Annotated in this window: 98 protein-coding genes, 1 tRNA gene and 4 pseudogenes (1 of these 103 running past the window's edge); 46 read left to right on the top strand and 57 right to left on the bottom strand. The window is 71.2% G+C overall.

What is annotated here, in order from left to right; genetic code table 11:
- Positions 1-175: 175 nt before the first annotated feature.
- Positions 176-580: a hypothetical protein gene (locus MDN94_RS02820; protein ID WP_482724402.1), complete on the bottom strand. Its 405-nt coding sequence runs from the start codon at positions 578-580 to the stop codon at positions 176-178.
- Between the two features lie 301 nt (positions 581-881).
- Here MDN94_RS02820 and MDN94_RS02815 point away from each other — a divergent pair, with 301 nt between their 5' ends.
- Positions 882-1,403: a universal stress protein gene (locus MDN94_RS02815; RefSeq protein WP_005317245.1), complete on the top strand. Its 522-nt coding sequence runs from the start codon at positions 882-884 to the stop codon at positions 1,401-1,403.
- A 318-nt stretch (positions 1,404-1,721) separates the two neighbouring features.
- Positions 1,722-2,291 carry an acetate uptake transporter gene (locus MDN94_RS02810; RefSeq protein WP_482724401.1) on the top strand — a complete coding sequence of 190 codons (570 nt, stop codon included), beginning with the start codon at positions 1,722-1,724 and terminating at the stop codon, positions 2,289-2,291.
- Between the two features lie 132 nt (positions 2,292-2,423).
- Here MDN94_RS02810 and glmS read toward each other — a convergent pair whose 3' ends face one another.
- Entirely contained in the window at positions 2,424-4,241 is a 1,818-nt protein-coding gene (gene glmS / locus MDN94_RS02805; RefSeq protein WP_441263143.1) for a glutamine--fructose-6-phosphate transaminase (isomerizing), read from the bottom strand.
- 52 nt (positions 4,242-4,293) lie between these two features.
- The gene (locus tag MDN94_RS02800) at positions 4,294-4,560 is read right to left on the bottom strand and encodes a hypothetical protein (protein WP_005317253.1); all 267 of its coding nucleotides are present in this window, start codon (positions 4,558-4,560) and stop codon (positions 4,294-4,296) included.
- 345 nt (positions 4,561-4,905) lie between these two features.
- Between MDN94_RS02800 and MDN94_RS02795 the strand changes: the two genes are divergently transcribed.
- Positions 4,906-6,522, top strand: coding sequence for a beta-N-acetylhexosaminidase (locus MDN94_RS02795; RefSeq protein WP_482724400.1), 1,617 nt, complete (start codon positions 4,906-4,908; stop codon positions 6,520-6,522).
- Positions 6,523-6,607: 85 nt separating this feature from the next.
- On the opposite strand, the gene MDN94_RS02790 is transcribed toward MDN94_RS02795, so the two are convergent.
- The 10 genes from MDN94_RS02790 to MDN94_RS02745 all read right to left on the bottom strand — a co-directional run bounded on the left by MDN94_RS02790 (position 6,608) and on the right by MDN94_RS02745 (position 19,589).
- Complete coding sequence (locus tag MDN94_RS02790; RefSeq protein WP_482724399.1) at positions 6,608-8,380, bottom strand: IucA/IucC family protein; 1,773 nt, start codon at positions 8,378-8,380, stop codon at positions 6,608-6,610.
- Positions 8,377-8,928, bottom strand: a complete 552-nt coding sequence (locus MDN94_RS02785) for a GNAT family N-acetyltransferase (RefSeq protein ID WP_482724398.1) — start codon at positions 8,926-8,928, stop codon at positions 8,377-8,379. The genes MDN94_RS02790 and MDN94_RS02785 overlap by 4 nt, the downstream gene beginning before the upstream one ends.
- A complete protein-coding gene (locus MDN94_RS02780; protein ID WP_482724397.1) occupies positions 8,925-10,184 on the bottom strand; it encodes a lysine N(6)-hydroxylase/L-ornithine N(5)-oxygenase family protein in 1,260 nt (419 codons plus the stop codon). Before MDN94_RS02780 ends, MDN94_RS02785 begins: the two co-directional genes overlap by 4 nt.
- Positions 10,168-11,610: a pyridoxal phosphate-dependent decarboxylase family protein gene (locus MDN94_RS02775; RefSeq protein ID WP_482724396.1), complete on the bottom strand. Its 1,443-nt coding sequence runs from the start codon at positions 11,608-11,610 to the stop codon at positions 10,168-10,170. Before MDN94_RS02775 ends, MDN94_RS02780 begins: the two co-directional genes overlap by 17 nt.
- Positions 11,611-11,803: 193 nt before the next feature.
- Positions 11,804-12,655: a siderophore-interacting protein gene (locus MDN94_RS02770; RefSeq protein WP_482724395.1), complete on the bottom strand. Its 852-nt coding sequence runs from the start codon at positions 12,653-12,655 to the stop codon at positions 11,804-11,806.
- A 2-nt stretch (positions 12,656-12,657) separates the two neighbouring features.
- Positions 12,658-13,689, bottom strand: a complete 1,032-nt coding sequence (locus MDN94_RS02765; RefSeq protein WP_482724394.1) for an ABC transporter substrate-binding protein — start codon at positions 13,687-13,689, stop codon at positions 12,658-12,660.
- 179 nt (positions 13,690-13,868) lie between these two features.
- Positions 13,869-15,029, bottom strand: coding sequence for an acyl-CoA dehydrogenase family protein (locus tag MDN94_RS02760; protein WP_482724393.1), 1,161 nt, complete (start codon positions 15,027-15,029; stop codon positions 13,869-13,871).
- A gap of 6 nt (positions 15,030-15,035) precedes the next feature.
- Positions 15,036-15,980, bottom strand: a complete 945-nt coding sequence (locus MDN94_RS02755) for a hydroxymethylglutaryl-CoA lyase (protein ID WP_482724392.1) — start codon at positions 15,978-15,980, stop codon at positions 15,036-15,038.
- Positions 15,977-17,953 carry an acetyl/propionyl/methylcrotonyl-CoA carboxylase subunit alpha gene (locus MDN94_RS02750; RefSeq protein WP_482726983.1) on the bottom strand — a complete coding sequence of 659 codons (1,977 nt, stop codon included), beginning with the start codon at positions 17,951-17,953 and terminating at the stop codon, positions 15,977-15,979. The genes MDN94_RS02755 and MDN94_RS02750 overlap by 4 nt, the downstream gene beginning before the upstream one ends.
- Before the next feature lie 19 nt (positions 17,954-17,972).
- Entirely contained in the window at positions 17,973-19,589 is a 1,617-nt protein-coding gene (locus MDN94_RS02745; protein ID WP_482724391.1) for a carboxyl transferase domain-containing protein, read from the bottom strand.
- A gap of 88 nt (positions 19,590-19,677) precedes the next feature.
- On the opposite strand from MDN94_RS02745, the gene MDN94_RS02740 reads away from it, so the two are divergent.
- Complete coding sequence (locus MDN94_RS02740; RefSeq protein WP_441263133.1) at positions 19,678-20,271, top strand: SACE_7040 family transcriptional regulator; 594 nt, start codon at positions 19,678-19,680, stop codon at positions 20,269-20,271.
- Between the two features lie 200 nt (positions 20,272-20,471).
- The gene (locus MDN94_RS02735; protein ID WP_441263132.1) at positions 20,472-21,260 is read left to right on the top strand and encodes a phosphatase; all 789 of its coding nucleotides are present in this window, start codon (positions 20,472-20,474) and stop codon (positions 21,258-21,260) included.
- 82 nt (positions 21,261-21,342) lie between these two features.
- Here MDN94_RS02735 and MDN94_RS02730 read toward each other — a convergent pair whose 3' ends face one another.
- Positions 21,343-21,636, bottom strand: a complete 294-nt coding sequence (locus MDN94_RS02730; protein ID WP_482724390.1) for a hypothetical protein — start codon at positions 21,634-21,636, stop codon at positions 21,343-21,345.
- Between the two features lie 154 nt (positions 21,637-21,790).
- Between MDN94_RS02730 and MDN94_RS02725 the strand changes: the two genes are divergently transcribed.
- Both MDN94_RS02725 and MDN94_RS02720 read left to right on the top strand, forming a co-directional pair.
- On the top strand, positions 21,791-22,468 hold the full coding sequence (locus tag MDN94_RS02725) for a response regulator (RefSeq protein ID WP_482724389.1): 678 nt from the start codon (positions 21,791-21,793) through the stop codon (positions 22,466-22,468).
- Entirely contained in the window at positions 22,465-23,532 is a 1,068-nt protein-coding gene (locus MDN94_RS02720; protein WP_482724388.1) for a sensor histidine kinase, read from the top strand. The genes MDN94_RS02725 and MDN94_RS02720 overlap by 4 nt, the downstream gene beginning before the upstream one ends.
- Positions 23,533-23,744: 212 nt before the next feature.
- Here the strand turns inward: MDN94_RS02720 and tesB are convergent, their stop codons facing one another.
- The 5 genes from tesB to MDN94_RS02695 form a co-directional block, all read right to left on the bottom strand.
- The gene (gene tesB / locus MDN94_RS02715) at positions 23,745-24,617 is read right to left on the bottom strand and encodes an acyl-CoA thioesterase II (protein WP_482724387.1); all 873 of its coding nucleotides are present in this window, start codon (positions 24,615-24,617) and stop codon (positions 23,745-23,747) included.
- Between the two features lie 10 nt (positions 24,618-24,627).
- Positions 24,628-25,785: an acyl-CoA dehydrogenase family protein gene (locus MDN94_RS02710; RefSeq protein WP_482724386.1), complete on the bottom strand. Its 1,158-nt coding sequence runs from the start codon at positions 25,783-25,785 to the stop codon at positions 24,628-24,630.
- Between the two features lie 178 nt (positions 25,786-25,963).
- Positions 25,964-26,398 carry a hypothetical protein gene (locus tag MDN94_RS02705; RefSeq protein ID WP_482724385.1) on the bottom strand — a complete coding sequence of 145 codons (435 nt, stop codon included), beginning with the start codon at positions 26,396-26,398 and terminating at the stop codon, positions 25,964-25,966.
- A 283-nt stretch (positions 26,399-26,681) separates the two neighbouring features.
- Positions 26,682-27,164 (bottom strand): hypothetical protein, encoded by a 483-nt coding sequence (locus MDN94_RS02700; RefSeq protein WP_482724384.1) that lies wholly within the window; start codon positions 27,162-27,164, stop codon positions 26,682-26,684.
- A gap of 104 nt (positions 27,165-27,268) precedes the next feature.
- Positions 27,269-28,684, bottom strand: a complete 1,416-nt coding sequence (locus tag MDN94_RS02695) for a PucR family transcriptional regulator ligand-binding domain-containing protein (protein WP_482724383.1) — start codon at positions 28,682-28,684, stop codon at positions 27,269-27,271.
- A gap of 190 nt (positions 28,685-28,874) precedes the next feature.
- Between MDN94_RS02695 and MDN94_RS02690 the strand changes: the two are divergent.
- The 3 genes and pseudogenes from MDN94_RS02690 to MDN94_RS02680 all read left to right on the top strand — a co-directional run.
- A pseudogene (locus tag MDN94_RS02690) lies at positions 28,875-29,063 on the top strand (sodium:solute symporter); the annotation flags it as partial.
- Between the two features lie 63 nt (positions 29,064-29,126).
- Positions 29,127-30,098, top strand: a complete 972-nt coding sequence (gene speB, locus MDN94_RS02685) for an agmatinase (protein ID WP_482724382.1) — start codon at positions 29,127-29,129, stop codon at positions 30,096-30,098.
- Entirely contained in the window at positions 30,095-31,777 is a 1,683-nt protein-coding gene (locus MDN94_RS02680; protein WP_482724381.1) for a thiamine pyrophosphate-binding protein, read from the top strand. The genes speB and MDN94_RS02680 overlap by 4 nt, the downstream gene beginning before the upstream one ends.
- A gap of 150 nt (positions 31,778-31,927) precedes the next feature.
- Here MDN94_RS02680 and MDN94_RS02675 read toward each other — a convergent pair whose 3' ends face one another.
- Together MDN94_RS02675 and MDN94_RS02670 are read right to left on the bottom strand one after the other, a co-directional pair.
- A complete protein-coding gene (locus MDN94_RS02675) occupies positions 31,928-32,578 on the bottom strand; it encodes a response regulator (protein WP_482724380.1) in 651 nt (216 codons plus the stop codon).
- 4 nt (positions 32,579-32,582) lie between these two features.
- Positions 32,583-33,770 (bottom strand): sensor histidine kinase, encoded by a 1,188-nt coding sequence (locus MDN94_RS02670; protein WP_482724379.1) that lies wholly within the window; start codon positions 33,768-33,770, stop codon positions 32,583-32,585.
- A gap of 108 nt (positions 33,771-33,878) precedes the next feature.
- Between MDN94_RS02670 and MDN94_RS02665 the strand changes: the two genes are divergently transcribed.
- Both MDN94_RS02665 and MDN94_RS02660 read left to right on the top strand, forming a co-directional pair.
- Complete coding sequence (locus MDN94_RS02665; protein ID WP_482724378.1) at positions 33,879-34,814, top strand: ATP-binding cassette domain-containing protein; 936 nt, start codon at positions 33,879-33,881, stop codon at positions 34,812-34,814.
- Between the two features lie 2 nt (positions 34,815-34,816).
- Positions 34,817-35,563, top strand: coding sequence for an ABC transporter permease (locus MDN94_RS02660; RefSeq protein WP_482724377.1), 747 nt, complete (start codon positions 34,817-34,819; stop codon positions 35,561-35,563).
- A gap of 210 nt (positions 35,564-35,773) precedes the next feature.
- On the opposite strand, the gene MDN94_RS02655 is transcribed toward MDN94_RS02660, so the two are convergent.
- The 3 genes from MDN94_RS02655 to MDN94_RS02645 all read right to left on the bottom strand — a co-directional run bounded on the left by MDN94_RS02655 (position 35,774) and on the right by MDN94_RS02645 (position 37,335).
- Complete coding sequence (locus MDN94_RS02655) at positions 35,774-36,187, bottom strand: YybH family protein (RefSeq protein WP_482724376.1); 414 nt, start codon at positions 36,185-36,187, stop codon at positions 35,774-35,776.
- Positions 36,188-36,320: 133 nt separating this feature from the next.
- The gene (locus MDN94_RS02650) at positions 36,321-36,734 is read right to left on the bottom strand and encodes a DUF4259 domain-containing protein (protein ID WP_482724375.1); all 414 of its coding nucleotides are present in this window, start codon (positions 36,732-36,734) and stop codon (positions 36,321-36,323) included.
- A gap of 241 nt (positions 36,735-36,975) precedes the next feature.
- Entirely contained in the window at positions 36,976-37,335 is a 360-nt protein-coding gene (locus tag MDN94_RS02645; protein WP_482724374.1) for a hypothetical protein, read from the bottom strand.
- Positions 37,336-37,590: 255 nt separating this feature from the next.
- Between MDN94_RS02645 and MDN94_RS02640 the strand changes: the two genes are divergently transcribed.
- The 3 genes from MDN94_RS02640 to MDN94_RS02630 all read left to right on the top strand — a co-directional run bounded on the left by MDN94_RS02640 (position 37,591) and on the right by MDN94_RS02630 (position 43,561).
- Positions 37,591-41,400 carry an ABC transporter ATP-binding protein gene (locus MDN94_RS02640; RefSeq protein ID WP_482724373.1) on the top strand — a complete coding sequence of 1,270 codons (3,810 nt, stop codon included), beginning with the start codon at positions 37,591-37,593 and terminating at the stop codon, positions 41,398-41,400.
- 269 nt (positions 41,401-41,669) lie between these two features.
- Positions 41,670-42,026 carry a hypothetical protein gene (locus MDN94_RS02635; protein WP_482724372.1) on the top strand — a complete coding sequence of 119 codons (357 nt, stop codon included), beginning with the start codon at positions 41,670-41,672 and terminating at the stop codon, positions 42,024-42,026.
- Between the two features lie 101 nt (positions 42,027-42,127).
- Positions 42,128-43,561, top strand: a complete 1,434-nt coding sequence (locus MDN94_RS02630) for a S28 family serine protease (RefSeq protein WP_482724371.1) — start codon at positions 42,128-42,130, stop codon at positions 43,559-43,561.
- A 76-nt stretch (positions 43,562-43,637) separates the two neighbouring features.
- Here the strand turns inward: MDN94_RS02630 and MDN94_RS02625 are convergent, their stop codons facing one another.
- On the bottom strand, positions 43,638-45,464 hold the full coding sequence (locus tag MDN94_RS02625; protein WP_482724370.1) for a glycoside hydrolase family 3 protein: 1,827 nt from the start codon (positions 45,462-45,464) through the stop codon (positions 43,638-43,640).
- 174 nt (positions 45,465-45,638) lie between these two features.
- Positions 45,639-46,547: a LysR family transcriptional regulator gene (locus MDN94_RS02620; RefSeq protein ID WP_482724369.1), complete on the bottom strand. Its 909-nt coding sequence runs from the start codon at positions 46,545-46,547 to the stop codon at positions 45,639-45,641.
- A gap of 110 nt (positions 46,548-46,657) precedes the next feature.
- On the opposite strand from MDN94_RS02620, the gene MDN94_RS02615 reads away from it, so the two are divergent.
- The 3 genes from MDN94_RS02615 to MDN94_RS02605 are packed head-to-tail and all read left to right on the top strand — an operon-like array spanning position 46,658 to position 49,485.
- Positions 46,658-47,566 carry an EamA family transporter gene (locus MDN94_RS02615; protein WP_482724368.1) on the top strand — a complete coding sequence of 303 codons (909 nt, stop codon included), beginning with the start codon at positions 46,658-46,660 and terminating at the stop codon, positions 47,564-47,566.
- A 43-nt stretch (positions 47,567-47,609) separates the two neighbouring features.
- On the top strand, positions 47,610-48,311 hold the full coding sequence (locus MDN94_RS02610) for an LppU/SCO3897 family protein (RefSeq protein WP_482724367.1): 702 nt from the start codon (positions 47,610-47,612) through the stop codon (positions 48,309-48,311).
- A 4-nt stretch (positions 48,312-48,315) separates the two neighbouring features.
- Positions 48,316-49,485, top strand: a complete 1,170-nt coding sequence (locus MDN94_RS02605; RefSeq protein WP_482724366.1) for a DUF1266 domain-containing protein — start codon at positions 48,316-48,318, stop codon at positions 49,483-49,485.
- Here the strand turns inward: MDN94_RS02605 and MDN94_RS02600 are convergent.
- The 6 genes from MDN94_RS02600 to MDN94_RS02575 all read right to left on the bottom strand — a co-directional run bounded on the left by MDN94_RS02600 (position 49,466) and on the right by MDN94_RS02575 (position 55,143).
- On the bottom strand, positions 49,466-50,074 hold the full coding sequence (locus tag MDN94_RS02600) for a DUF6058 family natural product biosynthesis protein (RefSeq protein WP_482724365.1): 609 nt from the start codon (positions 50,072-50,074) through the stop codon (positions 49,466-49,468). The genes MDN94_RS02605 and MDN94_RS02600 overlap by 20 nt on opposite strands.
- Before the next feature lie 134 nt (positions 50,075-50,208).
- Positions 50,209-50,985: a sugar phosphate isomerase/epimerase family protein gene (locus tag MDN94_RS02595; protein WP_482724364.1), complete on the bottom strand. Its 777-nt coding sequence runs from the start codon at positions 50,983-50,985 to the stop codon at positions 50,209-50,211.
- A complete protein-coding gene (locus MDN94_RS02590) occupies positions 50,982-51,917 on the bottom strand; it encodes a bifunctional helix-turn-helix transcriptional regulator/GNAT family N-acetyltransferase (RefSeq protein WP_482724363.1) in 936 nt (311 codons plus the stop codon). Before MDN94_RS02590 ends, MDN94_RS02595 begins: the two co-directional genes overlap by 4 nt.
- A gap of 35 nt (positions 51,918-51,952) precedes the next feature.
- Positions 51,953-53,281 carry an ion channel protein gene (locus MDN94_RS02585; RefSeq protein WP_482724362.1) on the bottom strand — a complete coding sequence of 443 codons (1,329 nt, stop codon included), beginning with the start codon at positions 53,279-53,281 and terminating at the stop codon, positions 51,953-51,955.
- An 87-nt stretch (positions 53,282-53,368) separates the two neighbouring features.
- Complete coding sequence (locus tag MDN94_RS02580; protein ID WP_482724361.1) at positions 53,369-53,821, bottom strand: DUF7144 family membrane protein; 453 nt, start codon at positions 53,819-53,821, stop codon at positions 53,369-53,371.
- A gap of 251 nt (positions 53,822-54,072) precedes the next feature.
- Positions 54,073-55,143: a LacI family DNA-binding transcriptional regulator gene (locus MDN94_RS02575; protein WP_482724360.1), complete on the bottom strand. Its 1,071-nt coding sequence runs from the start codon at positions 55,141-55,143 to the stop codon at positions 54,073-54,075.
- A 138-nt stretch (positions 55,144-55,281) separates the two neighbouring features.
- Between MDN94_RS02575 and MDN94_RS02570 the strand changes: the two genes are divergently transcribed.
- From MDN94_RS02570 to MDN94_RS02560, 3 genes are read left to right on the top strand one after another with little or no spacing between them, the layout of a single operon-like run.
- Complete coding sequence (locus tag MDN94_RS02570; protein ID WP_482724359.1) at positions 55,282-56,433, top strand: Gfo/Idh/MocA family protein; 1,152 nt, start codon at positions 55,282-55,284, stop codon at positions 56,431-56,433.
- Entirely contained in the window at positions 56,430-57,596 is a 1,167-nt protein-coding gene (locus tag MDN94_RS02565; protein WP_482724358.1) for a dihydrodipicolinate synthase family protein, read from the top strand. The genes MDN94_RS02570 and MDN94_RS02565 overlap by 4 nt, the downstream gene beginning before the upstream one ends.
- Complete coding sequence (locus MDN94_RS02560; protein WP_482724357.1) at positions 57,593-58,423, top strand: sugar phosphate isomerase/epimerase family protein; 831 nt, start codon at positions 57,593-57,595, stop codon at positions 58,421-58,423. The genes MDN94_RS02565 and MDN94_RS02560 overlap by 4 nt, the downstream gene beginning before the upstream one ends.
- Before the next feature lie 56 nt (positions 58,424-58,479).
- Here MDN94_RS02560 and MDN94_RS02555 read toward each other — a convergent pair whose 3' ends face one another.
- The 8 genes and pseudogenes from MDN94_RS02555 to MDN94_RS02520 form a co-directional block, all read right to left on the bottom strand.
- A complete protein-coding gene (locus tag MDN94_RS02555) occupies positions 58,480-59,007 on the bottom strand; it encodes a hypothetical protein (RefSeq protein ID WP_482724356.1) in 528 nt (175 codons plus the stop codon).
- A gap of 33 nt (positions 59,008-59,040) precedes the next feature.
- Positions 59,041-59,193: a hypothetical protein gene (locus MDN94_RS02550; protein ID WP_482724355.1), complete on the bottom strand. Its 153-nt coding sequence runs from the start codon at positions 59,191-59,193 to the stop codon at positions 59,041-59,043.
- A gap of 443 nt (positions 59,194-59,636) precedes the next feature.
- The gene (locus MDN94_RS02545) at positions 59,637-60,272 is read right to left on the bottom strand and encodes a hypothetical protein (RefSeq protein WP_482724354.1); all 636 of its coding nucleotides are present in this window, start codon (positions 60,270-60,272) and stop codon (positions 59,637-59,639) included.
- A 358-nt stretch (positions 60,273-60,630) separates the two neighbouring features.
- Positions 60,631-61,170: pseudogene (locus tag MDN94_RS02540) on the bottom strand (RHS repeat-associated core domain-containing protein); the annotation flags it as partial.
- Positions 61,157-62,020, bottom strand: a complete 864-nt coding sequence (locus MDN94_RS02535; protein ID WP_482726982.1) for a DUF6531 domain-containing protein — start codon at positions 62,018-62,020, stop codon at positions 61,157-61,159. The pseudogene MDN94_RS02540 and the gene MDN94_RS02535, both read right to left, overlap by 14 nt.
- A 537-nt stretch (positions 62,021-62,557) precedes the next feature.
- Positions 62,558-63,279 (bottom strand): annotated as a pseudogene (locus tag MDN94_RS02530) (putative T7SS-secreted protein); the annotation flags it as partial.
- A complete protein-coding gene (locus tag MDN94_RS02525; RefSeq protein ID WP_482724353.1) occupies positions 63,279-63,926 on the bottom strand; it encodes a hypothetical protein in 648 nt (215 codons plus the stop codon). The gene MDN94_RS02525 and the pseudogene MDN94_RS02530, both read right to left, overlap by 1 nt.
- Positions 63,923-64,456, bottom strand: coding sequence for an SseB family protein (locus MDN94_RS02520; RefSeq protein WP_482724352.1), 534 nt, complete (start codon positions 64,454-64,456; stop codon positions 63,923-63,925). Before MDN94_RS02520 ends, MDN94_RS02525 begins: the two co-directional genes overlap by 4 nt.
- Before the next feature lie 463 nt (positions 64,457-64,919).
- On the opposite strand from MDN94_RS02520, the gene MDN94_RS02515 reads away from it, so the two are divergent.
- The 5 genes from MDN94_RS02515 (at position 64,920) to MDN94_RS02495 (ending at position 70,940) form a co-directional block, all read left to right on the top strand.
- A complete protein-coding gene (locus MDN94_RS02515) occupies positions 64,920-65,549 on the top strand; it encodes a hypothetical protein (protein ID WP_482724351.1) in 630 nt (209 codons plus the stop codon).
- A gap of 108 nt (positions 65,550-65,657) precedes the next feature.
- Positions 65,658-66,176 carry a SigE family RNA polymerase sigma factor gene (locus MDN94_RS02510; protein ID WP_482724350.1) on the top strand — a complete coding sequence of 173 codons (519 nt, stop codon included), beginning with the start codon at positions 65,658-65,660 and terminating at the stop codon, positions 66,174-66,176.
- Complete coding sequence (locus MDN94_RS02505) at positions 66,173-66,853, top strand: hypothetical protein (protein WP_482724349.1); 681 nt, start codon at positions 66,173-66,175, stop codon at positions 66,851-66,853. The genes MDN94_RS02510 and MDN94_RS02505 overlap by 4 nt, the downstream gene beginning before the upstream one ends.
- A gap of 333 nt (positions 66,854-67,186) precedes the next feature.
- Complete coding sequence (gene recD2, locus MDN94_RS02500; protein WP_482724348.1) at positions 67,187-69,403, top strand: SF1B family DNA helicase RecD2; 2,217 nt, start codon at positions 67,187-67,189, stop codon at positions 69,401-69,403.
- Positions 69,404-69,650: 247 nt separating this feature from the next.
- A complete protein-coding gene (locus MDN94_RS02495; RefSeq protein ID WP_453460233.1) occupies positions 69,651-70,940 on the top strand; it encodes a citrate synthase in 1,290 nt (429 codons plus the stop codon).
- Between the two features lie 386 nt (positions 70,941-71,326).
- Here the strand turns inward: MDN94_RS02495 and MDN94_RS02490 are convergent, their stop codons facing one another.
- The 4 genes from MDN94_RS02490 to MDN94_RS02475 form a co-directional block, all read right to left on the bottom strand.
- On the bottom strand, positions 71,327-73,531 hold the full coding sequence (locus tag MDN94_RS02490) for a heavy metal translocating P-type ATPase (RefSeq protein WP_482726981.1): 2,205 nt from the start codon (positions 73,529-73,531) through the stop codon (positions 71,327-71,329).
- Positions 73,532-73,676: 145 nt separating this feature from the next.
- Positions 73,677-74,000 (bottom strand): heavy-metal-associated domain-containing protein, encoded by a 324-nt coding sequence (locus MDN94_RS02485; protein WP_482724347.1) that lies wholly within the window; start codon positions 73,998-74,000, stop codon positions 73,677-73,679.
- A gap of 243 nt (positions 74,001-74,243) precedes the next feature.
- Positions 74,244-74,441: a helix-turn-helix transcriptional regulator gene (locus MDN94_RS02480; protein ID WP_482724346.1), complete on the bottom strand. Its 198-nt coding sequence runs from the start codon at positions 74,439-74,441 to the stop codon at positions 74,244-74,246.
- A 211-nt stretch (positions 74,442-74,652) separates the two neighbouring features.
- Positions 74,653-75,564, bottom strand: a complete 912-nt coding sequence (locus MDN94_RS02475) for a sugar phosphate isomerase/epimerase family protein (RefSeq protein WP_482724345.1) — start codon at positions 75,562-75,564, stop codon at positions 74,653-74,655.
- Positions 75,565-75,695: 131 nt separating this feature from the next.
- On the opposite strand from MDN94_RS02475, the gene iolC reads away from it, so the two are divergent.
- Genes iolC through mmsA form a run of 5 tightly spaced genes read left to right on the top strand, consistent with a single transcriptional unit; the run spans position 75,696 to position 81,864 of the window.
- Complete coding sequence (gene iolC, locus MDN94_RS02470) at positions 75,696-76,754, top strand: 5-dehydro-2-deoxygluconokinase (RefSeq protein WP_482724344.1); 1,059 nt, start codon at positions 75,696-75,698, stop codon at positions 76,752-76,754.
- The gene (locus tag MDN94_RS02465) at positions 76,751-77,635 is read left to right on the top strand and encodes a Cgl0159 family (beta/alpha)8-fold protein (RefSeq protein WP_482724343.1); all 885 of its coding nucleotides are present in this window, start codon (positions 76,751-76,753) and stop codon (positions 77,633-77,635) included. The genes iolC and MDN94_RS02465 overlap by 4 nt, the downstream gene beginning before the upstream one ends.
- A gap of 16 nt (positions 77,636-77,651) precedes the next feature.
- A complete protein-coding gene (gene iolB / locus MDN94_RS02460) occupies positions 77,652-78,476 on the top strand; it encodes a 5-deoxy-glucuronate isomerase (RefSeq protein ID WP_482724342.1) in 825 nt (274 codons plus the stop codon).
- Positions 78,473-80,347, top strand: a complete 1,875-nt coding sequence (gene iolD / locus MDN94_RS02455) for a 3D-(3,5/4)-trihydroxycyclohexane-1,2-dione acylhydrolase (decyclizing) (RefSeq protein ID WP_482724341.1) — start codon at positions 78,473-78,475, stop codon at positions 80,345-80,347. Before iolB ends, iolD begins: the two co-directional genes overlap by 4 nt.
- 14 nt (positions 80,348-80,361) lie before the next feature.
- Complete coding sequence (gene mmsA, locus MDN94_RS02450; RefSeq protein ID WP_482724340.1) at positions 80,362-81,864, top strand: CoA-acylating methylmalonate-semialdehyde dehydrogenase; 1,503 nt, start codon at positions 80,362-80,364, stop codon at positions 81,862-81,864.
- 44 nt (positions 81,865-81,908) lie between these two features.
- On the opposite strand, the gene MDN94_RS02445 is transcribed toward mmsA, so the two are convergent.
- Positions 81,909-82,205, bottom strand: coding sequence for a hypothetical protein (locus tag MDN94_RS02445; protein ID WP_482724339.1), 297 nt, complete (start codon positions 82,203-82,205; stop codon positions 81,909-81,911).
- Between the two features lie 151 nt (positions 82,206-82,356).
- Here MDN94_RS02445 and MDN94_RS02440 point away from each other — a divergent pair, with 151 nt between their 5' ends.
- Positions 82,357-82,962, top strand: coding sequence for a DUF4291 domain-containing protein (locus MDN94_RS02440; protein WP_482724338.1), 606 nt, complete (start codon positions 82,357-82,359; stop codon positions 82,960-82,962).
- Here MDN94_RS02440 and MDN94_RS02435 read toward each other — a convergent pair.
- Positions 82,959-84,149 carry a S8 family peptidase gene (locus MDN94_RS02435; RefSeq protein ID WP_482724337.1) on the bottom strand — a complete coding sequence of 397 codons (1,191 nt, stop codon included), beginning with the start codon at positions 84,147-84,149 and terminating at the stop codon, positions 82,959-82,961. The genes MDN94_RS02440 and MDN94_RS02435 overlap by 4 nt on opposite strands.
- Before the next feature lie 354 nt (positions 84,150-84,503).
- Here MDN94_RS02435 and MDN94_RS02430 point away from each other — a divergent pair, with 354 nt between their 5' ends.
- The 4 genes from MDN94_RS02430 to MDN94_RS02415 all read left to right on the top strand — a co-directional run bounded on the left by MDN94_RS02430 (position 84,504) and on the right by MDN94_RS02415 (position 90,520).
- A complete protein-coding gene (locus MDN94_RS02430; protein WP_482724336.1) occupies positions 84,504-87,272 on the top strand; it encodes an alpha/beta fold hydrolase in 2,769 nt (922 codons plus the stop codon).
- Entirely contained in the window at positions 87,269-88,156 is an 888-nt protein-coding gene (locus tag MDN94_RS02425) for an ABC transporter permease (RefSeq protein WP_482724335.1), read from the top strand. Before MDN94_RS02430 ends, MDN94_RS02425 begins: the two co-directional genes overlap by 4 nt.
- A gap of 136 nt (positions 88,157-88,292) precedes the next feature.
- Positions 88,293-89,903, top strand: a complete 1,611-nt coding sequence (locus MDN94_RS02420; protein WP_482724334.1) for a vWA domain-containing protein — start codon at positions 88,293-88,295, stop codon at positions 89,901-89,903.
- A gap of 149 nt (positions 89,904-90,052) precedes the next feature.
- The gene (locus MDN94_RS02415) at positions 90,053-90,520 is read left to right on the top strand and encodes an anthrone oxygenase family protein (protein WP_482724333.1); all 468 of its coding nucleotides are present in this window, start codon (positions 90,053-90,055) and stop codon (positions 90,518-90,520) included.
- A 63-nt stretch (positions 90,521-90,583) separates the two neighbouring features.
- Here MDN94_RS02415 and MDN94_RS02410 read toward each other — a convergent pair.
- Positions 90,584-91,023: pseudogene (locus tag MDN94_RS02410) on the bottom strand (nitroreductase family deazaflavin-dependent oxidoreductase).
- Here MDN94_RS02410 and MDN94_RS02405 point away from each other — a divergent pair.
- Positions 91,022-91,417, top strand: a complete 396-nt coding sequence (locus MDN94_RS02405) for a PP2C family protein-serine/threonine phosphatase (protein WP_482724332.1) — start codon at positions 91,022-91,024, stop codon at positions 91,415-91,417. The pseudogene MDN94_RS02410 and the gene MDN94_RS02405 sit on opposite strands and share 2 nt — an antisense overlap.
- A gap of 179 nt (positions 91,418-91,596) precedes the next feature.
- Positions 91,597-92,097, top strand: a complete 501-nt coding sequence (locus tag MDN94_RS02400; RefSeq protein WP_482726980.1) for a MarR family winged helix-turn-helix transcriptional regulator — start codon at positions 91,597-91,599, stop codon at positions 92,095-92,097.
- Positions 92,098-92,318: 221 nt separating this feature from the next.
- On the opposite strand, the gene MDN94_RS02395 is transcribed toward MDN94_RS02400, so the two are convergent.
- The 3 genes from MDN94_RS02395 to MDN94_RS02385 all read right to left on the bottom strand — a co-directional run bounded on the left by MDN94_RS02395 (position 92,319) and on the right by MDN94_RS02385 (position 94,068).
- Positions 92,319-93,020 carry a DUF4142 domain-containing protein gene (locus MDN94_RS02395; protein ID WP_482724331.1) on the bottom strand — a complete coding sequence of 234 codons (702 nt, stop codon included), beginning with the start codon at positions 93,018-93,020 and terminating at the stop codon, positions 92,319-92,321.
- Between the two features lie 107 nt (positions 93,021-93,127).
- Positions 93,128-93,430 (bottom strand): hypothetical protein, encoded by a 303-nt coding sequence (locus MDN94_RS02390; protein WP_482724330.1) that lies wholly within the window; start codon positions 93,428-93,430, stop codon positions 93,128-93,130.
- A gap of 565 nt (positions 93,431-93,995) precedes the next feature.
- Positions 93,996-94,068, bottom strand: a tRNA-Arg gene (locus tag MDN94_RS02385).
- A 315-nt stretch (positions 94,069-94,383) separates the two neighbouring features.
- Between MDN94_RS02385 and MDN94_RS02380 the strand changes: the two genes are divergently transcribed.
- From MDN94_RS02380 to MDN94_RS02350, 7 genes are all read left to right on the top strand, one after another.
- On the top strand, positions 94,384-96,042 hold the full coding sequence (locus tag MDN94_RS02380) for a dynamin family protein (protein WP_482726979.1): 1,659 nt from the start codon (positions 94,384-94,386) through the stop codon (positions 96,040-96,042).
- Between the two features lie 6 nt (positions 96,043-96,048).
- Positions 96,049-97,881: a YfjP family GTPase gene (locus tag MDN94_RS02375; RefSeq protein WP_482724329.1), complete on the top strand. Its 1,833-nt coding sequence runs from the start codon at positions 96,049-96,051 to the stop codon at positions 97,879-97,881.
- Between the two features lie 120 nt (positions 97,882-98,001).
- On the top strand, positions 98,002-98,502 hold the full coding sequence (locus MDN94_RS02370) for a single-stranded DNA-binding protein (RefSeq protein WP_482724328.1): 501 nt from the start codon (positions 98,002-98,004) through the stop codon (positions 98,500-98,502).
- A 276-nt stretch (positions 98,503-98,778) separates the two neighbouring features.
- Positions 98,779-100,191, top strand: a complete 1,413-nt coding sequence (locus MDN94_RS02365) for a Cys-Gln thioester bond-forming surface protein (protein ID WP_482724327.1) — start codon at positions 98,779-98,781, stop codon at positions 100,189-100,191.
- Between the two features lie 280 nt (positions 100,192-100,471).
- Positions 100,472-102,136: an energy-dependent translational throttle protein EttA gene (gene ettA, locus MDN94_RS02360; RefSeq protein ID WP_482724326.1), complete on the top strand. Its 1,665-nt coding sequence runs from the start codon at positions 100,472-100,474 to the stop codon at positions 102,134-102,136.
- Positions 102,137-102,144: 8 nt separating this feature from the next.
- Positions 102,145-102,576, top strand: coding sequence for an acyl-CoA thioesterase (locus MDN94_RS02355; RefSeq protein WP_053557288.1), 432 nt, complete (start codon positions 102,145-102,147; stop codon positions 102,574-102,576).
- Between the two features lie 8 nt (positions 102,577-102,584).
- Positions 102,585-103,241 carry a DUF8010 domain-containing protein gene (locus MDN94_RS02350; RefSeq protein ID WP_482726978.1) on the top strand — a complete coding sequence of 219 codons (657 nt, stop codon included), beginning with the start codon at positions 102,585-102,587 and terminating at the stop codon, positions 103,239-103,241.
- Between the two features lie 52 nt (positions 103,242-103,293).
- On the opposite strand, the gene MDN94_RS02345 is transcribed toward MDN94_RS02350, so the two are convergent.
- The 4 genes from MDN94_RS02345 to MDN94_RS02330 all read right to left on the bottom strand — a co-directional run bounded on the left by MDN94_RS02345 (position 103,294) and on the right by MDN94_RS02330 (position 111,048).
- A complete protein-coding gene (locus tag MDN94_RS02345; protein WP_482724325.1) occupies positions 103,294-104,241 on the bottom strand; it encodes an ATP-binding cassette domain-containing protein in 948 nt (315 codons plus the stop codon).
- Positions 104,238-107,042: an FtsX-like permease family protein gene (locus MDN94_RS02340; protein ID WP_482724324.1), complete on the bottom strand. Its 2,805-nt coding sequence runs from the start codon at positions 107,040-107,042 to the stop codon at positions 104,238-104,240. The genes MDN94_RS02345 and MDN94_RS02340 overlap by 4 nt, the downstream gene beginning before the upstream one ends.
- A gap of 1 nt (position 107,043) precedes the next feature.
- A complete protein-coding gene (locus MDN94_RS02335) occupies positions 107,044-110,418 on the bottom strand; it encodes an ABC transporter permease (RefSeq protein ID WP_482724323.1) in 3,375 nt (1,124 codons plus the stop codon).
- Between the two features lie 225 nt (positions 110,419-110,643).
- Positions 110,644-111,048 (bottom strand): globin, encoded by a 405-nt coding sequence (locus tag MDN94_RS02330; RefSeq protein ID WP_482724322.1) that lies wholly within the window; start codon positions 111,046-111,048, stop codon positions 110,644-110,646.
- A 117-nt stretch (positions 111,049-111,165) separates the two neighbouring features.
- Here MDN94_RS02330 and MDN94_RS02325 point away from each other — a divergent pair, with 117 nt between their 5' ends.
- Complete coding sequence (locus MDN94_RS02325; RefSeq protein ID WP_482724321.1) at positions 111,166-112,152, top strand: methyltransferase domain-containing protein; 987 nt, start codon at positions 111,166-111,168, stop codon at positions 112,150-112,152.
- Positions 112,153-112,278: 126 nt separating this feature from the next.
- On the opposite strand, the gene MDN94_RS02320 is transcribed toward MDN94_RS02325, so the two are convergent.
- From MDN94_RS02320 to MDN94_RS02310, 3 genes are all read right to left on the bottom strand, one after another.
- Positions 112,279-113,622, bottom strand: a complete 1,344-nt coding sequence (locus MDN94_RS02320; RefSeq protein ID WP_482724320.1) for an FHA domain-containing protein — start codon at positions 113,620-113,622, stop codon at positions 112,279-112,281.
- Between the two features lie 60 nt (positions 113,623-113,682).
- Positions 113,683-115,041, bottom strand: a complete 1,359-nt coding sequence (locus MDN94_RS02315) for a vWA domain-containing protein (RefSeq protein ID WP_482724319.1) — start codon at positions 115,039-115,041, stop codon at positions 113,683-113,685.
- 176 nt (positions 115,042-115,217) lie between these two features.
- On the bottom strand, positions 115,218-115,343 hold the final stretch of the coding sequence (locus MDN94_RS02310) for a PP2C family protein-serine/threonine phosphatase (RefSeq protein WP_482724318.1). It continues 1,449 nt past the right edge of the window; the window shows 126 of its 1,575 coding nt (coding positions 1,450-1,575); its start codon lies off the right edge, out of view; it ends in the stop codon at positions 115,218-115,220.

Raw genomic sequence — 115,343 nt, 5'->3', positions numbered from 1 at the left:
TCGGGGGGCCCACAGGGAAGTGCGCATCGCAGGCATGGCCCGTCCCCGTAGGGTGCCAGAGGGGCCTTCAGCCCTTTCTTCCCTGGTGACAAGGGGGTTGGCAGGCCATTTCGACAAGGATCGGCCTGCGTAGTGAAGTTGGCTGAAAACATACGGGTGCGGGCGTGTAAAACCGTCAGCCGCCCGGCGCGCCTCTTGCGCCGCGCCGCGCACCGCGCCGCGCCCCGGGGACGGTACCGGAGTGCCGGCCTCCGGCCGACCGCGCGTCCCCGGCGGCGCGACCCCGTGCGGCCGTCCGTTCCGAGTGGCGCAACAGCACCCGGCACGCCGCCGTCACCGCGGCGAGCCCGAGGGCCGCGGTGGCCGCGCCACCGACGGAGGTGCCGTACACGACGAGCACTACGGGGACCAGTAGGCAGCTGAAGGCACCCCAGCGGACGACATCACCGGCGGGGCTCGCGGAGCTCGCCGGGTCCTCCGCCCGGGAGGGGGCGGTCGGGGCCGGTACGGAGGGGGCGGTGGCGGGGCGGCGGGACGGGGGGCCGGGGGAGCGGTGGGGGCCGGGCGGGGGTGCTGGCACAGAGGCTCCTGGGGGCGGCGGGGTGACCCACTGGCCAACGAGGACCGTGGTGGTCCGGTCACCCGGTGGCGCGCAGACGGCTGTAGTGGCCAAGCGGCATTGCGATCCTGGGCGCGCTCGGGCATGCTCCCTGGAACGTCGCGCATGGGGACAGCGGGCCCTGGGCAGGAGAGGAGTGTCGCCGTACCCTTGGGGGTACGGGCGGGGAAGACGATTCCCGGACACAGCTCCACCGCCCCTCCAGCCGACGCGCTTTCCTCAATCGATCACTCCGAAGAGGACCTCCTTCGCCGAGACACCGATGGCCGGTCACGAAATCCCCGAACCCGCGGACCGCAAGCAGGTAGCCGATCCCTTGTCGGACCTGCGGGCGGCTGAAGAAGCACGCCATTCATGCGATCCCGCCTTCCGGCACGGAGTCGTCGTCGGTTTCGACGGATCGACGTCCAGTGAGCGAGCGCTCGCCTATGCCATCGGCATGGCAAGGCGGACCGGATCCGGTCTGATCATCGTCCATGTCGCCAACCGGCTGCCGACGACCGTCTGGGCCGGCTGTGAGCCGCCCGTCTTCGTCGACGTGCCCGATCACCGCACCGAGGTCCTGGGCCTCGAGCTGGCGTGCGCGGACTACCTCGCCGAGGTCCCGTGGATCCTGGTCGAGCGCGGCGGCGACATCTGTCATGAGCTGGAAGAGGTCGGCCGCGAGTATTCGGCCGACGCGATCGTGGTCGGCTCCACGCACGGCATCGTCGGCCGGCTCTTCGGATCGGTCGCGGGGCGGCTCGCCAAGCGCGCGCAGCGCCCGGTCGTTGTGATCCCCTGACGCGGACGTCCCTGCGGGCCCGGACTCGACCCTCCGAACCGGATCCACCGAGCTGGATCGCCTGCACCGGATCTTCGGTGCGCCTTCTCGTACGACCGGCTCCAGCACCCGCCTTCCCTGCCGCCCCCGTGGTCCCTTTCCCCCCTTCTTGTCCCGCCTGTCGGGTGAGACCCCGTCAACTGCCCTACGTGCCAGGCATGTACGGAAATCCACCCATGCGTAAAGGTGGATTGTGCGCTTGTGAAGGGTAGATATCCGGTCGCTGGGATTGCAGCACATGGCGCAGCACAACTGCACAGGACAGGAAGGGAGCCCGCCGTGGACAACGGAGTCTCTGCGGGAACTGGTTCTACTTCGACTCTCGGCAACCTCGCCCTCGGGCTGACGCTGCTGGCCTTCGGTGTGGGCAACACCGGAGTGATCGACAACGTCTCCGCCGCCGATGCCGCCGCCCTCGCGACATGGGTCGGCGGAGTGGCGCTCTTCGTCGTCGGCCTGCTCGAGTTCCGCGCGGGCAACGGCGGTTCGGGAACCGCCTTCGCCGGTCTCGGCGCCTTCTGGTTCACCTGGGGGACCGCCGTGGGAGGCGAGACCTCGGCCGAGGCGGCGGGCCTGTTCATGCTGCTGTGGGCGCTGCTCGCCCTGACGCTGACCGCCGCCGCCTCCGGCAGCGGCGTGCTCGGCCAAGGGGTGTACGGGCTGCTGACGCTCGCACTGCTGCTGGGTGCGATAGCCGCCTTCGCGGGCAACGAGGGCCTGGCCAAGGCCGGCGGCTGGGTCGGCGCGGTCGCGGGCCTGGTGGCCTGGTACGGCGCGACGGCGGCGCTCGCCAAGTGGCCGACGTTCACGGGGCGCGCTGCCGGCCGGCGGGTGACGGCCACCGGCTGAGGCCCGCGGGCCTCACGGCAGCTCGACGGGCGGCGCCCCGGGTGGCGCCCGCCCTGTGAAAAGGGAACGCCCCCTGTGTGCACGGTGGCACACACAGGGGGCGTTCCTCATGAACCGTCCCGCGGCCGTCGGCTACTCGACGGTGACGGACTTGGCGAGGTTGCGCGGCTTGTCGATGTCCCGGCCCAGCGCCAGTGCCGTGTGGTAGGCGAGGAGCTGGAGCGGGATGCCCATCAGGATCGGGTCCAGCTCGTCCTCGTTCTTCGGCACCACGATGGTGTGGTCGGCCTTCTCCTGCTCGCGGTGGGCGACGGCGAGGATGCGGCCGCTGCGCGCCTTGATCTCCTCGAGCGCGGCCCGGTTCTTCTCCAGCAGCTCGTCGTCCGGCACGATCGCCACGGTGGGCAGCGCGGGCTCGATGAGCGCGAGGGGGCCGTGCTTGAGCTCGGAGGCCGGGTAGGCCTCGGCGTGGATGTAGGAGATCTCCTTGAGCTTCAGGGAGGCCTCGAGCGCCACCGGGTAGCCGCGCACCCGGCCGATGAACATCATCGACTTGGCGTCCGCGTACTCCGCGGCCAGCTTCTTGATCTCGTCCTCGGACTCGAGGATCTCGCTGATCTGCGCGGGCAGCTTGCGCAGGCCCTCGATGATCCGCTTGCCCTCGGCGACGGACAGGTCGCGGATGCGGCCCAGGTGCAGGGCGAGCAGGGCGAAGGCGACGACCGTGTTGGTGAAGCACTTCGTGGAGACGACGCACACCTCGGGGCCGGCGTGGACGTAGGTGCCGCCGTCGGCCTCGCGGGCGATGGCGGAACCGACGACGTTGACCACGCCGAGGACGCGGGCGCCCTTGCGCTTGAGCTCCTGGACGGCCGCGAGGACGTCGTAGGTCTCGCCGGACTGGGAGACGGCGATGTACAGGGTGTCAGGGTCCACGACCGGGTTGCGGTAGCGGAATTCGGAAGCCGGCTCGGCGTCGGCGGGGATACGGGCGAGGGACTCGATGAGTCCGGCGCCGATGAGTCCCGCGTGGTAGGAGGTGCCGCAGCCGAGGATCTTCACGCGGCGGATACCGCGGGCCTCGCGGGCGTCCAGGTTCAGGCCGCCCAGGTGCACGGTGTTGAACCGGTCGTCGATCCGGCCGCGCAGCACACGGTCGACCGCGTCGGGCTGCTCGGAGATCTCCTTGTGCATGTACGTGTCGTGGCCGCCCATGTCGTAGGAGGCGGCCTCCCACTCGACGGTCTCCGGGGTGGCGGTGGTGGACGCCCCCGTGGTCGTGTAGGTCCGGAAGTCGTCGGCCTTCAGGGTGGCCATCTCGCCGTCGTCGAGGGTGACGATCTGGCGGGTGTGGGCGACCAGGGCGGCGACGTCGGAGGCGACGAACATCTCCTTCTCGCCGATGCCGAGGACGACGGGGGAGCCGTTGCGGGCCACCACGATGCGGTCGGCGAAGTCGGCGTGCATCACGGCGATGCCGTACGTGCCCTCGATCACCTTGAGGGCCTCGCGGACCTTCTCCTCCAGGGTGGTGGCCTGGGAGCGGGCGATCAGGTGGGTGATGACCTCGGTGTCGGTCTCGGAGGCGAAGACCACACCGTCCGCCTCGAGCTTGACGCGCAGCTCGGCGGCGTTGTCCACGATGCCGTTGTGGACGACGGCGACCTTGTTCTCCGGGTCCAGGTGGGGGTGCGAGTTGATGTCGCTGGGGGCGCCGTGGGTGGCCCACCGGGTGTGGGCGATGCCGGTGGTGCCGGCGAAGCGCTTGGGGACGCGGGCCTCGAGGTCACGGACCCGGCCCTTGGCCTTGACCATCTTCAGCCCGGGGGACTTGGGGCTGCTGATGACCACGCCCGCGGAGTCGTAGCCGCGGTACTCCAGCCGCTGCAGACCCTCCAGCAGCAGCGGAGCAACGTCACGCTTGCCGATGTATCCGACAATTCCACACATATATTTTCTGCCCCTCCATAGATCAGAAGTGTGCCCGGCCCCGGTGGGCTGCTCAGCCGTAGACCATGCGGCGCAGCTGGCGGAGCGAGAGCTCCGGCGGCGCCACGGCGCGGTGCGGCAGTTCGGCCGCGATCCGCTCGAAGATCTCGGTGTTCACCGCGCCGCCGGACTTGAGTTCGCGATGGCGGCGGCGGACGAACTCCTCGGTCGTCTCGTCGAAGTACGCCAGTACATCGAGCACCACCCGGGCGGCTTCACCGCGCTGGAGCGCGGTGCTGCGCACCAGGTGGTCGATGAGATCGTCGTGCGACAGGCGCACAGACGGGCGAGGTTCGAGCACCCGTAGATATTGGAGGGCGGGTGCTGCTCTTCGCAAGAATCCTGCCCGAATCCGGGCAGGAGATAGCTCACACCCGCCCCGGAGGGGTCCGCTCCGCCGTGCCGCATCCGTCCTCGCCCGGTGAATCGGCGTCCGGCGCCGACGCTACCGGCGCGATCGGGGCGGGCGGTCCGTCCGTATGATCTCCGGCGACGGGGGATTTCTTCGCCGGTGGAACGAGTAAGTGGTCTACACCTTGACCGCCGTTGAGGTGCACGGTACGCATGGGTGATCGAGTGGTTGCTCTGCGCACAGACGAGAACCCCGTCGAAGGGACCCCAGCCTGTGAGTCAGCCCAGACCGATTCCCCGCCTCCTCGGTTCGCTGTTGCTTGTGACAGCGGCCGCCCTCTCCGGAAGCGTCGCCTCGGGCCCGGCCGCGGCCTCCGGCGGCGAAAGCGCCGCCACCGTCCGGCCGCTCGGCCAGATCGTCCCCGCACCCGCCTCCGCCGAGCCGGGCGGCGCCCCCTACACCCTTACCGCCCGCACCAGGATCCGCACCGACGCCTCACCCGAGGCGCGCGCCGTCGCGGAGCGCCTCGCCGAGGTGCTGCGCCCCTCGACCGGATACGCCCTGCCGATCACCACCCGGCCCGCGGTCAGGTCGATCAACCTGCGGCTCAGCGCCGGGGCGAGCACCCTGGGCGACGAGGGCTACCGCCTGAAGTCCTCCCCCGGCGGGGTCACCATCACCGCGCACCGGCCCGCCGGCCTCTTCCACGGTGTGCAGACGCTGCGACAGCTGCTGCCCGCCGCGATCGAGGCGGATTCTCCCCGCGGTGGCCCGTGGCAGGTCGCCGGCGGCACGATCACCGACGTCCCGCGCTATGCGCACCGGGGTGCGATGCTCGACGTCTCGCGGCACTTCCTCACCGTCGAGCAGGTCAAGCGCTACATCGACCACCTCGCCCTCTACAAGATCAACACGCTGCATCTCCACCTCTCCGACGACCAGGGCTGGCGCATCGCCATCGACTCGTGGCCGCGGCTGGCCACGTACGGCGGCTCCACCCAGGTCGGCGGCGGCCCCGGAGGTCACTACACCAAGGCCCAGTACAAGGAGATCCTCCGGTACGCCTCCTCCCGCTATCTGGAGGTCGTGCCGGAGATCGACATGCCGGGGCACACCAACGCCGCCCTGGCCTCGTACGCCGAGCTCAACTGCAACGGCGTGGCCCCGCCGCTCTACACGGGGACGGCCGTCGGCTTCAGTTCGCTGTGTGTGCGCAAGGAGCTGACGTACGACTTCGTCGACGATGTGATCCGGGAGGTGGCCGCGCTCACGCCGGGCAGGTACATCCACATCGGCGGTGACGAGGCGCACCGCACCAGCCACGACGACTATGTGGCGTTCATGAACAGGGTGCAGCCGATCGTCGCCAAGTACGGCAAGACCGTCATCGGCTGGCACCAGTTGACCGGCGCTACCCCGCAGAAGGGCGCGCTGGCCCAGTACTGGGGCCTCGACGGCACCAGCCAGGCGGAGAAGGCACAGGTCGCGGAGGCCGCGAAGAACGGCACCGGGCTGATCCTCTCGCCGGCCGACCGGGTCTACCTCGACATGAAGTACAACAAGGAGACCAAGCTGGGCCTCGCCTGGGCCGGGTATGTCGAAGTGCAACGGTCCTACGACTGGGATCCGGCGAACTACCTGCCGGGCGCACCCGCGAGTGCCGTCAAGGGGGTGGAGGCGCCGCTGTGGACGGAGACCATCTCCACCGACGCGCACATCGACCAGATGGCGTTCCCGCGTCTGCCGGGTGTCGCGGAGCTGGGCTGGTCACCGGCGTCCACGCACGACTGGGACACCTACAAGGTGCGGCTCGCGGCGCAGGGGCCGCGGCTGTCGGCGCTCGGCATCGACTTCTACCGCTCGCCGCAGGTGCCCTGGCCCGCGCAGTGAGCGTCGGGTGAGGAGCCGGCGCCCGGCGGGAGGGACCGTATCCCGCCGGGCGCCGGCCGTTCTCGGGCGCCGTCTCTGGGCATTTTTAGGAGGCGAAGCGTGCGATCGGGTTCGTGAGTGTGCCGACGAACTGGAGCGCGGCCGACGGGTCGGCCAGGTCCACCATCTGCCGGTTGTTGCGCAGCTGGAGCCGGTTCAGGCAGGACAGCGCGAACTCGTCCGCGAACATGTCGTACTGCGCGAACTTGTCCGCCAGCTCCGGCACCGACCGCTGGTACGCGCGGACGCACTCGGCGACCGTGCGCCAGAAGTCGTCCTCTGGGAGCACCTCCTCCTCGGCGAGCGTCGCGCCGAGGAAGCGGAAGAAGCAGTCGAAGACGTCGGTGAAGATCGAGAGGATCCTCGTCTCCTCCGGCACCTCCACCCGGATCCGGTCGACGGACGGGGGCAGCACCGCGTCCGGGTCCATCACCGCGATCTCCTCCGCGATGTCCTTGAAGATGGCCCGCCGGACGGTGCCGTTCTCGCCGAGCACCAGGATGACGTTCTCGCCGTGCGGCATGAAGACCAGGTCGTACGCGTAGAAACTGTGCAGCACCGGCAGGAGATAGGCGTCCAGATAGTCGCGCAGCCACTCGGTGGGGGCAAGGCCCGACTCGGCGATCAGGGCGCCCGCGAACGACGCGCCCTCATGGTCGATGTGCAGCAGGGACGCCATGGTCGCGAGCCGCTCGCCGTTCTCCAAGGACGACACCGGGCTCTCGCGCCAGAGGGCGGCGAGCATCTTGCGGTACGGGGAGTACCGGTCCGTCGCGGCCTCGTACTCGCGGTGGCGGTAGCCCACGGCCGCACGCTCGCGGATGATCGAGAAGCGGGCGGCCTGCAGCACGTCGTCGCCGTCGATCAGCCCGGCCAGCCAGTCGTTGATGGCCGGCGTCGCCTCCATGTACGCGGCGGAAAGACCGCGCATGAAGCCCATGTTGAGGACGGACAGGGCTGTCTTCACATAGTGCTTGGCCGGGGCGTCGGTGTTGAAGAACGTCCGGATGGACTGCTGCGCCAGATAGCGGTCGTCGCCCTCGCCCAGGTACACCAGCCGCTGCTGGGCGATCTCGGCGGCGAAGGTCACGGACAGTTTGTTCCACCACTGCCAGGGGTGGGCCGGGATCAGCAGGTGGTCGGCGAGATCGAGGCCCTGGTCCGCGAGGGTCTTGGCGAAGCGGTCCACGGCGTCGTCGCCGAGCTCGGCCCGGATGAAGGTCTCGTAGTCGATGCCGGCGCCGGCGGTGAACGCGGCGCGGTCGCGGCGGGCCGCCAGCCACACCAGCCGGAGGGGGTTCGCGGCCTCCGGGGCGTAGGCGTGGTACTCGTCGATGCCGAAGCCGAGCCGGCCGTTGTTGGCCACGAAGCAGGGGTGCCCCTCCGTCATGCCGGTCTCGACAGCCTGGAAGTCCGCCTTGGCCAGCTCGGCGGACGCGACCCGCGGCTTCGCCGACTTGTACGCCGTGCCGGAGAGGGTGGAGGAGATCTCCTCCAGATACACGGGAAGGATCTCGTCGCTCAGGCCGAGGGAGCCCCGCATCTCGATGACGAACTCCAGCGCGTCCAGCGGCAGCCGCGCACCGTCGCGGTGACGGCTGATGGAGTCGGCGGCCACCTGCAAGTGGTCGAGGGCGAACCGGCGGGCGGTGAAGCGGTACTCGGTCGCACCGTCGTCCGCGACAAGGCGGTAGGCGCCGTCGCCGAGGTGCTCGGGCGTGAGCAGTCGCTCGTGGGTGAACTCGGCGAGGGCCTTGCGGACGAGGAGCCGGTTGGCGTGCGCCCAGCGGTCGGGCGTGAGGTGGGACACGGGGTTCATCGGGTCACCGCCGTGGCCGCCTCGAACTGCTCGCGGGTGCAGAAGCTCAGCAGAGCCTCTTTCTCGGGCTTCACTATCTTCTCGGCGGCGACAAAGCCGACGGCCTCGTTGAGCCGGTGCACGGCCGAGTTGCCGACGTCCGGCTCGACCACGACCCGCTTCGTCGCCGGATCGCCGAACAGCTCCCGCATCACGGCGGTGATCACGGCGAGGGTGAAGCCGTGCACGGGCCGGTCGGTCGGCGCGACGAGGAAGTGCATGCCGACGTCGCCGGGCTCCGGATCGTACAGCCCGACGAGCTCCACGTACCGCGGGTCGTAGCTCTCCATCAGGAATGCGGGCTCGCCGTCGTTGAGGCCCATGAACGCGTGGTGGTGCTCGTGCGCCGCTATGCGCATGTACTCGCGCTCGACGTCCTGGAGTTTCGCGTCCTGCATCATCCAGAACGCGGCCTTCGGATGGGTGACCCAGCTGTGCAGCAGCTCGGCGTCCGCCAAGGGGTCGAGGGGCCGGAAGGTGAGGGGACCGACGGCGGTGGTGGTGCTCATACAGCGAACTCCTGGAACGCGATGGACTTCTCTACGGCGTAGTACTCGCTGCCCAGCAGCTCGCCGATGATGTAGGCGTTTCGGTAGGGGCCCATGCCCAGGTCGGGCGAGGTGATCGAGTGGGTGTGCACGCCCGCGTTCTGCAGGAAGATCTCCCGGCCGGCCGTGTCGATGGAGTAGTTGCGGGCGACGTCGAAGCGGCCGTGACCGTCGAGCCGGATCCGGTCGGCGACGGGCTCCAGGAAGGCGGGGGTGATGTACCGGTAGCCGGTGGCCAGGATCAGGCCCTCGGTCTGCAGCTCGTAGTCCTTGCCCTGCTCCTCCTGGCGCAGCCCCAGGGTGTAGGTCCCGTCCTCGTACGAGGCGGTCCGCAGCGCCGAGTTGGTCAGCAGCCGGGTGGGGACCGGGCCCTTCAGGTTCTTCTGGTAGAGCAGGTCGAAGATCGCGTCGATCAGTTCCGAGTCGATGCCCTTGAACAGGCTCTTCTGCTGGGACTCGAGTCTGTAGCGGGTCTCCTCCGGCAGCGCGTGGAAGTAGTCGATGTACTCCGGGGAGGTCATTTCCAGCGTCAGCTTGGTGTACTCCAGCGGGAAGAAGCGCGGGGAGCGCGTCACCCAGTTGAGCCGGTAGCCGTGCGCGTCGATCTCGGACAGCAGGTCGTAGTAGATCTCCGCCGCGCTCTGACCGCTGCCGACGAGGGTGATCGACTCCTTCTTCCGCAGCGCCTCCTTGTGGTCCAGGTAGCGCGAGTTGTGCAGCAGGTCCCCGCCGAGTCCCTGGCAGGCCTCGGGGATGTACGGCGGGGTGCCCGTGCCCAGGACGAGACGGCGGGCCGTGAAAGCGTCGTCGGCGGTGCGCACCACGTACACCTCGCCCTCTTCGTCGTACGACACAGAGGTGACGGTCGTGTTGAAGCGGATGCTGCTCAGCCGGGAGGCGGCCCACCGGCAGTAGTCGTTGTACTCGGTCCGCAGCGGGTAGAAGTTCTCCCGGATGTAGAAGGAGTACAGCCTGCCCTGGTCCTTGAGGTAGTTCAGGAAGGAGTAGGGCGAGGTCGGGTCGGCGAGGGTGACCAGGTCCGACATGAACGGCGTCTGGAGATGGGCGCCTTCCAGGAACATCCCGGAGTGCCATTCGAAGTCGGGCTTGGACTCCAGGAACAGGCCGTTCAGCTCGTCGATCGGCTCGGTCAGGCAGGCGAGACCGAGGTTGAACGGACCCAGTCCGATACCGATGAAATCAAGAGGCGTGGACAAGGTTCTCTCCAAGGAACTGCTCGGCGTGGCCGGCGATCAGGTCGAGGACGGCGGCGATGTCTTCGGTCGTCGTCTCGGGATTGAGCAGGGTGAACTTCAGGTACTGGCGCCCGTCGACCTTGGTTCCGGCGACCACGGCCTCGCCCGACGCGAACAGCGCCTTGCGGGCGTGGAGGTTGGCCCGGTCGATCAGGACAGGGTCGGTGACGGACCGTGGGATGTAGCGGTAGACCAGGGTGGACAGCTGCGGCTGCACGACCACGTCGTAGCGCGGGTCGGCGGCGAGCAGCTCCCAGCCGGCGGCGGCGAGGTCGCACACCTCGTCGAAGAGCTGCCCCACACCGTCGGCGCCCATCACCCGCAGTGTCATCCACAGCTTGAGTGCGTCGAAGCGGCGGGTGGTCTGCAGGGACTTGTCGACCTGGTTCGGTATCCGCTCTTCCACGGTGCGCCGCGGGTTGAGGTAGTCGGCGTGGTACGTGGCGTGGCGCAGTGTGGCCGCGTCCCGCACCAGCACCGCCGACGAACTCACCGGCTGGAAGAAGGACTTGTGGTAGTCGACGGTGACTGAGTCGGCGCGCTCGATGCCCTCGAGCAGGTGGCGGCGGGCGGGCGAGACCAGCAGTCCGCAGCCGTACGCGGCGTCGACGTGCATCCAGGTCTCGTACAGCCCCGCGAGCTCGGCGATCTCCGGCAGCGGGTCGATGGAACCGAAGTCCGTGGTGCCCGCTGTCGCGACGACGGCCATCGGGACCAGGCCCTCGGCGCGGCAGAGCTCGAGCTCAGCGGCGAGCGTCACGGTCTGCATCCGCTTCTCGCGGTCGACCGGTATCGAGACGACGGCCTCGGGGCCGAGCCCGAGGAGCGTGGCCGACTTCTGGACGCTGAAGTGGCTGCATTCGGAGCTGAAGATACGCAGTTTCGCCAGGTCAGTGGTCTTGGCCTCCTGGCGGGCCAGCAGCAGGGCCTGGAGGTTGGACTGGGTGCCGCCGCTGGTGAACACGCCGTCGGCGGCGGGGCCGAGACCGATCCGCTGCGCGGTCCAGTCGATCAGGCGGCGCTCGATGAGGGTGCCGCCGGCGCTCTGATCCCAGGTGTCCAGGGAGGAGTTGACGGCGGAGAGGACCGCTTCGCCGAGCACGGCCGGGATGACGACCGGGCAGTTGAGGTGGGCGAGGTAGCGGGGGGAGTGGAAGTAGACGGCGTCCCGGAGGTACACGTCCTCCAGCTCGTCCAGGGCGGCGGAGGAGTCTCCGAGCGGCCGGTCGAGGTCGATCGCGGAGACGACCGGGGCGAGCTGGTCCGGGGTGACCCCGGTGAACGGCCGTCGGGTCGTGGCGAGTCGGTTCGCCACCCGCTCGACTCCTTCGGTCACGGAGCGCCGGTAACGCTCCGCCGTCATGTCATTGAGCAGGTGCGAGCGCATGCAATGTCCTCCCGTGGCGGGGACCTGGTCGCGCCTCAGGGGACAGGAAGAAGGGGGCGAGGGCGACGCCTTAAGTAAGGTAAGCCTAACCTAACTCAAGCCTCGAAAGTCCCTCGCCCCCCTCGGGGCACAACCGATATGTCGTTGATCAAACAATGACCGTGCTCAGACGGTCAGTTGAGGCCGCGGCGGGTCACTCGTCCTCTTCGGCCGGCTCCTCGCGGAGCCCGTCCTCGCTCACGCCGCGCTTCCAGTAGCCGACGAAGGTGACCTTCCGGCGGTCGAACTCCCGGTCGTTCACCAGATGGCGCCGCAGCGCCTTGATGCTGCCGGACTCGCCCGCGATCCACGCGTAGCCGACGCCCTCGGGCAACTCGGCGGCGGCGACGGCCTCCACGGCCGACGGCGCGCCCTCGTCCCGGACGAGCCAGGTGATGTCGGCGTCCGCGTCGGTCTTGAGCGGCAGCCGGTCGCCGGCGTGCGGCACCTCCAGCCAGACCTTGGCCTTCCGGCCGGCGGGCAGCCACTCCAGGATCGCCGAGGCGGCGGGCAGCGCCGTCTCGTCCGCCCAGATCAGCACCCAATCGGTGTCCTCGGGCGGCCGGCAGCGCACGCCGGTGTTGTCGGCGACCGCGGGGCCGAGCACCATCACCCGGTGACCGGGCTCGGCGGCCAGCGCCCAGCGGCAGGCCGGGCCTCCGTCCTCGTGCACGGCGAAGTCGATGTCCACCTCGCCGTCCTCGACGCGCTGCTCCCGCACCGTGTACGAGCGCATCACGGCCCGTACGTCGTCGGGCAGCGCACGCCACGCGGCGAAGATGGCGCCGCCGTCACCCGCGTCGACGGGGACGACGGGGGCCGGCTGGCCCGGGTGCGGAAGGAACAGCGACAGGGACTGGTCGCGGCCGCCGGCCACGAAGTCCCGCAGGCCGTCCTCGCTCTGCCCGGTGAAGGTGACGCGGACGAGCGACGGGCCGAGCCGCCTTGTCCGCGCAACCTGCAGGTCGAAGAAACGGAACGGGGCGATCTCGGCCTCGGTCGTCATGGTCAGGAGACCTTCTTCGCGTTTTCGATGGCCTTCGCGAGGTCCTCGAGGATCGGCGCGCACTTGTCGTACGAGTAGATCGGCTCGGTGACACGCGGGACGACCTGACCGGCCTTCACCGCGGGGAGGCCCGCCCAGGTGGGCTTGGCCTTCAGGGTGTCGGGCTGGAGGGTGCCGGTGCGGTTGTCCAGCATGATGATGTCGGCCCCGTACTTGCCGGCGTTCTCCCAGCTGAGCTCCTCGAAGAAGCCCTGGGCGTTCGGCTTGGGCTCGACGAACTTCACGCCGAGCTCCTGGAAGTAGAGCGTGTCCGCCGACATCTTGGGGACGGAGACGTAGAAGAGGTCCTGGCTGCCGGAGCCGATGAGGACCTTCAGGTTCGGATTGGCCTTTGCCGCCTGGCGCAGCCGCTCCGCGGCCTTCTCGAAGCGGGCCTTGGCGTCGGTGACCTTCTTGGCCTTCATGTCGGCGCCCAGGGACTCCGCGAGGTCCGCACGACGCTGGAGGGCGCCCGGCATGTTGATCTGGGCGGCCCACAGGGCGACGCTCGGGGCCAGCTTGAGGATCTTGTCCTTGGACTGGTCCGGCACGTACCAGAGGGCGTCCTTCTCCCACATGTCCGTCACCAGCAGCTCCGGCGCGAGCGCCGCGTACTTCTCGACGTTGAACTCGCCCCAGACGTTGCCCAGGATCTCGACCTTGCTGATGTCCATGTCGCCGGCCTGGACGTCGGCCTTGCCGTCGGCGGTCTTGGTCGGACCGAACACGCCGGTGACCTCGACCCCGTAGTCGTGCAGGGCGGCGGCGGTGCCGGTGAAGGCGACGATGTTCTTCGGCGCGGCCTTCGACTCGGACTTCTGGCCGCGGTCGTCGGTGAAGGACCAAGGGCCGGACTTCGCGGCGGGCTTGTCGGAGTCGCCCTTTTTGCCCTTCGTCTCCTGGCCGCACGCGGCGAGCGCCACGCCGAGCCCGAGGGCGCCGCCGGCGGAGAGCAGGCCGCGTCGAGTGAGATGGGAAGCTCGGGCGTTGGGCATGGTGGTGTCCGCTTTCGTACGTGCCGAATAGGCCACTGGCAGGTTTTGAAGGTAGGTTAGCCTAACCTCAGAAGTTGTCCAGGGCCGGTCAGGCGCCCGGCGCGCGAGCGGTGCGTGACCTTGGACACGGCGCGACGCGCGGCCCCGTCAGGGTGCCGCGCGCCGCGATGAGCCCCAGGTCAGCCGGTGAGGCCCAACTCCCTTGCGATCAGCATCCGCTGGACCTCGCTCGTGCCCTCGCCGATCTCCAGGATCTTCGAGTCGCGCCACATGCGGGCCACCGGATACTCGTTCATGAAGCCGTAGCCGCCGTGGATCTGGGTCGCCTCACGGGCGTTGTCCACCGCCACCGTCGACGAGTACAGCTTGGCGACGGCTGCCTCCTTCTTGAACGGCTCGCCGTGCACCAGCCGCGACGCCGCGTCCCGCCAGCCGACGCGTGCCATATGGGCCTTCATCTCCATGTCCGCGATCTTGAACTGGATGGCCTGGTTCGACCCGATCGGCCTGCCGAACGCGTGCCGCTCCCGTGCGTACTTCACGGACTCGTCCACACAGCCCTGCGCGAGACCGGTCGCCAGCGCCGAGATGGCGATACGGCCCTCGTCGAGGATGCGCAGGAACTGCGCGTACCCGCGCCCTTCTTCGCCGAGCAGGTTGGCGGCCGGGACACGGACGTCGGCGAAGGAAAGCTCGCGGGTGTCGGAGGCGTTCCATCCGACCTTGGAGTAGGGGGCGGCCACCGTGAATCCGGGCGTCCCGGAGGGGACGATGATCGCGGAGATCTCGGGACGCCCGTCCTCCTTGCGGCCCGTCACCGCGGTCACGGTGACCAGACCGGTGATGTCGGTGCCCGAGTTGGTGATGAAGCACTTGGAGCCGTTGATGACCCACTCGTCGCCGTCCCGTACGGCGGTGGTCCTGGTGCCGCCGGCGTCGGACCCGCCGTCAGGCTCCGTCAGGCCGAACGCGCCCAGCAGCTCACCGGAGCACAGCCGCGGCAGCCACTGCCGCTTCTGCTCCTCGGTGCCGAACAGGTGGATCGGCATCGCGCCCAGCGAGACGCCCGCCTCCAGCGTGATGGCCACGGAGGAGTCGACGCGGGCCAGCTCCTCCAGGGCGATCCCGAGAGCCAGGTAGTCGCCGCCCATGCCCCCGTACTCCTCGGGGAAGGGCAGCCCGAACAGGCCCATACGACCCATCTCACGGACGATCTCGTACGGGAACTCGTGCCGCTCGTAGAAGTCGCCGATCTTCGGGGCTATCACGTCGTGGGCGAACTGCTCGACCGTACGGCGTAGTTCCTCGTGCTCGGCGGACAGCCGGTGATCCAGGGACATCAGGGGTCACTCCTTGTGGGAGAGGGCGCGGACGGTACGGGAGGGGCTGGGGCGGCCCAGCTGTTCGGCCATCCACACGCTCGTGGCGGTGAGCCGGCCGAGATCGACCCCGGTTTCGATGCCGAGGCCGTGAAGCATCCACACGAGGTCCTCGGTGGCGAGGTTTCCGGTCGCGCTCTTCGCGTACGGGCAGCCGCCGAGGCCGCCCGCGGACGAGTCGACGACGCTGACGCCGTGCTGGAGCGCGGCGAAGGTGTTGGCGAGAGCCTGGCCGTACGTGTCGTGGAAGTGCACGGCGAGCCGGTCGGCCGGGACCCCGGCGCCGGCCAGCTCGGTGAGCAGGGCGGCGACATGGCCGGGTGTGGCGACACCGATCGTGTCGCCGAGGCTCAGCTCGTCGCAGCCCATGTCGGCCAGCCTGCGGCAGACGCGGACGACCTGAGCGAGGGGCACGGGGCCCTCCCACGGGTCGCCGAAGCACATGCTCAGATAGCCGCGCACCCGCAGTCCGTGCTCCACGGCCCTGGTCACGACCGGCGCGAACATGGCGAGCGCCTCGTCGACCGTGCGGTTGAGATTGGCCTTGGCGAACGACTCCGTGGCGCTGGCGAACACGGCCACCTCGCGGGCGCCGAGGCCGAGCGCCCGGTCCAGGCCGCGGTCGTTGGGGACCAGGACCGGCAGCCGCACGCCGGCGAGGGAGCTCACCAGCGGGAACAGCTTCTCTGCGTCGGCCAGTTGGGGCACCCACTTGGGGTGGACGAAGCTCGTCGCCTCGACGGTGGTCAGCCCCGATCCGGCGAGGCGGCGGATGAACTCCGCCTTGACCTCCGTCGGCACCACCGACTTCTCGTTCTGCAGGCCGTCGCGGGGACCGACCTCATGGATGCGCACACGGTCGGGAAGTCCCTGGCCGCGGACGGTCATCGGCAGTCCTTCGGTGCCGGTCATGCGGTGGCCTCCCCGTCGGTCGTCACGGTCTCCCCGGTCTCTTCGGGGGTGACCACGGCGAGCACCTGGTCCATGGCGACGGTCGAGCCCGCGATGACGTCGAGCTCCGTGACGGTCCCCGCGTGCGGGGCCGAGATCACGTGCTCCATCTTCATCGCCTCCACCACGAGCAGGCTCTGCCCCGCGGCCACCACGTCACCCACGGCGACCTTGACCACGGTGACCGTGCCCGGCATCGGCGCCGCGAGGGTGTCCACCCCGGAACGGCCGGCGCCGCTCAGGGATGCCTCGACGGGGTCGTGGTCCATCACATGCCAGGAGTCGCCGTCCCGGCCGAGCCAGTCGCCCGCCCGGTGGAAGGTGTGCGTGACGCCGTGCATCTCCACGGAGACCGTGTGCGCCTCCACCCGGGGCGTCGCCTGCCGGCGGACGGCGTGGTCGACCGGATCCGAGCCCGGCACGCGCAACGGGAAGGCCAGCAGGGCCTGTTCGCCGCCCATCCGCCAGCCGGTCGGCACGGAGAACGGGTCGGTCCAGCCGGCGCCGTCCTGGCGAGGCGCCAGCGCGGCGGCGCGGACCGCCGCCGCGGCCTCGTACACCTCGTCCGGCACGCCGGCCGGGACCAGGCCCTCCGCCTCGCGCTCCACCAGGCCGGTGTCCATCTCGCCGGAGACGACAGCCGGGTGGGCCAGCAGCCGGCGCAGGAAGCCGGCGTTCGTCGGGACGCCGAGCGTCACCGTGTCGGCCAGGGCCGCGCGCAACTTGCGCAGTGCGGCGGGGCGGTCGGGGCCGTATGCGATGACCTTCGAGAGCATCGGGTCGTACAGGCTGCCGACCTCCGAGCCCTCACTGAGGCCGGAGTCGGTGCGCACTCCGTCGCCCTGCGGCTCCTGGAGCCTCAGGACCGTGCCGCCGGAGGGAAGGAATCCGCGGGAAGGGTCCTCGGCGCAGATCCGGGCCTCGATCGCGTGACCCGTGAGGGTGATGTCGTCCTGCGTGAACGTCAGCGGCTCGCCGGCCGCGACCCGCAGCTGCCACTCCACCAGGTCCAGTCCCGTGATCAGCTCGGTGACCGGGTGCTCGACCTGGAGGCGGGTGTTCATCTCCATGAAGTAGTACTGGGAGGGGTCCGTGCCCGGCACGATGAACTCCACCGTGCCCGCGCCGCGGTAGCCGCAGGAGCGGGCGGCCTGCACGGCGGCCTCGCCCATCGCGGCGCGCGTCGCCTCGTCCAGCAGAACGGACGGCGCCTCCTCGATGATCTTCTGGTGGCGGCGCTGGAGCGAGCACTCGCGCTCGCCGAGGTGGACCACATTGCCGTGGCCGTCGGCCAGCACCTGGATCTCGATGTGCCGAGGGCGGTCGATCCAGCGCTCGACGAGCAGCGTGTCGTCGCCGAAGGAGGCGCGTGCCTCACGCCGGGCCGCCGCGATCTCGTCCATCAGGGCGGACTCCACGCGGGTGAGGCGCATGCCCTTGCCGCCGCCGCCCGCCGAGGGCTTGAGCAGCACCGGCATGCCGATCTCGCGTGCGGCGGCGGCCAGTTCCTCGTCGCTCAGTCCGCTGCCGGACGATCCGGGCACGACCGGGACCCCGGCCGCCCGCACCGTCTCCTTGGCGCGGATCTTGTCGCCCATGAGGGAGATCGCGGACGGCGGCGGTCCGATGAAGACCAGCTCGGCCTCCGCGCAGGCCTGGGCGAAGCCCGCGTTCTCCGCGAGGAAGCCGTAGCCCGGGTGCACGGCCTGCGCGCCGGTACGGGTCGCGGCGTCGAGCAGCCTCTCGATGGAGAGATAGCTCTCGGCGGCCGGCGCCGGGCCGATGCGGACGGCCGTGTCGGCCTCTCGCACATGGCGTGCCCCGGCGTCGGCGTCGCTGAAGACGGCCACGGAGCGTACGCCGAGGGACCGCAGGGTGCGGATGACCCGTACGGCGATCTCGCCCCTGTTGGCCACCAGAACGGTGTCGAACATCGTCATCGTGGAAGGTCCCTCACATCCGGAAGACGCCGAAGCCGGCGTCTCCCAACGGGGCGTTGGCACAGGCGGTCAGAGCGAGCCCCAGCACCTGCCGGGTCTCCAACGGGTCGATCACGCCGTCGTCCCACAGGCGGGCCGTCGCGTAGTAGGCGTTGCCCTGCTGTTCGTACTGGGCGCGGATCGGGTCCTTGAAGATCTCTTCCTCCTCGGCGGACCACTGCTCGCCGCGGCCCTCGAGCTGGTCGCGCTTGACGGTGGCCAGCACGGACGCGGCCTGTTCGCCGCCCATCACCGAGATCTTGGCGTTGGGCCACATCCACAGGAAACGAGGGCTGTACGCCCGGCCGCACATCGAGTAGTTGCCCGCGCCGTACGAACCTCCGACGACCACGGTCAGCTTCGGCACCCTGGTGCAGGCCACCGCGGTGACCATCTTGGCGCCGTGCTTGGCGATGCCGCCCGCCTCGTAGTCCTTGCCGACCATGAAGCCGGAGATGTTCTGCAGGAAGAGGAGCGGGATGCCGCGCTGGTCGCAGAGCTCGATGAAGTGCGCGCCCTTCTGGGCGGACTCGGCGAACAGGATGCCGTTGTTGGCGACGATGCCGACCGGATGGCCGTGGATCCGGGCGAAACCCGTGACCAGCGTCTGACCGAACTCGGCCTTGAACTCCTGGAAGCGGGACGCGTCCACGACGCGGGCGATGATCTCGCGGGCGTCGTAGGGCGTGCGGGAGTCGACCGGCACCGCCCCGTACAGCCCCGCAGGGTCGACCTTCGGCTCCTCCGCGGGCTCGACCTGCCAGGGCAGTGGTCCGCGCGGGGGGAGAGTAGCCACGATGTTCCTGACGATCCGCAGGGCGTGCGCGTCGTCCTCGGCGAGGTGGTCGGTGACACCGGAGACGCGGGAGTGGACCTCGCCGCCGCCGAGCTCCTCCGCCGTGACGACCTCACCGGTCGCGGCCTTCACGAGCGGCGGACCGCCCAGGAAGATGGTGCCCTGGTTGCGGACGATCACGGCCTCGTCGCTCATCGCCGGGACGTACGCGCCGCCCGCCGTGCACGAGCCGAGCACTGCCGCGATCTGAGGGATCCCGGCGCCGGACATCCGGGCCTGGTTGTAGAAGATCCGCCCGAAGTGCTCGCGGTCGGGGAACACCTCGTCCTGCATCGGCAGGAATGCGCCGCCGGAGTCCACCAGATAGACGCAGGGGAGGCGGTTCTCCAGGGCCACCTCCTGCGCCCGCAGGTGCTTCTTCACCGTCATCGGGTAGTACGTCCCGCCCTTGACGGTGGCGTCGTTGGCGACGACCACGACCTCACGGCCGCTGACCCTGCCGATCCCGGCGATCACGCCGGCGGCCGGGGCCTGCCCGCCGTACATCCCCTCGGCCGCGAGGGGGGCCAGCTCGAGGAACGGCGACCCCGGGTCGAGCAGGGTGTCGACCCGCTCCCGGGGCAGCAGCTTGCCGCGCGCCGTGTGGCGGGCGCGCGCCTTCTCGCCGCCGCCGAGGCGGGCCGCCGCGAGACGGGACCGCAGACCGTCGGCGAGCTCCTGGTGTGCCGCCTCATTGGCCTGCCAGGCCTCGGAGGCCGGGTCCGCGGCGCTCGCCAGCACTGGTGCCTGCTGCATTGATCGAGCTCCCTTGCTCGGTTAATGAGCGTTAACGTGTTGCGTCAAGGTTAACGACCGCTAACCGCCCTGTCTAGAATGAATGTTCATGAGCACCAGGACCGCGGCCCCGACCCGCCGCGAGCAGATCCTCAAGGAGGCCGCCCGCCTCTTCGCAGAGCGCGGCTTCCACGGCGTGGGCGTCGACGAGATAGGAGCCGCGGTCGGTATCAGCGGCCCCGGCCTGTACCGCCACTTCGCAGGCAAGGACGCCATGCTGGCGGAGCTGCTGGTCGGCATCAGTGAGCGCCTCCTGGACGGGGGGCGGCTGCGGGTCGAGGAGGCCGGCACCGGGCCGGAGTCGGTGCTCGCGTCCCTCATCGACGGTCACATCGACTTCGCCCTCGACGACCGCCCCCTGATCACCCTGCACGACCGGGAGCTGGATCGCCTCCGGGACAGTGACCGCAAGCGGGTGCGCCAGCTCCAGCGTCAGTACGTGGAGCTGTGGGTGACCGTGGTCCGAGAGCTCCACCCCGAGGTCGCGGAGTCCGAGGCGCGGGCGGCCGTGCACGCGGTCTTCGGTCTGCTGAACTCCACCCCGCACCTCGGGGCGAACGGCGGCGGCCCCCTGGGCCGCGCGGCGACGGAGGGTCTGCTGCGGCGTCTGGCACACGGGGCGCTGGCGTCGCTCGCCGGCTGACGGACGCACCCGCCTCGCAACCGCGGTCAACGGCGCAGCGGCGCGTCCGCCGGGGTCGCAGGTTCGACGGCGCAGGGGCCGGGTCGCGGGTCCGGCTGCGAAGGAGCACCCGCGCCCGGAACACGGCTCGGGGCCGTGGGGCACGTCCCAGGGGGCAATACGGTCGACACGCTCCGCTCACCCCACGGCACAATGGGTCCATGCCGATACCCAGCCGTGCCGCTCTCGTCGACCACCTCGTCCGCACACGTATCGCCGGAGACGTCGCCACTCCGCGCGACAACAACCTCTCCCACTACCGCAAGCTCGCCAACGGTGACCGGCACTACTGGCTCGGCCTCGAACTCGGGGACCGCTGGAGCGACGAGCAGGACGTGCTCGCCGTCATGGCGGAGCGCTGCGGGGTCAGCGACGATCCCGGACACCGGCAGGGACAGGACACCATCGACCCCGAGCTGACCGTCGACGCGCTCGAACGCATGGCCGCGCGACTGCGCAAGGCGGCCGACGCGAAGGAGCGGGTCCTGTTCGCGACCGGTCACCCCGGCGGGCTGCTGGACGTGCACCGGGCCACGGCAGCCGCGCTGAGGGCGGCCGGCTGCGAGATCGTGCGGATCCCGGGCGGGCTGATCGCGGACGAAGGCATGGTCTTCCAGTTCGCCGACGTCGCCATGCTCGAGCGCGGCGCGACCCTCTGGCACACCCACTCACCGGCCCCGATGGCCGCCATCCTGGACGCCATGGCGCACGAGGGCAGACCGCTGCCCGACCTCGTGGTGGCAGATCACGGCTGGGCAGGCTGTGCGGGACAGCGCGGGCTGGACTCCATCGGATACGCGGACTGCAACGACCCGGCGCTGTTCATCGGCGAGGCGGAGGGCACGCTCCAGGTGACCGTCCCCCTCGACGATCACGTCACCGACCCGCGTTTCTACGACCCCATGACGGCGTACCTGCTCGACGCGGCGGGCCTCACCCACGAGCTGTGAAACCGGCGGTGGCCCCCTGCGCCACCGCCGGCATCACGTCCCGGAACTCGCCGCGGCCCCCACCGCGGCCCCCCCGCCGGGGTCAGTGGCGCCAGAGGCCCCGCACCACGCAGTACGTCCCGCCCAGCAGCAGCAGGGAGAGCGAGCCCCGCAGGCCCAGCGCCAGGACGTACCGCCATCCGGTCCCGAGGTCGATCAGCCGCTCACGCAGGACCAGGAACAGCACCACCGAGCCGACGATCAGTAGCGCGCCGCCGGCGGTCCACACCGCCCGGACGCCGGGCGAAGCCTTCGCCCAGGCCGCGGTGCCGGCCGCGTCGTTCGCCGGCTCATCGGCGTACGACGGTTCCTCCTCGGCCTGCGGCACCGCACTCACGGATCCCTCCCGGCAACGGCCCGGCGGCCCGGGCAGCGTGGTCCCGGGGGTTGGTCCAGCCCCCGGGGATCCGGACGGGCGCTTGTGGCGTCCTAGGATCTGCATCCAGGCTCGCAGCCGCAGGCACGCCATCGCTCAGACCACAGGACGACCTTTGCACTACGACTTGAGGCCGCCGGTGCGTGTCCTCGTCGTCGACGACGAGGAACTGGTACGCGCCGCGCTGCAACGGCTCCTCGACTCGGCCGACGACATCACCGTCACCGCCACCTGCGACGGCCCCGACGCCCTCGAAACGGCGCGGCGGCTCGCCCCCGACGTGGTCCTGCTGGACATCGACATGCCGGGAGCCTCCGGCCTCGACGTGCTGCACGCCGTGCGGGCACTGCCCGCCCCGCCCGTGGTGGCCATGCTCACCGCCCTCGACCGCGCCGACCACGTCGAGCGCGCCCTGCGGGAGGGCGCGTCCGGGTTCCTGCTCAAGACCACGGAACCGCGCCTGTTCGTCGACGCGGTGCGCCTCCTCGCCGCCGGCGGGGTGATCTGCACACCGCCGGGCAGCGCCGCCGTACTGGCCCGGTACACGGCCGGTGCCCCCGCCCCCACGCCGCGGGCGTCCGACGACCTCGCGGGCCTCACCCGGCGTGAGCACGAGGTCCTCACCTTGATCGCGGCGGGACTGTGCAACACCGACATCGCCACACACCTCGGTATGGGGGTGACCACGGTCAAGACACACATCGGCGCGCTGAAGCGGAAGCTCTCCGTCACCAGCCGGGTCGGCCTGGCCGCGGTCGTCCACCGCGCCACGGGCGGACAGGGACCGGGATGAGCGCCCGGTACTGGGCCGGTCAAGCCCTCGTCGTCGCCGCCGCCGTCGCGGAGGTACTGGCCACCCGGGTCTGGCTGCAGGACTGGATGGCCGCCGGCGCGCTCGCCGCGGCCGGCCTGCTCGTCCTGCGCGAGCGCTTCCCCCGTACGGTCTTCGCCCTCACGCTGCCGACACTCGCCACCGGCGTACTGTGGCTGCCCGCCGTGTGCGCGCTGCACGCCCTCGCAGCGTCCGAGCGCCGCCGTGGCGAAGTGGTCGCCGCCTCGGCCGCCGTCGCTGTCGTGGCGTTCGTGCCGTGGCGGGACCTGGACGGATACGCCTGGTCGCTGCCGGAGACCACCCTCAGCGTCCTGCTGGCCGGGCTGCTCGCCGTCGCCCCCGCCGCCCTCGGCCTGCTCGGCCGGGCCCGCGCCGAACTCGCCGCCCGCCTCGCCGAACTGGCGCTCTCCCGGGAACGCGAGCGGCGCTACGCCGCCGAACAGGCCGCGCTGCGGGAACGCGAACGGCTGGCCCGGGACGTCCACGACACGGCCGCCCACCACCTGAGCCTGATCAGCCTGCGCTGCAGCGGGCTCGCCGCGGCCGCCGACTCTGCCCCGTACCGGGAGGAGGCCGCCGCCCTGGGGGAGCTCAGCCGCCGCGCCGCCGCCGACCTGCGCCGGGCCATCCGCCACGACGGGCCCGGCCTCGCGCAGCTCCCGGAACTCCTCGAGGCGGCGCGCGACCTCGTCGAGGCGGTGCACCTGGACGCCCGCGACTGCCCTCCGGCGGTCGAGCACGCCGCTTACCGCATCGTCCAGGAGGGCCTGACCAACATCCGCCGTCATGCCCCCGGCGCCGCCGCCCGTGTGACGGTGCGCCGCACCGGCCACACCCTGCTCGTCGCCGTGCACAACGAACCGCCGCCGGGCTCCTGTCCGCCCCCCGACCCCGGCGGCCACGGCCTTTCCGGCCTGCGCACCCGTACGGCGGCCCTCGGCGGCACCCTCACGGCCGGCCCCACGCCTACAGGGGGCTTCGCCCTGGCCGCGACACTGCCGGTGCCGGCGGCCCCCGGCGCGTGAGCGGAGCCGCCGGTGCCCGGACGGACATGACCGAACTCGACGGAACGACCCGGTCCTGAACGAACCCCGAGCCCGGGGGCCATGGGTGTCCAGCGTGCCCGGGGCGACGCCCCGCCTCAGGGCGGAGGGTGACGCGTGACGCGTCGAAGGTGGTGTTCGCGGCGCACACCCCGGCCGCCTGACCGCCGGCCGGGGCGCGCGCCGCGCGGCGGTCAGCGCGGGACGCGGACCACGCCTTCCTGGATGACCGAGATCGCCAGCTGGCCGTCCTGGGTGTAGATACGGGCCTGGCCCAGGCCCCGGCCGCCGGAGGCGGACGGTGACTGCTGGTCGTACAGGAGCCATTCGTCGGCGCGGAACGGCCGGTGGAACCACATCGCGTGGTCCAGCGACGCTCCCACGACGTCTCCGACCGCCCAGCCGCCCCGGCCGTGGGCGAGCAGGACCGAGTCGAGCAGCGTCATGTCGGAGACGTACGTCGCGAGGCAGACGTGCAGCAGGGAGTCGTCGGCGAGCTTGCCGTTCGCGCGGAACCAGACCTGGGAGCGCGGCTCGCGCGGTCGGCCCGCCGTGGCGTACGGCGGCTCGTCCACGTAGCGGAGGTCGACCGCCGCCCGTGCCTCGAGGAGCCGGTCCACCACGCCGGGGTCGACGAAGCTGTCCGCGTAGCGCGGCAGCATCTCGGCGGCCGTCGGCAGCGACTCCGGGTCCGGCGCGTCAGGCATCTCCGCCTGGTGCTCCAAACCCTCCTCCGGCGTCTGGAACGACGCCGAGAGGTGGAAGATCGGCTGGCCGTGCTGGACCGCGACCACCCGCCGGGTCGTGAACGACCGTCCGTCGCGGATGCGGTCGACCGTGTAGACGATCGGGGCGCCCGGGTCGCCCATGCGCAGGAAGTACGAGTGCAGCGAGTGCGCCGTGCGGTCCGCCGGGGCCGTCCGGCCCGCGGCGACCAGCGCCTGAGCGGCGACCTGCCCGCCGAAGACGCGTGGGACCACGGCCGAACGGGAGCTTCCCCGGAAGATGTTCTGCTCGATCTGCTCCAGGTCGAGCAGATCGAGCAGCTCGTCGAGCGCTTGGTTCACGTCAGGGAACCTACAGGCCCATCGACTTGGCGATGATGGACTTCATGACCTCGCTGGTGCCGCCGTAGATACGGTTGACGCGGTTGTCGGCGTACAGGCGGGCGATCGGGTACTCGTTCATGTAGCCGTAGCCGCCGTGCAGCTGGAGGCAGCGGTCGATCACACGGTGGGCGACCTCGGTGCAGAACAGCTTCGCGGAAGCGGCCTCCGCGGCGGTCAGCTCGCCGGCGTCGAGCGCTTGCAGCGCGCGGTCGGCGACGGCCTCCGCCGCGTCCACCTCGGCCTGGCAGGCGGCCAGCTCGAACTTGGTGTTCTGGAACGAGGCGACCGGCTTGCCGAAGACCGTACGGTCGGTCACGTACTGCTGGGCGAACCGGACGGCGGCCTTGGCCTGGGCGTACGCGCCGAACGCGATGCCCCAGCGCTCGGACGGCAGGTTCTGGCCGAGGTAGTAGAAGCCCTTGTTCTCCTCGCCGAGCAGGTCCTCCACGGGGACCTTGACGTCGACGAAGGCCAGCTCGGCGGTGTCGGAGGTGCGCAGGCCCAGCTTGTCCAGCTTGCGGCCGACGGAGTACCCCTCGGACTTGGTGTCCACGGCGAACAGGGAGATGCCGAAGCGGCGGTCGTCCTCGCGCGGGGCGGACGTACGGGCGCAGACGATCACACGGTCGGCGTGCACGCCGCCGGTGATGAAGGTCTTGGCACCGTTGAGGACGTAGTGCGTGCCGTCCTCGGAGAGCTTGGCCGTGGTCTTCATGCCCGCGACGTCGGAGCCGGTGCCCGGCTCGGTCATCGCCAGCGCCCACATCTCCTCGCCGGTGACGAACTTCGTCAGGTAGCGCTTCTTCTGCTCGTCGGTGGCGAGCAGCTTGATGTAGGGGAGGGCGAGCAGCACGTGCACACCGGAGCCGCCGAACTGGACGCCCGCACGGGAGGTCTCCTCGTAGAGGACGGCCTCGAACTTGTGCGTGTCCAGGCCCGCGCCGCCGAACTCCTCGGGCACGTTGATGCCGAAGATGCCCAGCTCGCCGAGCTTGTGGTAGAAGTCGCGCGGCGCCTGGCCGGCAGCGAACCACTCGTCGTAGACGGGGACGACCTCGGCCTCGATGAAGGCGCGGATGGTGTCCCGGAACGCCTCGTGGTCCTCGTTGAATACGGTCCGGCGCACGGACGCCTCCTCGGTGACTGTGACTGTGTGGGCACGCTGGCACATGGCTAAGCGCTTGCTCAGGCTAAGTTACCGGGGGGTTGTTGAAAGTGTCCATAGTGATGCTGAGCACGTACGGGCGTGACGACGCCCCCGTCGCGTGGACGGAGGCGTTGTCGGTGAGCGGCTGCGGGCGGTCTCAGCAGGCGATTCCCTGCGAGCGCAGCCACTCGCACTGCGTCTCGCCGGACGTCTTGCCGCCGTCGTAGGCGCGGGGGTCCTTGTACGCGGGGCCGACGGGCTCGTTGTCCTCGAACACGCCGTCTCCGTCGATGTCCCCGCCGTCGGGGTCGATCGTGCCAATGGGGTTGCGGCAGTTCTGGCGGTCGGCCGGGTCCGTGGTGCACTGCCCCTTCGCCGCGGCCTCCTCCGCCGCTGCGCTCTGAGCCGTGGCCTGGGTCGCCAGGGCCTTCTCCAGCGGGGCGGTCCCGACCTGTAGGGAGACCTTGTGGGGGTCGGCCGATGGTCGGGGTGCGGATGCCTCGGCCCCGCAGGCGGAAAGCGTCGAGAGCAGGCAGGCTGCCAGAACGGTGGTGCCGGCGAGTGTGCCGGTCCTGCGGCGGGTTATGTGCATGGGCCCACACTCCGACCAATGAGTGATTTGTCCGCTTGTGCGACGAACGGTACGGCGGTTCCCTCCGACCGGTCAACGTTTCGGAGCCTGCCGTTCCGACCGCCCGGAGTGCGTCAGATCATGAGAACGCGGCCGGACCCCGCTCACGCCGCGGGCGCCGCCGGTTCATCCGAGACGCTCTCAAGATCTACGCGGAGGGGCATCCGACCGACTGAGGAAACGTGCTCGACGGCCGGCGCCGCAGCCCCTTGCAGGTGGCCCGGAATCGGCGGCAGAGGTGGGCTCAGCCGGGCAGTGCCGGCGGCGGGCCCTGTTGGGGGTCCTCCGCGTCGTAGGCGGAGAGTGCCGCCTGGCGGTGGTCGAGCAGTTCGGCGAGGTCCTCCGGGGACAGGTCCTCGCGTGCCAGTTTCACCGTGGCGCGGCCTTCCAGGGCCGCCCAGGCGTGCCGGGCGCGCTTGTTGGCGCGGCAGCGGGTGTCGCTGCGGAGGAAGCCGGCGCCGGCGGCGAGGCCGGCGGAGGTCAGCGCGAGCAGGGCGGCGGGGACGCGGGCGTCCGCCGTGGCGAGGCCGGCGGCTCCGGCGGTGCCGGCGAGGAGGGCGGCGGGGAAGCCGAGGGCGATATGGGCCTTGGTCCAGAACTCGGCACGGCGGTGGGCGAGTCCCTTCTGGTGCGCCGCCTCGTCCCGTAACCGCTCGATCTCGGCCCGCAGGCGGCGCGCCGGCCCGTCCGGGTCCGCGACCCTGGTTCCGTCAGCAGGAGTGACCATGCGGGAATTCCAACACACTTGTCGCACAGGGGGATTGGTGTGTGGTGACAGCTTTCGGCCGCGTCGGTCGTGGGCTTGTCACGGAACCGTGGACATCGGGCCACCTACCCCTGCCGCAGCGCGAACCACAGCTCCATCCGGACGTCCACGTCGTCCAGGTCGGCTTCCAGCAGGGTCGCGCAGCGGCCGATGCGCTGGCGGACCGTGTTGCGGTGGATGCCCATGGCGACGGCTGTGCGGTCCCAACTGCCGTGCAGGGAGAGCCAGGTCCGCAGCGTCTCGACGAGCGCGGGGGAGTCGGCGAGCGGCGCCAGGCGTGCGCGGGCGTCGGCGGGGGTGAGCGGGCCGGACTCGCGGTGGCGCACCAGCGGTCTGCCCGTCGTGAGTGCACGGCGTAGGGCGCGTGCCGCGTGCGTGTCGGCGAGGGCGAGGTCCCGCCCCTCGGCGGGGGCGCTGACCCCGAGCGTCCAACCGGGCTGGGCCACGACGGCTGTACTCGCGGGCAGCAACAGGCGTACCGCCGTGCCGTCGGGTGTCTCGACCAGGGAGGTGCCCAGCGCCGCCCCCAGTGCTGCCGCGGCGAACGGGGTCCCGTCGCCGCCCTGGGCGTGGACCACCGTCCAGGGGCCCGGGTCCAGGGAGCGCGCCGCCTCGGCCGGGGTCTCGCCGAGGAGCAGGCGGACCAGGGCGGCGTCGCGTACCGCGGAATCCTCCCCCCGTCGCGGGGCGGTGAGCAGGGAGAGCAGGACGACGGCCACCCCGGCGATGGTGTGGTTCCCCGGCTCGTGGTGCTCGGCCGCGACGGCGAGCGTGAGTCCGTCGGCGCCGCCGAGCGCGTACGCGGCGAGCCGCAGCCCCCCGCCGTCACCGCTCGCCGTCGCCGGTCCGACAGGGCGCGGGCCCACCACCCCCGCCAGATCGGCGAGTGCACGGCTCGCCGCGTCGGGGATCGGGCGGCCCGCCGCCGCCGCCTCCGTACCGTCCGGGGCGAAGAGCACCGCGCGTCCGCCGAGCCGCGAGGCCAGCGCGCCGAGCACCGCGGGGACAGGGGCCGGCCGGGCGGCCGCCGTCGCCAGCGACTGCTGCGCCTCGCTCACCCGTCGCAACTCCTGGAGGCGGGCCTGGGCCATCAGTCGCCACAGTGCCCGGGCCACGGCAGTGAACGGCGTCTGCGGCGGCACCTCGACCAGCGGCAGGCCGTGGCGTGTGCACGCCGCTACGAGCTCCGCGGGCACGGTGTCGTACACCGGAGCCACGCCGAAGCCGAGCGCCGCCGCGCCCGCCTCGACCACACGTTCCACGTACCGCGAGGGGTCGCTGAGCTGCACGCCCGCCGTCATCAGCAGTTCACCGCCGAGGAGGTACGGATAGGGGTCCGCCATCTCGGAGGTGTGCACCCAGTGGAGGGCGGCGTCCTCGGAGCCGGTGAGCAATCGCAGCCCGAGGTCCCGGCGGGCGAGCAGGGCGGCGAGCGGGACGGCCGGCGCCGGTGGCGTGGATCCGGGCTCATGAGCGGACATGGCGGTGGACCCTTCGTACATCCCTCATGGGGCCGATGGATGAAACGTACACTTCAGCGTCGCTTTCCGGCCACCTACTGTCATGCCATCCAGCGGCAGCGGGTACGGGCGGATGTCCCCGCGATCGGCCCTGGCGCTTTCCCCGCACGACACGCCACTGAGGTGAGCAGAGGAGGGCCTGTGGCCGTCGATCCTGGCCGACCAGCCCGTCTACTACGGCCTGCTCGCCTCCCTCGCCGCGTACGTGGCCGTCGGCCTGGCCACCCGGCCCACCGACCCGGCCGTGCTCGCCGCCTGGCGTGAGCGGCCGGCCGGCCGCGACGGCGACGAGACCGAACCGGAGGCCCCGGCCGCCGAGGCCGCACCGACCCGCAGTTAAAGTCGTACAAACGCCCTCAAACGGCTCGATGCGCAAGTAAGCGCAAGAAGGAAGGCATGTCACATGAGCAGCAACGAGCAGCCGCGCGGCCCCGTCGACTCCTCCCGCATCCCGCGGTACGCCGGACCCGCCACGTTCGCCCGGCTGCCCCGGCTCGACGAGGTCGGCCGTGCCGACGTCGCCGTGGTCGGCGTCCCCTTCGACTCCGGGGTCTCCTACCGTCCCGGTGCGCGCTTCGGCGGCAACGCCATCCGCGAGGCGTCGAGGCTCCTGCGCCCGTACAACCCGGCGCAGGACGCCTCGCCCTTCGCGCTCGCCCAGGTCGCGGACGCGGGTGACATCGCGGCCAACCCGTTCAACATCAACGAGGCCGTCGACACCATCGAGGCCGCCGCCGACGACCTGCTCGCAACCGGCGCCCGGATGATGACGCTCGGCGGCGACCACACCATCGCACTGCCGCTGCTGCGTTCCGTCGCCAAGAAGCACGGGCCGGTCGCCCTGCTCCACTTCGACGCGCACCTCGACACCTGGGACACCTACTTCGGCGCCGAATACACCCACGGCACCCCTTTCCGCCGCGCCGTCGAGGAGGGCATCCTCGACACCGAGGCGCTGTCCCACGTCGGTATCCGCGGCCCGCTGTACGGCAAGCAGGACCTCACCGACGACGAGAAGATGGGCTTCGGCATCGTCACCTCCGCCGACGTCTACCGCCGGGGCGCCGACGAGGTCGCCGACCAGCTGCGGCAGCGCATCGGGGACCGACCGCTGTACATCTCCATCGACATCGACTGCCTCGACCCGGCGCACGCCCCCGGCACCGGCACCCCCGAGGCCGGCGGCATGACATCCCGCGAACTCCTCGAGATCCTGCGCGGCCTCGCGTCCTGCAATCTCGTCTCCGCCGACGTCGTCGAGGTGGCGCCGGCCTACGACCACGCCGAGATCACCTCCGTCGCCGCGTCGCACACCGCGTACGAGCTGACCACGATCATGTCCCGGCAGATCGCCGACGCCAGGAAGACGCGGTGACCCACGATCACGACCTGGTGCTGCGCCCCACCGCGGCCCAGACAGAGGCGGCCCTGAACCCGCCGGCCGGCCGCAACGGCGGCGACCTCGTCGTCGAGACGCTCTCAGGGCTCGGCGCGACGACGGTCTTCGGCCTGCCCGGTCAGCACGCGCTCGGCATGTTCGACGCGCTGCGCCGCTCGTCCTTGCGGTACGTCGGCCTGCGAGTGGAGAACAACGCGGGCTTCGCCGCCGACGCGTACGGCCGGGTCACCGGCGAAGCGGCGCCGCTGCTGCTGTCGACCGGGCCCGGCGCGCTGATGTCCCTCGCCGCGCTCCAGGAGGCGGCCGCGGCGTCGGCGCCCGTGCTGGCGATCGGCAGCCAGGTGCCCTCCGCCGGGCTCGGCGGCGGCCGCCACGGCTACTTGCACGAACTGCGCGACCAGCAGGCGTCGTTCCGCGACATCGTCAAGTCCGTGCACGTCGTGCGCACGGCCTCCCAGATCCCGTCGGCGATCGCGGCCGCCTGGGAATCGGCGCTGACCGCCCCGCACGGACCCGTGTGGGTCGAGATCCCGCAGGACGTCCTCCTTGGCGGGACCACCCTCCCGGTCGTCACCGCCATGGACGCCACACCCGACGACGTCGTGCCACGGCCCGAGCTCACCGCCGTCGCCGCCGACCTGCTGTCGAACGCCGCCCGGCCGGCGATCATCGCCGGCGGCGGAGTCGTACGCTCCGACGCCTCCGGCAAGCTGCTCGCGCTCGCCGAGAAGCTCGACGCGCCGGTCGTCACCACCTTCGGCGGCAAGGGCGCCTTCCCCTGGGAGCACCCGCTCTCCCTCCAGTCCTGGCTGGAGGACCGCCACACCACCGACTTCCTGGAGTCGGCGGACGTACTGCTCGTCGTCGGCTCCGGCCTCGGCGAACTGTCCTCGAACTACCACACGTTCGCCCCTCGCGGCCGAGTGATCCAGATCGAGGCCGACCTCGGCAAGCTGGAGTCCAACCACCCGGCGCTCGGCATCCATGCGGACGCGCGCCTCGCGCTGTCCGCCCTGCTGGAGACGGTGGCGGAACGCGAGGACCCGTCGGCCGCCGCCTCCGTGCGGGACGTGCTCGCGGCGGTCCGGGCCCGCATCGACGCCCAGGAACTCACCCTTGAGCAGCGGATCCTCGCCTCCGTGCGGGAGGCGCTGCCCGACGACTCGCCCAGCTTCTGGGACATGACGATCCTGGCCTACTGGGCCTGGTCCGCCTTCGACGCCCGCAAGCCCAACACCATGCACTCGGCCCAGGGCGCCGGCGGCCTCGGCTACGGCTTCCCCGCCGCCCTCGGCGCGGCCGCCGCCGATCCCTCCCGGCCCGTCCTCGCCGTCTCCGGCGACGGCGGCGCGATGTACTCCATCGCTGAACTCGCCACCGCCCGGCAGTACGGCCTGCCGGTCACCTGGCTGGTCGTCGACGACGGCGGCTACGGAATCCTGCGCGAGTACATGACGGACGCGTTCGGCGAGGCCACCGCCACCGAGCTGGCCCGCCCGGACTTCGTGGCGCTGGCGGAGTCCTTCGGCGTCCCCGCCGTCCGCACGAGCCCGGAGTCCCTGTCGGAGGACCTGACGAAGGCCTTCGCCCAGCCGGGCCCGTCGGTGGTCGTCCTCCCGGCGCTGCTGCGGATGTTCGCCCCTACGCACCTGTGACGGCAGGGGCTGCGGGCGGGTGACGGCCGCCGCGGCCCGATGCGCCGGGGCCGGGCCGGATCCGTCCGCGGCAACCGTTCTGGCCCCGCCACCCTGGTCCCGCCGTCCTGCTCCCGCCACCTTGGTCTTCGCCGGGCGGTGGGATCGGGGTCAGGCCGGTGCGACGAAGCCCGATTCGTAGGCGGCGATGACCGCCTGCGTCCTGTCCCTCGCACCCAGTTTGGCCAGCACCGCGCTGACATGGGTCTTGACGGTCTCCGTGCCGACGAACAGTTGCGCCGCGATCTCCGAGTTGGACAGCCCGCGCGCCATCAGCCGCAGGACGGCGGCCTCCCGCTCGGTCAACGCGGCCCGTTCCATCGCCGTGCGCGCCGCCGAATTGCCGTACTCGGCAGCCAGTGCGCGTACAGCCGCGGGGAACAGCAGCGACTCTCCCTCGGCGACCAGCCGCACCGCATGCACGATCTCCGCCGGGCGTGCCCGCTTGAGCAGAAAACCGTCGGCACCCGCACGCAGCGCCTCGTACACGTACTCGTCGTTCTCGAAGGTCGTGACCACCAGGATCTTCGGTGGGGAGTCGACCGTGCGCAGCACGGCACGGGTCGCCTCGATGCCGTCCATCAACGGCATCCGCACGTCCATCGCCACCACGTCCGGCCGCAGTTGCCGCACCAGCGGGATCACCGCGGCCCCGTCGGCGGCCTCGCCGGCCACCTCGATGTCCGGCTGGGCCTCCAGCACGGCACGAAGCCCCGCCCGTACAAGAGGTTCGTCGTCGACAAGCAGCACGGTGATCGGCACACGTTCAGCGTATGCCGTCGAGCGGCAGCCCCACCCTGACCCTCCAACTGTCCTCGTGCGGACCGCTCGTGGCCTTTCCGCCGAGCAGCGCCGCACGCTCCCGTATACCGCGCAGTCCACTGCCGCGAGCGGTGGGAGTGACCGGACCGGCCAGCGAGTTGACGACTTCCAGGTCGAGCCGGCCGTCGGCGACGGCGATCCGCACCCGGGTGGGCACCGGGCCCGCGTGCCGCAGCACGTTCGTCAGCGCTTCCTGGACGATGCGGTACCCCTCCCGGGACACCGGCCCCGGTACGAGCGTCAGCGGACCCGTCACCTCGGCGTGCACCTCCGCGCCGGACGCCCGCGCCGACTCCAGCAGCCGGTCGGCGTCGGCGAGGGTGGGGCGGCTGCCGACCGGCTGCCCCGATTCGCGGAGCACTTCCAGCACGCGCTCGAGGTCGTCCAGAGCCGCGCGCCCCGTCTCTTCGATCGCCGCCAGCGCCCGCTCGGTGAACTCGGCGTCCCCCGCGGCCCGTGCAGCGCCCGCCTGCACCACCGCCACGGTCAGCGCGTGCCCGATCGAGTCGTGCAACTCCCGGGCGATGCGGTTCCGCTCCAGCAACTGCTCGGTGCGCTCCTCCAGAGCCGTCAGCCGCTCCGCCGCGGAGGCGCTGAGCAGACGCCGGGCGATCGCCGTGATCAGTTCCCCGAGTCCGACGACCGCGGCGAACAGGACCGCGACCGGCAGCGGCACCAGCAGCGCGTACCACCAGTGAGCCCCGCCGGCCGGCAACGGAAAGGTCGGGTCCGAATCGAGCGGGACACCGCCTGCGAGCAGTGCGAGGTCGGCCGACATGCCGAGCAGATGGACCGTCAGCCCTCCCGTCAGCAGACCGAGACCGAGGCGAATCTCCAGCCACAGAGCCGTCCGCCAGCGGTCGCCCCACGTGTCCGAGGACGTGACGGCGATGCCCGACGAATCGTCCTTGTATCCGTACGGAGACAGCAACAGCCGCGCCTGCAGGCCTTCGACGAGCCGCATCGCCGGGACGAACCCGAGAACACCGAGCGCCAGCACGGGCACGTACAACCGCGTCGTGTCGATGAACAGCCACACGCCCATGACGACGGTGCCGATGAGCAGGTGCAGCCAGCGGGTGTAGGTGACCCGGCGGGTCAGCGGGCGCAGAAAGCGGAGCACGTGGAGCATTCCGTCATCGTGCCAGCGGCACCCGCCGTGACGGCTCCCCCTCACGGGGGAGGCGGTCTCCTCCGGCGGGGGAGGCCGCCGGCCCTGCCCGGCGGCGAGGCTGATGCCATGACCAGCATCGACGTCACACAACTCACGAAGGATTACGGCGACAGGCGCGCCGTGGACGGGCTCACGTTCAGCGTCCGCCCCGGCAAGGTCACCGGCTTCCTCGGTCCGAACGGCGCCGGGAAGTCCACGACCATGCGCCTCGTCCTCGGCCTGGACCGGCCCACCTCGGGGACGGCCACCATCGGCGGCCGCGCGTACGCGGAGATCGACGAGCCGTTGCGCCAGGTGGGAGCCCTGCTCGACGCGCAGGCAGCCGTTGGTTCCCGCACCGGTCGGGACCATCTGCGCATCCTTGCCGCGACGGCGCGGATACCGGCGCGGCGCGTGGACGACGTGCTGGAACAGGCGGGCATCGCGAGCGCCGCGGGCCGCCGCATCAGGACGTACTCACTCGGCATGCGCCAGCGGCTCGGCATAGCGGCGGCCCTGCTCGGTGACCCGGCGGTGCTGATGCTCGACGAGCCGTCGAACGGGCTGGATCCCGAGGGCATCATCTGGATCAGGGAGCTCGTGCGGGAACTGGCCGGCGAGGGCAGGGCCGTCCTCGTCTCCAGCCATCTGATGAGCGAGACGGCCTCGTTCGCCGACCACCTGGTGGTGCTCGGCAGGGGCAGACTGCTCGCCGACACCGGCATGCGGGAGTTCATCGACGCATGGACCACGCCACGGGTCCGGCTGCGCACCACCGAAGCCGCACGTCTGCGTGCCCTCCTCATGGCCAGGGGCCTCCGCCCGGCCGAGGGTGCGGACGGGCGGTGGACCGTCGAGGGTGCCCGGGTCGAGGACATCGGGCCGCTCGCCGCCCAGGAAGGCATTCCGATTCTCGAACTCGCCGGCGAGGAGCCCTCGCTGGAGCACGCATACCTCGCTCTCACGGCCGACGAGGCCGAGTACACGACCGCCCCGCCCGCCACTGCCGCCCGGGAGGCCTGACCATGCCGTTCGTCGTCCCCGTACTGCACTCCGAGTGGCTGAAGATCCGGTCGGTGCGCTCCCAGTGCGTCACGCTCGCCGCCGTCTTCGCGGCCACAGTCGGCTTCTCCGTCCTGATATGCGCGACACTCGGCGCCGAGGAGGCTGCCGAGGGAGGGTTCGATCCTGTCCGCATCTCGCTCTCCGGCCTCAACTTCGGTCAGATCGCGGCGATCTGCTTCGGCTCGATCGCAGTGGCCGGCGAGTACCGGACCGGAGCCATCCGCGTGTCGCTGGCCGCCGTCCCGCGCCGGGGCGTGTTCTACGCGGCCAAGCTCACGGTCGTGGGCCTGCTGGTGCTCGCCGTCGGTCTGATCACGAGCACGACGTGCTTCGTCCTGGGGCAGGCGGCCCTGGGCGACCGCGGCGTGGGCATAGGCACACCGGGCGCTTTGCGGGCCGTGGTGGGGTGCGGGCTCTACTTGGCTCTGATCACCCTGTTCGCGGCCGGGCTCGCGGCAGCGTTGCGCAGCGCGCCGGCGGTCATGGGCATCCTGATCCCGTTCGTGCTGATGCTGTCGTTCGTGCTGGGGGACGTTTCACAGGGCGGTGGCTGGGTCGACTTCCTCCCGGACCGCGCGGGCCAGCAGATCCTGCTCCAGCACCCGGACGGCCCGCTGAACCCATGGACGGGGACGGGTGTGCTGGTCCTCTGGGTGGCGGCGGCGCTGTGGGTGGGTGGCCGGAGGCTGACACGACGGGACGCCTGAGGGAGGTCACCGCGGCCGCTCTCGCCCCGGCCGCCGCGGCCGCTCTCGCCCAGGTCACCGCGGCCGCTCAGGCCCCCGGCCCGCCGCGGCCGCTCAGGCCCCCGGCCCGCCGCGGCCGATGAGGCCGCCGGACCGCCGTCCTCACATCGCGTCGGAGTGTGGTGGGTGCGTACCGGCCCCGCCACGCCCTGTCGCGGCGGCGGAACGCTCTCACGTGCCGCTGTCGGTGGTCGTGTCCGCGAACGAATGGTGTTCGTGCGCGACCAACCAGCGTCCCTTCTCCTTACGCAGCCCGACCGTCAGCCGCAGGCGGCTCTCCGGGTGTTCCGCCAGCTCCTTGGGCGTTCCGCAGCGCAGCAGCGCGTACGCGAAGGCGGCGTCCCCGCCGGCGGCGACGTCGAGCGACTCGATCTCGAACAAGGCGCCCTGCGCCTGCCACTCGAAGAACGGCGGCCACGTCTCACGGTAGGCGTCGATGCCACGGACACCGTCGTGAGGCGGCGGCACGTCGAACATCACGATGTCGTCCGCGTGATCCGCCAGAACCTCCGGCAGGTCACCCCGGTGAACCGCTTCGGCCCACCGCTCGATCAGGCTCCGGATCTCTGCTTCGTCGTCGGCCATGTCTGTTCCCTCCTTGTGCCTGGTGTACGGACCTGCACCAGGACAGACTCCCGAACAAAGCCCGACTCATCGGCCCTGCGAGACCTGGCGCGCTCCGGAGAGGCCCGGAGCGCGGGCCGCCCGTCAGCCGGTGTCAGGAGGGGCCGGTGCCCGCCAGTACCTCCCGCAGCCCGGCCATGCCCGCCCGCCACGCCGGACCGGCAGCGGTCTCGTCCCAGAGCTCCATCAGCTCCGACGGCTTCCTGAGCGTCCGGTCGAGTGCCTCGACCGCGAGTATCCGCAGGTCGGCGGGCAGCGCGGGGACAGGCTCGTCCGGGCCGTAGGGCGTCGTCACGGCCTCCCCGCCGGGACACTGCGCGGCGACCAGCGCCGCGGCGGCCACCGCTTCGGCCGCCTCGTCGCTGTCCAGGTAGTCGTCGGTCCCGACGACGCGCAGCAGCGCCTCGCGCAAGATGCCGGGGCGCTCGCTCTCGGCCGCGTTGTCCAGCGTCCCGGAGAAGTCCGCGGCGGTGTCGTTGTCGAAGTGCCCGATGTCCCAGGTGCCCATGGTGTCCCCGCGTGCCCTCGTCTGGTTGTGCCGTTGGCCGGTCCTCCGGCCGGTGGTCCGGTCGGCGTCCGCCCGCGGACCTCGTTGATGACGTCTCGGTGCTCTGTGCCCCGTGACGCACCGACATCGTGACAGGGGTCACTGACAGCCGACCTTGGCGCCGCCCGGCAGACACGCATCCTCGAGCCGCGGCGTCATCGCGGACCGGACCACCGGATCACGTGACAGGCGCGGCGACGGCTCACCAATCCCGCCATTCCCCCGCGATGTCATCGCCGTCCACCCCGGTGCGGGCGGCCAGCGCGACGACGTCCACACCGCGCTCGGAGAGGACGGCGTCGATGTACTCGCACAGGTCCTCGCGCTCGATCGTGCAGTACGCGCCGTGCTCGGCGTCGATGCCGTTCAGCGCGAGGGCGACCCGCCGCACCGCCGCGAGTACCACCTCGTCACTCGGGGCCGCACCGAGATCGGCCGCTTCCGCCTCGTAGGCATCGAGGACGGCGTCCGTCGCGGCCAGCAGGCGCGGTGTGTACGGCGTGTCGCTGTCGGCGTACCGCGCTGCTTCTGCTCGCCACGCGGCCGTGGGCCTGATCGTCATGTGCGGACGGTAGCGTCCGCCACCGACAACGGTCGCCGGTGGTCTCAGCCCGGTCGGCCAAGGCGCGCAGCTCGAGCCGCATGTGTTCGACGTCGGTGTCCATGCCGGTGCGCCTTTTACGTCAAGCGCGCTTGAGGTCAAGGCGTGGTCCTAGGACCAGGGACCGGTCTTTGACGCGGACGGGCCGCGGAGGGATGAAATCCGTCGGCCGCCGCGTTGGTGCATTCCGGAAGATCAGGCCCACGATCGGATCCGATGATCAGGTCGAACGGGCCCGCAGCGGTTTCGACGGGGAGGCATCACGTGGCGGCGGCACCAGCAGCGCAAGGGTGGGCACGGCGGTTGTCCGGGTACGCATGGCGGTACCGGCTCAACGTCGTGCTCGCTCTGGGCTCGTCGCTGGGCGGCATGGCCGTCATGGCGCTCGTACCGCTGATCATCAAGGTCGTCATCGACGACGTGATCACCGCGCAGACGCGCTCGCTCAGCACCTGGACCGGGCTGCTGATCGCCGCCGCCCTCGCCGTGTACGTGATGACGTACATCCGGCGCTACTACGGCGGGCGACTGGCACTCGACGTGCAGCACGACCTGCGCACGGACATGTACGGGACGATCACGCGCCTCGACGGGCGGCGGCAGGACGAGTTGTCCACCGGGCAGGTCGTGGGGCGCGCCACCAGCGACCTGCAGTTGATCCAGGGGCTGCTCTTCATGCTCCCGATGACCATCGGGAACTTCGTGCTGTTCGGCATCTCCCTCGTCGTCATGGCGTGGCTGTCCCTGCCTCTGACCCTGATCGCGCTCGCCGTCGCCCCCGCCCTGTGGTTCATCGCCAAGCGCAGCCGTACCCGGCTGCATCCGGCCACCTGGTACGCGCAGAGCCAGGCCGCGGCCGTCGCCGGAGTGGTCGACGGGGCGGTCAGCGGTGTGCGCGTCGTGAAGGGCTTCGGGCAGGAGGAGCAGGAGACGCAGAAGCTCCGCGACGTGAGCAGGAAGCTCTTCGCGGGGCGGATGCGCACCATCCGGCTGAACTCCAAGTACACCCCCGCGCTGCAGTCCGTCCCGGCCCTCGGGCAGGTCGCGATGCTGGCGCTGGGCGGCTGGCTGGCCACGAAGGGCGACATCACGCTCGGTACGTTCGTCGCCTTCTCCGCCTATCTCGCGCAGCTCGTGGGCCCGGTGCGGATGCTGGCCATGGTGCTGACCGTCGCCCAGCAGGCCAGGGCCGGTGTGGAGCGCGTCTTCGATCTGATCGACACGCAGCCGGCCATCAAGGACGGCACGAAGGAGCTGCCGGCCGACGCCCCGGCCACCGTCGAGTTCGACGACGTGAGCTTCGAGTACGCGGAGGGCAAGCCGGTCCTCGACGGGTTCTCGCTGGAGATCGCCGCCGGTGAGACCGTGGCCGTCGTCGGTGCGTCCGGCAGCGGCAAGTCCACCGTCTCGCTGCTGCTTCCCCGCTTCTACGACGCCACCCGCGGCGCCGTGCTGGTCGGCGGCCACGATGTGCGGGAGCTGACGTTCGACTCGCTGCGGGCGGCCATCGGCCTCGTACCGGAAGACAGCTTCCTCTTCTCGGACACCGTCCGGGCCAACATCGCGTACGGGTACCCGGAAGCCACGCAGGAGGAGATCGAGACGGCGGCCCGTGCCGCCCAGGCGGACCGTTTCATCGCCGAGCTCCCCGAGGGATACGACACCAAGGTCGGCGAACACGGCCTCACGCTCTCCGGCGGCCAGCGCCAGCGCATCGCGCTCGCCCGCGCCATCCTCACCGATCCGCGGCTGCTGCTCCTCGACGACGCCACTTCGGCCGTCGACGCCCGGGTCGAGCACGAGATCCACGAAGCGCTCAAGCAGGTCATGGCGGGGCGTACGACGCTGCTGATCGCCCACCGCCGTTCGACCCTGAACCTCGCCGACCGCATCGCCGTGCTCGACGGCGGCCGGCTCGCCGACATCGGCACGCACCAGGAACTGGAGCAGCGCTGTGCGCTGTACCGGCGGCTGCTGACCGACCCGGACGAGCTGGGCGGCGTCTCGCCCGGCCACATCGTCCGGCAGGCCGCCCCCGAACCGGACGAGGACCGCACCGTACGCGACGAGCTCGAAGCCGAGTTCGACGTGGAACGCGGCATCACGCCGCGGCTGTGGGTGCGGGACGAGAACGCGGAGGAGGCGAAGGAGGAGCCGGGCGCGACGCCAGAGCTGCTGGCCCAGGTGGAGGCGCTGCCCCCGGCCACCGACACCCCCGACATCGACGAGGCGCGGGCCACCCGCCCGGAGCCCGCGGGCGCGACCGCCGGCGAGGGCGGCAGGCTGCGGGCCGTACTGCGGGGTTTCGGACTGCCGCTGCTGGTCAGCCTCGGTCTGGTCGCCGTCGACGCCGGCATGGGCCTGCTGCTGCCGATCCTGATCCGGCACGGCATCGACGAAGGCGTCGAGCAGGTGGCGCTCGGCGCCGTGTGGGCGGCCTCGCTGCTCGCACTGGCGACCGTGCTGGTGCAGTGGGCGGCGCAGATCGGCGAGACCCGGATGACGGGCCGCACCGGTGAGCGGGTGCTGTACTCGCTCCGTCTGAAGATCTTCGCGCAGCTCCAGCGGCTCGGTCTCGACTACTACGAGCGTGAGCTGACCGGCCGCATCATGACCCGGATGACGACGGACGTGGACGCGCTGTCCACGTTCCTGCAGACGGGCCTCGTGACCGCGTTCGTCTCGGTCGTCACCTTCTTCGGGATCATGGTCGCCCTCGTAGTCATCGACGTGGAACTCGCGCTGGTCGTCTTCGCGACACTGCCCGTCCTGATCGTCGGCACGTACTTCTTCCGCCAACAGAGCGTCAAGGCGTACGAGCTCGCCCGTGAACGCATCAGCGTCGTCAACGCCGACCTTCAGGAGTCCGTCTCGGGTCTGCGGATCGTGCAGGCGTTCCGCCGCGAGCGCACCGGCCGGGCGAGCTTCGCGGCCCGCAGCGACAGCTACCGCCAGGCCCGGGTACGCGGCCAGTGGCTGATCTCGATCTACTTCCCCTTCGTGCAGCTGCTGTCGTCGGTGGCCACCGCCGCCGTCATGATCGTGGGCGCGGGCCGGATCGAGGCGGGCACCCTGACCACGGGTGCGCTGGTCGCCTACCTGCTCTACATCGATCTGTTCTTCGCGCCCGTGCAGCAGCTCTCGCAGGTCTTCGACGGCTACCAGCAGGCGGCCGTGTCCCTGCGCCGCGTGCAGGAACTGCTGCGTGAGCCGGCCTCGACGCTCACGCCCGCCGAGCCGCACCCGGTGCGGGTACTGCGCGGCGACATCGGCTTCGAGGACGTGTCGTTCGCCTACGGGGACGAGGAGGAGGCCCTCACCGGCGTCGATCTGCGCATCCCCGCCGGGCAGACCGTCGCCTTCGTGGGGGAGACGGGCGCCGGCAAGTCGACGCTGGTCAAGCTCGTGGCCCGGTTCTACGACCCGACGAGCGGCCGGGTCACCGTCGACGGCAAGGACGTGCGCGAGCTGGACCTGACCGCGTACCGGCACCGCCTCGGCGTCGTCCCGCAGGAGGCGTATCTCTTCTCCGGCACCGTCCGTGACGCCATCGCCTACGGCCGCCCCGGCGCGAGTGACGCCGAGGTCGAGGCGGCCGCGCGGGCGGTCGGCGCGCACGACATGATCGCCACGCTCGAGGGCGGCTACCTCCACGAGGTCTCGGAGCGCGGCCGCAACCTCTCCGCGGGGCAGCGCCAGCTGATCGCCCTGGCCCGCGCCGAACTCGTCGACCCGGACGTGCTGTTGCTCGACGAGGCGACGGCCGCGCTGGACCTGGCGACCGAGGCCCAGGTGAACCAGGCGACGGACCGGCTGACCGGCCGGCGTACGACCCTCGTCGTCGCCCACCGGCTCACCACCGCCGCCCGTGCGGACCGCGTGGTCGTGATGGACCGCGGCCGGGTCGCGGAGGACGGCACCCACGACGAACTGCTCGCCCTGGACGGCCGCTACGCCGCCCTGTGGCGCACGTTCGTCGGCGAGGGCACGGAGGACATAGGGGAGGACGAGCCGGCGACGGTCTGACACCGGCGGCTCCGCCGGATGCAGGGGCCCGGCCTGGCCCGTCCGCGAGGCTCCCCGCCCCCGGCCGGTCCGCGGGCTCCGCCCGGCGTAAAGCGGCCACCAGCGCCGCCCGGTTCGGCGGTAGCAGTCCGTAGTGGCTCGTAACGGGCGCAACCGATGCCCGGCCCCGCGCGTCGTACGCAAGTACGGAGCAGTGGCAGTGGGGGGCAAGCGTGTTCGGTGGGGCGTGGATCAGGGGTACGGGGCGGCCGGGCCGCGTCGTAGGGCGGGTGCTCGCCGTGGTCACGGCGATCGCGGCGTTCACCGTCGCCGCCCCGGGCGTCCAGCAGGCCGACGCCGCGGCGCCCTGCCCGGGTCGGCTGGTCAAGACCGTCACCTTCTCGACCGGCGAACTGCGCGTCTACGAACGCGGCGACTACGCCTGCGCCGTCACCCTCGCCAAGCGCCCCGGCTTCCGCCGGCCCATGTCGGTCTCCCTCCAGCCCCGGGGCGGGCACGGGGACACGGACAGCGGGATGTTCACCCGGCAGGCCGGCCCTGTCACCGTGCACGCCCTCAACCGCTGTGTACGCGCCACCGGTTCGGTCTCCGGGACCTACCGTTCCACCAGATGGATTCTGTGCTGATGCGACGGTAAGGCTCAACCGGGTCTGGCGGGGCCTGTGTTGACACCGCTAGGTTCACCGCGACCGCTTGATCTCAAGGGGAGATCTCCAGGGGAGGGTGAATGCGCAAGGCGCTCAGATGGCTGCTGTCGCTCGTGGTGCTCATAGGCACCGTGAGCGCGGCCGGCGTGACGGCGGGTGCGGCCACCGCCGCAGAGCCGGCGACCGGCACGGACATCAAGGACCGGATTCTGTCGGTCCCGGGAATGAGTCTCATCGAGGAGAAGCCGTACCCGGGTTACCGTTTCTTCGTCCTCAACTACACACAGCCGGTCGACCACCGGCACCCGTGGCGCGGCACGTTCAAGCAGCGGATCACCTTGCTGCACAAGGACACCAGCCGCCCCACCGTCTTCTTCACCTCCGGCTACAACGTCTCCACCACACCGCGTCGCAGCGAGCCGACGGCCATCATCGACGGTAACCAGGTCTCCCTGGAGTACCGATACTTCACGCCGTCACGTCCCGCGCCCGCCGACTGGTCCAAGCTGGACATCTGGCAGGCGGCGAGCGATCAGCACCGGGTCTTCAAGGCGCTGAAGAAGATCTACGACAGGAACTGGCTCTCCACGGGCGGCTCCAAGGGCGGCATGACCGCCACCTACTACGAGCGCCACTACCCGAACGACATGGACGGTGTCGTCGCGTACGTCGCGCCCAACGACGTCGTGAACAACGAGGACCGGGCGTACGACCGGTTCCTCGAGAACGTCGGTACGAAGGAGTGCCGCGACAAGCTGAACGCGGTCCAGCGCGAGGCCCTGGTGCGCCGGGAGCCGCTCGAGGCGATGTACGAGAAGTACGCGGTGGACGGCGGCTACACGTTCGACACCGTCGGCAGCCTGGACAAGGCGTACGAGGCCGTGGTCCTCGACTTCGTGTGGGCGTTCTGGCAGTACAGCAACGTCTCCGACTGCGCGGCGATCCCGGCCGCGGCCACCGCGTCCGACCAGGAGATCTTCGACACCGTCGACGCCATCTCCGGTTTCTCCTTCTACGCCGACCAGGTGCTCGCCACCTACACGCCGTACTACTACCAGGCGGGCACCGAGCTGGGTTCGCCCGACATCACGCAGCCCCACCTGAACGGCCTGAGCCGCTACGGCTACCAGCCGCCGCGGAACTTCGTTCCACGTGACATCTCCATGCGCTTCAAGCCGTGGGTGATGAAGGACGTCGACACCTGGGTGCGGCACAACGCCGACCGGATGATGTTCGTCTACGGCGAGAACGACCCGTGGGGCGCCGAGCCGTTCCGGGTCGGCAAGGGCACCCGCGACAGCCACGTCTACACCGCGCCGGGCGCCAACCACGGTGCGAACGTCGCCGGTCTGGTGGCGGACGAGCGGGCGGAGGCCACCGCCGCGATCCTGCGCTGGGCGGGCGTCGCCCCGGCCGCGGTCCAGGAGGACCCGGCGAAGGCCAGGCCGCTCGCCAAGGCCGACGCGAAGCTCGACAAGCGCGACCTGGAGCGTGAGCCGATGCTGCGCCCGTAGCAGGGAGCGTCGCAAGGGGGCCGTGCCCGCAGCCTTCTCCGGCTGCGGGCACGGCCCGTTCTCTTGCGGTCGGCGGCTACCGGTACGACAGCCCGTGCCCGATCGGGAACAGCACCTGTGACGGGTCGTCGGCCCGTTGCACCGGCACCGGAAGACGGCCCTGCGGGTCGGCGTGGCCCGCGATCACCCGTACCGCCGCCCGTAGTTCGACATCGGTCCAGGAGTAGGCCGCCAGGGCGGCCGCGACCCCTTCGAGCCTGGCGATGTCGTACGGATTGCGGACGGCCAGCGCGACCACCGGCACGCCGGTCGCCACCAGCCGGGCCACGAGGGTGCGCTGGGAGCTGGTCGCCGTGACGTTGTACGTGCCGACGACGACCACGTCCTTGCCCTGGGCGGCGGCGACCGCCTCCGTGATCTTCGCGTTGCTGGGGGCGGTGCCGGTCGACAGGGCGGTGGCCGTGAAGCCCAGCTCGCCGAAGGCACGGGCGAGTACGGTCGTCGGCGGCCCCGTCGTGCCGCTCGGCGACGCCGGGTCGGCGCCGACCACCAGGACCTCGTTGTGGCTGCGGCGGCTGAGCGGCAGCAGTCCGTCCGGGTTGGTGAGCAGCGTCGTGGTCCGCTCGGCGATCCGGTCGGCGGTGGCGAGATGCGCCGGGGCGCCCACCGTGCGCCCCACTTCCGGCTGCGGGACGAACGGGTCGCGGAACAGGCCGAGCTTCTCCTTGAGCAGGAAGATCCGCATGATCGATTCGTCGAGCCGGGCCTCCGTGATTTCGCCGTTCCTGACGGCGTCCATGACACCGTTCCAGGCGACCGCGAGGTCCGGCGGGTTGAGCAACTGGTCCACGCCCGCGAGCAGTGCGAGCACCGGCACCCGGTGGTCGCCGTACTTCTCCCGTACGCCCTCCATGTTGAGCGCGTCCGTGACCACCACACCGTCGTAGCACAGCTCCTCGCGGAGAATGCCGGTGAGGATGGGCCGGGACAGCGTCGCCGGGTCGTTGCTGGCGTCCAGCGCCGGGAACTGGATGTGCGCCGTCATGATCGAGTCGATGCCGGCGGCGATGGCGGCCCTGAACGGCGGTGCGTCGATCTCCTCCCACTCCTGGCGGGTGTGGGTGATCACCGGGATGCCGGTGTGGCTGTCGACGGTGGTGTCGCCGTGTCCGGGGAAGTGCTTGGACGTCGCCGCGATGCCCGCGCTCTGGTAGCCCTTGACCTGCGCGGCCACCAGCCGGGCGACCGCGGCCGGATCCGCGCCGAAGGACCGCACGCCGATGACCGGGTTGGCGGGGTTGATGTTCACGTCGGCGACGGGAGCGTAGTTCTGGACGATGCCCATCGCGGCGAGCTCGCTGCCCGCGATCCGGGCCGCCTTGCGGGCGGCGTGCGCGGATCCGCCGGCGCCGAGGGCCATCGCACCCGGCATCAGTGTCGCCGGCTTGCCCACGCGGGTGACGATGCCGTGCTCCTGGTCGGTGGAGATCAGCAGCGGTACGGGGGTCCGCTGCGCGAGCGCGGCCCGCTGGATGCCGTTGGACAGACCGGCGATCTGCTGCGGGTCGCGGGTGTTGTGCGCCCACGCGAAGTAGATGATGCCGCCGACGTGGTACTCGGCTACGAGTTCGGCGGCGTTGCGCACGCCCATCTCTTCGAGGTTGAGGTCGATGTCGGCCTGGTCCGGGTCCGTGGCGGAGTGCCCGTAGACCCGCATCACGAAGAGCTGGCCGACCTTCTCCTCGATGTTCATCCTCGAGATGAGCCGCGTGAGCCGGTCCTTGGTGCCGCGGGAAACGGCTGCCGGCGCCGCGAGAGCGGGTAGCGCGGTGGTGGCGACGGCGCCCGCGGCGACGGCGGTCGCGGTGAGAAGAGTGCGTCTGGAGAGGTTCCGGTCGTGCACTGGTGCTCCTTCCGGCCTTGCTCTACATGGTTGTGGCACAAGGGGAGTTGAAGGAAACTGCCAAGGGGACACGGATATCCGGAAACTAACTGCCAGGTCAAGGCCCCGCGCACAACCGTCACCGGACCGGCGGCCGACGGCCCGCGCCGGAACGGCCCGCCCGGACGGGGGCGGTCAGCGCGCGGAGACCTCCGGCCACAGCTTCTTCAGCGTCCGCACCGTCTCCGTGATGGCGGGCCGCCTCGCCGCCCCCGTACGCCACAGGGCGTGCAGCCGCCGCGTCGGCACCGGGGCCAGCCGTACCGCTGCCACCTGGGGCGGCAGCACCCCGCGGCCCAGCCGGGGCACCAGCGCGATGCCGAGTCCGGCGGCCACCAGGGCGACCTGGGTGTGGTTCTCCTCCGCCTGATGGGCGATCAGCGGCTCGCAGCCGGCCGCCCGCAGGGTCCGCAGCAGCCAGTCGTGGCAGACCGTGCCGGGCGGCTGGGTGATCCAGCGCTCGTCCTTGAGGTCCTCGCGCCGCACGGAGTCGGCAGCGGCCAGGGCGTGGCCGGCCGGGACCAGCACGTCGCACATGTCGTCGCCGATGACGGCCTGCTCGACTCCCGGCGGCGTCGGCAGCGGTGCGATGTCCCAGTCGTGCGCCACGGCCAGGTCGATCGCGCCGCGGGCGACGAGGTCGACGGACAGATGCGGGTCCACCTCGTGGAGCCGGGCGTCGAGGCCGGGATGGCGGCGGGCGAGGTCGGCGAGCACGTACGGCATCAGTCCGCGGGAGGCGCTGGCGAAGCAGGCGATCGTCAGCCGCCCGGCCGGCGCGCCGCGCCGCTCCTCGAGACGCACCTCGGCCTCTTCGACGAGGGACAGCAACTGCTGTGCGGTCGCTGCCAGTTGTGTGGCCTCGTCGGTCAGTCGGACGCCACGGCCCTCGCGTTCGAGGAGCGTCGTGCGGGTCTCCCGCTCGAGTTTGGCGATCTGCTGGGAGACCGCGGACGGCGTGTAGCCGAGCGCGGCCGCAGCGGCGCCCACCGTGCCGTGGACGGACACGGCGTGCAGGGCGCGCAGCCGGCCGAGGTCGAGCATGTCTCTCCCCACTCACGCTTTCATCGACGGCAATCATCAGCAGCGCTTCATCCAACCATGAAGAAATCCACGCTGGTGCTACATGGTCCCCTGCCGGGATGCTCCCTGTCATGCGCCCCGCCCACATCGCCCTCGCCGCACTGGTCGCCGCTGTCTGGGGAGTCAACTTCGTCGTCGTCGAGATCGGCCTGGACCACTTCCCGCCGCTGCTCTTCTCCGCCCTGCGGTTCCTGGCCGCGGCGCTGCCCGCGGTCTTCTTCGTCGGCCGGCCGAAGGTCGCCTGGAAGTGGATCGTCGCGGTCGGCCTGGTCCTGGGCGTCGCCAAGTTCGGCCTGCTGTTCACGGGCATGGACCTGGGGGCGCCCGCCGGACTCTCGTCCCTGGTCCTCCAGGTCCAGGCGGTCTTCACCGCCGTGTTCGCCTTCGCCGCACTCGACGAGCGGCCGGGGCGGATACGGATCGTCGGGATGGCCGTGGCCCTGGCGGGCATCGCGGTCGCCGCCGTCGACGAGGGCGCCTCCGGCCCGCTGTCCGGATTCCTCCTGGTCGTCGCCGCAGCCGCCTGCTGGGGCGTCTCCAACGTCCTGACCCGCAAGGCGGCGCCGCCCGACGCGCTGAACTTCATGGTGTGGGTCAGCACCGTCCCCGTCCTGCCCCTGCTCGGCCTCTCCTTTCTCCTGGAGGGCGCCGACCGCGATCTGGCCGCGCTGCGCTCACTGGACCGGACGGGCGCCGGAGTCGTCCTCTACGTCGCCTGGGTGACCACGATCTTCGGCTTCGGCGCGTGGGGCCTGCTGCTCCGCCGCCACCCGGCTTCCTCCGTGGCCCCGTTCTCCCTCCTCGTACCCGTCTTCGGGATGTCCTCCGCGTACCTCTTCCTCGACGAGCCGGTCGACCCCCTGCGCTGGTGCGCGGCGGCCCTGCTGGTCGGCGGCGTCGCGCTGACGTCCCTGCCGGGCCGTCGGCAGGCAAGGCCCGCACCGGAGTCCCGAGAACCGCTTACTGCCGCTCGAACCTGACGTTCTAGGGTGATCCTTCCGATCGACCACGGGGGGATCACCCATGTCCACGCCGCCTTACGGTCCGGGGCAGGCCGGGTACGACGCCACGACGCAACAGCACCTGTACCAGGCGCACACAGGGGCGGGGCCAGGGGGCGCCGTGCCCTGCCAGGTGTGCGGCTCGCTGCCCGCCGTCCACGCGGTGATCCGCGGCCATCAAGGCATGTTCCTCGTCATGCGTTCCCAAAAGCGCGAGGGGTTCTTCTGCCGCTCGTGCGGAACATCGCTGCACCGCCGGATGACCACGGACACGCTGTGGCAGGGCTGGTGGGGCGTGATGTCGCTCTTCATCACGCCGGTCACGGTCCTGATGAACCTCGGCCCGCGCTCCCGGTTCCGCGGGCTCGCCGCTCCGTACGGCGGCTGGCGGCCACCGCTCGACCCGGGAAGGCGGGTGCTGGCACGTCCTCCCGTCCTGCTCGTCCTCACACCGATCGTGCTGATGGTGATCGTGCTGGCGACAGGCATCATGACGGCGGCGTTCGACAGCGGCCCCGCGGCGGCCTCCGTCCGTGTCGGTGACTGCGTGAAGAACCACAGCACCTGGCCCGACCAGGACATCCGGCGGGTGGACTGCGGTTCGCACCTGGCGGAGTACCGCACTGCGCGGGTGGCCGACTGCGACGGCGACGAACTGCTGATGCGCCTCGAGTACGCGGCCGACGCGGAGGCCATGTGCCTCAAGCCGCTGGGGAGAGGGTGAACGCGTGACCGCCGCCGGGATGCCGTACGGATGGCAGGCGCCGACCGAGGTGGAACACCGGCTCCATGAGGCGAAGACGCGGGGTGACTGGGCATCATTCTTCGACATGCTGTCCGGAACGTACCTCTACTACCCGGTCGGACGGGCGGACGCCGAAGCGGGCACGGGAACGCAGTACTCCTACCGGAGTCCCGTGACAGGCACCTGGTGCTACGCCTTCTACACCGAGGGCGCCCTGCCGCTGCCCCAGCCCGACCCGGTCTTCAACCGCACGTCGTTCAAGAGTGTCGTACGGACCTGGGGAGACGACCCCACCTGGCTCGCGGTCAACCCCGGCACGCCCGGCGAGGCGTACTTCCCGGCGAACCCGCAGACCCTCCACCTGTGGCGGCAGCACGCGGAACGGGTCACCCCGCGGAAGAAGGGCCTGCTGCGCACCCTGCGGGTGGGCGGGCCGACCCGGGGCCCGGTGGCCAGAGGCCTCGCGTGCGGCGCTCAGCTCGCCGTGCACAGGGGCGACCTGTGGAACGCCCCGGCCTCGCACCTCGAAGGATTCCGGCAGATGCGCGAGACGCTGGACGAGTCGTGGGACATCCGCGGCGCCGACGACTGGCACCGCACCCAGGAGGACCTGCTGCAGGGCCGGTACGTGAGCCCCGTCTGGGAGTTCGCCCTCTCCGTACGCCGCGCGATGGCGTGTGAGGACGGAGACACCGTCGATCCCGTGCGGTGGGGGGAGGCGGCGGCGCACGTCATGCGCCGCCACGCGGAGCCGGAGACGGTCGCCGAGGCGGACATCCACGCAGTCCAGCAGCTGATCGGGCGCATCACCCGCTACGAGGCGCGCTTCCGCGCCGACGGGCTCCTGTCCGAGGGCCGCTGCGTGATGTCGGTCCTCTCCTGGGACTTCGGCAGGGCGGCCAACATGGCGCGCTGGGGCCTGGCCGCCCGGTACTGCGATCCGGCGAGGGCGGAAAGCGCCGTGGTCCGTGCCGGTGAGGCGAGCGCGACGGTGTACCGGTCCTGGGAGGAATTCGGAGCCGGTTATGCGCTCGGCAGGTGCCTCCACTTCGACGAGGAGGAGTTCGGCCCCTGGTACACGGAGGTCGTCGACATCCACAAGACGCTCACCACCGACCCGGAAAGCCCCTGGCTCACCGTTCCCTGGCAGTAGCCGGATCCTGCGGGAAGCGGGCGCGCATCGCGTCGATGCAGAGGTCGCGGGAGGTCGGACCACCGAAACGGAGCCGGTCGTACGGGGTGAACGCCGGCTCCAGCGCGTCCAGTTCGTCGATCGCCGCATGCAGCCTCGCCGACCACCGAGGCGTGCCGGCGTCCGGGTCGTGCGGTGCCGCGGTGATCTCGGCGGTCAGCCGCTCCTTGCGCTGTATCGATGCCGGGGTGACGGAGTGCAGGCACACGTATTGGCCGCTCAGGTACGCCTCCCACTCCTGACGCCCCGCCGCCGGGTCGGCCCAGTGTGCGACGAACCAGGCTTCCAGGTTCTCCGGACCGCCGGCCGCCTCCACCGGTGCGAAGAGGTCGTGCGGGACCATCTGGGCGCCGTCGGAGCGCAGATAGCCGGGCAGCGGCAGCAGCCCGGCCAGCATCATCAGCCGTACGGCGCCCGGGTCGCGGTCGGAAACCAGGCACAGGTCGTCCAGTACGGCGAACTGCGCGGTCACATAGGCGTCGTCCGCGGGTGACATCGGATGGTCGCCGTTGACCTCGCGGAAACGCGCCGCGATCTCGCGCTCGTACATGGGAGTCGCTCCTTCGTGAGTCGGTCCCCTGCACGCTAGAGGCGGAAACGTGGTGGCGGCGCCGCGCCCGCCCCCCCCGCCCGCAGAAGGCTCGGAGCAGGCGGCCCGGAAACCGGCCGCTCGGAGCCGGCCCCTCAGAGCAGCGAGAGCAGATGCTCCCTGCCCTCGGTGAGCAGCCCCGGCAGCTCCGCGGCGGTCGGGTACCACCGCTTCTCGTACTCCCAGCACACCCAGCCGCCCGGGTCCGCGAGCGCGAGGCACTGCGCGAGCGGCAGCACGCCCTGGCCCAGGGGCAGCGGCGTCAGGTCCTCGCGTGAGGCCACGTCCTTCACCTGCACGTATCCGAGGAAGGGGCTCAGCGCCGCGTGGGTCGCCTCCGGCGCTTCACCACCCAGCCAGGGGTGCATCACGTCCCACAGGGCCCCGGCGTGCTTGTGGCCGACCAGACCCAGCACCCGGGTGACATCGGCGCCCGTGCGGTGCGAGTCGTGCGTCTCCAGCAGGATGCGCACGCCGAGGTCGGCGGCGGTCTCCGCAGCGGCGGCGAGCCGGCGGGCAGCGATCGCGTCGGCCTGCTCCGGGTCCTGGTCGCCGCCGCCGGGGAACACCCGCACGAACGGCGCCCCGAGGTCCTTGGCCAGCCGGCCGAGCTCCTCCATCTCCTTGATCACGGGCTTGTCGTCACCCGGCGCGGCGATCCGCGCGTAGCCGGCGACGGTGAGGATCTCGACGCCCGCGCGCTCGAACTCCCTGACCGCCTCCGCCCGTTCGGTCGTGCCGATGCCGGGGTGCACCGGTTCCTCCGGATGGGCGCGCAGTTCCACTCCCTGGTATCCGCTGTCGGCGGCGAGCCTGGCCACCTCCGTCAGCGGCCTGCCCGGCACGCCGAGGGTCGAGAAGGCGAACTTCATCGATCCGTTCCTTCCTGAAGTGACAGCCGCCAGTCCTGGCCGACCAGATCCGCTCCGTACGAGCGGTGCGGCTTCTCGGCGACGAGGGTGAACCCGGCGCGCTGGTAGATCCGGCGGGCCGCGGTCAGTACGTCGTTGGTCCACAACACCATGTCCCGGTACCCGGCATCGCGCGCGAAATCCACTGCGGCGCGCACCAGTCGGTCGCCGAGGCCGTGCCCGCGTGCCTCGGGCTCGACGAGCAGCAGCCGCAGCCGGGCCGTGTCAGGGGCGCCGTCCCGTACGCACATCACCGAGCCGACCGGACGCCCGTCCGTCTCGGCGATCCACACCCGCTCCAGCCGGGGGTCGTGCTCCTGCGCGAAATCGGAGACGATCCGGGCCACCAGGCCCTCGAAGCCGGCGTCCCACCCGTATTCGGCGGCATACAGCGCGCCGTGCCGCTGGACGATCCACCCCAGGTCACCGGGGCCGGGATCCCGCAGGACCGGCTCGGCGGCGGAGCCGGGCCTCGCCTGCGACAGCAGCTCCCGTACGGTGCCAAGCGCCTGCGCGAGCCGGTCCCGGTCCTGCTCCGGCACGTCGGCGACCAGCGCGCCGACGGCTTGCCGGGACCGTTCGTCGAGCAGCGCGGCGGCCTTCCTGCCGCGGTCGGTGAGTGTGATCCGCTGGCGTCGCGGGTCCCGCTCGGAGGGTCCGCGGGCGACGAGTCCGTCGCGCTCGAATTTCGCCAGCAGCCGGCTCAGGTACCCGGCGTCGATCGACAGTTCGCCGCGCAGATCGGCGGCGTCGGTCCGGGGGCTGTGCGCCAGCTCGTACAGGACACGCGACTCGGTGAGCGTGTACGGCGTGTACAGATGCTTGCCGTAGTCGAGCGCGCCGATGAGGTTCGTGTAGAAGCGGTTGAACGCGCGGATCTCTTGTATCGGCATGATCGGCTCCGAGGTCAGCATTGACTCGGTCAACGCTATGCCCGCCCTGCCTGCCCCGGCAATGCCCCGGCCGGCTCCGCCGTGCCCCGGATCTGCATCTCCGGGCGGCCGGTGACGATCAGCCACGCGGGAAGGATCGCCACACACAGCAGGGGCAGCAGGCGTGGGTCGGCGACGAGGACGGTGGCCATGAACAGGCTCAGCCAGCCCTGCCGGGTCACGGCGACCAGCACACCGAGCACGGCGGCTCCCGTCGCCAGTGCCATCGGCACCGCATCGACAAGGGCGTGGGCGAGCATCCCGAGAGCCACGCCCACGAACACCGCGGGGAAGATCCGTCCGCCCTGGAAGCCGCACGAGGCGGCGACGACGAGCGCGGCCAGCTTCACCAGGGCGAGCAGCGCCAGGTTCGCCGCCCCGTGCTCCTCCGGGTGAGCAGTGAGTTCCCGCATCTCCTCCAGGCCCTTGAAGAGGGTCAGCTGCCCGCCGAGGACGCCCAGCGCGCCGAGCACCAGACCGCCCGCGGTCAGCATCAGGAGAGGGTGCCCAAGTCGATGGAACAGGCGGTGGACGTGAGGGAAGACGTACACGGCGGCCATAGCGACGACGGCGGCGGCCGCGGCGACCGCCATGGCGGACACCGCGTCGATCAGCCGGGGCCCGGGGTAGGGGTCGACACTGACGGTCAGCATCGGTTCCCCGATCAGCACGGTGGTCAGTGCCCCGGCCCCGGCGGCGACCAGCGGCGCGAAAAGCCGGTCCCACAAGGGCCGTGGATCGGGCCCGGCCTGGATCTCGGAGAGGATGAGGGCGGCCGCGACCGGTGTGCCGAACAGTGCGCCCACGGTGCCGGCGGCCGCGAGCGACACCCAGACGGCGGCGGGGATGCGGGGCATGGCCTTCATCCCCAGCGCACAGGCGAGTGCGACGTTGACCGAGGTGATCGGGTTCTCCGGACCGAGACTCACCCCGCCGGCCAGGGTCACGACGACGGCGAGCAGCAGCCCGGGCAGGACCCGCACCGGCAGCGGCGGGTCGACCAGACCGCGCGTGGCCGGGTCCGGGCCGGTACGGCCGGGGAACTTCCAGACGAGCAGGCCCGTGGCCAGACCGGCCGTGGTGAGCACGGCGAGGGTCCAGCCCGCGGACGTGCCGGAGAAGCCCCACCGTCCCGGCACGATGTCCCACAGCCAGTGCTGGAGCTCTTCGGCGAGTTCGCTCACCCCGATCAGCACGAGGCTGGACGCGACCCCGATGAGCAGCGCCGGCAGGACGAGGGGGAGGAGGACGCGGGCCTGCGGCCGGGGGACACCGGACCCGGAACGACCGGCTGCGGTACCCCCCGGCGATGCGTCGCGCGTCATGTTTCCTCCCCCGCGACGGTGGACGGAAGGCCCCGGGCCGGGCTGCGTTCCCGCAGCTTCCCGGTGTCACCGCAGGTCGCGGTGGTTTCAGTGCGCGGTCGTGCGGTCGTGATCCGACCCGCGTCCGTGATAGGAGGTCAGGGACCAGATGACGAACACGGCGATCGCGATGGAGACCACCGCCCAGATCGGCTGGTAGGGCAGCCACATGAACTGAAGGACGACGACCAGCGCGGCCAGCCCCACACCGAGGCCCCGCGCCCAGGCGGCTCCCTGGAGGATGCCCCCGCCGGTGACCGCCACCAGGATGCCGAGGATCAGATGGATCCAGCCCCAAGTGGTGAGGTTGAACTTGAAGACGTAGTCGCCGACTTGCGTGTACACGTCGTCCTCGGCGATCGCGGCGATCCCGGACAGGATGCCGAAGACGCCTTCCACCAGCATCAGGACACCGGCGAACACCGTGCCGCCGGCGGCCCAGGCGGCCCCGCCGCCTGTACCGGGCGAGGCGGTTCGGGTGCTTCGAGTACTACTGGACATGCTCGTTCTCCGTCCTCAGGGGCAGGAAACCTCAGCGTCTGGCCGTGCCTGCCGGGCGGCGAGCGGGTGTGGGCCGTTCGGGTGACGGGGGGCGGCCCGGCGGCACGGCGGGGCCGCTGACGGCCCCGCGCCGGGGCGGCCGGGCGCGGCACGCCCCCGGCTTCCGGTGACCGAGAGCCGTGGGGACGGGGCCGCCGGGTCACGTCGGTGCCGCCACCCGTGCCTTCACGCCGGTGCCGTCCCCCCTGCCGTCACGCCCGTGGTGGCGCCGTCGAGTCCCGGGCCATCAGCTCCGCCGCGATCGAGGCGATGCCTCCGGGCGGCGGCGCCTCGTTGCCCATGGCCAGCCGGCCGGCGCGGGCCCCGGCCTCGAAGAGCGGGAGCCGGACGGTCGTGAGCGCCGGCACCGCGTCCACGGAGAAGGGCAGGTCGTCGAAGCCCGCGACCGAGATGTCGTGGGGGATCCGCAGGCCCTGGTCCCGCAGCGCCGCGCACGCGCCCAGCGCGACGGTGTCGTTCGCGGCGACGATCGCCGTCAGTTCCGGGTCCCTGCGCAGCAGTTCGAGGGTCGCGTCGTAGCCGGACCTGCGGTCGTACGGACCGTGCACCGTGAGCCGTGCCTGCTCCGCCGTGTCCCCGCCCAGCCCGGCGGCGGCCATCGCCGCGCGGTGGCCCTCGAGCCGGTGGCGGGTCGTGGTGCGTTCCACGGGCCCGGCGACGTACCCGATGCGGCGGTGGCCGAGCGTGAGCAGGTGCTCTGTGAGCCGCCGTCCGCCGCCGCGGTTGTCGAAGGCGAGCGAGGCGACGACGGCGTCGCTGCCGGGCAGCGGCGGGCGGCCGCACAGTACGACCGTGGTCCCGGCGTCCGCGAGCCTGCTGAGTTTCGTGGTCATGGCGGCGATGTGGTCGGGGTCCTCCAGCGCGCCGCCGGTGAGGATCACGGCAGCCGCGCGCTGGCGCTGGAGCAGGGTGAGATAGGTCAGTTCACGTTCGGGGGAGCCGCCGGTGTTGCAGACGACGGCGAGCTTCTCGCCGCCCGCCCGGCCCGTACCCTCCTGCCCGCCGATCTCTGTCTGCGCCGCTCCGGCCATGATCCCGAAGAAGGGGTCGGCGATGTCGTTGACGAGGATGCCGACGAGGTCGGACGTGGCGGCGGCGAGTGAGCTCGCCGGGCCGTTGAGGACGTAGTCGAGCTCGTCCACCGCTCGCAGCACGCGCTCCCGCGTCGACGCGGCGACCGGGTAGTTGCCGTTCAGTACGCGGGAGACGGTCGCCGGGGACACCCGGGCGCGGGCCGCCACATCCGCCAGGGTGACTGTCATCGCTTTCCTCCGCGTGAGATGGAGCGTCCCCTTGTCCGGGCCGCTGTCGGCAGGCTAGCTTCATATCGCGTAGAAAGCGCTTGCTGCGCGCATGTCGAGGCAACTCGGAAGAACCGAGATGAAAGACGGAGGCACTTCGTGACACGCAGAACAGTGCGGATCGCCATGAACGGCGTCACAGGGCGGATGGGCTACCGCCAGCACCTGGTGCGCTCCGTCTTGGCGATCCGTGAACAGGGCGGTCTCGACCTCGGCGACGGCGAGGTGCTCTGGCCGGAGCCGGTGCTGGTCGGCCGGCGCGAGCACGCGCTGCGCGAGATCGCGGAACGGCACGGCATCACCGAGGTCTCGACCGACCTCGACGCCGTCCTCGCGGACGAGAGCATCGACATCTACTGCGACGCGCAGGTCACCTCCGCCCGCGTCGGGGCGCTGAAGAAGGCGATCGCGGCCGGCAAGCACCTCTACACCGAGAAGCCGACCGCCACCGACCTGGCCGGCGCGCTGGAACTCGCCCGCCTGGCCGGGGACCGGGGAATCAAGCACGGCGTCGTCCAGGACAAGATCTTCCTGCCGGGCCTGCTGAAGCTGAAGCGCCTCGTCGACGGCGGCTTCTTCGGGCGGATCCTGTCCGTGCGGGGCGAGTTCGGCTACTGGGTCTTCGAGGGCGACTGGCAGGAGGCACAGCGCCCCAGCTGGAACTACCGGAGCGAGGACGGCGGCGGCATCACCGTCGACATGTTCCCGCACTGGGAGTACGTGCTGCACGAGTTGTTCGGCCGTGTCACCTCCGTCAGCGCACAGGTCGCGATCCACGTCCCGCAGCGCTGGGACGAGCAGGGCAAGCCCTACGCGGCGACCGCCGACGACGCCGCGTACGGCACCTTCCAGCTCGAGGGCGGCGCGATCACCCAGATCAACTCCTCCTGGGCGGTACGGGTCAACCGCGACGAACTCGTCGAGTTCCAGGTGGACGGCACCCACGGCTCCGCGGTCGCCGGACTGCGCAACTGCCGTGCCCAGCACCGCTCCGCCACCCCGAAGCCGGTGTGGAACCCGGACCTGCCGGTCACCGAGTCGTTCCGCGACCAGTGGCAGGAGATCCCGGACAACACCGACTTCGACAACGGCTTCAAGGCCCAGTGGGAGCTGTTCCTGCGCCACGTGGTCCTCGACGAGCCCTACCACTGGGACCTGATGGCCGGCGCGCGCGGCGTGCAGCTCGCCGAGCTGGGTCTGCGTTCGTCGGCGGAGGGCCGGCGGCTCGAGGTGCCGGAGCTGTCGCTGTGACGATCCGACTCCCGCGGGCGGACCGCTCCTTGACCGCGTACGAGCCGCGCACCGAACCTGTGGGCTTCACGACCTCGGCTCGGCTCACCTCCCGTACGGTCTTCTCCGCGGCCCATGTCGTGGCCGACCCGTACGCCGACGTCAGTCCCGACTCTCCCGCCGCCGTCGACTGGGACGCCACGCTCGCCTTCCGCCGCCACTTGTGGTCGCACGGGCTCGGCGTGGCGGAGGCGATGGACACCGCGCAGCGCGGGATGGGTCTCGACTGGGCGGGCGCGGCCGAGCTGATCCGGCGCTCGGCCGCAGAGGCGAAGGCGGTCGGCGGCAGGATCGCCTGCGGCGTCGGCACCGACCAGCTGATCGGGCCGGCGTCGCTCGCGTCGGTACGGTCGGCGTACGAGGAGCAGCTCGCCCTCGTCGAGTCCACGGGTGCGCAGGCGATCCTGATGTGCTCCCGGGCTCTGGCCGCGGAGGCGACGTCCGCCGAGGACTACCTCGATGTCTACGGCCACCTGCTGCGCCAGGCGTCGGAGCCGGTGATCCTCCACTGGCTCGGCCCGATGTTCGATCCGGCCCTGAAAGGCTACTGGGGCTCGTCCGACCTGGACGCGGCCACGGAGACCTTCCTCGAGGTCATCGCGGCCCACCCCGACAAGGTCGACGGCATCAAGATCTCGCTGCTGGACGCGCGGCGGGAGGTGGAACTGCGCCGACGCCTGCCACAGGGGGTGCGCTGCTACACCGGTGACGACTTCAACTACCCCGAACTGATCGCGGGGGAGGAGCCGGCGGCGGGAGGACGTTTCAGCCACGCCCTGCTCGGCATCTTCGACCCGCTGGGGCCGCTGGCGGCGGAGGCAGTACGGGTCCTGGACACCGGCGACACGGAGGGCTTCCGCAAGCTCCTCGACCCGACCGTGGAACTCTCCCGGCACTTGTTCCAGGCCCCGACGCGCTTCTACAAGACGGGCGTCGTGCTCCTCGCCTGGCTGGCCGGCCACCAGTCCCACTTCACGATGATCGGCGGACTCCAGTCGGCGCGCTCGCTGCCGCATCTGGCACGCGCGTACGAACTCGCTGACGGGCTCGGCCTGTTCCCCGGCCCGGCGCTGGCCGAGACCCGGATGAAGTCCCTGCTGAACGTCTACGGAGTCCCGCAGTGAATCCTCTCTCGCGTTTCAGCATCAACCAGATGACGGTCAAGCAGCTGACCGTGCCGGAGCTGACCGAGGCGTGCGTCCGGCTCGGCGTCCCGGCCGTGGGCCTGTGGCGCGAACCGGTCGCGGAGTACGGCCTCGACGCGACGGCGAAGCTCGTGCGGGACGCGGGCCTTTCGGTCACGTCCCTGTGCCGGGGTGGCTTCCTCACCGCGACCGAGGAGGCCGACCGGGCCCGCGCGCTGGACGACAACCGCGCCGCGATCGACGAGGCCGCGGCGCTGGGCACGGACACCCTGGTCATGGTCTCGGGCGGCCTCCCGCCGGGCAGCCGCGACCTGGTGGCGGCCCGGGAACGCATCGCGGACGCGCTGTCCGTGCTGGCCCCCTACGCCGGTGAACGCGGCGTCCGCCTCGCGATCGAGCCGCTCCACCCGATGTTCGCGTCCGACCGCTGCGTGGTCTCGACGCTGGACCAGGCCCTGGACCTGGCGGAACGCTTCCCGGCCGACCAGGTGGGCGTGGTCGTGGACACCTACCACATCTGGTGGGACGACCGGGCCCCGGCGGCGGTCGCCCGCGCGGGAGCAGCGGGCCGCATCCACTCCTTCCAACTTGCGGACTGGACGACCCCGTTGCCCGCCGGCGTCCTCAACGGCCGCGGCCAACTCGGCGACGGCGCGATCGACATGCGCGAGTGGCGCGAGCGGGTGGAGGCTGCCGGCTGGAGGGGCTTCATCGAGGTGGAGCTGTTCAACGACGGCTTGTGGGCGCGGGACGGGGTGGAGGTTCTGGAGGAGACGGCGGGGAGGTACGTGCGAGAGGCGTTCTGAGCACCGGCCGCGGGGGGTGCGGCCGGCACACTGCATTGGGTCGGCCCGGCCGCCTGCTACGGGAGTTCGGGGAGCAAGGGCAGCCACTCCGAGATGCCCTGCTGAATCGGATCGTCTTCATGCAGCAGATCCTGAATCACTGCCAACGGCGTCAGCATGTTCTTGATACGTCGCAGGTGAAGCATCTGTGGGCCCGGAGCGCGCCGATACTCCGCTGCCAATCGGAGGGCGTCTTCGCGCGTGAGGTCGAGATGCGTCTCCACGTATGCGCAGAGGTCGCCGATCTGTCGGGCTTCGTCCTCTTCGCTCTCCCCGAACTGTCGGATCATGTAGGCGCGGACAAGAGCCGATTCGGCCACCGCCTTCTTCGGATCCTCCGGAGTCGACGCGTACTTGCAGGCGATGGCAGTCAACGCCAGGTGTCCCCACCGGAGCTGGATTCCCTGGGGGTACGCATCGGATTGCATCCTACCGACGCCCAGTTCGCGCAACTGTTCCCAGTCCTGCGCCCCCTCAACAGCATCATCACCGCCCTGGACACGCCGCTCCAGTTCGTCCAGCGAGCAGCCTGAGAAGGCACTCACGAGCACTCCTTGACAATTCTCGGTCGACCAATGTCAGAAGACTTGAATTCCGGCCCGCTCAAAGGCTTCCTTTCCTACCTCAAGGCTTTCGAGTGACGGTTTGTAGTGACCGCTGTTGTTGTTGACTTCCATCCCGAAGTATGACCCGTTGCCGCCTGCAATTTCCGCTTCACCGGCTGCACGCACGGGGTCTCCATTGGTCAGAACGGGATGCTTGAGCTCAACGCCGCTGACCGGCTATCGGAGGTCGAAGAGGCGGCCGAGCGGTGCTGCGGCGGAATCGACCTCGCCCTTCATGAAGCCGGTCTTGAATCGCAGTTCCCTCCCGCCCAGGGTGGCAACTGCCACGTCGATCAACGGTCTCCACAGCCGTTCCGTCGCCTCGGGTAATTGTCGTGTGTCGAGGCGACCCCGATTGCCAGTTCGTCGGCCGGTCCTGCAATGCGCAGGGTCCGGCCGCCCGCGGGCCCGCCCGGCGAGGTGAAGCGAACCTCGACCGGGCCGGCGGGGAGCCATCTTCTGATGTGGCGGGCCAACTCCAGGATGTCAGCCGGTGCTTGCGCCGAAAAACCGGCTTCCATGACCATGTCGCCTTCCGCCACGTCCGCGATCTGTGCAACTGCTCCGAATCACGCCTCAAGGAGCGATGACTCCAGCAGATGCGCACACTTTCTGAAGTTCCGCTTGACTTCCTCGGGCGAGTTGGACGATGGCGTCAGAATTTGAGGCAGGAACGTGACACGCCACATCCTGAAGATTTCCAGGACTGCCCGTTCGCGGTGCGCCCCTACCAATGACGCGGCGAGTCCCACAATTCGGATGATGAGGTCCGACCCTGCCTCCATGTTGTGCGCTCTTTGTGATGCCGTTCCCACCAGCGCTTGCATGAAGTTGACCAGTTGGAGATCGGAGCCGAATCGCACCATCCTCTGTACGGAGGCGGGTTCATCGATTCGAGGCGAGAACTCTTCGATGCAGGCAGACCACAGAAGCAGGGACGGCGCTTGGATTTCATGCTGGCGATGCCAACCGAGCTCATCGAAAATCGCCATCGTCCCGGCGTGGAAGTCCCCGATTTCTCGAACACCGGTCAGGATTTGGTCCAGTACTCCACGGTGGCGCTCGACGAAGTCGCCCACGGAGACATCACGCAGGGGCACTCGGCCCGCATCGGCGACGGCCCCTATCTCGACGATTCCCCCCAAGGGCCCGAAAATTGCCCTCGCGAGCGACGTTTCAGACGACACAGACGACTCGCCTGCCATTTCTTCCTCCCGACATCTAAAAGAGATTCATGAAGTGCTGGACTATCGCCTCCCCCTGCGGGAGGGCCTTCAGGTGCTTGTTGAGAAGTGGCAGATCATCGACAGAGTCCACAAAGTACTCTGGCAGGTTGCCTGCCGGACCTTCATGGAGCCTTAGCCAGGGCTCGGCCTTATCTATGGGAACCTCAACCCTCACCACGGTTCCCGCCGGCCCGGCGTACTGGGTTGCCGCTCGGTTGAAGTCGTCCGTCAGATAAATCCCGGCGTTCGGGGTGTACGGGCGCTTCTCATTGATTTCCGGGTCCAGCGAGAATTCCTCACCCTTCCATTCTCGCGTGCCATGGTACAGAACCTTGTACGGAGACAGGCCGAGCGGGTCGATCTCCCGGAGAGGGTTCAGGACGTAGGTGTCCGGGTTCGGTGCTGGTGCAAGGCCAAGGGGATCAGGCGTGAGATAGCGCGCCGTGTGGGGGTCGTAGTGGCGATGGAAGTTGTAGTGCAGGCCCGTTTCCGGGTCGAAGTACTGGCCTGGGAACCGGAGAGGGGTGTACGCCGTGCTCGTTGTCTCCCACGCTGTCGAACCCCAGAGCAGACCGCGTGTCCTCCACGCCGGATCTCCCGACTCGTCGATCAGCGTGGTGGGAGTACCGACAAGGTCCGAGATGATGGCGAAGAAGCGCTCGTCGATTGTTGCCTGTGCGGCGAGCGATGCTGCCTGAGTTGCGTCCGTAGGGAGGATGCGTTCCGTCTGGGCAAGTGGACGCATACCATTGTGATCCCAGGTCAACGCCACCGGGTTGGGCTGTTCGTCTCTGCGACTGATTTGTTCGCACAGGGTCGAACCGTCCCAGATGAAGTCGACTCGCTCTAGGACCTTTCGATTGTCATCCGCGAGACGGGTATCGCGTGACCCCGCCCAAGGCGTCGATCCCGGCCACGACTTGGGACTTGTCATTGATCAGGTGACGCTCGGTGTGCCCCAGACCATTGGTGATGGTGGTCATGCGGAGCCCGGTTGCCGGATCGACGTCGTCCCAGGTGAACGTGCTTTTGAAATGTCCGCTTGTGCCCGACTGGTAGGTGCAGCGGTCCTGATCGTCGTAGACGTAGTCGAAGCGACTTCCGTTGGTGTCGGTCCACGAGGTGATGCGGCCGTGTTCGTCGCAGCCGAAGCGTAGAGGGCGGCCGCAGGAGCCGACCACCTCCGTGAGGAAGCCGTCGGTGTAGCCGTAACGCAGGATCTCCTGATCGGACCCGTCCAGGGCAGCGCCGGCGAGGTGAAGGGCGGTGACGCGGCCTTCACTGGTGGTGAGCTTCAGGTGATAGCCGCTGTGGTGGACGACCGAGGTCGGAGCGCCGGTCTCGTCGTGTTCGAAGGTGATCCAGCGGCCGTTGCGATCATCGATCTGGACCAGGAGCGCGAGCTCGTCGCTGTGATCGGTGAAGTGTCGGACCCGGCCAGTGGCAGGGTCCGTGATGGTGTAGCCGTCCGCGACCCGGCTCAACGGCCAGCGTCGGCCATGGGTGGGCATGACCGGGACACCGGGTGCCGGGTGAGGGTAGGCGAGCAGGCTGCCTTCGTCGCAGGTGAAGATCACACCCTCGGAGTCGATCTCCAGCCGCTGGTCCACCGTCGACGACCAGGTCGGACCAAACCACAGCCCCGAGCGGCGCGAGGAGTCGAAGGTACGCTGAAACACAAGCGGAAGCGAGGCGGGCAACGCGATGTCGGTCTGTGGCAGCAGCATGCGGCCTGTGGCGATGTCGACAGGGTCTTTCTTGCACGGGGTATCAGCAAATTGCTTGCTACTGCTGTCCGGATTCTGCTCGTAGTCCCCGCGCGTGCTGCCGGGTTTGTGGCCGTCGGGCAGGTGCCTCCCGGCGGTGACCAGGCCTTTGACGGCGCCTGCGCCTTTGGTGCCGAGGATTTCGGGGATGAGGCGGCCGATGAATTCTGACGGGTCGCCCTTGGCTGCTTCCCAGGCGTTCTTCAAAGCGCGGTCGGGGTTGGCGGCGGTGGAGGCGATGCCGGCGAGTGTGGTGTTGACGCCTTTCCAGTACTCGGCCGGGTGGGTGAGGTTGTACATGTCGAGCGGGTTGACCGAGCGGACGAAGTTGACGATGCCCGCTGTGCCTTTGACGACGCCGCCGGCCAGGTGCATGGATTCCACGCCCATGCCGAGGGCGTAGTCGGTGAACTCGGCCTGGAGTTTGTCCCGGCCGGTCGGTTCCTTCGGGGCGTGTGCCATGGCCGCTGTCACCGCGCTCTTGGCAGCCTCGGCTGCTTCGTTGCGGGCCTTGCGGGCGTCGGCGAGGATCTCCCGTGCGCGGGCCCGCTTTGCCTTGCCCGGGTCGGTGAACTCGCCCGGATGCGGCAGGTGTTGTCGCTGTTGCGCGCCGCGTCGTACGCCCTGCCCTTCTTGTTGTACGCCTCGACCGCGGCCTTGGAGTCGCTCTCACCCTCCTTGTAGAGGGCGATCGCCTCCTTCGCCTTGCCCTGCGCGCTGGTGATCGCCTTGGAGTAGGTTTCCAGGGCTTTGGCCGCGCTCTCGCATGCGTCCGCTGCGCGCAGCCAGTCCGTGGGAAGCGGCTCGAACTTCTCCCGGAAGGTGTTGGCCGCCTCGCCCTTCCAGTGGGCGGAGTCCATCTTCTTCAGCCCGCCGCCGACCAGGTCGAACGCCTTGTGGAAGTCCCGTAGGTTCTTCACCGAGTCGGCGATCTTCTCCGGCCGGCCGTGGATCAGCTCGTTCGCCTCCTCGGTCTGACCGAGCTGCTGCTCACCCACCTGCGCACCGAGCGACGAGGCGGTCTCGTCCCCCCAGTCCTCGACCGCCTCGGCCACACCGTCGTAGCCGTAGTGCCGCAGGCCCTGCCCGGCCTTGTCGGTCACATAGTCGACGCCCTCGCCCAGGACCTCCTTGCCCTTGTCGATCCCGGCGTCGACCGTGTCCACGACCTTGTCGGTCGCCTTGCCCGCAAGGTCACCGATGATCCCGAAGTCCCCCATCAGCGACTCTCCCCCCACCGCGGCTGCTCAGCCTGATCGACCGTCGCCTGATCAGGGTCCAGGTCCTCACGCAACTGCGCGTCCAGCCGCTCCCGCACCGCCGGATCCAAGATCCCCGCCCGCTCCATCGCGTCGTTCTGCGCATCCATCACGTCATACGTGGTGTTGGCCCACGTCTGCTTCACCTCGGCATGCGCCTTGGAGAACGACTCCTTGCTCCAATCCGCGTTGTCCCAGGCATGCTGGTCACGGATCGTGTCCCAACGCATCTGCTTGACCTCGTCCTCCGACAGATGCGGATTACCGTTCAGCGAGTTCACACCGATCTTCAGCGTGTCCTTGACGTACCGCTCCTGCTCCGCGAACGACCCCGCCGACAGCCCCAACGCCTGAGCAACCAGATTCCCCTTCAACGTGAGCGCCCGAACCCCCCACTCCCACCGGTTGCAGAACGTCTCGAACTCCGACGTCAAACCCCCATGACCCAACTCCAAGCCGGACAAGGCCAGATCAGAAAACCCCCGGCCCGTCGTCGCCTCCCCGATCATGCCGAGCTCCTTCAGCTCCGCATGCGCCAGATCGATACCACTCGCTATCTCCACCAAAGCCGACGGCGGCGCCGCAAGATCCGGCTGCTCCCCACTCACCGCGTCCCCCCGAGATCCACCACCGCCGCCTCGGGCACCACACCCTCCACCGGCGGAAACAACATGCCGTCCTCGCTACCCGCATCCAGCGCAACACCCGCCGGAGAGGGCAGCATCGGCACCATCACATCCAGCAACCGCGCACCGAGCACCGTTCGGTACTCCCACTCACGCTCCGCATCCTGCTGAGCGTGCGCGAACCGCGACAACGCCTCCTCGTCGGAGAACGCACAGATCCACCGCACCCCGTTGAAATCAGCCGTCCACAAACTCCCCTGCGCATCGAACGGCACCAACACCGCCGCACGCCGGAACTCACCCAGCAAACGCGCAAACCGACGCCGACCCGCCGCCACCTCATCCACCACCGGCGCAGACACAGCCGCCACCGGCCGCTCGGCAGACACAGCCACCGGCCCATCTGCGTGCTCGACCAGTTCCCCCTGGTCGGTCGGACCAGCCAACTCGGCCAACTCCGAAAGTCTGGAGAGGCGATCAGGCCCCGATATGCCATCCCCGTTGTCACTCACCCGCGGAATGCTGTCACGAGGAACTTTCCGCCCGCAATGAGGTACATCGCATGCGGTGGTGCAAAGGCGTCTCCACACCTGGGCGTTCATGTGGACAGGTGGCCGCTTCTGGCGGCCGCCACGAACGTCGACCAGCCGCCTGTCGAGGACACCACGGCGCGGATGAGCGGGGCGCCGCGTGCCAGTGGTGAGGCTACTGCCCTGACTCGGTCCGGAGGGCAAGCCCGGTTACGTCATCGGCGATGGCACCGGCCACGTGGAGCGGGTGACCGAGGGACGCCGTGAAGGGTAGGCGGTCCGGAGCGGCCGTGGTGACGTGTTCCGTGGCACTGGGCGCGCCCTGTGGCGCGCTCCGCGGGCCCGTTCGGAAAGAAGTCCTCCGACGCTGACATAGACGCGCGCGTCGTCCTCCGTCTGAGACATGAAGGCAACACCGACCACGTACACGACCAGCGGAGGACCGATGAAGACGAAGAGGCTCGTCATGGCAGGGGTCATGGCGATGGCTCTCGCGGGCGGCGCGGGGACGGCGCTCGCCCTGGGCGACGGCACGGCGCAGACCACCACGGCCACGGCCGACGGCACCGGCAGCGAGACGCCCGCCGCGGCCGCGACCGTGACCACCGCGGAGACCGTGACCACGGCCGGGACGGGCCCGCGCGTCGTGCAGCCGTACCAGCCCGTGGAGATGGGCCGGGGCGCGAAGATGGGGCTGCTCCCACAGGGCCGGCAGAACTATGTGGTGGCCTGGGAGGACTTCGAGGAGTCCGTCGAGCGGGCCAAGGCGTACGTCGGGGACAGCATCCGCCCGAACAGCCTCAGCGCCGGGTTGCAGACCGACGGGGACGACGCCCTGTTCACGGGCGCCTTCCGCACCGACACGATGCCCTCGCGCATCACCGTCCGCGTCGGCACCGGTCCCGAGCAGGCCGCGGGCATGCTGAGGCTTCCCGGTGAGCCGGGCTGGGGCACGTACTACCTCGACGCGGCGGGCGCCGGTGCGCCCGAGGAGACCGTCAAGGTGACCGCGTACGGGGCGGACGGTGCGGTGCTCGCCACCCTGTCGTTCGTGCCCTTCCCGGCCGGCAGTTGACGACGTTCCGCCCATAGGGCGGCCATGTCACGCTGTTGCGCCGGTAACGAGGGAGCGGCACAACAGCGTGGCGTGCGCCGCGCGCGGACGGCGAACACGAGGACTCGCTTGAAGACGAGCGCGGAGGCGGAGTTCCGGGCGTTCGTGGTCAGCCGCTGGCCACGCATGCTCCGTACCGCCCATCTGCTGACCGGACATCACCACGACGCGGAGGACCTGGTGCAGGCGGCCCTGGCCAAGGCCTATGTGAAGTGGGAACGCGTACAAGGGGCCGACGACCCGGACTCCTACGTGTGGCGCATCATGATCAACGCCAACGTGGACCGGCTGCGGCGCACCCGGCTGCGCGAGTGGCTCACCACCCGCTTCCCGGAGACCGCCGCCCCGGACCGGACCGACGCCGTGACACAGCGGGGGGCCGTGATGGAAGCGCTCGGCCAACTGCCGTCGAAGCAGCGGGCGGTGGTCGTACTGCGCTATCTGGAGGACCGCAGCGAGAGCGAGGTGGCCCGGCTGCTCGGCACCGGGATCGGTACGGTGCGCAGTCATACGGCACGCGCGCTGAAGAAGCTGCGCGAGCATCCGGGCATCGTCCCGGCGCACATGACGGGGGAGCGGCTGCCGTGAACGAGGACGACATGCGACTCGTCGACGCGCTGCGCCACGAGGCGGACGCCGTGCGCGTGGGCCCGGCGCCCGTGGACGAGGTGCTGCGCCGGGGAAGGGCGGCGCGGCGGCGCCGTACCGCAGCCGGCCTGGGCGCGGTCACTGTGCTCGCCGTCGGGCTCGCGCTCGTGCCCCTGACCGGTCGGTCCCCCCACCCGGCCCCGCCGCCGGCGACGGCCCCGCCGGTCACCGCCATGCCCTCGGGCATTCGTACGGTCCAGCCGTACGAACCGGTGGCCATCGGCCACGGCATCGGGATGGCACTGCTGCCGGACGGCCGGCAGAACTATGTCGTGGGCCCTGGCGACCTCACCGTCGCGATCGACGACGCCCGCTCCTACACCGGGGACAACATCCCCGACGACAGCCTCAGCTCCGGGAAGGACATCGGCACCGAACATGCCCTGTACCGGGGCGCGTTCCGCACCGACGCGGTCCCTTACCGGATCGAGGTCCGCCTCGACTCGGGCGCGCGGTTCGCGGCGTCCGTGCTCCGTCTCGAGGGCGACCCGGGCTGGGGAACGTACTACGCCTTCGGCGACCCGGCCCGGGGCCCCGAGGGGTGGACGGTCACCGCGTACGGGGCGGACGGCGAAGTGCTGGTGGAGCAGCACTTCGGAAATCCGGCAGCTCCCTGAAGGCCACCGCACCCGGGGCGAGCCGACGTGGCCGGAACCGATCCCGGGAACATGGCGGAAATTACTCCGCGCGATCATGCAACCATCTCTGCGTCACCGGAGTCGTATGTGTCGTCAAGGCTTCGGGGGTGGCGCATCCGGGGGGACGGCGCCGGGCCTTGGCGGGGGGAGCGTAAGGGGCCCGGTCGTCGACCGGGCCCCCTCTTCGTGGCGGGCGGGGCGCGGCGACCACCGCTTGCCGCCGTGAGCCGGCGAGACGCCGGCCAGCTCGGCCGGAAGCGGGGTTGTCCACAGGCCGCCCGCGCTGTCGGAGCGCGGCGATAACGTCGGGGCATGTCCAATCCGGTCGCGTTCCAACCCGCTGTGCTCGAAGGCGTGCTCGAGCGGATCACGTACGCCAACGAGGAGAACGGCTACACGGTCGCCCGCGTCGACACCGGCCGTGGCGGCGACCTGCTCACCGTCGTCGGTTCGCTGCTCGGCGCGCAGGTCGGCGAGTCGCTGCGTATGGAAGGCCGTTGGGGCTCCCACCCGCAGTACGGCAAGCAGTTCACCGTGGAGAACTACACCACCGTCCTGCCGGCCACCATCCAGGGCATACGGCGTTATCTGGGCTCCGGTCTGATCAAGGGGATCGGGCCGAGGATCGCCGAGCGGATCGTCGACCACTTCGGCACGGACACCCTCGATGTCATCGAGCAGGAGCCGAAGCGGCTCATCGAGGTGCCGGGCCTCGGGCCGAAGCGGACGAAGATGATCGGCGTGGCCTGGGAGGAGCAGAAGGCCATCAAGGAGGTCATGGTCTTCCTCCAAGGGGTGGGCGTCTCGACGTCCATCGCCGTGCGGATCTACAAGAAGTACGAGGACGCCTCCATCTCGGTCGTGCGGAACCAGCCGTACCGCCTGGCCGCCGATGTGTGGGGGATCGGGTTCCTTACCGCCGACAAGATCGCGCAGGCGGTCGGCATACCCCACGACAGTCCCGAGCGGGTCAAGGCAGGCCTGCAGTACGCCCTGTCCCGGTCGACGGACCAGGGTCACTGCTTCCTGCCGGAGGAGCAGCTGATCGCCGACGCGGTGAAGCTGCTCCAGGTCGACACCGGGCTGGTCATCGAGTGCCTCGCGGAGCTCGCGGCCGACGAGGAGGGCGTCGTACGGGAGCGGGTGCCCGGACCGGGAGGGGGCGAGCCCGTGACGGCCGTGTACCTGGTGCCCTTCCACCGCGCCGAGCTGTCCCTCGCGGGGCAGGTGCGGCGGCTGCTGACAGCGGAGGACGACCGGATGCCGGCCTTCCGGGACGTCGCCTGGGACAAGGCGCTGGCCTGGCTCGCGGACCGCACAGGCGCGAAACTGGCGCCCGAGCAGGAGGCGGCTGTCAGGCTGGCCCTGACCGCCAAGGTCGCCGTGCTGACGGGCGGCCCGGGCTGCGGCAAGTCGTTCACGGTCCGCTCCATCGTCGAACTGGCCCGCGCGAAGAAGGCCAAAGTGGTGCTCGCCGCTCCCACCGGCCGCGCGGCGAAGCGGCTCGCCGAGCTCACCGGCGCCGAGGCGTCGACCGTGCACCGGCTGCTCGAGCTCAAGCCCGGCGGGGAAGCGGCGTACGACAGGGACCGGCCGCTGGACGCGGACCTGGTCGTCGTCGACGAGGCGTCGATGCTCGACCTGCTGCTGGCCAACAAGCTGGTCAAGGCCGTGGCGCCGGGCGCGCACCTGCTGCTGGTGGGGGACGTGGACCAGCTGCCGAGCGTCGGCGCGGGGGAGGTGCTGCGTGACCTGCTGGCGGACGGCGGTCCCGTGCCGAGTGTGCGTCTGACGCGGATCTTCCGGCAGGCGCAGCAGTCCGGTGTCATCACCAACGCCCACCGGATCAACACCGGTCTGCCGCCCATCACTTCGGGCCTCCCCGACTTCTTCCTGTTCGTGGAGGAGGAGACCGAGGACGCGGGCAGAGTGACCGTCGACGTGGCGGCCCGCCGGATCCCGGCGAAGTTCGGGCTCGATCCGCGCCGCGATGTGCAGGTTCTCGCGCCGATGCACCGCGGCCCGGCCGGCGCGGGGACGCTCAACGGGCTGCTTCAGCAGGCGATCACCCCGGCCCGGCCGGACCTCCCGGAGAAGCGGTTCGGCGGCCGGGTCTTCCGTGTCGGCGACAAGGTCACCCAGATCCGTAACAATTATGAGAAAGGGCGCAACGGCGTCTTCAACGGCACGGTCGGTGTCGTCACGGCGCTGCACATGGACGACCAGCGGCTGACCGTGCTGACGGACGAGGACGAGGAGGTCCCGTACGACTTCGACGAGCTGGACGAGCTGGCGCACGCGTACGCGGTGACCATCCACCGCTCGCAGGGCAGTGAGTATCCGGCGGTGGTGATCCCGGTCACCACGGGGGCGTGGATGATGCTCCAGCGCAATCTGCTGTACACGGCCGTCACCCGCGCGAAGAGGCTCGTGGTCCTGGTCGGGTCCCGTAAGGCGATAGGCCAGGCGGTCAGGACCGTTTCCGCAGGCAGGCGCTGCACGGGCCTCGCGCACCGCCTCGCCGTGTGAGCCGGCCGGAGGGCCGGGGCACCGAGGGCGGCGTTCTCGAGCGGCCACGGGCGTGGGAAACACCACCCCACCCCCACCCCGGCTTCCGGAAGCGGGGCGAAGGGGGCAAGATGAGCAGGTTGGCGGCACTGAGTGCCGCCGATAGGCCCAATGGTCGACCCCGAGTGCACTCTCCTGAGCCAAATGGGGGATGGTAGAGACAGTCAGGGCACCTCGAAGAAGAGGCACTACGTCGGTGAGGGATGACGTGAGCGACAACTCTGTAGTACTGCGGTACGCGGACGGTGAATACACCTACCCGGTGGTCGACAGCACCGTCGGTGACAAGGGCTTCGACATCGGGAAGCTCCGAGCCCAGACCGGTCTGGTCACCCTGGACAGTGGATACGGCAACACCGCCGCCTATAAATCCGCGATCACCTACCTCGACGGCGAGCAGGGCATTCTGCGCTACCGCGGTTACCCGATCGAGCAGCTGGCCGAGCGCTCCACCTTCCTCGAGGTGGCGTCCCTGCTGATCAACGGTGAGCTTCCCACCGTCGACGAGCTCGCCACCTTCAAGGGCGAGATCACGCAGCACACGCTGCTGCACGAGGACGTCAAGCGCTTCTTCCAGGGCTTCCCGCGCGACGCCCACCCGATGGCCATGCTGTCGTCCGTGGTCAGTGCGCTGTCGACCTTCTACCAGGACAGCCACAACCCCTTCGACGAGACGCAGCGCCACCTCTCGACGATCCGGCTGCTCGCGAAGCTGCCGACGATCGCGGCGTACGCATACAAGAAGTCGATCGGCCACCCCTTCGTCTACCCGCGCAACGACCTCGGTTACGTGGAGAACTTCCTGCGCATGACCTTCTCGGTCCCGGCGCAGGAGTACGAACTCGACCCGGTCGTCGTCTCGGCGCTCGACAAGCTGCTGATCCTGCACGCGGACCACGAGCAGAACTGCTCCACGTCCACCGTGCGTCTGGTCGGCTCCTCGCAGGCGAACATGTTCGCCTCGATCTCCGCCGGCATCAGCGCCCTGTGGGGCCCGCTGCACGGTGGCGCCAACCAGTCGGTGCTGGAGATGCTCGAGGGCATCCAGGCCAACGGCGGCGATGTCGACTCCTTCATCCGCAAGGTGAAGAACAAGGAGGACGGCGTCCGTCTGATGGGCTTCGGCCACCGGGTCTACAAGAGCTTCGACCCGCGCGCGAAGATCATCAAGGCTGCGGCGCACGATGTCCTCTCGGCGCTCGGCAAGTCCGACGAGCTGCTCGACATCGCGCTGAAGCTCGAGGAGCACGCGCTCTCCGACGACTACTTCGTCTCGCGCAACCTCTACCCGAACGTGGACTTCTACACGGGTCTTATCTACCGCGCCATGGGCTTCCCGACCGAGATGTTCACCGTGCTGTTCGCGCTCGGCCGGCTTCCCGGCTGGATCGCCCAGTGGCACGAGATGATCAAGGAGCCCGGTTCCCGCATCGGCCGTCCGCGCCAGATCTACACCGGCGAGGTCCTGCGCGACTTCGTCCCGGTCGAGGCTCGCTGAGTACTTCTCTGTCCGGGCGGGGGCCCATGGCCCCACCGCCCCGAACAGCGAAAAGCGCCCCGCCGCCGATCCCCCCACGGGTCGGCGGGCGGGGCGCTTCCCATATCCCCGACAGCGGATTCCCCCCACGGGATCCGGCCGGGCGTCTGCCGCGCGCAATGCCCCGCACGCGGTATGCCGGGGTACGTACGGGAGGGCCGCTCAAAGCTCCCCGGTGCACGTGCCCCGGCCAACGCTTGCCTCTGGGACGTCCCCCAAGACATCCCATGAACGTCCCCCAAGACGTTCTCGGCATCGACCACTTAGACTCGCGACGAGCCTGAATGGTTACCCCTAAATATCTGTGATCTAGGTCTCGTTGTGAAGGTCTTGTGACCTGTTTGTAGTCACGAGAAGGAGCGCAGCCGGAGGCTGTTGAACACCACAAAAACGGACGAAAAGGCCATGGCAAAACCTGCGATCATGGGGTTGAGCAGGCCGGATGCCGCCAGCGGCAGTGCCGCCACGTTGTAGCCAAAGGCCCAGTAAAGATTGCCTTTGATCGTGGCCAGAGTCCGTCGTGCGAGACGGATCGCGTCAGCCGCGACACGGAGGTCACCCCTCACCAGGGTGAGGTCTCCCGCCTCGATGGCCACATCCGTCCCGGTGCCCATCGCCAGCCCCAGATCAGCCGTGGCCAGCGCCGCCGCGTCGTTCACGCCGTCGCCGACCATCGCGACGGTGCGGCCCTGCGCCTGAAGCCGTTCGACCAAGGAAACCTTCTCCTCGGGCATGACCTCCGCGTACACCTCCTCCACGCCCACCTCGGCCGCCACATTTTCGGCCACGGCCCTGGTGTCGCCGGTCAGCAGTACGGGGGTGAGGCCGAGGGCCCGCAGCTCCCGTACGGCCTCGGCGCTGGTGTCCTTGACCGCGTCGGCGACGGTGAGGACGCCGAGGGCCTTGCCGTCCCGCGCGGCGAACACGGCCGTGCGGCCGCTGTCGCCGGCCGCCGTGCGCAGGAGCTCCAGGGGCAGCTCGACCCCGGCCTCCTCGAGCAGCCGTGCCCGGCCGACCAGCATCTCGTGACCTTCGACCACGCCGCGCACGCCGAGGCCGGGCACGCTCACGAAGTCCTCGGCGACGGGCAGCCGGCCCTCGACGCGTGCCGCCGCGCCCTCGGCCACCGCCCGCGCGACGGGATGCTCGGAGGCCTGCTCCAGAGCGCCGGCGAGGCGCAGTAGATCCGTGGCCTCGGCGGTTTCCGCCGGATGCACGCCCTGAAGGGTCATCCGGCCCGTCGTGACCGTCCCGGTCTTGTCCAGGACCACGGTGTCGACCCTGCGGGTGGACTCCAGCACCTCCGGCCCCTTGATGAGGATCCCCAGCTGCGCGCCCCGCCCGGTTCCGACCATCAGTGCCGTCGGTGTGGCGAGCCCCAGGGCGCACGGGCAGGCGATGATCAGTACCGCCACGGCGGCGGTGAAGGCGGCCGTCGTGTCACCGGTCGCCCCCAGCCATCCGCCGAGTGTGGCGGCGGCGATCAGCAGGACGACGGGTACGAAGACCGCCGAGATCCGGTCGGCCAGCCGCTGCACCTGCGCCTTGCCGTTCTGGGCGTCCTCCACGAGCTTCGCCATCCGCGCGAGCCGGGTGTCCGCGCCGACGGAGGTGGCCTCGACGACGATGCGGCCGGCGGTGTTGAGGGTCGCGCCGGTGACCGGCTCGCCCGGCCACACGTCGACAGGTACCGACTCGCCGCTGAGCATCGAGGCGTCGACGGCCGAGGCGCCCTCCACGACGACGCCGTCCGTGGCGATCTTCTCCCCGGGCCGCACGACGAACCGGTCACCGACGGCGAGCCGGTCGACCGGTACGCGTACCTCCGTGCCGTCCCGCAGGACGGCGACGTCCTTGGCGCCCATGTCCATCAGCGCCCGCAGAGCGGCGCCCGACTGCCGCTTGGAGCGGGCCTCGAGGTACCGGCCGAGCAGGATGAAGACGGTCACGCCGGCGGCGACCTCGAGATAGATCACAGACGCGCCGTCCGTGCGGCCGACGGTGAGGTCGAAGCCGTGGCGCATCCCCGGCATGCCCGCGGTGCCGAAGAACAGCGCCCACAGCGACCAGCCGAAGGCGGCCAGCGTGCCGGTGGACACCAGGGTGTCCATCGTGGCGGCGCCGTGGCGCAGATTGGTCCACGCGGCGCGGTGGAAGGGCAGGGCGCCCCAGACCACCACGGGCGCGGCGAGTGTCAGTGAGAGCCACTGCCAGTTGTCGAACTGAAGGGGGGCGATCATCGACATCAGGACGACCGGCGCGGCGAGCAGCGCGGAGACCGCGAGCCGTCGCCGCAGGGCGTCCTGCCCGGTGGCGGGGCCGGTGCCGGACTCCGGGCCGACGGGGTGCGCCGGATCCGGGGCGGGAGCGGGCGGTGGTGGCTCCTCGGCGGTGTAGCCGGTCTTCACCACGGTGGCGATCAGGTCCGCGACCTCCGTGCCCGCCGGGTAGGAGACGCGCGCCTTCTCCGTGGCGTAGTTGACCGTGGCGGTGACGCCGTCCATGCGGTTCAGCTTCTTCTCGACGCGAGCCGCGCAGGACGCGCAGGTCATGCCTCCGATGGTGAGCTCTACCTCGGATGTTTCCACGCTCAGGACTCCACGCGCTCGGCCGGGCCGTTACCCCACCAGTATCCGGCCGAGCCGGAAACCGATGGCGTGCGGCCCGGCCGTGAGGGCGCCGGGGAGGCGGTGACGCTCAGGCCCTGCCCACCAGCTCGTAGCCGGCCTCGTCGACGGCTGCGCGAACGGCGGCCTCGTCCAGCGGGGCGTTGGAGACCACGGTGACCTCGCCTGTGGCCGCGACGGCCGTCACGGAGCTGACGCCGGGAATCTCGGAGATCTCACTACTGACGGCGCCTTCGCAGTGGCCGCAGGTCATGCCGGTCACCTGGTAGACGGTGGTGACGCCGTCGGCCTGCGCCTCCGCTGCGGAGCCGTGGCAGGACCCGGTGGACGAGCAGCAGGAGCCGGTCGCCGCGGTGTCCTCGATCTCAAGGCCGGCCTTCGTCTCGGCGGTCATGGCGTTCTCCGTTTCGGTGGTTCGACGCATGCGCGGGGTGCGTGCGTACGGACATGGTGCCCCGGGAGGTGCGGCGGGTGTCGCAACCCCCGGCGCCATGACGCCACTATACCCCTAGGGGGTATAGAGCGGTAGTGCCGCGCCGTGGAGGCGTTTCGGTTTCCGCGGAAGTGCGCGTTCGGTGGCACGCGAGCGGCCCCGCACCGTCACCGGTGCGGGGCCGAGTCTCGCGTCGGGTGCCTCTCACTCCCTGCGGCCTCTGTTCCCGGGCCGGTTGGCCACCCAGCGGCGGACCGTGTCCGCGTACCAGTAAGGCTTTCCGGCCTCCACGTGGTCGGGAGGCGGCAGCAGGCCGTGCTTGCGGTACGAGCGCACGGTGTCCGGCTGCACCTGGATGTGCGCGGCGATGTCCTTGTAGGACCAGAGCCTTCTGTCGGTCATGTGGGGCACCTCCCTGCGTGCGCAGCAGAGGCGGTCGGTATGCCGTCGGGGGAGCTGCCGCGCGGACGCTGGCGATCACTGAGCCTGTGCCCGTTGAACGACGTGGAGTGGCGGAGGGGGTGCGGCTGTTGACGGCCTGTGACGCAGGGCACGCGTAATGGAGACAAGTGTGACGCGCCGGCGACAACGGTGACAGATGTGATGCGGAGCGTCACACGCCGCAGGAGCGGAGGAAACCGCGCGTGCGTTCGGCGATCGGAAACGGTTTGTCCGGCGGGCACGGGTACATGTCCTGCTCGACGATGGCGAACAGGTCGACGCCCAGCGACTGCGCGGCGGCCAGTACCGGTTCCAGGGCGGGCACCCCGGACGGCGGCTCGCACATCACCCCACGTCCCACCGCGGGCCCGAAGGGCACCTCCTCGGCGACCACTTGGGCGAGGACGGCCGGATCCACCTGCTTCAGATGGAGATAGCCGATCCGCTCCCCGTAGGTCTCGATGAGCTTGACACTGTCGCCGCCGCAGTAGGCGTAGTGGCCCGTGTCCAGGCAGAGCGAGACCCGGTCGGGGTCGGTGGCGTCGAGGAAACGCGCGACGTTCTCCTCGGTGTCGATATGGGTGTCCGCGTGAGGGTGGACGACGATCCGCAGGCCGTAGCGCTCACGCACCTCATGGCCCAGCCGCTCGGTCTGGGTCGTCAGGTCACGCCACTGCTCCGGGGTGAGCATGCGGTCCTCGAGCACTCGGCCCGTCCTGTCGTCGCGCCAGAAGGACGGGATCACGACCAGATGCGAAGCGCCCATCGCCTGTGTGAGCACCGCGATGTCGGACACATGGGCCCATGTCTCCTCCCATACGGCCGGACCGCGGTGGAGCCCCGTGAAGACGGTCCCCGCCGAGACCTTGAGGCCGCGCCGCCCGGTCTCCTCCGCCAGGCGGGCCGGGTCGGTCGGCAGATAGCCGTAAGGGCCGAGCTCGATCCATTCGTAACCCGCGCCGGCCACCTCGTCCAGGAAGCGCTGCCAGGGGACCTGACGGGGATCGTCGGGGAACCACACCCCCCAGGAGTCGGGGGCCGAGCCGACCCGGATGCGGTTCAGGGCGGGGACGGATGAGGTCATGGCGGCCAGCTTTCCGGCCGCCGGAGAAAGGTGTCAAGGCTTGGTCCGAATGTAAGGACAAAATGTTGACAGGGTTCGCGGGAGAGGGCTAGACCTGACTCACGCCGGCGGTTCGAACCGAAGGGACGCGCATGCCTCAGCCGTATGACGTGATCGCGATGGGCCGGATCGGGGTCGACCTCTATCCGCTGCGCGCCGGGATCCCGTTGGCGCAGGTCGACACGTTCGGCAAGTTTCTCGGCGGTTCCGCGGCGAACGTCGCCGTCGCCGCGGCCAGGCTGGGCCGGCGGACGGCGCTGATCACCCGGACCGGGCAGGACGCCTTCGGTGAGTACCTGCACCAGGCGCTGCGGGAGTTCGGCGTCGACGACCGCTGGGTGACATCCGTGGACGCGTACCCGACGCCCGTCACCTTCTGTGAGATCTTCCCGCCGGACCACTTCCCCCTCTACTTCTACCGACAGCCGAAGGCCCCCGATCTGGAGATCCGCACAGGTGAGTTGGACCTGGAGCGGATCCGTGACGCACGGGTCTTCTGGGTGACCGGTACCGGGCTGTGCGCGGAGCCCAGCCGGTCGGCCACGCTCGCCGCGCTGGCGCACCGGGCCCGCTCGGGGACGACCGTGTTCGACCTCGACTGGCGGCCCATGTTCTGGCAGGACCCGGACGAGGCGCGGCCCTACTACGCGCGGGCTCTCGCCCACGCCACCGTCGCCATCGGCAATCTCGAGGAGTGCGAGGTCGCCACCGGCGAGCACGAGCCGCTTGCCGCCGCACGCGCGCTGCTCTCCGCCGGCGTCGAACTCGCGGTCGTCAAGCAGGGCCCCGAAGGCGTGCTCGCACTGCACCGCGACGGCACCCTGGCCGAGGTCCCGCCCGTGCCGGTCGACGTCGTCAACGGCCTCGGCGCGGGTGACGCGTTCGGCGGGGCACTGTGCCACGGGCTTCTCGCCGGCCAGGAGTTGGAGCAGACGATGCGGTACGCCAACGCGGCAGGGGCGATCGTCGCGTCCCGGCTCGCCTGCTCGACGGCGATGCCGTACGCGCGGGAGGTGGAGAGCGTCCTCGCGGGCGGCCCGCCACCGCCGGACCCCAGCCCGCCCCCGGCCCCGCCGGGCACGGGCTCGTCCCCGTCCGCTCCGGGCACGGCCCCGCCGCAGGCCGCCCGGTCCGAGGCGGAGCCGTCGTGAGCCGGGTCGACATCGCCGAGCTCGTCGGCATCCGCACCCGCCACCCGGAAGCGGTCGCCGAGGCGGCCGTCCGCAGGCGGCGTCGGCCCGCGCTCCTCGGCGACAGCGGACGGCTGATGATCATCGCCGCCGACCATCCCGCCCGCGGAGCACTCACCGTCGGCGACCGCCCTCTCGCCATGGCCAACCGCCTCGACCTGCTGGAGCGGCTCTGCCTCGCGCTGTCCCGGCCCGGCGTCGACGGCGTCCTCGCCACCGCCGACATCCTCGACGACCTGCTCCTCCTCGGCGCCCTCGACGACAAGGTCGTCATGGGCTCCATGAACCGCGGAGGACTGGCAGGCGCCGCCTTCGAACTCGACGACAGATTCACCGGGCACCGCGCGCGCGACCTCGAACGGCTGGGCTTCGACGCGGGCAAGCTGCTGCTCCGCATCGACTACGACGACCCGGCCTCCCTCGACACCCTGGACGCAGCCGCCCGCGCCGTCGACGAGATGGCCGAGCGTCGGCTTCCCGTCTTCATAGAGCCGTTCATCTGTCACCGCACCGACGGCCGGCTCCGCAACGATCTCAGCGCCGAGGCCGTCACCCTGTCCATCGCCATCGCCTCCGGGCTGGCCGGCACCTCCGCGTACAGCTGGCTCAAGGTGCCCGTCACCGACGACCCGGAGGACATGCGGACGGTGCTGGAGACCTCCACCCTGCCGGCGGTGCTGCTCGGCGGTGAGATAGGTGACGACCAGGACGGCGCCTACGAGAAATGGCGCGGCGCGCTGCAACTGCCCACGGTGCAGGGACTGGTGGTGGGCCGCTCACTGCTCTATCCGGTCGACGGCGACGTGGCGGGCGCGGTCGACACGGCCGTCGGACTGCTCTAGGGGGTACGCACAAGGCATGGACGACAACAACAAGCAGCAGGGTCTCCACGTCCCGGCCGGCAGCGCCGCGAGCGCGCCGTACGCCCTGAGCATCGGACCCGACGAGGCGGGCTGGGAGTACTCCGCCCTCCGGGTGCTCGAGCTTCCGCCGGGCGGGTCGCATCTGCTGACCGCCGGCGACAGCGAGTGGATCGTGCTGCCGCTCACCGGCGGTTGCACCGTGCACACGCAAGGCGAGATCTTTGAACTGCAGGGGCGGGAAAGCGTGTTCGGCGGAGTGAGCGACTTCGCCTATGTGCCGCGAGACGCCCATGCCCAGATCGCCTCCGGCGCGGGAGGCCGCTTCGCCCTGGCAGGAGCGAGGTGCGAGCGCCGACTCCCCGCTCGCTACGGCCCCGCGCCGGAGGTACCCGTCGAGGCCCGCGGCAGCGGCAGCCAGGCCCGCGAGGTCCACAACTTCGCCGCGGCGGACACCTTCGCATGCGACCGCCTGATCGCCGTGGAAGTCCTCACCCCGGGCGGCAACTGGTCCTCCTACCCGCCGCACAAGCACGACGAGCACCGGCCGGGAGAGGAGAGCGAACTCGAGGAGATCTACTACTTCGAGATCGACCGCGGCGGCCTCGGCTACCAGCGCGTCTCCCCGTCCCGTCCCGGCGGTGCCGATCTCCTCGCCGAGGTACGCACCGGCGACGCCGTCCTCGTGCCCGACGGCTGGCACGGCCCGTCCATCGCGGAACCGGGCCACACCATGTACTACCTCAATGTGATGGCGGGCCCCGGCGACGACCGCCAGTGGCTGATCCGCTTCCACCCCGACCGCTCGGAGAGCTACCGGTGACCACCCGACGGCTGACCACCGCCCAGGCCCTCGTCGCGTTCCTCGCCCGCCAGTACACCGAGCGCGACGGCCGCCGCCACCGGCTCATCGGCGCCACCTGGGGCATCTTCGGGCACGGGAACGTGGCGGGCGTCGGCCAGGCGCTGCTCGAGAGCCACCAGGACATGCCCTATCTCCAGGGCCGCAACGAACAGGCCATGGTCCACGCGGCCGTCGGCCACGCCCGCCAGTCGCGCCGGCTCTCCGCGCAGGCCGTCACCACGTCCATCGGCCCGGGCGCCACCAACCTGGTCACCGGCGCCGCGCTGGCCACGATCAACCACCTCCCCGTCCTGCTGCTCCCCGGCGACACCTTCGCCACCCGGCCCGCCGACCCGGTCCTCCAGCAGCTCGAAGTGCCCTACTCCGGCGACGTGTCGGTCAACGACTGCCTGCGTCCCGTCTCCCGCTGGTTCGACCGCATCGTCCGCCCGGAGGCACTGGTGCCCGCCGCGCTCCAGGCCGTGCGGGTCCTGACCGACCCGGCACAGACCGGCGCGGTCACGCTCGCGCTTCCGCAGGACGTGCAGGCGGAGGCGTACGACTGGCCCGAGGAGTTCTTCGCCGAGCGGACGTGGCCGATCCGCCGGCCGCGCCCCGACGCGGAGGCACTGGCGCAGGCGGCGGCCGCCGTGCGCTCCGCCCGCCGGCCGCTGCTCGTCGCGGGCGGCGGCGTGCACCACTCGGAGGCGGAGGAGGCGCTGCGGGTGTTCGCCGAGGCGACCGGCATCCCGGTCGCCTCGACCCAGGCGGGCAAGGGATCGCTGCCGTACGACCACCCGTGCGACATCGGCGGCATCGGTCACACCGGCACCGCCACGGCCGACGACCTGGCCCGTACCGCAGACCTGGTGATCGGCGTCGGCACGCGCTGGTCCGACTTCACCACGGCTTCCTCGACGCTGTTCCGTCATGAGACGGTCCGCTTCGTCAACCTCAACATCACCGCCTTCGACGCCCACAAGATGGCCGGCCTCTCGGTCGTCGCCGACGCGCGCGCCGGGCTCGAGGAACTCACCGCGGCACTCGGCGACCACCGCGTCGACGCCGAGCACCGGGCGCGCTGCACGGCGGCGAAGGCGGCCTGGGAGGAGCGGGTCACCGCGGCCTTCACCGCCCCCGACCCCGACGCCGCCCCGACCCAGGCACAGGTCCTCGGCGCGCTCGACGCCCTGGTGACCGGCGACGACATCCTCATCAACGCGGCCGGCTCCCTCCCGGGCGACCTGCACAAACTGTGGCGCTGCCGGTCCGCCGACCAGTACCACGTCGAATACGGCTACTCCTGCATGGGCTACGAGATCCCCGCCGCCATCGGCGTCGCCATGGCGGCACCCGGCCGGCCCGTGTGGGCGCTCGTCGGCGACGGCACGTACCTCATGAACCCGACCGAGATCGTGACCGCCGTCCAGGAGGGCGTCCCCATCCGGATGGTCATCATCCAGAACCACGGATACGCCTCCATCGGCGGCCTCTCCGAGTCCGTGGGGGCGGAGCGCTACGGCACCGCCTACCGTCACCGGGCCGCCGACGGGTCCTTCACCGGCCCGCCGCTGCCCGTCGATCTCGCCGCCAACGCCGAGTCCCTCGGGATGCGGGTGATCCGTGCCCGCAGCGTGCGTGACCTGCGTGAAGCTTTGGCCGAGGCCCGCTCGGCCGACGTGCCCACATGTGTCTACGTGGAGACCGGAACGGCAGACACTGTGTCGGGCCCGCCCGGCGCACAGGCGTGGTGGGATGTTCCTGTGGCCGAGACCGCGACCCGTCCGTCGGCGGTGAAGGCCCGTGAGGAGTACGACCGGCAGGCCGCCGCCCGACGCCGCCATCTCTGAAGGAGCTTTTCGTCATGACGAAGACCGTCAACCACTGGATCGGTGGCAAGACCGTCGAAGGTGCGTCGGGGAACTGGGGCCCGGTCACGGACCCGGCGACGGGAGCCGTCACCACCCGTGTCGCCCTCGCCTCCGCCGACGAGGTCGGCGCGGCCGTGGCCGCCGCCCGCGAGGCGTACACGACATGGGGCACCTCGTCGCTGGCCCAGCGCACCGCGGTCCTCTTCCGCTACCGCGCCCTGCTCGATGCGCGCCGCGACGACATCGCTGCCCTGATCACCGCCGAGCACGGCAAGGTGCACTCCGACGCGCTCGGCGAGGTGGCCCGCGGCCTCGAGATCGTGGAGCTGGCTTGCGGCATCACCACCCAGCTCAAGGGCGAGCTGTCGACCCAGGTGTCCAACCGTGTCGACGTGTCCTCGATCCGCCAGCCCCTCGGAGTCGTCGCCGGCATCACCCCCTTCAACTTCCCGGCGATGGTGCCGATGTGGATGTTCCCGTTGGCCATCGCCTGCGGAAACACCTTCGTCCTCAAGCCGAGCGAGAAGGACCCCTCGGCCGCCAACCTGCTCGCCGAGCTGGCGGCGGAGGCCGGTCTGCCCGACGGCGTGCTGAACGTCGTGCACGGTGACAAGGTGGCCGTCGACGCGCTGCTCGCGCACCCGGACGTGGCCGCGGTCTCGTTCGTCGGCTCCACTCCGATCGCGCGCTACATCCACACCACCGCCTCCGCCAACGGCAAGCGCGTCCAGGCGCTGGGCGGTGCCAAGAACCACATGCTCGTGCTGCCGGACGCCGACCTCGACGCAGCCGCGGACGCCGCGGTGTCGGCGGCATACGGCTCGGCGGGCGAGCGCTGCATGGCGATCTCCGCGGTCGTCGCCGTCGGCGCGATCGGTGACGAGCTGGTGGACAAGATCCGCGAGCGGGCCGAGAAGATCAAGATCGGTCCGGGCGACGACCCGACCTCCGAGATGGGCCCGCTGATCACGGCCGCCCACCGCGACAAGGTCGCCTCCTACGTCACGGGCGCGGCCGCCCAGGGCGCGGAGGTCGTCCTCGACGGCACCGGATACACGGTCGACGGCTACGAGGACGGCCACTGGATCGGGTTGTCCCTGCTCGACAAGGTCTCCACGGACTCCGACGCCTACCGCGACGAGATCTTCGGCCCGGTGCTCTGCGTGCTGCGCGCGGAGACGTACGAGGACGGCGTGGAGCTGATCAACGCCTCGCCGTTCGGCAACGGCACCGCGATCTTCACCCGCGACGGCGGCGCGGCCCGCCGTTTCCAGTTGGAGATCGAGGCCGGCATGGTCGGCGTGAACGTGCCGATCCCCGTGCCGGTGGGCTACCACTCCTTCGGTGGCTGGAAGGACTCGCTCTTCGGCGACCACCACATCTACGGCAACGACGGCGTGCACTTCTACACCCGCGGCAAGGTCGTCACCACCCGCTGGCCCGACCCGGCGGACGCCCCGGCGGGCGTGGACCTGGGCTTCCCGCGCAACCACTGACACGCGTGAGACGCGGCCCGTGCGGATCCCGCGCGGGCCGCGTCTCAGTACCGGTCGTCCAACGCGAGGACTACGGCCCGCAGTTCACGCGCGGCGCGACGGGGAAGGGCCAGCACGGCGCCCTCGAGCATGTCCCGGGCACGGAGGGGATCACCGCAGCAGAGCCACTCGGTGCAGCCGCTCTCGTCGTCCTGCCACAGTCGCCGGTCGGGCCGGCCGGCGAAGCCCCGCCACAGCGCGAGGGACTCGCCGACGGCGCCGGTCCACAGATAGTTGCGGGTCTCCTCGATGCGCACGATCTCGTACAGCGTGCGCCGCGAGACGCCCGAGATCGGCCGCACCCGGTGCTTTTGGCACCGCTCCCGCACCCGCTGCTCGGCACGAACGTGCCCTGGCCGCCTACGCGGCATGACCTCCGAAGGTGTTCATGGGTGTGAGCCTAGGGCGTAATCCATTGGCCCGGCAAAGGGGTTCGGGCGCACGCTGGGCGCCATGACCGACGAACCCCGCTACCGCATACGCGCCCGGTACACCGACGCCACCATCACCGTCTACCAGGCGTACCACCCCGCCATCGGCATGCCCGCCGCCCGCGACGGGCGGTTCCCGGCGGCGTGGAAGCGGGAGCGGATGACGTGGATCAAGCCGTCGTTCCTGTGGATGATGTACCGCTGCGGCTGGGCGACCAAGGCCGATCAGGAGACCGTGCTCGCCGTCGAGATCCAGCGGGACGGCTTCGAATGGGCTCTGCGCAACGCCTGTCTGTCGCACTGTCAGGCCGGTGTGCACGAAAGCCGGGCGGCGTGGAAGCGGGAGCTGCGGCGGGCGCCGGCGCGTGTGCAGTGGGACCCGGAGCGGGACCTCGCGCTGAACGCGCTGCCCCATCGGTCGCTGCAGCTGGGACTCGGCGGCGAGGCGGCAGGCCGCTACGCGGACGAGTGGACGGTGGCCATCACCGACGTGACCCCGCTCGCCCACGAGGCGCACCGGCTTGTGCGCGAAGGGGACCCTGAGGGGGCGGCACGGCTGCTGCCCGAGGAGCGGCCGTATCCGGCGGACACGGGGCTCCTCGGGCATCTGGTGCCCTCGCCGGGCTAGAACAGCGAGTGGAGCAGCTTGTTCGGGGAACCGGTCAGCGGGCTCTGGACCTTGCCCGTCGTCGCGTTGTTCACCAGGGCGTCCCGGACCTGTGCCGGGGTGGCCGTCGGGTGCGCCGAGAGGTGGAGAGCGGCCACGCCCGCGGTGTGCGGGCTGGCCATCGACGTGCCCGAGACGGTGCTGGTGGCGGTGTCGCTGTCCTTCCAGGCCGAGGTGATGTCCACGCCGGGCGCGAACAGGTCGAGGCACGTTCCGTAGTTGGAGAACGATGCCCTGCGGTCGGAGCTGTCCGTCGCGCCGACCGTGATCGCCTCGGGGACACGGGCGGGCGAGTAGTTGCACGCGTTCGCCGGGATGCCCAGGATCGGCAGGCCGTTGCCGGCCGCGACGGAGTAGCTGACGCCGGAGGCGATCGACTTCTTCACCGCGTCGTCCAGCGACGCGCTCGCGCTGCCGCCGAGGCTCATGTTGGCCACGGCCGGCTTCTTGGCGTTGGCGGTCACCCAGTCGATGCCGGCGATGACGCCGGCGGTGGTGCCCGAGCCCTGGCAGTCCAGGACGCGTACGGCGATGAGGTTGACGCTCTTGGCGACCCCGTAGTTCTTGCCGCCGACCGTGCCGGCGACGTGGGTGCCGTGTCCCTGACAGTCCTGCCCGTTCTGGCCGCCGCCCACCGTGTCCGTGCCGACGCTCGCGCGCCCGCCGAACTCGCTGTGGGAGGTGCGGATGCCGGTGTCGATGATGTAGGCGTTCACGTTCGACGCCGGGGTGTTGTAGGTGTACGTCTTCGACAGCGGCAGGTTCCGCTGGTCGATGCGGTCGATGCCCCATGTGGCGTTCGGCTGCGTATCGTTCAGCCGGACCGTGGAGTTCTGCTCGACGTAGGCGACCCGGGGGTCGGCCGCGAGCGCCTTGGCCTTCGAGGCGGGCATCGCGGCGGAGAAGCCGGACAGGACGTTGTTGTAGGTGTGCTTCGGTGTGACGCCGAGGTCGGCGGCGCGGGTCGTGCCGTCCTTGAGGACGACGATCCAGCTGTTGTCGACGGCAGTTGCAGTGGGAGCGAGACGAAGATCGCCGATGGACGCGCTGTGCGCGGTGGGGGATACGGCGAACTGGAGACCGGTCGCGGCGGCGGCGGCTGATATCAGCGCCCCGGCGCGACGGGCAGTTGCTCTCATCTCGTGCACCTGACCTTTCGTTGACCGGTTGTTACGGGCAAGTACGGGCGTGCATGGTGCCAGGACGTGCGGTTGCGAGAGCCAGGGTCCCGTTGTGTGACCTACGACACAAGGGAGCGACTGGTGAGTAACTGGCCGGATATGCACCCCTTCTGAAGAGGGTTCAGCGCGTGTGGATCTTGTGTGCCCGTCGTCACGAGTCCGGAATGTCCGGTCTTCGGGGGCGCCGCCGTTCCGGCCCCGCAGGCCCGCGCCGTACCGCGTCCGGTGTACGAAGACGGCAGCGCGTACTACTTCAGGAGGCGCACCGGTTCCACCCGGCGGCAGCCGACGGCGGACCGCCGTGCGCTTAGGGTTTTCACCATGGAGATCCGACTTCCCCGGCCGCGGGGCCGATGGTTCGCGGGCGTCGCCGCCTTCGCCGTGCTCGCCGGCGCCGGCACGTGGACCGCCGTCGCCGACGACGCCGCGCCCGCCGTGCACCGCGAGGACCGGGTGCACAGCATGCCCGGAGCGAAGATCGACACCTCGTACTTCACCAGCGGCGGCGACGAGAGACGGCCCGCCGTCCTGCTCGGACACGGCTTCGGCGGCAGCAAGGAAGACGTCCGGGCACAGGCCGAGAAGCTGGCCCGGGACGGGTACGCCGTACTGACCTGGTCGGCCCGCGGCTTCGGCCGCTCCACCGGGCAGATCGGGCTCAACGACCCGGACCGCGAGGTCAAGGACGTCTCCCGGCTGATCGACTGGCTGGCGAAGCGGACCGAGGTGACGCTGGACGCCGACGGCGACCCGCGCGTCGGCATGAGCGGTTCCTCGTACGGCGGCGCGATCTCGCTGCTCGGCGCCGCCTACGACCGCCGGGTCGACGCGATCGCACCCCAGATCACCTACTGGAACCTCGCGGACGCCCTGTTCCCCGACGGCGTCTTCAAGAAGCTGTGGGCCGGCATCTTCTTCTCCACCGGCTCCGCCGCATCCCTGGACACGGCGCCCGGAAGCGGCCAGGTCCGGCCCGACACCCCCGAGGAGCCGCCTGCGGGCGAGGCCCCGGCCGGCCGGGACCAGGCAGCCGCCGCATCCGGCGGGGCCGCCGCACCCGCCCCCGCGAACCCGGCCGGATGCGGACCCTTCGAGCCCGGCCTGTGCGCGATGTACGAGCGGGTCGCCGTGGCGGGTCGGCCCGACGCGCAGGCGCGCGAGCTCCTCGAGAGCCGCAGCCCCTCCGCGGTCGGCGACCGCATCAGAACGCCCGCGCTGATCGTGCAAGGCCAGTCCGACTCGCTGTTCCCGCTCTCGCACGCCGACACCATGGCGAAGACGATCCGCGCCAACGGCGCACCCGTCGCCGTCGACTGGATCGCCGGCGGCCACGACGGCGGCGACCGGGAGACCGGCCGCGTCGAGGGCCGCATCGGCGACTGGTTCGACCGGTACCTGAAGCAGGACAAGAGCGTGGACACCGGTCCCGCCTTCCGCGTCAGCCGCACCGGCGGCGTCGACTCCACCGACGGCCAGGCGCTGCTGCGCGGAGCGAGGGGCCCCGCCTACCCCGGCCTGACCGACGGCACCCGGCAGTTCGCGCTCGCCGGCCGCGAGCAGCGGTTCTCCAACCCGGCGGGCGGCACCCCGCCGGCCATCTCCGCCGTCCCCGGCCTCAGCGGGGGCGCCGGCGCGCTGTCCTCCCTTGGCGTCGGACTGTCCCTCGACTTCCCCGGCCAGTTCGCTAGCTTCGCGTCGAAGCCGCTCGACACATCCGTCCGGATCACCGGTTCGCCCACGGTCCGGGTGAAGGTGGCCTCGGACAGCGGCGAGGCCGTCCTGTTCGGCAAGGTCTACGACGTCGGACCGGACGGCAGGCAGCAGGTGCTGCCCTCCCAGCTCGTCGCCCCCGTACGGATCGACGACGCGAAAGCCGGCAAGGACGTCCGGCTGACCCTGCCGGCCGTCGACCACGAGGTCGACGCCGGGCACCGGCTGCGTCTCGTGCTGTCGGCGACCGACCTCGGTTACGCGTCCCCTGCCGCCCCCGCCACGTACACCGTCTCCCTCGCCGGGGAGCTGACGGTGCCCACCGCGCCCGCCGTGAAGACGCAGGCGGCCGGCCTGCCGTGGTGGGTGTGGGCGATGCCCGCCGCGGGCGTGGTCGTGGCAGCGGCGCTGCTGCTCACCGCCCGCCGCCGCGCCCTCGCACCGCCCCCCGACGCGGAACGCGCCGACGTGCCGCTGGAGATCACCGGCCTGTCCAAGAAGTACTCCCGCTCCACCGACCGGTACGCAGTGCGGGACCTGTCCTTCCGCGTCGAGAAGGGCCAGGTGCTCGGCCTCCTCGGCCCCAACGGCGCCGGCAAGACCACCACGCTGCGGATGCTCATGGGCCTGATCCGGCCCGACGCGGGCGAGATCAGGGTCTTCGGCCACGCGATCAGGCCGGGCGCGCCCGTCCTCTCCCGTGTCGGCGCGTTCGTCGAGGGCGCCGGATTCCTGCCGCACCTGTCGGGGCGCGACAACCTGGAGCTGTACTGGCAGGCCACCGGCCGGCCCTCGGCCGACGCGCACATCGAGGAGGCACTGGAGATCGCCGGCCTCGGTGACGCCCTGGCCCGCGCGGTGCGCACCTACTCCCAGGGCATGCGTCAGCGGCTCGCGATCGCGCAGGCCATGCTCGGCATGCCGGACCTGCTCATCCTCGACGAGCCGACCAACGGGCTCGACCCGCCGCAGATCCGCGAGATGCGGGACGTGATGATCCGCTACGCCGAGGGCGGACGGACCGTCATCGTCTCCAGCCACCTCCTCTCCGAGGTGGAGCAGTCCTGCACCCACCTGGTGGTCATGGACCGCGGCCGGCTCGTGCAGGCCGGGCCGGTGGCGGAGATCACCGGCGAGAGCGACACCCTGCTCGTCACCGTCGACGGCGAGATGCCGGAGCCGCTCGTCGAGAAGATCGCCGCTCTGCCCGGGATCGGTTCCGCGGTCCGCGCCGGCGACGGAGTGCTGGTACGGCTCGACGGAGCGACCGCCACCGAGATGATCAGCGAACTGGTGCGCCTGGACGTGCCCCTGACGGGCGTGGGCCCGCACCGCCGCCTCGAGGACGCGTTCCTCACCCTGATCGGAGGTTCCGCATGAGCGCGCCCGTGGAGACCGGCACGACGGGGCCCGTGCCCGCCGGGTCCGCGCCCGGCTACCGTGCCCGCCGCACGCTGCCGCTGCGGGTCGAGGCGATGCGGCAGCTGAAGCGACGGCGGACGCTGGTGATGGCCGGGGTGCTGGGCGCGCTGCCGCTCATCCTGATCGCGGCCTTCGCGATCGGCGGCACACCGGACGGCCGGGACAACGGCCGGATCACGCTGATGGACACCGCCACGGCGTCCGGCGCGAACTTCGCCGCCACCTGCCTGTTCGTGTCGGCCGGCTTCCTTCTCGTGGTGCCGGTGGCGCTGTTCCACGGCGACACCGTCGCGTCGGAGGCCAACTGGTCGTCCCTGCGCTATCTGCTGGCCGCACCGGTACCGCGCACCAGACTGCTGTGGTCCAAACTGGCCGTGGCGCTGGGCTTCAGCGCGGCGGCGATGGTGCTGCTGCCGCTGGTGGGCCTGGTCTCCGGGACCATCGCCTACGGCTGGGGACCGCTGGAGCTGCCCACCGGCGGATCGCTGGCGGCCGCCGACACCCTGGCGCGGATCGGCCTGGTCGTGGCGTTCGTGTTCGTCTCCCAACTGGTGACCGCCGGGCTGGCGTTCTGGCTCTCCACGAAGACCGACGCCCCGCTGGGCGCGGTCGGCGGAGCCGTGGGCCTGACCATCGTCGGCAATGTGCTCGACGCCGTCACCGCACTGGGGGACTGGCGCGAAGTCCTCCCGGCCCACTGGCAGTTCGCCTGGATCGACGCCCTTCAGCCGCAGCTGGAGTGGAGCGGCATGCTCAAGGGCTCCGCCGTCTCCGTCACGTATGCGCTGGTCCTGTTCGCGCTCGCGTTCCGCAACTTCGCCCGCAAGGACATCGTCTCGTAGGGGTGATACGGGGCGTAGCGGTCAAACCCCCCGGCCCGTTGCCGCATTGAGACTCTTCCGCAACTCTGCCGACTGCTCCCGCCGGCCCTCTCGGACGTCACATTCACAAGTGCCGACGACACGAGGGGGAGTCCGGATGACATTCCGAACAGCGACGCGTACGAGGTTGGGCAAGGCGGTCGTGGCGGCCGCCCTGGCCGGCGGAGTGCTTCTCACCGCGGGCTGCGGCGGCTCGGAGAACCTGGCGACCGACTCCTCGGAGGGGTACGCGCCGGCGCCGGACGGCGCGCCGGCTCCCCTCGTACCGGACGGCGGCAAGGGCGGGCCCGACCGTGACACGCCGGGTGAGGAGAAGCGGGACATCGCGCCGCCCGCCGACTACCTCTCGACGTTCGCGCTCGACGTGGACACCGCCTCGTACGACTACACGCGCCGCCTGCTCAAGGAGGGCGGGGCGCCGGGCCGGCACCAGGTCCGGCCCGAGGAGTTCATCAACAGCTTCCGGCAGGACTACCCCCGGCCCAAGGGCGACGGGTTCACCGTGACGGTCGACGGCGCCCGGCCGGGCGGCGGCGCCGGCGGCGGTGAGGGCGAGATCAAGCCGCAGACCCAGGACGCCGAGGAGTACGAGGAAGGCAACTGGTCCCTGGTCCGTGTGGGGCTCGCCACCCGGCCCGTCGGCCGTGAGGCCGACCGGCCCCCCGCCGCGCTCACCTTCGTGATCGACATCTCCGGCTCCATGGCGGAGCCCGGCCGGCTCGACCTCGTGAAGAAGTCGCTCGGGACCCTCACCGACCAGCTGCGTGACGACGACTCCATCGCCGTCGTCACCTTCAGCGACGAGGCGGAGACCCGGCTGCCCATGACCCGCCTCGACGGCAACCGCGACCGCATCCGCTCCGTCGTCGACGAGCTGGAGCCGACCGATTCCACCAACGTGGAGGCCGGCGTCACGACCGGCTACGAGGAGGCCGTGGAGGGCCGCCGGAAGGGCGCCACCAACCGTGTGGTGCTGCTGTCAGACGCCCTGGCCAACACCGGCGAGACGGAGGCGGAGGCGATCCTCGAGCGGATCGACGACGCCCGCCGCGAGCACGGCATCACACTGTTCGGCGTCGGCGTCGGCAGCGACTACGGCGACGACCTCATGGAACGCCTCGCCGACAAGGGCGACGGGCACACCACGTACGTCTCCACCGACGAGGAGGCGCGCAAGGTCTTCGTCGACGAGCTGCCCCGCCACGTCGAACTGCGCGCGCGGGAGGCGAAGGCGCAGGTCGCGTTCGACCCGCAGACCGTCCAGCAGTTCCGGCTCATCGGCTACGAGAACCGGGAGGTCGCGGACGACGACTTCCGCAACGACGGGGTGGACGGCGGGGAGGTGGGCCCCGGCCACACCGTGACCGCGCTCTACGCGGTACGCCTGCGGGACGGCGCGCAGGGCCACGTCGCCACCGCGACCGTGCGCTGGCTCGACCCCAAGACCCGGGCGCCGCACGAGGAGAGCGGCACCGTGGAGACCGACGCGATCGACGGGGCCCTGTGGGACGCGCCGTCGAAGCGGCTCCAGATCACGGCGCTCGCCGCGTACTTCGCCGAGTCGCTGCGCGGAGGCTCCGTGCCGGGCGCACCGGGCCTCGGCGCGCTGGAGGACCGGGCGCGGGCGCTCGCGGGCTCCACGGAGGACAGCGCCGTCGAGGACCTGGCCGACGCCATCGAGCAGGCGCGGCGGTCGGGGCGCTACTGACTCCGGCGGGCTCCGCTCGCGGATGGTTCGCATGCGATCAGCAAGCGGTTCGAGGATGGTTCGAGGCCGGTGGGAAACCGGCCTCGAACCGCCCCACCCCGTCCGAAAACACGGCGCGCCGCCCTCCGGGTCAGGCCATCATGAACGGCATGGCCACCCTTCTCCTCGCCCTTGCCGTCGTGTCCACCGGTCTGTACGCGGGCTTCTTCGTGATCTTCCAGACAGGCATCATGCCCGCGCTCGCGACCCTGACCGACGAACAGTTCGTGCCCGCCATGCGCCGCATCAACGAGAAGGTGCCACGGGGCGCGTTCATGCTGTCCTTCCTCGGCAGCCTCGGATTCCCCCTCGCGGTGCTCTTCGTCCCCGTCGACGGCCGCACCGCCACCGACCGCTGGCTGGTCATCGCCGCCCTCGTCTGCGCGTTCGTCGGCCACGTCATCACCAGCGCCGGGAACGTCCCGCTCAACAACGCCCTCGCGTCGGCCGAGAACTCGCCGCGGCCCGCCCGCGAGGTCAGGGCCGCTTTCGAGGGCAAGTGGAACGCCCTGCACCTGATGCGCACCCTGTTCGCCCTTGCCGCCTTCGTGCTCATGGTCTGCGCCGCGACAGCCTGAGACTCGGGCGCTCGGTGGCGCGGGGACCCAGGGCTGTGGTGCCGTGACGCGAGGTACCGCGCGTCAGAAACTGCCGGGCGCCGCCTCGAGCCGCAGGAACGGGATCGACTCGCCCGCCCGGCGGTAGCCGGTCTCGCTGCCGTCGACCTCGTACCCCATGAACCGGCAGAGCCACCGGGCGGCGAGCGGATGGCGGGGCGCGTAGCGGGCCATGAGCCGGCCGCCCTCCTCCGGTGCGACCGGCTGCGCCGTCACCGGGTGGTAGCGGCGGCCGACCTGGATGGTGGTTTGCGGGGTGTGGAGCAGGTTGCGGTACCACTGGCCCGGGGTCCGAACCCCGATGCCACCGTCCACCATCCGCGGGTCCGGTCGGATTCCACCACCTCGACGACCGCCTTGCGGGTCGGCCCCGACTTACGGCCGGTGTGGATGAGCAACAGCAGGCGCCGCCCGAACAGGGGCCCGAGGCCGATCCGGTAGAGGTGGACCGGCAGCCTGGCCATGAAGCGTTCGACACCGGTGGGTAGCGGGGGACGCTGCGAGCCGGGCAAGGGGGTGACCCTGCTCAACTGCGGGCATCCAGCACCGATGGTGGTGCGCAGCGACGGAGCGGTCTCCTTCGCGGAGCCGCCCAGGCGTGCCCTGCCGCTCGGGCTCGGTCTCCATGGGACGTCCGCCCCGGAGCCGTTCACCGCCGGCTTCGCGCCCGGCGACCAGATGTTCCTGTACACCGACGGGGTCACGGAGACCCGCGACCGGGCCGGCCGGTTCTACCCGCTCGGCGAGCGCGGCCATCTGCTGAGGACGCAGGAGCCGGAGGCGGCGCTGGCGGAACTCCGCGCGGACCTGGAGCAGTACGCACAGGCGCCGCCGACGACGACGCCGCGATGCTGCTGATCCGCCACCGCCGGAAGTGACGGTGGCGGGGCGGGACGTCTGCGCGGCGGCCGACGACTGGGTGAGAGGTGGCGCCCGGCCAAGGGGCTGAGTGCGAGGCCGCCGCACGGCACCCGGGCGGCGCGCGGTACAAAGAGGAAATGACCGAACCAGCGCACTCCTCGTACTCCTCGCGGGGGATGGACGACATCGACGCCGTGACCCGCGCGGTGCTGACCGCGTCCCGGCTGCTCGTCGCCCTCTCGGCCCGCTCGCTCGCCGCGGTCGAGGACCGGGTGACGTTGCCGCAGTTCCGGCTGCTGGTCGTGCTGTCGCTGGAGGGGCCGGCCAAGCTGGTCGTCCTCGCCGAGCGGCTCGGTGTGAACCCGTCGACGGCCATGCGCATGATGGACCGGCTGATCGCGGCGGGCCTGGCCGACCGGCAGGTCAACCCGGACAACCGGCGCGAGACGGCGCTGCGGTTGACGGCGGAGGGCCGGCGCATCGTCGAGGACGTCACGGCCCAGCGCCGTAAGGAGATCGCGGCCATCGTCGAACGGCTCGACCCCTCGCAGCGGGCCGCGCTCATCGGCGCCCTGGCCGCCTTCACGGAGGCCGGCGGCGAAACGGCGGTGCCCGAAGAGGACGGCGGGCTGTACCCGCTGGGCTGGTCGGACATGGGACCTCGCCCCGGCCGCTGAATCCGCCGAAAGGCATGGCGGGGAGGACCCGGTCGACATCGCCGGCGTGCGGTGGTCGAGCTGCGTCACCGTGCCAGTGCCGCTCCCGGGCAGAGGCCGGCGGGCGGCCGGGTCCTCCACCACGAGAAGCATTGCACAGTGCAAGGGATTTTACTTCCCCTTGGCGTGAACGGGTCTTGGCGCCGTCCGGGTCTGCCGGACCGGCCGAGGCGGAGCGTCGGTCACTTCGGGGCGACCGCCGCCTCGACCTCCGCGAACGTCGCGGCGTCGACGAGCCCGGTGTCCTCGAGGACCTCCATGTGGTCCAGCACCGTCTGGTTCGCCTGACGGGCGTGACGGCGGATCAGATCGTTCTGCGTGGCGGCCCTGACCTCGGCGATCGTGGCGAAGATCTTGCCGTGCGAGGAACGCAGCAGGTTGGCGAAGAGCCGGTCGAACTCGGCGCCCTGGGCGTTCTCGAGCTGCGTCACGAAGCCCTGCTGCTCCTCGGTGGCCTCGTTGGGCAGCTGCACCCCGAGGATCTTGGCGTCCTCCCGCACGAGCTGGTCGAGCTTGCTGTGGCCGTCGAGGAGATGCAGCCCGGCCCGCTTCACGGCCTCACTGGACGCGTGGGTCTGGGCCAGCCGTCCTGCGGGGATCTCCCACAGTCCCGCCTGCCGCACCTTCACCAGGAACGTCCGGTCCACTTCGGTCACCTGCTGCGGCCCCTGCGCCTCCGCGGCAGTCGCCCCCGAGAACCCGGCCCCCGTGTGGCCGGCGCCGTGCTGGGCGGACCCGCCCGTCGCGGTGGTCCCCGCGGTCGCCTCCCCGCTGCTCGTCTGCAGCGACACGACCACCAGCGCGGCCGCGGCGACGGCGGCGGTGACCATGGCGACGACCCGTACGGAAACCTTGGAGCGTGCTGCACGTCGGTTCGAACGCATTGATGCCTCCCGGCTCGGCATTGAGAAAATGGCAAATGGCATTCGGGAGCTGTTGTGGCGGCTGGCACGGCACGCAGAGGTCAGTACGGACGCGCGAGCCGGGATGTTCAACGCGCGCCGTACGTAAGGGCCGTACGGGGCGTGGCGGTAGTGCGGGTCCGAGGTGTGTGGCGGGTCGAGGGGGCGCCCGGCGGCGCCCCTGCCGATCCGCCCGTGTCAGTCCGCGACGTCGAACCCGTAGCCGCGGCCGGCGCCGCCGGCCCGTGGTCGCAGCCCTGCCGCACGGCCCGGAAGTGCCACAGCGGTCCGCGTCGGTGGAGCTCGGCGAGCAGCAGGGTCCGCTCCATGGTGGCGGCGTCGAGGGCCGCCTGAGCGAGCGGAGCGGCGCTCCCGCCCGGCCCGGTGGTCACCACCGCGACGGACGACACCCGGTCCCGCCGCGCAACGAGCCCAGAGGCAACGGGCGACCGTTCCGCCGGCGGGGAGGCTCAGGCGCCGGCGGCCCTTCGGCGGGTCACGACGAAGGGCGTAGCGCCGGCGCATCCGGTGGCGGGCATGCGCCGCCCTCCCGTGGGGAGCCGGGAGGGACTGGACCCCGCCCGAGTGACCGGGCGGGGCCCGCACAGCATGCACGGGAATCAGCCACCAGGGAAGAGGGGTGACTCAAAACCGCGCTCGGCTCAGTGGAGACCGGCACGCTTCGCCGCCTGGATGCCCTCCTCCAGAGTGGCCATCAGGCCCACTGCTGGGGGCTCCACCGCGGGCGGCGTGCCGCGCCGGCCTTGGCCGTGACCGGCGTCTCCGGGGCGTGCGCGTAACCGTCGTGGGGCTCGGGCGGGACAGCGCCGGACCGCCCTCGCCATCACGCGAGGGCACTCCGGTGCTTACCTCCCGGCTACGTCCCACTCGCTAATGTGCCCCTGGCCAGCAGAAAGGCCCTCCGGGTCGGAGGGCCTCAAGGTGGTGCGCGATGTGCGCCCCCGGCAGGACTCGAACCTGCGGCCAAGCGCTTAGAAGGCGCCTGCTCTATCCACTGAGCTACGGGGGCCGGTGGTGGCCTCGGTGGCCTGGAGCCCCCCTCGGGTGGTCCGTGACCTTGCCGGGCACAAGGATAGGGCTCCGATCGCCTTGACCCGGTTGCTTCGCCTGCGTGGCACGATGTGGAGGTTCGGTGAAGCGAACCGATAATCGCAGGCAGGTGCTGTTCGTGCATCGCTTTTGACGTCTCACGTGCCGGGTGTTGTGCACTCGTTATGCCTGCGTCCCACTCGTCCCGTGTATCCCATCTGTCCGATCGGCGCGCAGAGATCGTCATACGCTTCAAAAAGTCACCAAAATTGGGCATTCTTCGCATGTGGTGACCTTGGATGCACGGCCTCAGCTGATCGACGCACTTTCCGCCCTGCGCGACCGTGTCGCCGCCGTGCGTCTTCCACTTCCTCTCGCGGGCGCGCCCCGGGCCCGGCAGACGCGGGCCGAGCTGCTCGACCAGCTCGATGACTATCTGGTGCCCCGTCTCAAAGATCCCGAAGCACCCTTGCTCGCCGTCATCGGCGGGTCCACCGGTGCCGGGAAGTCCACGCTCGTCAACTCCCTTGTGGGGCGACGGGTCAGTGAGGCGGGGGTGCTGCGGCCGACGACCCGGACGCCCGTGCTGGTGTGCCACCCCGACGACCACCACTGGTTCGCCGGGATGAGGGTGCTGCCGCAGCTCACCCGAGTGTGGATGCCCCCGCAGGAGGACGCCGAGGAGGAGCACCTGCTGTCCGCCAGGGCCGGCGGCCGTACCGCCGGGGGCCGCCACGTCGGCGGGCGGGGCGGCGGCGGGCGGGCCGTGGAAGAGAAGGCGCTGCGCATCGAGACGGCCTCCCTGCTCCCGCGCGGTCTGGCGCTGCTCGACGCTCCCGACATCGATTCGCTGGTCGTGGAGAACCGGCTGCTGGCCGGGGAGTTGCTCTGCGCGGCCGACGTGTGGGTGATGGTGACGACGGCCTCCCGCTACGCCGACGCCGTCCCGTGGCACCTGCTGCGCACGGCGAAGGAGTACAACGCCACGCTGGTGACCGTGCTCGACCGGGTACCGCACCAGGTTGTCGAGGAGGTGTCGCGCCAGTACGCGGCGCTGCTGACCAAGGCGGGGCTCGGCGACGTGCCCCGGTTCACGATCCCGGAGCTGCCCGAATCGGCCGGTGGTGCGAACGGGCTGCTGCCCACCACGGCCGTCTCCGGCCTGTTCTCCTGGCTCGCCCACAGGGCGCAGGACCCGGCGGCCCGCCAGCAGGCCATCAGCCGTACGGCAGGGGGCGTGATCGACTCGCTCAACATGCGGATGCCGGAGCTGGCGAGCGCGGTCGCGGCACAGTACGCGGCAGCCGTGCGGCTGACGAGCGCGGTCGAAGAGGCGTACGAGGCGGAGCGCGACCGGGTGCGCAGGCAACTGCGGACGGGCGCCGTACTGGCCGGCGACGCGCGCACACGCTGGCGCGGCTATCCCCGCGACAGCTCGGCCGCCGAGCTGCTCGACTCACTCGTCGCCAGCCTGTCCGCGCTGCTGCAGTGCGCCGTCGCCGCCGCCGACGAACAGGTCGAGAACGCCTGGCGGCGGGAGCCGGCGTCCGCCGGGGTCGCCCGCAGCGGTCGGCGCGACCTGGAGGCGGGGGAGCGGATCGGGATGGCCGTGCGGCGCTGGCGGCGGGTCCTGGAGGAGATCGCCGAGGAAGAGGTGCGGGGGATGGAACGCAATGCCGCACCCGACCCCGAGACGGTGGCCGCGCTCCTCGCGACCTCGCTGCTCGGCGGGCGGCGGGCGCGCAGCGCGGGTGAGCGGCTCGCCGAGCTGATCGGCGCGCAGAGCGCGCTGCGGCTGCGCGACAAGGGCGCCGAGCTGGCGACGACGTACATCGACGACGTACTGAACAGCGAGCGGGAGCGGCGGCTGGCGCCCCTCGACGCGCTCGAGGTGAGCCCGGAGCCCCAGGCCGAGCTGATCGCCGCGCTGTCCCTACTGCAGAAGGAGAGGTGACCGCGGGTGACCGCCATCACCGACGACGAGAACGAGACCGGCGGCCGCTGGGACGACGGTCTGATCGCCCGCCGGGGCGGCCGGCGGAACGAGGACGGCACGGTTCACGACGAGGGCGCGGGCCACGGGGACGGCAAGGGAGACGTGGGAGGGGAGGGCGAAGGGGACCACATCGGCGACGAGCAGCTGCCCGTCGGAGGCACGTACGGCGGCCCGCTGCGGAACCGGCTCAACGCCCTGCGCGAGCTGCTCGGCCTGTCCCAGACCCGGCTGGACGGCAGGACCCTCGCGGAGGCCGGCCGGGTCCTCGACGAGGCCGCCGCGCGCCAGCGGCTGTCCTCGCGCCACACCGTCGTGGCCATCGCGGGCGCGACGGGAAGCGGCAAGTCCACGCTGTTCAACGCGATCGCCGGGGTGCGCATCGCGGAGACCGGGCTACGCAGGCCGACCACGTCCGCGCCCATCGCGTGCACCTGGTCGGAGGGGGCGGCCGGGCTCCTCGACCGGCTCGCCATCCCCGGGAGGCTGCGGCGCAAGCCCCTCGCGGGCGGTGACGGCGACGAGACGCTGCAAGGGCTGGTGCTGGTGGACCTGCCCGACCACGACTCGGCCGTCGTACGGCACCGGGAGCAGGTGGACCGGATCCTGGCGCTGGTCGACGCGGTGATCTGGGTCGTCGACCCGGAGAAGTACGCCGACGCGGCGCTGCACGAGCGCTATCTGCGGCCACTGGCCGGTCACGCCGAGATCACCTTCGTCGTGCTCAACCAGATCGACCGGCTGCCCGGCGAGGCAGCCGACCAGGTCCTGGACGATCTGCGCCGGCTGCTCGACGAGGACGGCATGGCGGTGGGGGAGCACGGTGAACCCGGCGCGACCGTCCTCGCGGTGTCCGCCCTGACGGGTGAGGGGGTGGGCGAACTGCGCGAAATGGTCGGCGCGTTCGTTCAGGAGCGCAGCGCGGCGGCGCGCAGACTGTCGGCCGATGTCGACGCGGCGGCGGCGAAGCTACGGCCGGTATACGTCGCCGACGGCTGGACCGGTCTGGACGAGCGGGCCCGTGAGGACTTCTCGGCACGGCTCGCGGAGGCGATCGGCGCGACCGCGGCGGGAGAGGCCGCGGAGCGCGAATGGCGCAGGAACGCGGGACGCGCGTGCGGGACGCCGTGGCTGCGGCTGTGGCGCTGGTACGAACGCAAGCGCATGCCCGGGGCGGCGGACGCCGAGCCGCAGGTTCCCGTGGAGGAGGAGCCCACCGCACGGCAGCGGGTCGAGCAGGCGGTCCGCTCGGTCGCCGACGAGGCCGCGCACGGCCTGCCCGCCCCGTGGGGCCAGGCGGTGCGCGAAGCGGCCGTACGGGGCGCGCAGGGGCTTCCGGAGGCGCTGGACGAACTGGCCGCGAGTGAGGCGGCGGAGACCAAGGGCCGGCCCCTGCGCCCTGCGTGGTGGCCGGCCGCGGTGCTCGCGCAGGCGTCGATGACGCTGCTGCAGATCTACGGCGGGCTGTGGCTGGTGGGCCAGATCGTTGGTGTACTGGAGCCGGGGCTCGTGCCGCCGGTGCTGGTGATGCTCGCGGGCATCGTGGGCGGGCCGCTGGTCGAGTGGGCGTGCGCGGCCGCGACGAAGGGCCCCGCACGGCGGTACGGGCAGGATGCCCGGCGCCGCCTCCAGGAGGCGGCGGCCGCCTGCGGGCGCGCGAAGGTGCTCGATCCGGTGGCGGCGGAGCTGATGCGATACCGGGAGGTGCGGGAGCAGTACGCGACGGTGTCGGGATCGGCGAAGCCCGCGTCACCCGGACCAGGAGCGCTGCAGGTGCGGGTGCGTTCCCGGATCGGGTGACGAAGTTGTCCACAGCGGGGCGTCCGTCCACAGGCGTCGGCGCAATCTTTCCGTCCGGTCCAGCATGGAGACCGGTCCACAGCGACCGCGCAAATGCAACCGGACGGGGAGGTGACCGTCATGAACGACACCATGGTGACGGTGGTGGGGAATGTCGCCACGAATGTGGAGTACCGGGAAACGGCCACGGGCGGGATGGCGCGATTCCGTTTCGCCGTTCCTTCGCGGCGCTGGGATCGCCGGGGCGGTAACTGGACGGACGGGCCGACAAGCTTCTACACCGTCTTCGCCTGGCGTTCGCTCGCACAGAATCTGGCCGGTTCCGTTTCGGTCGGCGAACCGCTACTGGTGCATGGCCGGCTGAAGGTGCGTGAGGAGGAGACCGACGGCAGGCGACGGACGTTCGTGGACATCGACGCGCTGGCGGTGGGGCACGACCTGACCCGTGGGACCTCGGCGTTCCGACGGGTGGTGAAGAGCAGGGACCCTGACGAGAGGTCAGCGGCGGCCGTGGGGACGGCGCAGCAGCGGGTGGGTACGGCGGCCGTGGGGGCGGTGCAGCAGCAGCCCGGCGCAAGCGAGGCCATGACGCGCGGAGCGCCCGTTGTCGCCTTCCACTGAAGGGAGTTGAGGCAAAGGGTTCGACCGCTCCGGGAGTGTGGGCGGGCGGAAAAGGGTGATCAGGGGGGTGAACTCGCCGACGGTGGTAACGATTTCGAGTCGGAATGGTTATCTGACGGCATGGCCGGGCATCGCGCTGCGCGCCGTCCATAGGATTCCCGGGTACTCACGGGGCACTTGAGTCTGCTGGCGAGACACTCCCCCCACGCGTCGCACGCCTCTCACGCGTCGCACGCGAAAAGGTCTCGCCCGGAGGGGAATTCTGCTGTGTTTGCTGTGTTCTCTACGTCTGCCATACGCAGGCGGCGCGCCGCTCGCCGACTGGCCGCCGCAGCGGTGGTGTCCGGCCTGATGGCCGCCGGGTCCGTCGCCGGCGCCGGTGCGGCAGTCGCCGACGACGCCGTCCAGCATCAGGGCGGTGCGGTCGCCACGCTCGACGGGCTGCAGACGTACGACCAGGCGGTGCTGCACACCAACGGCAAGGACCAGGAGATCCTCGCGGGTCTCTTCGAGATGACGGTCGACGGCGGCGGCCAGCTGCAGACGTACTGCATCGACATCCACAACCCGACCCAGGACCAGGCCAAGTATCTGGAGACCCCCTGGAACCAGACGTCGCTGGGCGCCAACGAGAACGCCGGCAAGATCCGCTGGATCCTGCAGCACTCGTTCCCCCAGGTCAACGATCTGGCGGCACTGGCCAAGAGTGCCGGGCTCGACGGGCAGCTGACGGACAGGACCGCCGCCGCCGGCACTCAGGTCGCCATCTGGAGGTTCTCGGACGGCGCGGACGTCACGGCGGCCGACCCGCAGGCGGAGAAGCTCGCCGACTGGCTCCAGAAGTCCGCGGCGGACGTCGAGGAGCCCAAGGCCTCGCTGAGCCTCGAGCCGAACGCGGTCTCCGGCAAGCCCGGCAGCCGGCTCGGCCCGGTGACCGTGCGCACCGACGCGGGCCAGGTCGCCGTGGCGCCCCCTGCCGACGCGGCTTCCAGCGGGATCAAGATCACCGACGAGGCCGGTAAGCCCGTGACCTCCGCGGTCGACGGCAACAAGCTGTACTTCGACGTCCCTGAGGACGCCGCGGACGGGACGGCCACGCTGAGCGTCCAGGCCAGCATGTCGGTGCCGGTCGGACGGGCCTTCGCCAGCGCCACCAAGAGCCAGACGCAGATCCTCGCCGGTTCCAGCCGGTCCACCGTCTCGGCGCAGGCCACGGCGACCTGGGCGAAGGCGGGGGCGATCCCTTCCCTGTCGGCGAAGAAGAACTGCGCCAAGGGCGGCGTGGACATCACGGCCGGCAACAAGGGTGACGCGCCGTTCACCTTCTCGCTGGCCGGCTTCAAGCACACGATCAAGGCCGGGGAGTCCCGGACTGTGACGGTGCCGGTGGCCGAGGACCAGGCCTACGACTTCACGATCACCGGGCCCGGCGGGTTCGAGAAGAATTTCAAGGGCGTGCTGGACTGCAAGACCGCGAGCGCCCCCGCACAGCCCGGCACCGAGACCCCGTCGTCCCAGCCCAGCCCCGCGTCCGCGGGCGGCACCTCCGCGGGACTCGAGGGCGACCTCGCCGCGACGGGCGGCTCCAGCGCCACGCCGATGATCGCGGGCATCGCGATCGTGCTGGTGCTGGCCGGCGGCGCCGCGGTCTTCTTCCTCCGTAAGAAGAAGTCGGCCGGCGGAGAGTGATCAGGTCGCCGCGCACTGTGGCGCCTTGATGAGGTGATCGAGAGAGGGCCCGGCACGGGGACGTGCCGGGCCCCTTCCGTCGGTTCACGCTCCGGCCGCTCGACGTGCCCCTCTTGTCCGGTTCGCTCCGTCGGTCGTCCCTTGCGGGGGCGAGCCGGCGGAGTGGGGGGCGCCGGGCCGCCCCGGCACACGCAGGCGTAAGGACGCGGTTTCCGTCCGGGGGGCGCCGTACGGCAAGATGGGTGTATCTGCCCACCCACTTCCTGCCGGACGGTTTCTCTTGGCTGAGTACATCTACACGATGCGCAAGACGCGCAAGGCGCACGGCGACAAGGTCATCCTCGATGACGTGACGCTGAGCTTCCTGCCCGGTGCGAAGATCGGTGTGGTCGGCCCCAACGGCGCCGGTAAGTCCACGGTGCTGAAGATCATGGCCGGGCTGGAGCAGCCCTCCAACGGCGACGCCTTCCTCTCCCCCGGCTACAGCGTCGGCATCCTCATGCAGGAGCCGAAGCTGGACGAGTCGAAGACGGTCCTGGAGAACGTCCAGGACGGCGCCGCGGACATCATGGGCAAGCTCAAGCGTTTCAACGAGGTCGCCGAGCTCATGGCGACCGACTACACGGACGCGCTCATGGAGGAGATGGGCAAGCTCCAGGAGGACCTGGACCACGCGAACGCGTGGGACCTGGACGCCCAGCTGGAGCAGGCCATGGACGCCCTGGGCTGCCCGCCCGGCGACTGGTCCGTCGTCAACCTCTCCGGCGGTGAGAAGCGCCGCGTCGCGCTGTGCAAGCTGCTGATCGAGGCCCCGGACCTGCTGCTCCTCGACGAGCCCACCAACCACCTCGACGCCGAGTCGGTGAACTGGCTCGAGCAGCACCTGTCGAAGTACGCGGGCGCCGTCGTCGCCGTCACTCACGACCGGTACTTCCTGAACAACGTCGCCGAGTGGATCCTCGAGCTCGACCGCGGCCGTGCGCTGCCCTACGAGGGCAACTACTCCACGTACCTCGACAAGAAGGCCGCCCGCCTCAAGGTCGAGGGCCGCAAGGACGAGAAGCGTGCCAAGCGGCTGAAGGAAGAGCTCGAGTGGGTCCGGTCCAACGCCAAGGGTCGGCAGAGCAAGTCCAAGGCCCGCCTCGCCCGCTACGAGGAGATGGCCGCCGAGGCGGACAAGATGCGGAAGCTGGACTTCGAGGAGATCCAGATCCCGCCGGGCCCGCGCCTGGGCTCCGTCGTCGTCGAGGTCGAGAACCTCTCGAAGTCCTTCGGTGACAAGGTCCTCGTCGACGACCTGTCCTTCACGCTGCCGCGCAACGGCATCGTCGGCATCATCGGTCCGAACGGCGCCGGCAAGACCACGCTGTTCAAGATGATCCAGGGACTGGAGCAGCCCGACTCCGGCACGATCAAGATCGGTGACACGGTCAAGATCTCCTACGTCGACCAGACCCGCGCCAACATCGACCCCAAGAAGACTCTCTGGGCGGTCGTGTCGGACGAGCTGGACTACATCAACGTCGGCCAGGTCGAGATGCCGTCCCGTGCGTACGTGAGCGCCTTCGGCTTCAAGGGCCCGGACCAGCAGAAGCCGGCCGGTGTCCTCTCCGGTGGTGAGCGCAACCGCCTCAACCTGGCGCTGACGCTCAAGGAGGGCGGCAACCTGCTGCTCCTCGACGAGCCCACCAACGACCTCGACGTCGAGACGCTCTCGTCCCTCGAGAACGCGCTGCTCGAGTTCCCCGGCGCGGCCGTGGTCATCTCCCACGACCGCTGGTTCCTCGACCGGGTCGCCACGCACATCCTGGCGTACGAGGGCGACTCCAAGTGGTACTGGTTCGAGGGCAACTTCGAGTCGTACGAGAAGAACAAGGTCGACCGTCTCGGCCCGGACGCGGCACGCCCGCACCGCGCCACGTACAAGAAGCTCACCCGGGGCTGATGCGGCGCATGGCCCGTCACATCTACCGCTGCCCCTTGCGCTGGTCGGACATGGACGCCTTCGGTCACGTCAACAACGTGGTCTTCCTGCGGTATCTGGAAGAGGCGCGGATCGACTTCATGTTCCGGCTGGCGCCGGGGGACGGTTCGCCCTCCTTCTCCGGCGGCTCGGTGGTCGCACGGCACGAGATCGACTACGTGCGGCCGCTGGTCCACCGGCACGAGCCGGTGATCATCGAGTCGTGGGTGACGAAGATCAGCGCCGCCTCCCTGACCATCGCGTACGAGGTCAAGGAGGAGGACGATCCGTCGACGGTCTATGTGCGGGCCTCGACGGTCGTCGTGCCCTTCAACCTGGAGTCGCAGCGGCCGCGCCGTATCAGCGCGGAGGAGAAGTCCTTCCTCGAGAAGTACCTCGACAAGGCCGCCCTCGCCGCATGAGCGTTCCCATGTCCGTGCCCGTGCAGAGTCTGCGTCTCGCCGACACGAGGGAGGCGGAGGACCTCTCCGCCTTCCTCGGCCGGCTGATCCACTACGACCGCGCCGCCGCGGTCAGGCTCCAGGCCGGGCGCGGGGCGCTCGCGGTGTTCGGGCGTCCGCCGTCCTTCGAGGTGCTCGCCATCCGTACGGCGCGCCTCGCGGAGTCCGTCGAGCTGGACGTCACCGTCTCCGCGGGGCAGCTGCTGGAGTCGCTGGAAGGCGCGGAGTTCGCCGTGCCCGCGGCGGTCACCGGTCCTCCTTGGGCGGGTGTGTTGCCGCCGCGCGGCGGCTGGCGGGAACTGCCGGGACTGCCGGACGTCTCCGCGATGCGTGCGGCCGTGGCAGCAGCCGTGGCCGAGTTCCGCCGGCGTGACGAGGCACTCCCGGCGGAGCGGCGCACCCGTGCGGAACGGGACCGCATCGGCCGCGAGATCTGGTCGCGCACGATCGGCGCGACAGCCCTTCCCCTGCGTGCCGTGCACGCGGCGCAGTCGCTCGGCTTCCTCCGGCCCGGCATGCCCGTGGCGCTGCTGTCCGCGGGGACGTGGCTGCGGCTGCGGACGCCCTTCGGGTCGATCGCCCTGCGCACCAACGGTCTGGGCGGCCTGACGGTCACCCCGGCTTAGCCGCCGCGCGCAGAGGCTCCCACTTCCGAGGGGCCGCGAACCGCACGCCGCGTCAGCGTTCCGCCGCGTCGTCCGGCCAGATCCCGATGTGGTCCTGTTCGAGCTCCAGCATCACGCGGTGCTCCATGCCGAGCGCCGCCGTGTAGTCGGCCGGCAGCTGAAGGCGTCCCGCCCGGTCCAGCGTCGCGTACTCGCGTGCCACCACCGACTCCTGCCCCTCCGCGTCTGTCTCGGTGCGCCGCAGCACCTCGGACGACGTGCGGCCGTCGCGGATGGCTACCGTGCGGCGGACCTCGCCCGCGACGGCCTGGTCGTGGGTGACGATCACGATCGTCGTGCCCAGCTCCTCGTTGGCCCGGCGGAACGCCGCGAAGACCTGCTCACCGGTCGCCGAGTCCAGCTCGCCGGTCGGCTCGTCGGCCAGCAGCACGGCGGGCGAGTTGGCGAGGGCGACGGCGATCGCGGCGCGCTGCTGCTGCCCGCCGGACATCTGATGGGGGCGCCGGTCGCGGCAGTCGTCGACGCCGAGCATCGACAGCAGTTCCTGCACGCGCTCCGCCTTCCGCTTCTTGCCGCGGCTGCCGCGCAACTGCATGGGCAGGGCCACGTTCTGGGCCGCGGTGAGGTACGGCAGCAGGTTGCGGGCGGTCTGCTGCCACACGAAGCCGACGACCTCGCGGCGGTAGCGCAGCCGCGCCTTGGCGTCCATGGACAGCAGGTCGCACCCGGCGACCCGGGCCGCGCCGGCGGACGGCACGTCCAGCCCGGCCAGGATGTTCATCAGGGTCGACTTCCCGCTGCCGGACGCGCCGACCAGGGCCATCAACTCGCCCTCCTTGACCAGCAGGTCGAGTCCTTGCAGCGCCTGGACCTCCACCCCGTCGGAGGCGAAGATCCGCACCAACCGGTCGCAGGTGATCAGCGCGTCGTGCCCGTAGGAGGGCCGGTCGCGGTGGGCAGCGGCGCGTTCCTCCAGCTGCTTCAGGGTTGTGTCGGTCATCGCGTGTCTCCTGCCCTGAGTTCGGTGATCGATCCGCGGCGCCCCGCCCACCACGCCTGGACGGCGGCCACCGTCCCCGCCAGCAGCACCACGGCGGCCGCGGGCAGCGCCAGCGACCACGGATCCGCCCGCAGTGACGCGCTGTCCAGGGGCGCGGAGCCGGGCGCGGCCGCCAGCGCGAGGCGCACCAGGTCCACGCCGGGCGCGAGGAGCCGGATCGTGGCCCAACCGACGAGGATGCCGCCGACGGCGGCCAGCAGTGCCTGGGGGAGCGCTTCGAGGCCGAGCAGCTGCCGACCCTGGCGGGTGGTGAGGCCCATGGTGCGCAACCGGGCCAGCAGGGTGGCGCGTTCCGGCGCGGCCTGCACGAGCGAGAGCAGCAGGGCCAGCACGGCGTAGCCGGCCCCGGCGGCGATGGCGGCCGCGTAGATCCGTTCGGCGCCGGCCTGGAGCGGCGAGTCGGTGAAGGTCGCCCGCGCCTCGTCGCGCAGCCGCACGGTGAGGTCGTCGTCCAAGCCCTGGACGGCCGCGCGCAGTGCCTTGCCGTCGATGCCGGCGCCGGTGGCCAGCAACGCGGTCGGCACACGGTGGCTGAGCCGTGAGCCGTCGACGACGAGGAACTCCGCGGACGACACGGCAGGGGTCCGGGACCGTATGGCGGCGACCTTGACGGTGAAGGGGCCGGCTGCCGAGGGGATCCGGTGTGTTCCCTCGCCGAGCTGCTCGGCGACGCCGGGTGAGGCGACGGCGTGCAGCACGGGCTCCCCGGAGCCGTCACCCGCGGCCGGAGAGGCCCTGAGCGCTTCAGCGGGGAAGGCGCCGAGCCCCGCGTGCCGGGTCAGCGTCGCGTACGCGCCGGGGTCGGCGCCGACGAGGGAGACGGCCAGCGGGTCCGACCGTTCGGCCTGGTTCCGGGCGGGCAGGTTCAGCGCGTGCTCGATCTGCACGGCCGTCACCTCCCGTACCCCGGGCACGTCCCGCACGGCCCGCTCCGCCCCCTTCGGGAGCGGCACCACGTCGCCGGGGCTCGAGACGCGTGCGTCCGCGCCCGTCGCCAGCAGCGCCGCCCGGTCCCGCGCGTCCGCGACGCCCGCCAGGACCGAACCGCCGAACGCGGCCGTCGCGAGCGCGACCAGCAGGGCCAGCAGCGGCAGGGCGCCGGCGGCGGAGGAGCGCCCGGTACGGGCGAGCGAGAGGAACCCGACCGCGCCGCGCAGCCGGCCGGCGGGACGCGCCGCCCAGCGCAGCGGCAGCGGATACAGCCGTACGAGGACGAGCGCGGCGATCAGGCCGACCAGCACGGGCGCGGCGCTGACGAGATGGTCGGCGCCGTCGGAGGTGCCGCGCCGCCGCAGTGCGACGACCGCGCCGAAGGCCAGGACCAGCAGAGTGAGCTCGGCGACCGTGCGGCGCTTGGACGGCCGGGCGAGTACCACGTCGTCGCGTTCACCGGGCACACGGGGCCTGCGCTGCTGCGCCACCGCGCGCACCGGCAGCGCCGCGCAGGCCATGACCGCCACGGCAGCCGTCCCGATCACGGCAGGCAGCAGTCTCGCGTCGTCGACGACCAGGACGGCGAGGAGCAGACCGGCGGCCGCGGTGGGCAGGGCGACGACGGCGGTCTCGCCGAGCAGCCTGCCGCCGATGCCGCCCAACGAACCGCCGCGGGAACGCAGCAGGGCCAGTTCGGCCCGACGCCGCGCCGCGAACAGCCCGCCCGTCATCGCCACCACGACCGCGGCCACTGTGCCGATCCCGAAGGCGGCCACGGCGACGACGGGGGTGATGGCGTCCCGCATCGTGGCGTAGGAGGCGAGGATGCCGTCCATGTCCGTGGTGAGCAGGGCGTTCTTGTCGACGGCACCCTTGATCCCGAGCGACTCGGGGCCGCCTTCGAGGGATGCGATCCGGTCGGTGAGGGCGGGCACGTCCTGTGCGGTGAGGTGGCCGGTGAGGGGGGCGAAGCGCCAGTACGGCTCGGGCTCGCCGAGGGTGCCGAGCAGCGCCGGGGCGGCGTCCGGGGCGATCAGCAGGGAGGCGTTCCAGTAGGTCACCGGTGGGCTGGTCCCGGGCGCGACGAGAAGCCCAGGGGCGCGCAGCCGCGGGTCGGCGGACCAGTAACTGCCGTGCGCATCGCGCGGGTCCACGATGCCGGTGATCCGTACGGACAGCGTCCCCTCCCCGGACTCGCCCAGGTGCAGCACCGAACCGGTCCTGATCTTCAGGGTCTTCGCGGTCTCCGCAGTGACTGCGGCCTCCAGCTCCTTGGTGGTGGACGTGACCCGCCCGTCCGTCTTCGGCAGCCGTCCCTCCCGCACGGTGGAGTGCGCCTCGAGCCCGCTCTGCGCCACGACGGAGAACTCCGGCGACGCGCCCTCGGGACGCGGCAGCCAAGGGTCCGTGCCCCTCAGGGGCTTGGCGGTCTCCACACCGTACGCGGACTGCGCGGTGTCGACGCGCAGCGGCTCCGGCAGCAGCCCTGTCACGGCCCGGTGGGCGTCGGCGAGGCGCTCGGGGAGCAGCGACTTCTCCCGGGCCGATTCCGGCAGTTCGATCGGCGGCTGCGGGGTGCTCACTTCCAGCACGCTGCGGGACGGCTGGGCGTCGCTGAGGTCGTGCCGCAGGCCGTGGTTCTCGTACGAGTCGACGGCACGGGGGAACGCGGCCGCGAGGAACGCGGTGAGCAGCACGAGCACACCGAACGCGAAGGCCGCCCCGGGAGCTGTGCGCAGCCGGGTCCTGATCCACGGGGCCACCGTGCGCCGGGCGTGGCCCTCGGGCTTGCTGGAGCGCGGATTCATGTCAGTTGTCCCCCCTGTGGCGCAGTGTCACCGCGGGGTCCGCGCGACGCAGGGCGATGACGGCGACGATCAGAAGCGGCAGCGCGGCGACCTCCGCGAGGAGCAGACCCACTTGGCCCACGGGCAGTTCGATCAGCACATGCGGAACGGGTTTGGTGGCCTGCCCGGTCAGGACGATCAGCGGCACGACGGCCCGGGTCAGTACGGCACCCAGGCCGATGCCCACCAGCAGGGCGATGCCGATCAGCACCGTCTGCTCGGCCGCGACCAGCCGGGCGAGCCGGCGGCGCGGCGCGCCGAGGGCGCGCAGTACGGCGAGTTCGCCGGACCGTTCCCGCAGCGAACCGGCCGCGCTGACGGCGAAACCGACCGCGGCGAGCGCCGCCGCGGCCAGCGCCACCGCCATCAACGCGGAGCGGGGACCGGCGCCGAGCGGGTCGCCGAGCAGTTCCTTGGCGGCCTCGTCGCGTACCAGCACCTGGCCGGGATCGGCGGCGGGGCGGTCGCGCAGAGCCTTCGCGACCTCGCCGGCCCTGCCCGGCTCGGTGCTCAGCCACCACTCGGTGGGTGCCAGCGACGAACCTCCCCGGGCGGCGATCTCGGTGTTGATCGTGGGCAGGTCCAGCAACAGGGCTCCGCCGTGGGCGTACTGCGGGCCGGTGGCCGCTTCGTCGCCGTCCGCGGCGACGGTGGCGGCGTCGGCGCCCGGTCCGGTCGTCGGCAGGGCCCGCGCCGTCCCGGCGATCCTCACCCGAAGCGACTCGCCCGACAGCATCACATCGATGACGTCGCCGCGCTTCGCCCCGGCCGCGCGCAGGAACTCGTCCGTGGCGACGGCGGCGATCTGCCCGGGCCGGGCCGGCCGCGCGGCGGTGACGAGGACGCTGAACTCCGAGGTGACGGGATGCCCCCACGAGTCCACGGCCCCCGGGTCCGGTCCGATGCCGTAGCCGAGGTCCAGCGGACGGGAACCGGAGGCAGCGGGGCTGAGCGGCCTCGGCTTCCCGGGCTCGCCGGCCTGGATCTCGGTGTAACTGCCCTCCCAGCGCGAGTCCTGACCTGCCGTGACGGTGTTCGAGGTCCCGTCGGCGTCCGTGGTGCTCAGCCGGTCGACGCTCAGACGGTGCGCCGTGGCGGGGCCGTCCGGGATCGTGCCGTCGAGCCGCAGCCCGGTCAGGGCCAGCGGACCCGCGGGGGCGGTGCGTCCTCCGGAGGAGGACTCGTCGAGGTCGACGGTCACCGGATGGACGCGGCCGTCGGCTGCCACCTTGCCGGCGGACATGCGGTAGGACAGGCCGTAGCGGTCCTCGACGATGACGGTGACCTGCGGCGCGAGCCGGGTGGGGGACGCACCTGCGGGGGCTCTCTCCTCGGTGATCCGCAGGTCGAGGTTGATGCGGCGGGCGTCGTCGGGCAGCAGCACGCCGGGGCGGGCCCGCTTCGCGGCGGTGGCCGTCCCGAGCAGTGAGCCGGGCGGATCGTCCGCGAGATCGTCCCGCAGCAGGAGCTGTTCGTCGGCGCGGGCGGTGTCGATCGCGAGCACGGTCGCGGTCCGGTTGCCGGAGAGCCCGAGGGGAGCGCGGTGGGCGGGAGCGGCTTCGCGCACGCCCGGGAGGGACCCGTACAGGCCGATGTCGCCCGGCCGGCCCGCCCCACTGTCCGTCACCCGCACCGACGCTCCGGCCCTGAAGTCGGCCTGGTCGCTCTGCGACCGGTCCCAGGAGGCGCTCTGCCCGATCGCCAGCATGCCCATCGCCACCGCGAGCACCAGCAACAGCACCGGTCCGGCGCCGCGCAGCGGCCGGCGGCTGAACTGCCAGCCCGCGAGGGCGGCGGGCAGGCCTCGGCCGCCGGCGGCGCGGCGTTCGGCGAGCCGGGCTGTGGGCGGCAGCAGACGCAGTGTCAGGACGGTGCCGGCCAGCAGGGCCAGGGCGGGTGCGGCGACCAGGAGTGGGTCGATGCCCAGGTCTCCCTCGCGATCACCGTTGATCGCCCCACCACCGGAGGAACCGGTCTGCCGGTCCAACTGCCAATAGGCGACCGCCGCGACGGCCAGCAGCCCCACGTCCGCACCGGCACGAACGGGAGCGGGCAGCGTGCCGCCGCGGCCGCGTCGCAGCCGCGATGCGCCGGACGTCGCGGCCAGCGCGGGTGCCACGACAGCCGCCGCGCAGCACACCGCGACCCCTGCGGCCACCAGCCAGACCTGCCCCGTCGGCGCCTCGCCGAGCCGCAGTCCGCTCCTGGCGAGAGTGGAGTGCTCGGCCAGCAGACGGGTCAACGGCCCTGACAGCAGCGGCGCGCAGAGCGCCGCCGGGAGGGCGAGGAGCAGGGCCTCGACGGCGGCGAAAGAGATGATGCGCCGGCGTGACGCGCCGCGGGCGCGCAGCAGGTCACTCTCGCCGGTCCGCTCCGAACCGAGCAGCCGGGCCACCAGCAGCAGCGCGTACGCGGCGAGCAGTACCAACTGCACGGCGACGATCATCAAGGTGGAGCGGGCGACCAGCAGGGCCCGCTCGCTCTGGGCCAGCACGGTCGGCAGGGAGGTGCGCACCGTCGCGCCGGACGCGAACGCCGGGTCCTTGCTCAGCGCCTCGGGGCCGCTCGTCGCCGTGGCGCGCAAGGCGCCGATTCGGTCGGTGGTGACGGTGCGGAAGTCGGCGGTGGCCAGCCATGCCGCGTCTCCGACGGCGACACGGTCGGAGGCGAGGACCGAGGGGTGGGCGAGGAGCGGGCCGTAGGTGGTGAAGACCATGGACCTCACGCCACGGCCGCCGAGGCTGTCGAGCTGCCAGTACGGATCGCTGCCGTCCGCCGGCCGGTAGAGGCCGGTCAGCCGGACGGTGACCGGTTTGTCGGAGAGCCGGTCGGTGAGGGTGAGGCGTGCGCCGGGCTTCAGTGCCAGCTGCTGCGCGGCGACTTCGGGCAGGGCGACCGGCACGGCTCCTGCGCCGGCGGGGCCCGGGCGGGTGCCGGACACCATCGTGACCCGGCTCTCGTCGAGAGCGGCGAAGTGGGTGAGGTCGGGCTCCCGCTTGTGTGCCTCCGGGTCCTGGAGGGACCGCGGGAGGGCGTACGTCCCCGAGCGTTCGAGCCTGTGCACCGTCACGGGCAGTCCGTCGAAGGACCGCTCTGCCCCTCGGACGACGGCCTCCTCGGCCGCCTCGCGGCGCTCCGGCGGGATCTTGGCGGTGACGGTCAGCGCCGCGGCGGCCGCGTCCCTCCCGCGCAGGGTCTGCCGCAGCGCGGCGTCCCCGACGGAACCGGAGAAGGCGGCGAGCGAGGCGAGCACACAGGTGGTGAGCAGAACCGCCAGGAGTGCCGCGGAAAGCAGCAGCCGGTGCGCTCTGACGCGCAGTAGTACGAACCCCGTCACCCGTCCCCCACCCCGCAGCGTCACCTGGCGGCGCCCCGACGCCACCGTCTGGATGCTGTCAGAGCGAACGGGTCCGTGGAAACCGCTTGCACCGCGACCTTCACCTGATCGTGACCGTTATTCGGCGACGGAGTACCGGATTCCGTTCGGGTGTCGCGACGTGGGAGGACGGGGGACACTGGCGTGCGAGGCTCTGCCCGGTGAAGTGGCCGCCGGGGAGGCGGGTCAGTCCGGGGTGTTCACCATCGAGGCGGCGGCGTACGTCAGGTAGTCCCACAGCTGCCGCTCGTGCTCCTCGGCAAGGCCCAACTCGTCCAGCGCCGTGCGCATGTGCTCGAGCCAGGCATCGTGGGCCGCCCTGTCGACAGTGAACGGCACATGGCGCATCCGCAGGCGGGGGTGGCCGCGGTTGTCGCTGTAGGTGCGGGGCCCGCCCCAGTACTGGATCAGGAAGAGCGTCAGTCGTTCCTCCGCCGGTGCGAGGTCCTCCTCCGGGTACATCGGCCGCAGCAGCGGGTCCTCGGCAACGCCCTCGTAGAAGCGGTGCACGAGGCGCCGGAAGGTCTCCTCGCCGCCGACCTGCTCGTAGAAGGTCTGCTCCTGAAGCGTCCCGCGCCGAATCTCATTCACGCCCCCATGCTCTCAGACCGACCCGCCCAGGGCCGAGGCCCTTGGGATCCATGAGGCTCCCGGCAGCGCCCGGCATGGAGGCTCGCCTCATGTGCAACTACGCAGCAAAGTGAACATATGGGTCAGAACGGGGATCGATTCGCCGAGGCCGCCACCGAGGCGAGGCGGGCGATGGTGCGCGAGATCGTGGCGGACGGTGGGCTGACCGATCCGGCCTGGCGGGCGGCGTTCGACGAGGTGCCGCGGCATCTGTTCGTGCCGTACTACTTCACACCCCGGGGCGGAGCGTGGGAACGCCTGTGGCGCGAGGACCCCGACCCCGGCCGGCGAGCCCGCTGGCTGCGCGGTGCCTACACGGACGAGCCGCTGGCCACCCGCCTGCGCGACGGGGAACAGCTTTCGTCGAGTACCCAGCCCTCCCTCATGGCCCTGATGCTGGACGCGCTCCGGGTCACCGACGGGAACCGGGTCCTCGAGATCGGGGCGGGCACCGGCTACAACGCCGCGCTGCTGGCGCACCGGCTGGGCGACGCCGCCGTGACGACCATGGACATCGATCCGGAGGTCACCGAAGCCGCCCGCGCACACCTGTCGGCCGCCGGGTACCGCCCCGCGGTCGTCACCGGCGACGGCGCCCGCGGCTGCCCCGAGCGCGCCCCGTTCGACCGTGTCATCGCCACCTGCACCCTGGCGGCGGTGCCCTATGCCTGGCCCGCGCAGTGCAGCGACGGCGCACGGATCGTGACGCCGCTGTCCACCGGGATCATCGCCCTGCGGGTGCGTCACGACGCGGGCGGACGGACGGCGGAGGGCCGTTTCCTGCGAACATCGGCGTACTTCGTGCCGCTGCGGGGCACGGCCGTGCCCGAGGAACCGGGGACCGCCGGACTGTCCGGGAGCGCGGTCGAGATCGACCTGTTCCGCTTCATGCTGAGCCTGACCGCGGGAAGCCTCGACCCGGAAGAGGCGCTCGCCCTGTGGTACGGGGAGCGCCGCCCGGATCGCAGCCGCTTCGGGGTCACCGTCGGCGACGGCCGGCAGTGGGCCTGGCTGGACGATCCCGAGGGGCCGTACGTATGGCCCCTCGGGCCGTCCGGCGACTGAACGCGCCGCCTCCCGTCCCGCTCCCCGGTCTCGTGCCGCGGGCTGAACGCTCGCGCCCGGCGCCACGTATTCATGGCTGTCGGCAGGATCGCCGTCCGGCGCGGTGGGGCTCCCCGGCGGGGTCGCTCAGCCGCGGCGGACGGTGATCGTGGTCCAGGCGCCGACGTGCACCCGGTCGCCGTCGTTCAGCGGGATCGGGACGTACGGCTGGATCGGGTCCTCCGCGCCGTTGAGCGTGGTGCCGTTCGTCGAGTTCTGGTCGACCACCGCCCAGGAACCGTCCGGCTGCTGCACCAGCACCGCATGCTGGTGCGAGACGCCCGGGTCCTCCGGAGGCACCGACAGGTCGATGTCCGGCGACTCACCCGTCGACTGCCGGCGGCGGCCGATGGTGATCTGGCTCCCGGTGAGCGGCAGGTGCTGCTCGGGGGAGTAGGCCGGCAGATTGAGACCGGTGGCCTCCGGGCCGCTGCGCTGCATCATCGCCATGAAGTACTCGCGGTCCGGGCCGACGACCGCCGTCCAGCCCGCCGGGGCGGCCTGATGCTGCGGAGGCTGCTGCTGACCCGAATGCATGCCGCCCTGCATGCCGGGGCCCTGCTGGTGCTGCGGCGGCATGGACTGGTGCGGGAACGGCGGCGGACCCTGCTGACCCTGATGTCCCTGTACCCCTTGCGGGCCCTGGTGCCCCGGCGGGGGAGGGGGCGACTGGGTCCGGGAGGGCGGTGGCAGCATCCAGTCGTCGCCGCCACCGGTCTGCTGGGGCTGCGGCGGAGCGGGCGGACCGGACTGCTGCTGCTGGAACGCCGGCGGAGCGGGCGGTCCGGGCTGCTGCTGGAACGCGGGCGGAGCGGGCGGTCCGGGCTGCTGCTCGAACGCGGGCTGGGCCGGGGGACCGGACTGCTGCTGGAACGGGGACGGCGGGGCCGGGGGACCGGACTGCTGCTGGAACGCCCCCGGCTGCTGCTGCTGCGGCTGCTGCTGGTGGTGGCCGGGTGAATCCTGCCCCAGCGGCTCGGCCGGCCGGTTCATCTGGGAGGGCCGCGAGCCCTGGTACTCGAAGGGGTCACGCTGCTGCTGCTGCGGGGGCGGCGGCGGAGGCCCGTGCTGGGCCGGCGGCCCGGGGGGACCCGGCTGCGACTGGAAACCGGGCGGGAGGTTCAGGCCACCCTGCTGCTGCGGAGGCGGTGCCACGGGCGTGTACGACGTCGCCGTGTGCGTCAGGAAGTTGTAGCGGCACTCCTCACAGAACGGGGCCATGGCCTCGCGCGGGGTGCGGCACTGCGGGCAGAGCTCCGCCTGGGCCGTGGCGTTCGGATCGGCCGGGCCGGGATAACCGTAGCCCGGCGGCGGGGGCGGTGGAGGCGGCGGTACGGCACCCGCGGGAGCACCGGGAGGAGCCATGCGGTGGCCGCAGACCTCGCACCAGTCGTCGGAACCCGACTGGTGTCCGTTCGGGCAGGTCGGCATGTCGGCGCGTCCCCCTCTCCTCATCCGGCCCGAGGGCCGTTCACTCGTGTTCGTACGTGCTTACTTCTTGACGCGAACTGTCTTGGTGGAGCGCGTTTCGAGTGTCATCTCGTCCGCGTCCGCGACCTTCGCCTTCAGTCGCACAGTACCTGTCGCCGCGTCGACGACGTCCACCACCTTCGAAAGCAGCTTCGCGGTGTCCTCGTTCCCGGAATGCACAGCGAGCTGCACCGCGCGCCCCAGTTTCGCGGTCGCTCCGCCGAAATCACCCGCCTTGCGGGCCTCGAGTCCCTGCTGGATGACCTGCGCCAGTTCCGCCTGGCCCGTGTAGTGCGCCACCTGCGGATTGATTGAGGTGGACGCTGCCATGTCGTCCGTCCAGACGGCCCGCACGAGCCCGTGCGACAGCACGGCGGGAGAACCGCCGTCGGTGGCCGGGACGATCAGCGAGACCCGCGTCGCCAGCATCTCCTGGCCGATCGCGGCTTCCGGCACCTGCACGCATATGTGGTAATCGCGGGACTCGTCGCCCCATGATCCGGTCGGGTAGTCGCCCGCGCGGGGGCCGGCCTCCGCGCGCCGCCCGGTGAGGTCCTCCACGGTCGGCGCGACCTGCTTCACGAACTTGATCTCCACGCCGACCGGTGTCCAGAGCCGCAGCGCCACGTCCGCGACCTCCTTGCCCATCGCGTTCTCCATCATGTTGGTGAAGTCCGCGGCGAGGCCGCCGGGGTCGGCGACGATGTCGGCGGTGCCGAGGAGCGCCGACGCGATGCCGGTCACCTCCTTGACCTCCCAGTCCGTGCCGACCCCCCGGGCGTCACAGGTGAAGCGACCTGCGCAGGCGTCCAGGGCGGCCCGCAGGTCCTCCGGTGATTCGTGCTCGTTGCGTCCGTCGGTGAGCAGGATGCCGTGCCGTATCGCCACGTCGGAGGAGGACAGCAGGCGGTCGGCCAGCCGCAGCCAAGCGCCGATCGCGGTGCCGCCGCCGGCCGTGAGGGTCCGCAGCGCGTCCTTGGCCTGCGCGCGGGTGGCCGGGTCGGCGACGGCGAGCCTCCCGCCGCCCGGATAGACCTCGAGCGCCTTGTGCGTGCCGGCGACCACCGCGAAGGCGACGCCGTCACGCAGTGTGTCGACGGCCGCGGCCGTCGCCTCCCGTGCGTTGCGCAGCTTCGTCGCCGGGTACTCCATCGAGCCGGAGCAGTCCACCATGATCACGACACCGGCGGCGGGCACCCGGTCCGGCACGGCGGCAGCGGAGGCGGACGCTCCGCGCAACGGGGCGCCCCCGGTGGTGCCGCCCCCGGTCGAGGTGACCGTGACGATCGCATTGACCTCTCGGCCGCCCTCGGGAAGGTATTCGTTCTGGTACACGTCCACCGAGAACTGCGGCACCTGGGACTTGGAGAAAACAGCCATCTGATCGGCTCCTTGTGGGCTCCGCACGGCGCTGCGCCTGCTGCGGCGGGGCGGCAGCACGGGCGCAGGTCGTTCGAAGGCGGCAGGGACAGCGGACGGTTGCGGTAGTGGCGGCCGCCGGGCGGCGGAGGCCGGCCGGGGGCCGCCGGCGGGGCGACGGCCGCGAAGGGGTCGTATCAGGCCATGTCCTGAGCCGATCCTGCCCCTTGGCGCGGTACGGCGAACGGCAGGACCGCCACTGTTACGTTGTCGTGGCCGCCGCCGTCGAGAGCGTGACCGACGAGCATCTGGGCGCTGTGCAG

Source organism: Streptomyces sp. WAC00040, assembly GCF_056835925.1.
This window is presented reverse-complemented; position numbering and strand designations above follow the sequence as displayed.

Bases quoted from the DNA above. Each gene is read 5' to 3' on its own strand.
- MDN94_RS02400 (WP_482726980.1), top strand. From the start codon at position 91,597: ATGGACGACATCGACGCCGTGACCCGCGCGGTGCTGACCGCGTCCCGG.
- MDN94_RS02815 (WP_005317245.1), top strand. From the start codon at position 882: ATGGCCGGTCACGAAATCCCCGAACCCGCGGACCGCAAGCAGGTAGCC.
- iolB (WP_482724342.1), top strand. From the start codon at position 77,652: ATGGACGACAACAACAAGCAGCAGGGTCTCCACGTCCCGGCCGGCAGC.
- MDN94_RS02405 (WP_482724332.1), top strand. From the start codon at position 91,022: ATGAAGCGTTCGACACCGGTGGGTAGCGGGGGACGCTGCGAGCCGGGC.
- MDN94_RS02440 (WP_482724338.1), top strand. From the start codon at position 82,357: ATGACCGACGAACCCCGCTACCGCATACGCGCCCGGTACACCGACGCC.
- MDN94_RS02790 (WP_482724399.1), bottom strand. From the start codon at position 8,380: ATGAACCCCGTGTCCCACCTCACGCCCGACCGCTGGGCGCACGCCAAC.
- MDN94_RS02340 (WP_482724324.1), bottom strand. From the start codon at position 107,042: ATGAATCCGCGCTCCAGCAAGCCCGAGGGCCACGCCCGGCGCACGGTG.
- MDN94_RS02515 (WP_482724351.1), top strand. From the start codon at position 64,920: ATGAAGACGAAGAGGCTCGTCATGGCAGGGGTCATGGCGATGGCTCTC.
- MDN94_RS02700 (WP_482724384.1), bottom strand. From the start codon at position 27,164: ATGGTCACTCCTGCTGACGGAACCAGGGTCGCGGACCCGGACGGGCCG.
- MDN94_RS02320 (WP_482724320.1), bottom strand. From the start codon at position 113,622: ATGCCGACCTGCCCGAACGGACACCAGTCGGGTTCCGACGACTGGTGC.
- MDN94_RS02770 (WP_482724395.1), bottom strand. From the start codon at position 12,655: ATGACGACCGAGGCCGAGATCGCCCCGTTCCGTTTCTTCGACCTGCAG.
- MDN94_RS02670 (WP_482724379.1), bottom strand. From the start codon at position 33,770: ATGCTCCACGTGCTCCGCTTTCTGCGCCCGCTGACCCGCCGGGTCACC.
- MDN94_RS02350 (WP_482726978.1), top strand. From the start codon at position 102,585: ATGTCCGTGCCCGTGCAGAGTCTGCGTCTCGCCGACACGAGGGAGGCG.
- MDN94_RS02480 (WP_482724346.1), bottom strand. From the start codon at position 74,441: ATGACCGACAGAAGGCTCTGGTCCTACAAGGACATCGCCGCGCACATC.
- MDN94_RS02660 (WP_482724377.1), top strand. From the start codon at position 34,817: ATGCCGTTCGTCGTCCCCGTACTGCACTCCGAGTGGCTGAAGATCCGG.
- speB (WP_482724382.1), top strand. From the start codon at position 29,127: ATGAGCAGCAACGAGCAGCCGCGCGGCCCCGTCGACTCCTCCCGCATC.
- MDN94_RS02475 (WP_482724345.1), bottom strand. From the start codon at position 75,564: ATGACCTCATCCGTCCCCGCCCTGAACCGCATCCGGGTCGGCTCGGCC.
- MDN94_RS02485 (WP_482724347.1), bottom strand. From the start codon at position 74,000: ATGACCGCCGAGACGAAGGCCGGCCTTGAGATCGAGGACACCGCGGCG.
- glmS (WP_441263143.1), bottom strand. From the start codon at position 4,241: ATGTGTGGAATTGTCGGATACATCGGCAAGCGTGACGTTGCTCCGCTG.
- MDN94_RS02420 (WP_482724334.1), top strand. From the start codon at position 88,293: ATGACATTCCGAACAGCGACGCGTACGAGGTTGGGCAAGGCGGTCGTG.
- MDN94_RS02745 (WP_482724391.1), bottom strand. From the start codon at position 19,589: ATGCAGCAGGCACCAGTGCTGGCGAGCGCCGCGGACCCGGCCTCCGAG.
- MDN94_RS02325 (WP_482724321.1), top strand. From the start codon at position 111,166: ATGGGTCAGAACGGGGATCGATTCGCCGAGGCCGCCACCGAGGCGAGG.
- MDN94_RS02750 (WP_482726983.1), bottom strand. From the start codon at position 17,953: ATGTTCGACACCGTTCTGGTGGCCAACAGGGGCGAGATCGCCGTACGG.
- MDN94_RS02590 (WP_482724363.1), bottom strand. From the start codon at position 51,917: ATGCCGATACAAGAGATCCGCGCGTTCAACCGCTTCTACACGAACCTC.
- MDN94_RS02545 (WP_482724354.1), bottom strand. From the start codon at position 60,272: ATGGCAGGCGAGTCGTCTGTGTCGTCTGAAACGTCGCTCGCGAGGGCA.
- MDN94_RS02755 (WP_482724392.1), bottom strand. From the start codon at position 15,980: ATGACCGGCACCGAAGGACTGCCGATGACCGTCCGCGGCCAGGGACTT.
- MDN94_RS02370 (WP_482724328.1), top strand. From the start codon at position 98,002: ATGAACGACACCATGGTGACGGTGGTGGGGAATGTCGCCACGAATGTG.
- MDN94_RS02645 (WP_482724374.1), bottom strand. From the start codon at position 37,335: ATGACGATCAGGCCCACGGCCGCGTGGCGAGCAGAAGCAGCGCGGTAC.
- MDN94_RS02640 (WP_482724373.1), top strand. From the start codon at position 37,591: ATGATCAGGTCGAACGGGCCCGCAGCGGTTTCGACGGGGAGGCATCAC.
- MDN94_RS02785 (WP_482724398.1), bottom strand. From the start codon at position 8,928: ATGAGCACCACCACCGCCGTCGGTCCCCTCACCTTCCGGCCCCTCGAC.
- MDN94_RS02655 (WP_482724376.1), bottom strand. From the start codon at position 36,187: ATGGCCGACGACGAAGCAGAGATCCGGAGCCTGATCGAGCGGTGGGCC.
- MDN94_RS02575 (WP_482724360.1), bottom strand. From the start codon at position 55,143: ATGACAGTCACCCTGGCGGATGTGGCGGCCCGCGCCCGGGTGTCCCCG.
- MDN94_RS02430 (WP_482724336.1), top strand. From the start codon at position 84,504: ATGGAGATCCGACTTCCCCGGCCGCGGGGCCGATGGTTCGCGGGCGTC.
- MDN94_RS02765 (WP_482724394.1), bottom strand. From the start codon at position 13,689: ATGCCCAACGCCCGAGCTTCCCATCTCACTCGACGCGGCCTGCTCTCC.
- MDN94_RS02735 (WP_441263132.1), top strand. From the start codon at position 20,472: ATGCCGATACCCAGCCGTGCCGCTCTCGTCGACCACCTCGTCCGCACA.
- recD2 (WP_482724348.1), top strand. From the start codon at position 67,187: ATGTCCAATCCGGTCGCGTTCCAACCCGCTGTGCTCGAAGGCGTGCTC.
- MDN94_RS02720 (WP_482724388.1), top strand. From the start codon at position 22,465: ATGAGCGCCCGGTACTGGGCCGGTCAAGCCCTCGTCGTCGCCGCCGCC.
- MDN94_RS02615 (WP_482724368.1), top strand. From the start codon at position 46,658: ATGCGCCCCGCCCACATCGCCCTCGCCGCACTGGTCGCCGCTGTCTGG.
- MDN94_RS02775 (WP_482724396.1), bottom strand. From the start codon at position 11,610: ATGCGCTCGCACCTGCTCAATGACATGACGGCGGAGCGTTACCGGCGC.
- MDN94_RS02415 (WP_482724333.1), top strand. From the start codon at position 90,053: ATGGCCACCCTTCTCCTCGCCCTTGCCGTCGTGTCCACCGGTCTGTAC.
- MDN94_RS02535 (WP_482726982.1), bottom strand. From the start codon at position 62,020: ATGCTGCTGCCACAGACCGACATCGCGTTGCCCGCCTCGCTTCCGCTT.
- MDN94_RS02395 (WP_482724331.1), bottom strand. From the start codon at position 93,020: ATGCGTTCGAACCGACGTGCAGCACGCTCCAAGGTTTCCGTACGGGTC.
- MDN94_RS02595 (WP_482724364.1), bottom strand. From the start codon at position 50,985: ATGAAGTTCGCCTTCTCGACCCTCGGCGTGCCGGGCAGGCCGCTGACG.
- MDN94_RS02355 (WP_053557288.1), top strand. From the start codon at position 102,145: ATGGCCCGTCACATCTACCGCTGCCCCTTGCGCTGGTCGGACATGGAC.
- MDN94_RS02315 (WP_482724319.1), bottom strand. From the start codon at position 115,041: ATGGCTGTTTTCTCCAAGTCCCAGGTGCCGCAGTTCTCGGTGGACGTG.
- MDN94_RS02600 (WP_482724365.1), bottom strand. From the start codon at position 50,074: ATGTACGAGCGCGAGATCGCGGCGCGTTTCCGCGAGGTCAACGGCGAC.
- MDN94_RS02695 (WP_482724383.1), bottom strand. From the start codon at position 28,684: ATGTCCGCTCATGAGCCCGGATCCACGCCACCGGCGCCGGCCGTCCCG.
- MDN94_RS02345 (WP_482724325.1), bottom strand. From the start codon at position 104,241: ATGACCGACACAACCCTGAAGCAGCTGGAGGAACGCGCCGCTGCCCAC.
- MDN94_RS02425 (WP_482724335.1), top strand. From the start codon at position 87,269: ATGAGCGCGCCCGTGGAGACCGGCACGACGGGGCCCGTGCCCGCCGGG.
- MDN94_RS02580 (WP_482724361.1), bottom strand. From the start codon at position 53,821: ATGTCCAGTAGTACTCGAAGCACCCGAACCGCCTCGCCCGGTACAGGC.
- MDN94_RS02610 (WP_482724367.1), top strand. From the start codon at position 47,610: ATGTCCACGCCGCCTTACGGTCCGGGGCAGGCCGGGTACGACGCCACG.
- MDN94_RS02630 (WP_482724371.1), top strand. From the start codon at position 42,128: ATGCGCAAGGCGCTCAGATGGCTGCTGTCGCTCGTGGTGCTCATAGGC.
- MDN94_RS02705 (WP_482724385.1), bottom strand. From the start codon at position 26,398: ATGCACATAACCCGCCGCAGGACCGGCACACTCGCCGGCACCACCGTT.
- MDN94_RS02740 (WP_441263133.1), top strand. From the start codon at position 19,678: ATGAGCACCAGGACCGCGGCCCCGACCCGCCGCGAGCAGATCCTCAAG.
- MDN94_RS02760 (WP_482724393.1), bottom strand. From the start codon at position 15,029: ATGTCCCTGGATCACCGGCTGTCCGCCGAGCACGAGGAACTACGCCGT.
- MDN94_RS02585 (WP_482724362.1), bottom strand. From the start codon at position 53,281: ATGACGCGCGACGCATCGCCGGGGGGTACCGCAGCCGGTCGTTCCGGG.
- iolC (WP_482724344.1), top strand. From the start codon at position 75,696: ATGCCTCAGCCGTATGACGTGATCGCGATGGGCCGGATCGGGGTCGAC.
- mmsA (WP_482724340.1), top strand. From the start codon at position 80,362: ATGACGAAGACCGTCAACCACTGGATCGGTGGCAAGACCGTCGAAGGT.
- MDN94_RS02490 (WP_482726981.1), bottom strand. From the start codon at position 73,531: ATGACCTGCGCGTCCTGCGCGGCTCGCGTCGAGAAGAAGCTGAACCGC.
- MDN94_RS02665 (WP_482724378.1), top strand. From the start codon at position 33,879: ATGACCAGCATCGACGTCACACAACTCACGAAGGATTACGGCGACAGG.
- MDN94_RS02650 (WP_482724375.1), bottom strand. From the start codon at position 36,734: ATGGGCACCTGGGACATCGGGCACTTCGACAACGACACCGCCGCGGAC.
- MDN94_RS02620 (WP_482724369.1), bottom strand. From the start codon at position 46,547: ATGCTCGACCTCGGCCGGCTGCGCGCCCTGCACGCCGTGTCCGTCCAC.